Consider the following 111,378-nt stretch of genomic DNA (forward strand, 5'->3'; position numbering starts at 1 on the left):
GCGTGGAGCGCGCGGGCGCCGGTGACGGTGCCCGGGGCGTCGCCGTGCGCCGACCGGGTGTCCTCCCAGGACCGTTCGTACGCCGTGAGCGCGTCGCCGAGGCCCCCGTCCCGGGCGGACTCGCTCAACTCCAGTCTCACCCGTCCCAGTTGCAGCCACACCTCCGCACGCAGTCCGATGTCCCGGGTGGTGCGGGCGGCCTGCTCCAGGAGGTGGCGGCCCTCGTAGAGGTCGGGCAGGAACCCGGCGCGGTCGAAACGGAGCGCGAGGACGCTGCCGATCAGGATCCTGGCCCGGGCGCGCTCGGGCGCGTCGGCCGGGAGGCTGGTCAGCGCCTCGCGCAGGACTCCTTCGGCCCGGTCGACGGGGGCCTGGCCGGGGGCGTCCGCCGCGCGGCGCATCAGGGACTCCCCCCAGGACATCAGGATCCTGCCGCGGCGGCCGCTGTCGGCGGGGGCGAGCAGGGTGGCCTCCTCATAGGCGGCGTCCGCGGCCGGTCCGTCGCCGGCCGTGTCGTGCAGCCGGGCGCGCGCCGTCGTCCAGCGCAGCCGCAGGGGGACGCTGTCACCGAGGTGCTCGCCGGCGCGGTCGAGCACCGAGGTGATCTCGGCCGTCCCGGCGCCGGCGAGGTGCAGGGCGTCGGCCAGGTCGAGGAGTGCCGCACCGCTCTCCCGGAGGGAGAGCGCGGTGGTGAGTTCGGCCGCCGCGGCGGCGCCGTCGCCGCGCGCGAGCAGCAGGCGCCCCCGGCGCAGGTGGAGGGTGTGGTGGTGGATCTCCGGCCAGTCCGGCACGTCTCCGAGGAGCGCGGCGAGGGCGTGGTCGAGGTGCCCGGGGTCGTCGGTGTGGCGCCACAACCCGTGGTGGGCGACGGCCTGTTCGAGCCGGGCCTCGGCCCACTCCGCGCTGCCCGGCGCCGCGAGGCTCCCCGCGCGCTCCAGTTCGGTCAGCGCGCGGCTGAGGAGCTCCCGCCGCCGCTCGCTGCCCCGGGCGGCGGCGGTGCCGGACTCGGCGTACAGCACGCGGCCGAGCAGGATCCCGGCTTCGACGGGGTGCTCCGGCAGTGCGGCCTCGGCCTGTTGGCGGCACCGGACGAGGAGCGAGGGGTCGGACTGGCCCAGCCACTGCTCGAAGAGCCGTCGCGCGGCGGCCAGCGGGTCGGGGGTGATCAGGTCGGGGTGGTAGAAGCGGAGCACGCGGGCGGGGATGCGGGCGAAGAGTTCGGGCTCCGTGCCGACCGGGCCGGTGGGTTCGTCGGTCCCCTCGACCGTGCCGGCCGCGGCCACGCGGCCGTCGTCCGTGGAGTGTCCCGCGAGCCGGGCGGCCGCGAGCGCCGGGAAGTTCCGCATGCCCTGGCCGAAGTTGCGTTCCACGTACTCGGAGCAGTGTTTGAGGACCAGCGCGGCGGCGCTGCGGTCCAGGGAGCCGAGCAGATGCTGCTGGACACCCGGCGAATAGCTGAAGCAGGGGTACGGGGACGGGCCGGGCAGTTGCCGCAGCAGCCCGCTGAGCAGGACCTCGGCGAGCTCCATGGGGCCGGTGTCGGGCAGCATGGCGCGCTGCACGAGCTGCATCACGGGCAGGGCGAGCGGCGCGGCGGCGAGATGGACGGCGAGCCGCAGCGCGCCCGGCGAGGCGCCCGCGGTGAAGGCGCGCATCAACTCCTCGTCGCTGCGTGGGGTGCGGGCCCGGGCGGGAGACGCGGTCCGCGCGGTGCTCCCCGTCGGGGCGGACGGCCGTGGCGGCTCGGGGGCGATCATGGCGGCCCAGCCGCGGACCCCGCCGGAGCCGTGACCGGCGTGCAGGCGCGCCCAGGAGGCGAACGCCTCGGGCGTCGGTGTGAGCACGGGCACCGCGCGCGTGTCCGGGGCGACGGGCTCCCAGGACTCCTCGTCGGGCTGGAAGCCGGCGTGTCCGCCGGGAGAGGCGGGGCGGAGCAGCAGGCCCGGTTCGACGGTGAGCGCGGTCCGGGGCCAGAGCCTCGGGGGCAGCGGCTGGACGAGGGCGAGCGGGGACTGCCGGGGCCACTGGTGGATGAGCCGCTGGGCCGCGCCACGCTGCCAGAGAGGGCCGACGCAGTCGCTGACGATCAGGGTGAGACGGCGGCCGGTCGGGTCGTGGAGCTGGTCGCCGGTGCGCAGCCGGGGCACGCCGTCCGCCCCGGAGGTGGTGGTGACCAGCGGGGCGCCGTCGCCGGTGTCGTACAGCCGGTGCACCTGGACGTCGCGGAAGGCGCCGGACTGCTGGCAGGCCTGGCGCAGCTCCTCCACCATGCGGGTCCAGACGACCATGGCGGGGCCGGAGTCCATGAGGAGCTGGATGTCGGGACGGCGGCCCGCGGCCGGGCGCAGGACGGGGGTGAGGATGCCCGCGGCGGCGCTGCGTTCGGCGGTCGCCTCCTCGTCGAGGAGGCCTTCGCCGGGCCTGACCGGAAAGTGGGCGTAGTGGCGCAGCGGACGGAGCGCCTTCTGCAGACCGAGGAGTCCGGGCAGGGCGTTGGCACCGGGCGCGCGGACGGGGAGGGTCCTGTTCCGCTCCGTACGGTTGGCGCCGCGGCCCCCGGGTCCGACGAGCAGCGCTATGTCGACGTCCTCCGAGGGGCGGACGGGCCTGGGTCCGTCGTCGCCGGGGGCCGGGCCGCCGCCTGTGCCGTGCCCCGCGACCTGGCCCGTACCGCTGCCGTGCCCGGCGGCGCGCTCGCCGTCGACCTCCCTGAGGGCTTCACCGGGTTCGCCGCCCCCGTCTCCCGTGGCCGGATCTCGCCCCTCCCCCGGCCCCTGGGCGTCGCCCGCATCCTCCGCCCGACCGTCTCGCACGCCTGCGGCGGCACCGTCCACGAGGTCCGGGGAGGCACGCGGCAGCCACTGGGCGAGCCAGACGGCGTCCGCGACCTCCTCGGCCGTGGGGTCCTGGCCGCCTGCCCGCAGTCTGCGGGTGAGCTCCTCCAGATGCATCCGGTGCATCCGGCCATCACCTCGGCTGATCGAGCGGCTGCATGAGCATGTCCGCGATGCGTTCCCGGGTCACCCGCTCGGTGCGCGGGGCGTGCTGGGTCAGATAGATCGCGTTCAGGAGCTGGTCGGTGGCGATGACCTCGCCGGGCTCGCGGTTCAGGAAGCGGCTGACCAGGCCCTCCTCCCCCGCTGCCGCGTCGGGACCGAGGTGCGCCTCGATCATGGCACCGAGCTGCTCCTCGCCCGGCGGTTCCAGCTCCAGGCGGATGCAGCGGCGCAACAGCGCGGCGGGGAAGTCCCGTTCGCCGTTGGAGGTGAGCACGATGAACGGGAACGTGGAGCAGCGGATCCGCCCGCCCTGGACGGGCACCTTACGACCGTCGTCCGTCAGCACCTGGACCACCGGCTCCCGGTCGGCCAGCCGCTCCAGCTCCGGAATGGCGAACTCGCCCTCCTCCAGGGCGTTCAGCAGGTCGTTCGGCAGGTCGAGGTCGCTCTTGTCGAGCTCGTCGATCAGCAGGACACGGGGCTGGTCGGAGGGGAGCAGCGCGGTGCCGAGCGGTCCGAGCCGGATGTACGAGCCGATACCGGCGGGCGTCGCGGCGGGCACCGCCGACCCGGCCTGGGCACGCTCCAGCTGGACGTCCTGGAGCCGGCCGATGGCGTCGTAGCGGTAAAGCCCGTCCAGGAGGGTGGAGCGGCTGACGATCGGCCAGCGCAGCACCCGGCCCAGGCCCAGTTCGTGGGCGACGGCGTGGGCCAGCGTGGACTTCCCGGTGCCGGGGTTGCCGGTGACCAGGAGCGGTCGGCGCAGATAGAGCGCGGCGTTGACGGCGTCGGTCTCTGCTGGGCGGGGATGGTGGTTCTGGACCAGGCGGCGGCGCACCCCGAGCCGCCGGTCGGAGCCGGCGAGGGTGTCGTCGGCCCCGCCCGTCGAGAAGTCGCGCCACGGCGGCGGTGCGGGTAACCGCCGTATCTCGTCGTGCGGGTGGCCGGCACCACGGTAGATCCGCCAATCGTTCACGATGGAGTCCTCCTGGCTGTGGTGTCATGGCCCGGCCCGTCGAAAGTACCGCCCGGCACCCTGCGCTGCCGACGCTCAAACCGGACCGATTGACCGGGTGTTCGCGGAGTCCGCCGCACGGTCACCACTCCTCCTCGCCGAGCATGAGCGGTCCCTGGAGCGGATCCTCGCGCGGAGGCCGGTCGGGCGGATCGAAGAGCACGGCGAGATGCTCGGCCCAGGCGTGCTCGGAGCGCGCGGGCGGCTCGGGGGCCCCGACCGGACCGGTGTCCGGACCGGTGTCCGGACCGGTGTCCGGACCGGTGTCCCAGGAACGCTCCGTGCCCACGCCCGTGGTCACGTCCATGGCAACGTCCGTGCCCATGAGGTCCGCGTCCGCGGCCACCCGCTTCCGCAGCGAGATGACCGGCCCGTGGAGCGCCTCGGCCCTCCCGACCTCCAGGAGCAGCCCGTCCGCCCGCTCGTGGAACTCGGCGCAGTCCGCGTGGTCGTGGGCCCCACTGCGCCACAGGGCGATGGGGTGCCCGGCGGCGAGCGCGGCCGCCATGGCCCTGAGCCCGTCGCCGCTGCCCACGGGGCCGCAGTAGACCGGCACCGAGCCGTCGTCGGCCTCGGAGAGCCGTACCCAGGCCTGGCGCGGGGACTCGCGGCGGGTCCGTGCCGCGTGGGCGGCGTCCCCTCCCGCCGTGAGCACCTCGGCGCGCAGCGGTACCGCCCGCAGGGGCCCGAGACCGGCCGTCCGCCAGCGCGTGTGCCACTCGGGCGCCGGCGGCCGCTTGTTGCGGGCGGCGTCCCGTATGACGACGATCCGCCGCTGACCGAGCGGCAGTGAGCGCTCGTCGAACAGCTCGTCGTCGGGCGAGAGCCGCCAGGTGTCGAGCGGTTCGTCGAAGAGTTCGCGCGGCAACAGCGCCTCCACGGAGGCGAGATGCTCCCCGCGGTCGCCCCGCGCCAGCGCGTCCGCCAGCGGCTCGCGCAGGGTGTCCCTGAGCCGCTCGCGCTCGACGCCCTCGTCGTCCCCGTGCAGCGGCGTGATCGTGTGCCCGTCGAAGAGGAGCTTCACCCGCCAGGGGAACTTCCGGCCGTACGGAGGGGTGTCGATCTCCACCAGGACGTCGGCCCGTGCTCCGGCCTCACGCACCGGCCGGCTCCCGGCGGGGCGGCCGGCCGCCAGCAGGGCGGCGATGGCCTGGCGGGTGAGCAGCGGCGTCCCGGCGGCGGCGTCGGTCACCCAGTCGGCCAGGTTCCGGACCGCCCGGCTCTCCCCGTGCCGCTCCCTGACGTGCCGGGCGACCTCCGCCGCGTACACGAGGACGGCGTTCAGTCCGAGACCGGAGGCGGTCTCCTCCTCCTGGTGCGGATCGTGGAGTTCGTGCAGCAGTCCGACGCCCTCGCGCCAGGTCCGCGGGGCGACTTCGAGCACGGGGCGTAAGTCGTGGCCGGCCGTCACCCTGCGGGCCTCGTCGACGAGGTGCAGCACGTCTCCCGGCCCGGTGGGCCGGGGCAGTTCGGCGAGCCGTCCGTAGAGATGGATCCGGCGCCCGAGGTCGAGGCCGCCCTGGGTGCTGGGCGAGCGGTGCCGGAGCTGCGCCCTGGTCCAGTCGGGCGCGCCGGAGAGCGAGCGGTAGCGGGCGAGGTGGTGCCGGTCGTGCTCGCGCATCACCTCGGAGAGCACCTCGCCGCCGCGCTCCCGGTAGAGCCGGCGCAGGGAGGTGATGGGGACGGCGGCGCCCTCGTCCGCGCCGCGCCCCTTGTTGAGGCCGATGACGACCGCGCGGTCGAGGTCGACCACGGGTCCGCCGGAGAGCCCCTCCACGGGCTGTGTACCGCGCAGCAGGAGGGCATCGCCGTCGACGCCGTGGACCTCGCCGACGGCTTCGCGGATGCCGAGCCGGCCGGTCACCCGGGACCAGCCGTGCAGGCCGACCGGGATGGGCTCGGCGATCACGGGCCTGCGCTCACTGAGCCGTACGCAGCTCGCGTCCCTGGCGTCGGGGACGCGGACGAGCGCGAGGTCGGGGAAGTCCCATCGGTGGAGCTCCTCCTCGGGCACGGTGGGGCGCGGGCTGGCCAGGACGACCTCGCCGGTCGTCACGCCGCCGTCCCAGACGATGCCGACGGCCCGCTCGCCTTTCCACACCGCGCTTCCCCCCTTTGCCACGACATGGGCGCAGGTCAGCACCCAGCCGGGGGCGATGAAGAAGCCGGTGCCCCAGTACCGGTCGCCGAGCGGGTCATACCCGTCTCCGGGAGCCGCGACGCGTACCAGTGCGGGGCGCACGAGTGATTCGAAGGCGCTCATACGGCGCCATCGGCCGCCGGGCGGTGGCGCGGTCCGGTGTCGGGCGCCGGCGCGGGACCGGGCACGCGCGCGGGCGCGGATCCGGGTCCCGGAGCGGGTCCCGATCCCGGCGCGGGTCCGGGTCCGTGCGCGGGTCCGGGTCCGGGTCCGGGCGCCTCGGCGAGGTCGGCGCCGAGACCCGGGCCCGTGGGCGGGCCGGCGTCGGGGCCCGGTTCGGTCCAGGTGAGCGAGACCGATATCGAGGCCGTACCGCCGCCCTCCGCGAGGACGCTGATCACCTTGCCCGCCTGGGCGGAGAGTTCGATGCCGAAGCTGACGGAGACCTCGACCGGCGACTGCGGGTCGAGCCCGTCCCGCAGCGAGCCGACGACCCCGCGCACGACGTCGGTGAGACCCCCGGCCATCGAGATCACCCGGTCGCCGATGCCGGTGTCCGTGAAGCCGCCGCCCCGGCCGAGTTCCTCCGGCTCGCTGATGCGGGCCCAGACAGGTGTGCCGTCGTCCAGTCGTACCCGAGCGATCCCGTGCGTCACAGCGGCCCCCCGCTCCCCGAAACGATGATGAAGAAGGCTAATCGCTGCCACCGACGAGCGCGAGGGTCCGTCGGGAGCACGGCCTATCCTGATCGCATGTACTTCACCGACCGTGGCATCGAGGAACTGGAGAAGCGGCGAGGCGAGGAGGAGGTCTCCTTCGAGTGGCTCGCCGAGCAGCTCCGTACGTTCGTCGATCTCAACCCCGACTTCGAGGTGCCGGTCGAGCGCCTCGCGACCTGGCTGGCGCGTCTGGACGACGAGGACGAGGACGAGTAGGGACGAGAGGGCCCCTCTCCGGGGCCGCTGACCGACGGTCCTGCCGGTCGGAGCGGCGGACCGGCCCACGCCCCTCCGCCCCGGCGCACCGGGCCCGCCACCGCACGGTCGCGGCCGCACTCTCGGTCAGGCGGTGACCGGCAGGTCACCGCGCAGCCGGTCGTACGCGAGTCCCAGCGCGCCGTGCGCGACCAGCAGCACCCCCGCCGTCGTCCAGCCCCCGCTGCGGCGGGCGACTCCCCAGGCGAGCAGCGGCAGCCCCGCCCCGAGTTGCACCGCGCCGAGCAGCCGGGCCCTGGGGCCACGGAGAAACGGGCCGAGCGGACCGCCCTCCACCGCGTCGAGTTCGGCGCGCACGGCGTCTCGCCAGCCGGCCCATTCGAGCTCCTCCGCCCCCTGTGCCAGGGCGACGGAGCGCAGCCGGTCCGCACTCTCCCCGGGGGTGAGGCCGGTGGGCAGGGCGAGGCCGACGCGGGCGAGGACGGCGGTCAGGCCGACGAGCCTGGCGTGCGCGTCGGCGTCCTTGTCCGGTCCGGTGAGCGGCTCCAGGGCCTGGAGATCGAGGACCGGATCGAGGGCCAGGCGGGCCGCGAACGTGCGCATGGCCTCGTCCTCGCCGACCGGGGTGCCGTCCGCGAGCCAGGTGTAGCCGACGGTGCGGCGGAACCCGGAGGCGAGGACGAAGCCGGCCCGGTCCGCGTCCCACCACAGCGCGAGAACGGGCCAGGTGGCGGCGGAGACGGCCAGGGCGGTGGCCCAGCCGCTGACGACCCGTTCGACCGGCTCACCACCGTGGAGCCAGGGCTTCCCCTCCGGGACGACGACGCTCCATTCGGTACCGGCCGGGGCGAGGAGGAGCTCTTCGCGCAGCAGTTGGGCCGGTGGGCGGACCGTCGACGGCTCGGCGCGGCAGAGCAGCAGAGCGCCGACGAGGCTCGATCCGGATGTCGCGTTCATGGGCCTTACGCTAGGGCAGTTTGTCCACATAAGAGGGTTATTGATCGTTCGCGTCCACACCGAACGGGGGTTGACTTCCGCGTACCGCGATATATCGTGTCTATCGAGGACGCGATATGTTGCGTCACCGATACGGGAGGTCAGCACGATGACAGAGTGGTCCGTGGCCGAGCCGACGAGACTCATGCTGACCGACCCTGTGGGCCGCCTCCAGGTGCGTGTCGTCGGCGGGACGGTGAATGTGGTGGGCACCGCCGAGAGCACCGCCCGCCTGGAGGTGTCCGAGATCCAGGGCCCTCCGCTGATCGTGACCCAGGAGGGCTCCACCCTCACCGTCACCTATGAGGACCTGCACTGGCAGGGCTTCCTCAAGTGGTTCGACCGCAAGGGGCACCGCCGCCGGGCCGTCGTGTCGGTGGCCGTCCCGGCCGGTACGGACGTCGAGGTGGGCGTGGTGAACGCGGGCGCGGTCATCTCCGGCATCAAGGGGCGTACGGACGTCAAGGGGGTCACGGGCGACACCACACTCGTCGGGCTCTCCGGCCCGGTGCACGCGGAGAGCGTCTCCGGCTCCCTGGAGGCCCAGTCGGTCACGGGGGCACTCAGGGTCAACACGGTGACGGGCGATCTGACGGTCATCGACGGCTCGGGATCCTCCGTCCGCGCCGACTCGGTCAGCGGCGACATGGTGATCGACCTCGACGCCGTCGACCTGGACGGCCCGCCGGCCGACATCCGGCTGACGAGCGTCTCGGGCGAGGTCGCCATCCGGATCCCGCATCCGTCGGACGCCCGGGTCGAGGCGAGCACGACGAGCGGCTCCGTCTCCAACGCCTTCGACGACCTCCGGGTCTCCGGGCAGTGGGGGACCAAGACCATCACCGGCACGCTGGGCGAGGGCCGGGGCACGCTCAAGGCCACGACGGTCTCCGGCTCGATCGCCCTCCTGCGCCGCCCGGACCCGGTCGGCTCCGACGACCTCGACCACGCCTCCGGAAAGGTGCTGTGACATGCCGCCCGTCTTCGCCCACGGCCGACTGCGCCTCTACCTGCTCAAGCTCCTCGACGAGGCCCCACGCCACGGCTACGAGGTGATCAGGCTCCTGGAGGAGCGCTTCCACGGGCTGTACGCCCCCTCCGCCGGCACGGTCTACCCCCGGCTCGCCAAGCTGGAGGCCGAGGGTCTGGTCACGCACGCCACGGAGGGCGGCCGCAAGGTGTACTCGATCACCGACGCGGGCCGCGCGGAGCTGGCGGGCCGCGGCGGCGAACTGGACGACCTGGAGCGGGAGATCCGCGAGTCGGTCTCCGAGCTCGCCGCCGAGATCCGCGACGACGTGCGCGGGGCGGCGGGCAAGCTGCGCAGCGAGATGCGCGCGGCGGCGAGCGAGACCCGGCAGAAGGGCTCCTCGTTCGGCGACGCCAAGGAGGAGCTGCGCCGCGCCAAGCAGGAGTGGAGGGAGCAGACGCGCCAGGCCCGCGAGGAGGCGCAGTCGGCGCGCAGACAGGCGAAGGAGTTCCAGCGGATCGCCCAGCAGGTCCAGGAGCAGGTCCAGGACCGGTTCGCGCGCGGCGACTGGCCGTCGGGCGTCTGGGAGGGCATCTCGGACATCACCGCCCAGCTGGGCGGCCTGGTCACGGGTACGACGCACCCCAAGGCGTCGGGCCGTGCCACCTCCCCGGAGGAGGCCGTCTCGGACTGGGCCGTGACGGTCGAGCCCACCGGCGAGCCGGCCCGCGATCTCGACCGGCTCCTGGACCGTTTCCGCGACGACGTGCGCGACGCGGCCCGGGACCACGGGGTCACGTCGGCCCAGCTGGCCGAGGCCCGCCGCCATCTGTCCACGGCGGCGGACCGGATCGCCTCGGTGCTGCGCCCGGAGCGCAAGGACGCCTAGGGCGACACCTTCTGACGGGTGGCGGGGCTCCCGGGTGACCGTCACCGTCACCCGGGCCCCGGGCGCCGCGATCACCCGGGCCCTGCCCGCGCCCTCGCGGAGCACCACCGCCTTTCCCCGGGCCGTCACCTGCCAGGCGCCCGGGGGAAGCGACAGCTCGGTGACCCGGCTGCCGCGCCGTGACGACTCGTACGCGAGGCGGTAGACGCCCGCCCCGGAGTCGTACGAGGAGGAGGCGACCGTGCCCGCGACCGCCTCCGCGTAGGGCTCGGCCGTCAGCTCCTTGTTCGTACGGAAGGCCGCGGCGCCGTCCACCGCGCAGTACCCGCCGCCGTGGCACCAGACATAGCCGGCCCACCCACTGCCATACCGGCCGAGGGAGGCCATCGCCTCACGGTAGAAGCGCTTCATGTTCGGCAGGGAGTTGTTGAGCGGCCCCCACTCCCCCACGACGACCGGGACCTCGTACTCACGCGGGTACCGGGTCACCGCCTGCTCGTACGCCTCGATCCAGCCCGCCGAGGGGTCGTAGTCGGCTCCCGCCTCCATGGCGGTGTTGTAGAAGTGCGGGGCGTAGACGACCTTCCGGTCCTCGATCCTGCCGAGGCCGGTCGGCACGCCCTCGCCGACGATCGGCGTCGGCTCGACGAAGATCCAGGTGTCGCGGTCGACCGAACGGACGGCGTCCGCGAGCCGGTTGTACATCGGAGTCAGCTGCTCCCGTTCGATCCGGCGGGCGGCGTCCGGCAGGTCCTCGCCCTCGCGCAGCTCTCCCATCGGCTCGTTGATCAGGTCGTAGCCGAGGACGGCCGGATGGTCCTCGGAGCGGTCGGCGAGCACGCGCCACATCGCCGCCTGGGCCCGTCGCAGGTCCTCGTCCTCGTAGAGATGGGTGAAGGCGCGCTGCACGGCCGGCTCGAAGTACTCGGCGAACCAGTCGTCCGGGTGCGGGGTGAAGGGCAGGCCGTCCGTCCTGGTGGCCCAGGCCGGCACGCCCCGGTGGCCGAAGGCGGGGCCGAAGACGTCCTGGTGGGCGTCGATGAGGACATGGACGTCGTACTTCTCCGCCCAGTCCAGCACGCGCTCGATCTTCCGCAGGTAGGCCTCGCTGTAGCGGCCGCGGCTCGGCTCCAGGTCGTCCCAGAAGACGAGCAGCCGGGCGAAGTTGAAGCCCTTGGCCCGCATGTCCCTGAAGTGGCGCTCGGTGACGGCGCTGAGGGCCTGGTCCCCGCGGTTGACCTTGTCCTCGACGTTCCAGCCGCGCAGGGTGAGGGCGCGGCCGCGGTCGTCCGTGACGGCGGGTATGCCGGTCGCCGGCGTCCCGGGGTCGGCGCGGGCGGCCGTGGGGGCCAGGAGCGCGGCGACGACGGCGCCGACGGCAAGGGCCGTCCGCAGTGGTCGCGACCCCCGCGACGATCGAGATGTGCGTGACGTCCACGGATTTCGTGTCGTTCGCGGCGTTCGTGTCGTTCGCGGTGTTCGGGGCAACGGAACCTCCGGCACGGGGCGCTCGCGGTGAGCGCGGTGCCGGAGATCCCATCAGCAGATCTGACGCTCCATCAAGACGTCGTCAGGACGATCTTCCCGAAGAGCTCGCCCGAGGCCATCTTCTCGAAGCCCTCGCGCGCCCGGTCCAGAGGCAGCACCTCGTCGATCACCGGCCGTACGCCCGTGGCGGCACAGAACGACAGGAGGTCCTCCAGCTCGTCCTTGGTGCCCATGGTGGAGCCGACGACCTTCAGCTCCAGGAAGAAGATCCGGGTCAGCTCGGCGTGCGAGGGGCGGTCGCCGCTCGTGGCGCCCGAGATCACCAGGCTGCCGCCGGGCCGCAGCGACTTGACCGAGTGCGACCAGGTGGCGGCGCCGACGGTCTCGATGACCGCGTCCACCCGCTTCGGCAGCCGCGCGCCCGGCTCGTACGCCTCGACGGCGCCGAGCTCGACGGCCCGCTTCCGCTTGGCCTCGTCCCGGCTGGTGGCGAAGACCCGCAACCCGGCGGCCTTGCCCAGCACGATGGCGGCGGTGGCGACCCCGCCGCCCGCGCCCTGCACGAGGACCGAGTCGCCGGGGCGCACGCCCGCGTTGGTGAAGAGCATGCGGTACGCGGTGAGCCAGGCGGTCGGGAGGCAGGCGGCCTCCTCGAAGGAGAGCTCCTTGGGCTTGGGGAGCACGTTCCAGGACGGCACGGTGACGCGCTCGGCGAAGGTGCCCTGGTATCGCTCGGTCAGGATGGAGCGGGGCTCGTCGGGGCCGACCCCGTGGCCGGACTGGCCGATGACGGAGTGCAGGACGACCTCGTCGCCGTTCTCGTCGATGCCCGCGGCGTCGCAGCCGAGGATCATCGGCAACTTCTCCTCGGGCAGCCCGACACCGCGCAGCGACCAGAGGTCGTGGTGGTTGAGCGAGGCGGCCTTGACGGTGACGGTGGTCCACCCGGGACGTACCTCGGGCTCGGGTCGTTCCCCCAGCTCGAGGCCGTTCAGGGGCTGGTCGCGGTCGATTCGGGCGGCGTAGGCAGCGAACATGGGCCGAGCGTAGGGTCCGCCACCCGCGCGGCGGAACCACGCACGGCTGTGACACACGCATCAGCGCGTGACGACCGGAAGACCCGTACAGCCGCCGGTCGCGCGTCCACCCGACGCCGCGGCGGCGCAGCGACCGCGCACCGCACGGTGCGGGCCGTCCGATCCCTCACGCCCCGCACCGTTCGGGGCCGTCCGACGCCTCACGCCCCCGCACCGTTCGGGACCGTCCGATCCCTCACGCCCCGCACCCAGCCCCCGCGCCGTGTACGGGGCCCGCCGGAGGGGCCTCCGCCGGGCCCCGTACACGGCGAAGGGCCGCCCCGGGGTCGGGACGGCCCTTCGCGGTGTACGGGCGCGTCAGCGGCGCGCCACGCCCTCGGCGCGGGCGGCGGCGGCGACCGCGGCCGCGACGGCCGGGGCGACGCGCTCGTCGAACGGCGACGGGATCACGCACTCGGCGGAGAGCTCGTCGGCGACCACGCCGGCGATCGCGTCCGCGGCGGCGATCTTCATGCCCTCGGTGATCCGGGAGGCGCGGACCTGGAGGGCGCCCGCGAAGATGCCCGGGAAGGCGAGCACGTTGTTGATCTGGTTCGGGTAGTCCGAACGGCCGGTCGCCACGACGGCCGCGTACTTGTGCGCGACGTCGGGGTGGACCTCCGGGTTCGGGTTGGCCATGGCGAACACGAACGCGTTCGGCGCCATGGACGCGACCGCGGCCTCGGCGACCGTACCGCCGGAGACGCCGATGAAGACGTCCGCGCCGGCCAGGGCGGTCTCCAGGGTGCCGGAGAGGCCGGCCTTGTTCGTGATCTCCGCGAGCTCGCGCTTGACCGGGGTCAGGTCGTCCCGGTCCAGGCTGACGATGCCCTTGCGGTCCGCGACCGCCACGTCGCCGAGCCCCGCCTCGAGCAGGAACTTGGCGATGGCGACACCCGCCGCACCGGCGCCGGAGATGACTCCGCGCAGGTCACCGAGGGTACGGCCGGTCAGCTTCGCCGCATTGCGGAGCGCGGCGAGGGTGACGACGGCGGTGCCGTGCTGGTCGTCGTGGAAGACGGGGATGTCCAGGCGCTCCTGGAGCTTGCGCTCGATCTCGAAGCACCGCGGCGCCGAGATGTCCTCGAGGTTCACTCCACCGAAGGACGGCGCGAGCCTGACGACGGTCTCCACGATCTCGTCGGTGTCCGTGGTCGCGAGCGCGATCGGCACCGCGTCCACGCCGCCGAACTGCTTGAAGAGGATCGCTTTCCCCTCCATGACCGGAAGCGAGGCCTCCGGGCCGATGTCGCCGAGTCCGAGCACCGCCGTACCGTCGGTCACGACCGCGACGACCTGGGACTTCCAGGTGTAGTCGTGGACCAGTTCCGGCTGCTCGGCAATCGCGGTGCACACCTTGGCGACGCCGGGCGTGTACGCGAGGGACAGGTCGTCCTTGTCGCGGAGCGGCACCGTGGCCGAGATGGCCATCTTGCCGCCGCGGTGCAGCGCGAAGGCCGGATCGAAGGGCTCCTGAGCCCCATCCGTACCACTGTCGCTGCGAGGATTGACGATCTCCGCTGCCATTGGGTTGACCCCTTAAGTCTTCTTCATTTGAGGGTGGCCACTCCTGGTTGAGGAGGGGTGGGCGGGTCCCGCGGTCGCCGTGTCTGGCAACCGCGCGGGCGCGCCGCACAACGCGCCCTGAGCCCCGGATGAGGGGTGTAAGGATCCTTCTTACCGGACGTACATCACCGTAGACGAGTCCAATACGGAGCGGTGATGTGGCTCATACAGCCGTATTGGCACCTTGCGCACACCAGGCGCGTCGCCTGATGTCCGGATACGTTCGGCCGTAGACCGAATCGTGGTATTCGTGTCGTCCGAATGGCGAGATCAACCGCAGATTTTCCGGCGGTAACAAGAAATCTCGGGAGAAGGTCCGGCCTTGATGTACCGGCCTGTCGGGATTCGGGGGTCACCCGTTATCCGATTTTGACATGCGAGGCCGTCCGATTCGGGCGGTCCGAATGGCAAGATGCGCGTAATCACACGAGGTCGCGACACCCGAAGGTGCGTGCGCGGCCTATGGCAACTCCCTCACAAGCCGGAGGAACCCGACCATGACCGCACGCTCCACGCGCTGTACGACCGCCAAGACCCGCACCTCCCGTCTTGCCGCGGTCGCCGCCATCGCGGTCGCCGGCTCCATGCTGCTGACCGCCTGCGGCGACCAGACCGAGGGCGGCTCGACCCCCGAGGGCGGCACGACCAGCGGCGCCGCCAGCAACGCGCCCCTCTTCTCGAAGCTGCCCGCCGACATCCAGAAGTCCGGTGTCGTCAAGGTCGGCACGGACGCCTCCTACGCCCCGATGGAGTACACCGAGGGCGGCAAGATCGTCGGTGTCGACCCCGACATCGCCGAGGCGCTCTCCAAGCAGCTGGGTGTGAAGTTCGTGTTCACCTCCGGCACCTTCGACGGCCTGATCACCTCGCTGGAGACCGGCCGCCAGGACCTGATCATGTCCTCGATGACGGACAACAAGAAGCGTCAGGAGGGTCTGGACGACGCCGGGAAGAAGATCGGCAAGGGCATCGACTTCGTCGACTACTTCAGCTCCGGCGTCTCGCTCCTCGTGAAGAAGGGCAACCCGCAGGGGATCAACTCCCTCGACGACCTGTGCGGCAAGACGGTCGCCGTCCAGCGCGGCACCATCTACGAGGACACCTTCAAGGCTCAGGCCGAGAAGTGCGGCGCGAACAAGCTCACCATCCAGGCGTTCGACACCGACGCCGAGGCCCAGACCCGCGTCAAGGCCGGCGGCGCCGTCGCCGACCTGAACGACTACCCGGTCGCCGCGTACATCGCGAAGACCTCGGGCGGCGGCAACGACTTCGAGGTCGTCGGCAGCCAGAGCGACGTCGGCCTCTTCGGCATCGGCGTCTCCAAGGACGACACCCAGCTGCGTGACGCCGTCAAGGAAGCACTCGACGCGATCATCAAGGACGGCTCGTACGAGAAGGTCCTGGAGAAGTGGGACGTCGCCGACAGCGCCGTCAAGCAGGCCACCGTCAACGCCGGCCAGTGATCACCACGCTCCGCTGAAGGGCAGTCATCGTGACTGACAAGATCGACAAGGGTCCGGCCGACAGTCCGGTCGGGCCCGGCGCCTCGGGCACCCCCTACGAGGCGATCAAGGCAATCCCCGTGAGGCACGTCGGCCGCTGGATCAGCGCCGTCGTCGTCGTCGCGCTGCTCGGCTGGCTCGTCTACGCCTTCTCCCAGGGCAACGTCATCTGGGACACGGTCTGGGACAAGCTGTTCGACCCGTCGGTCCTCGAGGGCCTCGGGAACACGATCATCATCAGCGTCGCCTCCATGGCGCTGGGCCTCGTCCTCGGCGTCGTCTTCGCCGTGATGCGGCTGTCGAAGAACCCGGTGACCGGCGCGGTCGCCTGGCTCTACATCTGGTTCTTCCGCGGCACGCCGGTCTACGTCCAGCTGCTGGTCTGGTTCAACCTGTCGCTGATCTTCGAGTACATCAACCTCGGACCGATCTACAAGAACGAGACCGTCGACGTCATGACGCCGTTCATGGTCGCGCTCCTGGGCCTCGGCCTGAACGAGGGCGCGTACATGGCGGAGATCGTCCGGGCCGGCATCCAGTCGGTCGACGAGGGCCAGACCGAGGCGGCGCACGCGCTCGGCATGTCCCAGACGAGGACCATGCGCCGGATCGTTCTTCCGCAGGCGATGCGGGTGATCGTGCCGCCGACGGGCAACGAGTTCATCAACCTGCTGAAGACCTCGTCGCTGGTCTCGGCGGTGCAGTACACGGAGCTCCTGAGGGCCTCCTCGAACATCGGCAGCACGGCCGGTGCCGTCATGGAGATGCTCTTCGTGGCGTCGATCTGGTACCTGGCTCTGACCAGTGTGTTCAGCGTGGGTCAGTACTACCTGGAGCGGCACTTCTCGCGTGGTTCGCTGCGGTCCCTGCCGCCGACCCCGCTCCAGCGCCTGCGGGCCAACCTGAACATGTTCCGCCGCACGGAGGTGACCAAGTGACCGCCATGGTGAAGGCCGAGGGCGTCCACAAGTCCTACGGCGCCGCGCACATCCTGCGGGGCATCGACCTGGAGGTCGCTCCCCGTGAGGTCTTCTGCCTGGTCGGGCCCTCGGGCTCGGGCAAGTCGACGTTCCTGCGGTGCATCAACCACCTGGAGCGGATCGACGGCGGCCGGCTCTCGGTCGACGGCGAGCTGGTGGGCTACCGCCAGAAGGGCGACAAGCTCTACGAGCTGAAGGACAGCGAGGTCGCGGCCCAGCGCCGGGACATCGGCATGGTCTTCCAGCGGTTCAACCTGTTCCCGCACATGACGGCCCTGGCCAATGTCATGGAGGCGCCGATCCAGGTGAAGGGCGAGTCGAGGGCCGTGGCCCGCGAGCGCGCCGAGCGGCTCCTGGACCGGGTCGGCCTGGCCGACAAGGCCGGGAACTACCCCTCGCAGCTCTCCGGCGGCCAGCAGCAGCGTGTCGCCATCGCCCGCGCGCTGGCGATGGAACCGAAGCTGATGCTCTTCGACGAGCCGACCTCCGCCCTCGACCCCGAGCTGGTGGGTGACGTCCTGGACGTCATGCGCGACCTCGCCGAGGACGGCATGACGATGATCGTCGTCACCCACGAGATGGGCTTCGCCCGCGAGGTCGGCGACAACCTCGTCTTCATGGACGGCGGCGTCGTCGTCGAATCCGGCCACCCCCGCGACGTCCTGGGCAACCCCCAGCACGACCGCACCAAGGCATTCCTCTCCAAGGTGCTCTAGCCGGCAGGGGGAAGGGGCGGTACGGGTTCCCGTACCGCCCCTTCCCCGTACACACGGTCGGGTTACCTCACGGCCAGCACGAGCGTGTCCGAGGGCGAGGCCCAGACCGGCCGGGCCTCGGCGAAGCCGGCGGCGCGGAGGATCTCCGCGTGGCGGCGGGCGGACGGCATGTCGCCGTCGGCGTGCTCGCCGTAGATCTCGAAGCGGCGGGCGGTCGGTCCGGCGAGGACCGGGTCCTTGGCGGCGACGGCCCACCACTCGGCCCAGTCGAGGGCGCCGGCGGCCCTGGCGCGGTCCATGACGGCGTGGCGGTGGGCGCGCTCGGCGGCGTTGATCCGGGGGGTGGTCTCGTCGATCATGTGGTCGGCGTTCATGAAGACACCGCCGTCCCGGACGAGGCCGGCGAGCTGCCCGTAGAGCGCGGTGAGCGGCTCGGTGTGCAGCCAGTGCAGTGCGGTGGCGGTGAGCACGGCGTCGTACGAGTCGTACGGAAGTGCCGTGGCCCACTCGGGGTCCTTGAGGTCGGCGGTCACGAAGGTGACGCGGTCGTCGCCCTCGAAGTACCCCTCGGCGATGGCGAGGAGCGCGGGGTCGAGGTCGACGCCGACGCTGGTCGCCTTCGGGAACCGCTTGAGGAGCCGATCCGTAATACTCCCTGTACCGCACGCCAGGTCCAGGACGCGGGGCTCCGGCCCCACCACGGCCTCGACCATGTCGAGCATCACGCGGAACCGCTCCTCGCGGTCCGGCATGTACCACTCCTGCTGGCGGTCCCAGCTCTCCTGCCAGGCCGCCCAGTCGGTTCCGGTCGTCGCCGCGTCCGTCATCGCTCTACCTCGCCCTCTTCGTAATACTCTCGAAGGGGGAACGTCCATTACCCCCTCCGCACCCGACCCTAGACCTCCGCAGTAAGGACTACAAGTGGAACTGGCCTATTACTCGGATTACGCCGTGCGTCTGGTCAACACCGAGGAACCGGCCCGCGGCAAGGACTCCCTGACGTCGGTCGAGGCGGTCCGGGAGCTGTTCGGCGCGGCCTCCCAGATGGCCCGGCGCGTGACGGACGCCGACGTGACGCGCTTCCGTTCGGTACGGGGCCGGCTGCGCGCGGTCTTCACCTCGGCCGACGACGGCGACCACACCCAGGCGGTGGACCTGCTGAACTCACTGCTCCTGGAGTTCCCCGTCAGCCCGCAGATCTCGGGCCACGACTACCTGGACGACGAGGGCCACCCGCGCTGGCACATGCACCTCGCCGATCACCCGTCGAACGCGACGGCGGGCTTCGCCGCGATCGCGGCGATGGGGCTGGCCTTCCACCTGACGGAGTTCGGCGCCGACCGGCTGGGCCTCTGCCAGGCGACACCGTGCCGCAACGCCTACCTCGACACCTCGACCAACCGCTCCCGCCGCTACTGCTCGGACCGCTGCGCGACCCGCGCCAACGTGGCCGCCTACCGGGCCCGCAAGCGCCTGGAGGCCGAACGGCCGGACCGGACCGGCCTCAGCGCGGAGAACAGCCAGGAGACGACGACCGCCACCGAGCGCTGACGCCCGGGCGTGACGGGCCGGTACCGCGCCCGTACGCGTCCGAGGACCAGCTCGGCCGGCACGGCGCCGAAGACCCGGCTGTCGCCCTCGGCATCCGGGTTGTCCCCGAGCACCCACCAGCCGGCGCCCTGTCGCTCGATCAGACGCTTCACGATGAGCAGATCCTGCTGGAGCGGGTGACGCAGCACGGCCACGCTGCCGGGCCGCAGCCGCCCGCCGTAGTGCACGAGGAGCTGGTCGCCGTGGAGCAGCGTGGGCACCATCGACACCCCCGTCACCTCGGCGATCCCGAACAGAGGCCCGGCCTCCCGCCCCGGCTCCCGCCCCGCGTCCGTCATTCCGGCACCTCCCGATCCGATCGTCCACTCGTACACGAGTCCCATGGTGACCCTGGACTTTTGTCCTAAGCCCTAGGGGGCGCTCGCGAAAACAGCCTTCTCGGGGAGTAATCTCCCACCTGAGAAGACGATCACGAGGAAGGACAGCCAATGCTCTCCCGCCTGTTTGCCCCCAAGGTGAAGGTCAGCGCCCACTGCGACCTCCCCTGCGGTGTCTACGACCCGGCCCAGGCCCGGATCGAGGCCGAGTCGGTCAAGGCCGTCCAGGAGAAGTACCAGGCCAACGAGGACGCGCACTTCCGCGCGCGTGCCACGGTCATCAAGGAGCAGCGCGCGGAGCTCGCCAAGCACCACATCTCGGTGCTGTGGAGCGACTACTTCAAGCCCCCGCACTTCGAGAAGCACCCGGAGCTGCACCAGCTCATCAACGACACCCTGAAGGCCCTCTCGGCCGCCAAGGCGTCGACGGACCCGAAGACGGGCGAGAAGGCGCTGGAGCTCATCGCCGAGGTCGACCGCATCTTCTGGGAGACGAAGAAGGCCTGACCCCCGGTCACGCCCTCGGACCCACGGCCCCCCGGGCCGCAGGTCCCCAGCCCGCACCCGGCCCGCAGGCCGCCGAACCCGGCGTCCCTGACGGCCCGGGTGCGGTCTCTTTTCCGCCCGTCGACCGGCCGGGCCGGCCCGCGTCACCCCGGACCACACCGGGAACGGTGACGGAGCTTCCGGAGCCGTCGTACCGATCAGTCCCAGGAGGACGGCGGCTGGTCGACGCGACCGCCCCTGTGGGCTCCGGGGATGTGGTCACGCGCACCGGCGCGACGATGTGGCGGATCGCGACAGCCTCCTGGCCTGTGCGGTCGTGCCGCTCACTACGCTGGCAGTCGTGAACACGCCCTCGGCCCCGCGACTGACCCCGGAAGCCGCCCGCGCCCTGCACGGCGTGCTTCGAACCGAGATCGCTCCGGGCCTCACCGAGCGGGAGCTCGACGCGGTCGAGACGAGGTTCGGCTTCACCTTCTCGGCCGACCACCGTGTCTTCCTCGCCGCCGGGCTCCCGCACGGCTCGACAGGGTGGCCCGACTGGCGCAACGGAGACCCCGAGAACCTGGCCGCGCGGCTGGCGTGGCCGGTGGACGGTGTGCTCTTCGACGTGGAGCGCAACGGGTTCTGGCATCCCGACTGGCCGTCGCGGCCGGCGGACAGATCCGAGGCGCTGCGCGTCGCGAGGACCGAGCTGGAGACCGTGCCGCAACTGGTCCCGGTCTACGGGCACCGCTACCTCCCCGGCACGGCGGGCGGGCACGGTCACCCCGTCCTTTCCGTCTACCAGACCGACATCATTCTGTACGGGAACGACCTCGCCGACTACATCCAGTACGAATTCTCCGGCCGGTCGAGCAGCGTCCGCGCCCACGCGACCGTCGGCTTCTGGTCGTACTTCGTGGAGGGCGGACCGGGCATCGACGTCACCGCGCCCACACCGTTCACTCCGTACGCCATCACCGCGCAGGAGGCCGTCGATTGTTTCCGGATGCTGGCCCTGGAGCGCCTGATCGGCCGTCGGCACCACCCGGAGCAGCTCATCGAAGCCGGCCTGACGGCCTTGGTCCTCGGCCGCGAGACGGAGTCCCTCGCCCTCCTCGCCGGCCTCGCCCGCTCCGAGCACGAGCAGGCCGACGGCCTTTTCGACCAGGTGCTGGACGAACTGGGCCTGCTCCAGGACCTCCCGGCCGATACGACCGCCCTCCCCTGGGAAGCGGCCCGCTGGGAACTCGTGCGCTGGTGGCTCCGGCTGATCGTGAACGGCAGCCTGGCTCCCGGCGCCGGGGGTGACCTGATCACGTACGAAGGGTGGGGCTCTCTGGCCCACCCGCAGCAGCTCAGGCCACTGTTCGAGAAGACCGACGCCTACAACGACTGCGCGGCGACCCGACAGCGAGACCGGGAACACCTGGCAGAACAGATCGTCGAGGAGGCGGGCCGCCTGCTGGACGGGCCCTGGCCGCCGCTGGACTGACCTCGGCGTCTGAGGGCAGCCGGCGACGTGCAGCGATCAAGTCCGCAGGGCACCGACCTGGTCGTCCACCAGAAGACGAAGAAGGCCTGACTGACGGTCATGTGCGGCATCCTGGACCTGATGCTCCACCCCGAGCTCGTCGAAGAGGTCACGACCGGCAGCGAAGAGGCGTACCGCCTGCTTCGTCCGCCCCTGGGCGAGTTCCGCGGCGCCCAGAGCCATCATGCTCTCGGCCACGGCCACCTTGCTGCCCATGAACGACGAGACGTGCACGGCGCGTCTGGCCAGACGGACAGCCAGATCGCCATCCTGTTCCAGGAGCGCCGCGCGTGAACGCTCTCCGAGCGCCAGCCGCTCCCCTTGTGCGTTGCCGATTTCCCGGAAGGCCCGGACCGCCCTGGCCAGGCTGACATTCGCCTCGGCCACCGCGCCCTTCATCAGCATGAACACCCCGGCGAGCAGGAGACAGTTGGCCTGGCCCAGACGGCTCTCGAGGTGCCCATAGGCTGTCGCAGCGCGCGTCACATGTGCGAGTGCCTCGTCGAGAGCCCCTTGGTGGGCCAGCACCTGGGCGCTCAGCAGGTTCGTGTCGGCCACGCCGAGCTCGTTGCCGATGGAGGAGTACAGGGCCGCGGCATCGCGCAGCGATCCGTGGGCGGTGTCCGCATCACCCTCTGTCAGCTCCAGGAAGGACAGTTCCGCCCGGGACGCCGCCTCGCCCAGTCGGTCGCCGATCTCGCGGTAGAGACTCAGCGCTTCGTGAAGCGCGTTCCGGCCTTCCTTGGCACGCCCTTCGCGCAGATAGATCCCGCCTTCCTCTCGCAGGGCATTGGCCACGCCGAGTTTGAAGCCGAGGCCACGGTACTTCGAGACGGCCTGCCGGAGCGCCTCCCTGCTCTCGCCGAGCCGGCCGACCCTGCGCAGCGCGGTGCCGTGCTCCCAATGGACGTTGGCCTCCCCCAGTACGTCCCCGAGTTGCTCGTAGAGCTCCGCGGCCACGCTGAAGCATGCGGAGGCCGTGACGTAGTCGGCCTGCCGGGCCGCGACGGATCCCAGATGCAACTGGCAGTTCGCCCCGTTCTGGGTGTCACCCGTGGTCAGGCAGATGTCGAAGGCCTGCCTCAAGAGCTCTTTTGCTCTGCTGAGTTCGCTCCGCCGCTGCGACACGGTCCCCAGGAGAAGCAGAGCCTTGGCCTCCTCACGCCCGAGGTCCTCCTCGCGTGCGATCCTGAGCGCCTCTTCGGCGTCGGCGACCGCGTCGTCCAGACGGCCTTGGTGAAGGGAGATGTCGGACCTGAGCGTCAGGGCGTGGCTCACCAGGCCGGGCATCGTGCGGAGGAGGCCCTGGCGGACCTCGTGGGCGGTGACGAGCTCGATGACCCTGAGGCCTGAGTCGTAGTCGCATGCCATGTTCGCCGCCTGGAAGAGGCGGTGCCACTCCCCGTCCTTGCTCGTGTCGCCGGAGCAGAACCGGTGGTACAGCTCGTCCTCCAGATCACCCGAGCGGGAGAAGTAGGCGGCCGCCCGCCCGTGCCACTCCAGGAGCCTCAGCGGCTCCTGCCCCCCGAGGTGGCTGAGGATGGCACCGCGGACCATGGGGTGGAAATGCCACGACGACCTCTGCCGGTGAGCCCTGCGCAACTGGACGAACGAGTACGCGGTGAGGCTCTCGAACCAATCCTCACCCTGGAGAGGACCCTCCAGCACAGCGGCGATGGCCTCCTTGACCACGGACCTCAGGGTCGCCGCAGCGACGACGACGGCTCTCCTGTGCTCCGGGATACGGCTCAGAAACACATGGGGGAGCCACTCCTCGGCAGGGCGGTCACGTGCCGTCCGTTCAAGCTCGAAGAGGTCGATCTCGCCCCAGTCGAGGATCGCCGCGGTGTCGCTCAGCATGCTGGTCCAGCCGGGATGGCCCTTGCACAGGCGATAGACGGCCTGCTGGAACCCTGCGGCCGCCTGACCGCGCGAAGCCAGATAGGCGTCGCTGTCGGTCGGGGACCAGTTCCGCAACTCTCGCCGCCGGCAACGGATGCCGGGCTTCATCGGCACCTCCTCGCGGCCGGCGAGCACCAGTCTCAGGCCCTTCGCGCTGGTCAGGAGGTGCGGGACGAAGCGATTGGCGAACCAGTGCCCGATCCCGTGCGTGCCCCGGGCTCCTCCGCCGGCCTCGAAATGGGCGACCTCGTCGAGGTAGTGAAGACGCTCGGTGGTGTCCACGAACAGGACCTGACCGGACAGGTCCGCCTTCCGCAGGTCGTCACACAACGCCCGCACCAGCTTCGACCTGTTGAGCGCGCGGAGGTTCGCCAAGGGCTCCGTGATGCTGCCGGCGCTCAGGGAGACCGGAGAGTCGACGATCGACGAGCCGCCTCGGGCGATCACCGACGCCTTCAGCGTGATGTTGCGGGTGAGCAGCGCCTGTTCGTCGGCGTCGGCCCGGTCCGCCGCACGGCGGTAGGCGGGGGTTCCGGTTCCGCACCAACCACCGAGCACGTCGGCGAGCTCGTCCAGAAGCTCCCGAGCGGCGTCGGCGGAGTGGGACGAGGGAATCCGCCGACCGGCCGTGTACTCGAGGTCCACGACGTATCCGTCCTTGGGACAGCGCGCGGCGAGGTGTTCGACCAGAGTGGACTTCCCCTGACCCGCCACGCCCCAGTAGAGAAGCACGCGATCGTCACCCTGGAGGAACGCCTCGAATTCCGCCCTCTCGTCCTCGCGCCCCAGCAACGACCCGCCCGCGTGTTCCACCACGGTCCTCCCCCTCAGTGAACGGTGATGTCGCTGCCGCTGACTGCCCCTCGGCCGGAGGCATGCTGGGTCACCTCGGCGTCGCTGCCCACCGTCACGGTGCTTGCCTCGATGCTTCCGCCCTCAGCGGACCTGTCGACAGTGACGTGGGAAGCGGACGCCGCGACGTGGGTCGGCGAGTCGGCGATCCGCCCTCCATTCGTGGCGCGGACACGCACCGCGATCCGGCGCTCGGCGTTCTGGTCACGCGCGCGCACGAACTCAAGGGTGGCCCAGACGAGAGCGCACCCCACCGTGGCACCGATCAACGTCAGGCTCCATTGATCGGTCATCAGGTTCACACAGACGCTCACCAGCACGCCCGCCACGACGGACGCACCGGCCATGAGCCCACGATGGTGCAACACCCTTACCCCCGATATACGTAAGACCATCAGAATTACACACACATCACGGCACGTTGCGAAGCAACGGGCACGACATCCGTCACCGTGGCGGCTCCACCGGGAGGGTGTAGCGGAGCTCCGGGGCGCAGGTGGCGTAGCCGGCCAGGCGGCCGTTCGGGAGTTCGGCCACCAGGCAGCGCAGACGGGGAGGTTCCGGACCGAAGAGGAGACGGGCGAGGCGGTCCGTGAGGCCCGGGGCGGGCGGGGTCGCCTGCTCGTACGCGGCGTGGTCCGCGGCCAGTTCGGCGACCCGGTCGAGGTCCTCGGGCCGCGCGCGCCGTACCAGGGCACCGGCCGGTGGCGGCCTCTCCCCGGGGTGGCCCGGGTCGGGCGAGGTGTCTGCGCGGTCCGTCATGCCGTCATCATGCCCGCCCCCACCGACATCCCGCGGTGGCGGAGCCACCGGCGGTACGGCGCCGCGCGGTGCGCCGCCTCGCGGTACGCCTCCGCGAGGTCCGCGTACAGGGGTTCCAGGAGGGCTTCCTCGCGGGCGTAGAGCAGGAGGCGTACCGCCAGGGGGTCGTCGCGGAGGGGGCGGATCGCCATGTCCTCGCGTGGCAACGATGTCGGTTGGCAGGGCGCCACCGCCTCGCCGAGCGCGATCAGGGACGCCGCCGTGTGGTAGTCGCCGTGGAGCAGCGGCGGGTCGATGCCGGCCTCGCCCAGGACCCGTCGCAGACCGTCCCATTCGCCGTCCACCGTCGGGTCGACCATCCAGCGGTCCTCCGCCAGGTCGGCCAGCTCCACCACCGCCAGCGCGGCGGCCGGGTGGTCGCGGGCCAGCGCGACGAACTGCGGCTCCCGTTCGACCAGGACCCGGGCCAGCAGGCCGTCCGGCACCCGCAGTGGGCAGCCCTCGACCTCGTGGACGAAGGCGACGTCCAGCTGCCCCGCAGCGACCGACCGCAGCAGGGCGTTGGCGGAGACGTCCATGTGGAGTGCGATGTCCGTGCCGGTGAGGCCCTGACGGAGCCGGCGCAGCCAGCCCGGGAGGGCCCGGCTCGCCGTCGACCCGACCCGCAGGAGCGGCCCGTCGGTGCGCGCCGCCGCGGCCCTTGCCTCGGTGATCAGCGTGGCCATCTGGTCGACCAGCGGGCGGGCCCTGCTGAGCACCGAGCGGCCGAGGGGTGTGGGACGGCAGCCGGTGCGCCCGCGCGCGAAGAGCTCCGCGCCCAGGGAGTTCTCGATCCGGCGCAATTGTGTCGTCAACGAGGGTTGGCTCATGCCCAGTTGCCGTGCCGCCTTGTGCAGGCTGCCCGTCTCCGCGATGGCGCAGAGTACGCGCAGATGTCTCACCTCCAGCTCCATGCCCCGAGAGTAGGGCGGCACCCTGCGCCGCACCAGACACCCTCATCCCTGCAATTGGCGTGAAATCGGGGAGAGTTGGATGAACCGGAGCGGGATCGACCGGAGGGGGACGGCGCAGCGACGACCCTCCCGCGCACCCCGGTGGCGTGATGCGTTCGCGCTATCGCCTGCTGCCATCATCCGCACCCGCCCCGGCTCCCCCGACACTCTCCCCAACCGACCAGGAGGAGCCACCCCCCATGAGACACCCCAAGGTCCTCACCACCTCGCTCGCCGCCACCGTCGGCCTCGGACTCGCCGCCGCGCTGGGCGTCCCCACCGCCTCCGCCGCCGCACCCGTCGAATCCGTCGCCGCACCCGCCGGGTTCGCCGCGTACGAGGGGTCCGCCGAGGACGCCAGGGCGACCAAGGCCTTCCACGAGGCCGTGATGAAGTCCGTGGCGAAGAAGCGGGCCGCCAACCCCGGCGCGGCCGCCGTCACGGTCGTCTACAGCGCCTCCAACGCCCCGAGCTTCCGTACGCAGATCTCCCGGAGCACCCAGATATGGAACAGCTCGGTGGTCAACGTACGGCTGGTGGAGGGCAGCAACCCGGACTTCCGCTACTACGAGGGCAATGACTCGCGCGGGTCGTACGCCAGCACGGACGGCCACGGCAACGGGTACATCTTCCTCGACTACCGGCAGAACCAGCAGTACAACTCCACCCGTGTCACCGCCCACGAGACCGGGCACGTCCTCGGCCTCCCCGACCACTACTCGGGCCCGTGCAGCGAGCTGATGTCCGGCGGCGGGCCGGGCACCTCCTGCCAGAACGCCCAGCCCAACGCCCAGGAGCGGTCGCGCGTCGACCAGCTCTGGCGCAACGGCCTCGCCACGGCGTTCAAGGCGTCCTGACCGCCTGCCCGGACCGCGTCCCGGCGGGGCGGACGGCAGCGGCCGCCGTTCGCCCCGCCGAGAGCGAACATCCTTGGATCCGGGGCGTGTTACCTGAAAGCTGGGTGGACACATCCCGGATCCGGAGGCGTTTCATGACCGCCGAGCACACCGACACCCTGTACGAGGCAGTGGGCGGTGCCGACGCCCTGCGCCGGCTCTCCGAGACCTTCTACGAAGCGGTACTGGCCGACACCCTCCTCGCGCCGGTCTTCGCCGACTTCACCGCCGCCCACGTCGAGCACGTCGCCGTATGGCTGGCGGAGGTCTTCTCGGGGCCCGCCGCGTTCACGGCGGAGCTCGGCGGGCACCAGGCCCTGCTCCGTGCCCATCTCGGTCTGGGCATCACCGAGGAACAGCGGCTGCGGTGGATGGAGCTGATGACGGCGGCCGTGGAGAAGGAGCTCCCGGACGACGAACTGCTGCGGCGACGGGTCGTGGAGTACTTCGACTGGGGGACGCGGATCGCCAAGGACGTCTCGGCCTCGGCACCGGGCACGGACCTCGGCGACCCCGGCCCCACCCCGCGCTGGACCTGGGACGGCCTCGCCTGACCACGGTCGCACATGGCCGTGACCTCGCGTGACCACCGCCCCGCCACCCGGTGGTCTCTCCCGTCCTCGTGACGGGAGAGACCACCGGTCGCGTTCTCAGGGCAGGAAGGCCCAGAACGGCCCGTCAGGCGCGAGGTCGCGGGAGCACAGCGTGACGTCCCTGCCCTTGAGATAAGCCAGCAACCACGCGCCGAACGTCATCTCGTAGAGGGTCCAGGACGGACTGTCGAATTCCTGGACCACCACGCGCCACGGCGACGAGGCGTCGTCGGGAACGCGGAGGAAGATCGCCTCACCCGTCGTCGCCGACGCCACCGGGATCAGCTCTCCGGGGTTCGGCCCCACCGGACTCGGCAGGAACTCCACCATGTCGTCGTCGCGCCAGAGTTCCAGATTCCCCTGGATCTTCCTCCCGAGGCTGTGGAGGAGATGGCCAGCGGGGTGCGTCAGATACAGCTGTTTGTTGATCCCGATCGAACCGTAGGCGTCCACGATCTCGCGGAAGTCCGCGGGAAGCGCGACACCTAGCTCCTGCTCCAGTTCGGTCCACGGAGCCGGATCCGACCAGTTGAACCGGGGCTCGCCCAACAGGGCCTTGATCTCCGGAAGACTCGCCATCGCCGGGAGCCTCCCGTCAGGCCGTCTGCAGCAGCCGGCGCCCGAACGCCGCGCCCTGCGGCAGCTGGCGCCTCACCCGGTCGAGCGCCTCCTCGAAGTCGCCGCCCGCGATGCCCGACTCGTAGGCCGTCCCGCCGTAGTGCAGCGTCAGGCTCAGGTCCGCCCGCTCGCCGAGCGTCAGCAGGCAGCAGAGGGTGGCCTGCTGGGCGGTTCCGTCCAGCACGACGGGGAGCGGAAGGTCCCATTCCAGGACGCAGCCGGTGAGGGCCTCACCGTTCTTCTCCGCCGTCTCCGCCGTCTCCGCGGCGCGCAGGGCGGCGAAGCTCGCGCCCGTGTACTCGACTCCCCTGATGCGGGCGGACACCTGCCGTCCGTCCACCGTGATCACGATCGCTTCCGCGCCGTTGCGGTCCCGGTACCAGCCGGTCCAGACTTCCGTCGACTCCGATGACATGCGCGGACTGTAGCGGTCTGACCGGCTTCTTCGCGCGGCCGGTCACCCTGTGGCCGGACTTCTCCCGGTCTCGCCGTTCTTGCCGGTCACGTGCGGGGTAGCGGCTTCCGTGCCGTCCTCGGCGACTCCCGCGGGAACGCCGTTCGCCACCGCGCCCGCGGTCTCCCCCGCACCGTCGCCGGGCTCGTCGCCCTCGGCGTCGGCGCGCTCGGGCCGGACGTAGAGCCCGCACCGCGGGTTACGGCACGGCTGGACTTCCCACTCCGGCACCCAGGCCCCGAGGACCTTGTGCCGCTTCGCGACGATGCCGAGGGACTCTCCGCAGGCCGGGCATGTGGGCGTGGCCTGCGGGTCCCGAACCGTACGCGGGATTTCGCTGCCCATACCTCCCAGGGTAGGGCGCGCCCCTGGTCACCGCTTCCTGGTGTACGTACGGACGAGCACGCCGTTGTCGAAGGTCCGCACGGCGCCCAGTTCGAAGTCGCGGGGCTCGAACCCGGCGCCGAACATCGGCATTCCGGAGCCGTAGACCTGCGGGTACGTCTTGATGATGAGCTCGTCGATCTCCTCGATGAGCTCGCCCGCGACGACGGACCCGCCGCAGAGCCAGATGCCGAGCGGACTGTCCTCGGCCTTCAGCTCACGGACCCGGCCGACCAGGTCGTCGGCGATCAGCTCGACGTTCGGGTCGGGCGACTCGGTCAGCGAGCGACTCGCGACGATCTCCCTCATATGCCCGTACGGGCTGGTGACGCCGATGTCCAGGGCGAGCTGGTACGAGCCGAGGCCCTGAATGACGGTGTCGAAGTGCTTGTTGTCCGCGTCGATGCCCAACGACTCACGCCCCTGGGTGGGGATGGTCTCGGGGTACTCGGCGGCCATGAACCCCACGTACTCCGGGTCCAGGAACGCGAACATGGACGTGGCGTCGCCCTGGGGGTCGCCGATGAAGCCGTCGATGCTGCACGCGATGTAGTAGGTGAGCTTGCGCAAACCGGTCCTCTTCGTCTGTCGGATGTCCGAGATGTGCGGCCGCATTCGCAACCACGACGGCTATAGTGCTTCACCTGTAGTGGTTACGCAAGGGCTATCTTCCGAAGAGAAGCGGAATCAGGAGGTCCGGTGGCGAGAAATCCGGAGCGTCGAGCAGCGCTGCTCGACGCGGCGATCGAGGTCCTCGCAGACGAAGGTGCCCGTGGGCTCACCTTCCGAGCGGTGGACGCCCGGGCGGGTGTGCCCACGGGCACCTCGTCGAACTACTTCACCGACCGGGACCAGCTGCTCTCCCAGGTCGGGGACCGGATCTTCGTACGGCTCACCCCGGAGCCGGGCGCGGTGGACACGGCCATGCGGCCCGAGCCCAGCCGTGAGCTGGTCGTGGAGCTGATGCGGTGGCTCGCGCGGCGGTTGGCCGCCGAGCGCACCTGCTACCTGGGGCTGTTCGAACTCCGCCTGGAGGCCACCCGCCGCCCCGAACTGCGCGAGCAGCTCACGAAGGTGCTGCGCCACGACCTCGACCTCAACATCCGCATGCACCTCGAAGGGGGGATGCCGGGCGACGCGGACACCGTCCGGCTGCTCTACTTCGCCCTGACCGGACTGCTCTTCGACCACTTCACGGTCCCCGGGCTCCACGGCGACCGCGAACTGGACGACCTCATCGAGACGGCGGTCCGCCGGATCGTCCCGGAGGACCGGCCGGTCAGCGCGTCCGGCGCGTGACGAACTCCGCCAGGGCGAGCAGATCCCCGGCCGCGGCCAGGTCGGGGACCGCCCGGGAGAGCTGCTGTACGGCGCGGGCCATCCGGTCGGCCGCCTGGGCCTGCGCCCAGTCCCGGCCACCCGCCCGCTCGACGGCGTCCGCCGCCGCCCGTACGGCCCGGGCGTCCATATCCTTACGCGAGTACAGCTCGGCCAGCTCCTCCCCCGCCGCGGTCCCCGAGGCGAGCGCGGCGACCACCGGCAGCGACTTCTTGCGGGCGGCGAGATCCGCGCCGGCCGGCTTGCCCGTGCGGTCCGGATCGCCCCAGATGCCGATCAGGTCGTCGATGAGCTGGAACGCGAGCCCGGCCTCCCGGCCGAACGCGTCCATCGCCGCGACCTCCTCCTCCGCCGCGCCCGCGTACAGCGCGCCGAGGGCGCAGGCGCAGCCGAGCAGAGCGCCGGTCTTGGCGGTGGCCATCGCCACACACTCGTCCAGCGTGATCTCGTACGGAGCGCGCCGCTCGAACGCGCAGTCCGCCTGCTGGCCGGCGCAGAGCTCGATGACACAGGCGGCGAGCCGGGCCGAGGCGGCGGCCGCGACCGGGTGTCCGTCCTCGGCGAGCAGCCGTAGCGCGAGCGCCAGCACGGCGTCGCCCGCGATCAGCGCCTCGGGGATGCCGAACACCGTCCAGGCCGTGGGCCGGTGCCGGCGGGTCGGGTCCTCGTCCACGATGTCGTCGTGGAGCAGGCTGAAGTTGTGCGCGAGCTCCACCGCGGCGGCGGCCCGCACGGCGGGCGCCGGGTCGCCGCCGAGCGCCCGGGCGGCGGCGAGGACCAGAGCGGGCCGGATCGCCTTGCCCGTCCGGCCGTCGGCCGGGGAGCCGTCGGCCTGCTCCCAGCCGAAGTGGTACATCGCGACTTTCCGTATGTCGCCCGGTAACGACTCGATGGTGGAACGCAGCTGGGGATCGACGACGCTCCGCGTCTGGTCGAGGAGCGCCACGGCGTCCTGGGGGTCGGCCACGGCGTCCGCCCGGGTCATGGTCACGGTTCCTGCTTTCGTGGAGGCTCGGCGCTCGGTACAGGTGCTCGGTACGGGGTACTGGGTGCTCGGCGCTCGGTGCTCAGTGCTCCGCACGGCGGCCGTGACGGGGGCCGGTCGGCACGGCCCCCGTCACGGTCACCGGGGCCGGCGCGTCAGCGCCAGCGGCTGACCTCCACGTTCTCCAGGACTCCCAGGGCGTCGGGCACGAGGACCGCCGCCGAGTAGTAGGCCGTGACGAGATAGGAGATGATCGCCTGCTCGTCGATGCCCATGAAGCGGACGGAGAGGCTCGGCTCGATCTCGTCCGGGATGCCCGTCTGGTGCAGGCCGATCACGCCCTGCTCGGACTCGCCCGTACGCATGCAGATGATCGACGTGGTCCGGGCGTCGGAGACCGGGATCTTGTTGCACGGGTAGATCGGCACCCCGCGCCAGGTCGGGATCCGGTTGCCGTTGATCTCGATGGACTCGGGGACGAGCCCGCGCCGGTTGCACTCGCGCCCGAAGGCGGCGATGGCGCGCGGGTGGGCGAGGAACATCTTGGAGCCCCGGCGGCGCGAGAGGAGCTCGTCCATGTCGTCCGGGCTGGGCACGCCGTCGTGGGGCTGGAGGCGCTGCTCGTAGTCGCAGTTGGAGAGCAGGCCGAACTCGCGGTTGTTGATCAGCTCGTGCTCCTGGCGCTCGCGCAGCGCCTCGACCGTGAGCCGCAACTGCTGCTCGGTCTGGTTCATCGGCTGGTTGTAGAGGTCGGCGACCCTGCTGTGGACCTTCAGGACCGTCTGTGCGACCGAGAGTTCGTACTCGCGCGGCGAGGCGTCGTAGTCCACGTACGTGTGCGGGACGGTCGCCTCGCCGACGTGGCCGGCGGAGAGGTCGATCTCGGCCTCGCCGTACTTGTTGGTGCGCTGGTGGGGCAGGGCGGCGATGCTCGCGAGGTGGTCGGCGAGCGAGGTGGCCCGCTCGGCCAGGTTGCGCACGTCGTCGCGGGTCAGTTCGAGGACGGTGCAGGCGGTGGCCGCGCGGGCGGTCCACTCCCATGTGGCGTCCGGGTGGGTGAGCGCGCTGTCGCCGAAGTACGAACCGTCGGCGAGGACACCCAGGACCGCCTCGTCGCCGTACGGTCCCTCGCCGATCTGCTCGATCCTGCCGTGCGCGAGAAGGTGGACGCGGTCGGCGGACTCGCCGGCGGAGGCGATCACCTCGCCCGGCGCGTACTCCCGCTGACGGCAGCGCGAGGCGAGCTCGGCGAGGGCCTCCTCGTCCTCGTAACCACGCAACGCGGGGAGTTCGCCGAGTTCGGCGGGGATCACCGCGACACGCTCTCCGGTCTGCACGAAGGTGACGCGACCGTCACCCACGGAGTAGCTGAGCCTCCGGTTCACCCGGTAGGTACCGCCCTGGACCTGCACCCACGGCAGCGTGCGCAGCAGCCACCGGGAGGTGATCTCCTGCATCTGGGGCGCGGACTTGGTGGTGGTAGCCAGGTTCCGCGCGGCGGCGGTACCGAGACTCTGCTGCGGGGCTGTCTGTTCCGCGCGGACCTCGTCGCCAACCGAACCAACGGACATGGAACTCCCTCTCGATGTGAATGACCTGCGAGCGAAAGCCTTTCAGCACGGAGAGTGCGCGCGCCATTACACAAATGAGTGGGAGTGATCGGCTTCCGGCTGGGCATGCCCTTCGGTTCCACTCGAACAACGCAGCTCCGCCCGCCCCGTGGCGCCGTGTCCGGATCGGCTCGTACACCGGCCGAACGGGATAGCCGCGGAGCCGCTTCCTCCGGTACTCCGTTGCACGGGGCACTTCGACCCCGTCCCGTTCCGCTTATCCCGAAGGAGGCGGTCATGGCCCCACCCATGTCCCCGAGCAGGTTCCTCGACGCCCTCCGCGCCGAGGGCCTCTCGGTCGTCCAGGTCGGCGAGTGGCGTACGCACAACCGCAACCACAAGGGCCCCTGGGGGCCGGTCCACGGCGTGATGATCCATCACACGGTCACCCGGGGCACCGCGAACACCGTCCGGCTCTGCCGGGACGGGCACGACGCCCTGCCCGGGCCTCTCTGCCACGGTGTGATCGCCAAGGACGGCCGGGTCCATCTCGTCGGCTACGGCCGCGCCAATCACGCGGGGGCCGGTGACGACGAGGTGCTGCGGGCGGTCATCGCCGAGCAGCGCCTCCCGCCGGACAACGAGGCCACGACGGACGGCAACCGGCACTTCTACGGCTTCGAGTGCGAGAACCTCGGGGACGGCAGGGACCCGTGGCCGAAGGTCCAGCTGGAGGCCATCGAGAAGGCCGCGGCGGCGGTCTGCCGGGTGCACGGCTGGACCCAGCGCTCGGTGATCGGCCACCTGGAGTGGCAGCCGGGGAAGGTCGACCCGCGCGGCTTCACCATGGCCTCGATGCGCGCCCGGATCGGCGAGCGCCTGCGGTAGGGGCGGGCGGGAGACGCCTGCTGGGGAGGGGCGGCCCGGAGGGGACAATGGCCGGGTGAACGCGTTCGACCTCTCCCGTCTGCGGCCCCGGCTCCCGTCCCCCCTGGAGCCGGTCGAGGACGAGCGCTTCACCCGGCGCGGCCTGCGGCTGCTGCTCAAGCGCGACGACCTGATCCATCCGGATCTGCCCGGCAACAAGTGGCGCAAGCTGGCGCTCAACCTCCGGGCGGCCGACGGCCGTCCGGTCCTGACCTTCGGCGGCGCGTACTCCAACCACCTGCGCGCGACGGCCGCCGCCGGACGGCTGCTCGGCTTCGACACCATCGGGGTCGTACGCGGGCAGGAACTGGCCGGCCGCCCCCTGAACCCCTCGCTGGCGCGGTGTGCCGAGGACGGGATGCGCTTGGTGTTCGTGGATCGCGCCACGTACCGCGCCAAGGCGGACCCCGAGGTGCTGGCCGGACTGCTCGCCCAGTCCCCACCGGAGACCTATGTCGTCCCGGAGGGCGGCAGCAACACGCTCGCCGTCGAGGGCTGCGTGGAGCTCGGCAGCGAGCTGCGCGGCGCGGCCGACGTGGTCGCCGTCGCCTGCGGTACGGGCGGCACGCTCGCCGGCCTGGCGGCCGGTCTGGCCCCCGGGCAGCGGGCGCTGGGCATCCCGGTCCTCAAGGGCGGCTTCCTGGGCGGAGAGATACGCGCCCTGCAGCGGGCCGCGTTCGGCGGCCCGCGAGGCGAGTGGAGCCTCGACGAGCGCTTCCACGGCGGCGGTTACGCCCGGACGACGCCGGATCTCGACGCGTTCGCCCAGGAGTTCGAGGCGTGGCACGGACTCGCCGTCGAGCGGCTGTATGTCGCCAAAATGCTCTACGGACTGGTCACCCTGGCCGAGGAGGGCGCGTTCGCCCCGGGCACGACCGTCGCGGCGGTGATCACCGGCGCCCCACGGTGACGGCCCGCGCATCCCTGCGCGGTGACGGCTCCGCACGTGCCTCCGCGGTGGCGGCCCGCTCGGCACACCGTGGTGGTACCTCCCTCAGGCGCCCTCCTCCCGGTACGCCGCCGCCTCCTCCAGGTCGAGGCGGCGCAGCAGCGTCCGGAGCATCTCGTCGTCGATGCGGCGCTCGTCCCTGAGCCGGACGAACACCTCTCGCTCGGCCTCGAGCACCTCCCCGGCCAGCCGGCGGTAGGTGTCGTCCGCCGTCTCGCCCGTCACCTCGTTGACCGCGCCGAGGCGCTCCCACACCGCGTTGCGGCGCCGCTCCATGACCGCGCGGAGCCGGTCGGCCAGCGGCTGCGGCAGGGCGTTGCGTTCGTCGCTCAGCAGTGCGTCGAGGCGCTCCTCCGCCGCCCGCGAGGCCTCGCTCTGGGCCTGCGCCTCGGCGAGGGTCTCCGCGTACGTGTCGCGGCCGGGAAGCTTCAGGAGACGGATCAGCGGCGGCAGGGTGAGGCCCTGGACCACGAGCGTCCCGATCACGGTGGTGAAGGTGAGGAAGAGGACCAGGTTCCGGGCCGGGAACTCCTCGCCGTGCGTCGCCGGCGGGATGGAGAAGGCGATGGCCAGGGAGACCACGCCGCGCATGCCGGCCCAGCCGACGATCAGCGGCGCCCTCCAGTCCACTCCCGGTTCCCGTTCCCTGATCCGCCGTGACATCCAGCGTGGCAGGAAGGTGGCGGGGTAGACCCAGACGAAGCGGACGACGACCACGGCCACGAAGACCCCGAGGGCGTACGCGGCCGCCTCGCCGATCCCGAACCGCCCGAGGCCCTGGACGACGTACGGCAGCTGCAGGCCGATGAGGGCGAAGACGGCGGACTCCAGGATGAAGGCGACCATCTTCCACACGGCCTCCTCCTGGATACGGGTCGCGAAGTCCACCTGCCAGTTGCGGTGTCCGAGGAAGAGGCCGACGACGACCACGGCGAGGACGCCGGAGGCGCCGACCTCCTCGGCCGCCGCGTAGGCGACGAAGGGGATTAGCAGCGAGAGTGTGTTCTGCAGCAGCGGCTCGCCGAGCCGGCAGCGGAGCCAGTGGATGGGGGCCATCAGGATCAGGCCCACGCCGATGCCGCCGATCGCCGCGAGCGCGAACTCGCCGATGCCGCCCGCCCAGCTGATGCCCTCGCCGACCGCCGCGGCGAGCGCCACCTTGAAGGCCGTGATGGCGGTGGCGTCGTTCACGAGGGACTCGCCCTGGAGGATGGTGGTGATCCGGTTCGGCAGACCCAGCTTGCGGGCGATCGCCGTCGCCGCGACCGCGTCCGGCGGCGCGACGACCGCGCCGAGCACGAGGGCGGCGGTCAGCGGCAGGTCCGGGACGAGGACGTACGCGAGCCAGCCGACCGCGACGGTGGCGAAGAGGACGTACCCGACCGAGAGCAGGGCGACGGGCCGGATGTTGGCCCGCAGGTCGAGGTACGAGGAGTCCACCGCCGCCGTGTAGAGGAGCGGGGGCAGGATGAGCGGAAGGATGATGTGCGGGTCGAGCGTGTAGTCCGGGACGCCGGGCACGTACGAGGCGGCGAGACCGGCGGCCACCAGGAGCAGCGGCGCGGGCACCGGCGTCCTGCGGGCCGCTCCGGCCACCGCGGCGCTCGCCGCGACGAGTCCCACCAGCTGCAGTGCGTCCATCCCTACGTCCCCGTCCCCGGCTCGTTCCAGCACGTAACCTGGCCATCATGAGCGAGTGTCCTCACGTTGCCGAAATGCCGCGCCCCGAACCGGCGCCGCTGACCGACACCTGTCCCGAGTGCCTGGCCGACGGCACACACCCCGTCCAGCTGCGGCTCTGTCTGAGCTGTGGGCACGTGGGATGCTGCGACTCGTCGGCGGGGCGGCACGCCAGTGGGCACTTCTCGACCACCGGCCACCCGGTGATGCGGACCTTCGAGCGGAACGAGCGCTGGCGGTGGTGTTTCGTGGACGGTTCGATCGTCTGAGGGGTGGGTACGACAATCCTCCGCCGGTCGCTCGCAATTGGGCCCCGCAGACCTCTAGCCACTGTCCGTACTCATGGCCTTACCATGAGTGACAGACGGGGGCGGGGTCCCGACCGGGGCCCACGGCGACACGGCGGCATGGATCGCGATAGCGTCACGGCGGATTACGCAACCGACTGCGTACCGCCCGGTTCGGGGGGCTTTCTCCCCCGAACCCCGAATGAGCTTGTGCCACCTTGGAGGTGAGGGTGTCCCAGATCGCAGGCGAGCCCGGGTCCCAGGACTTCGTGGAAGTCCGGCTGCCCGCTGCGGGTGCCTACCTGTCCGTGCTGCGTACGGCCACAGCCGGCCTCGCGGCACGCTTGGACTTCACCCTCGACGAGATCGAGGACTTGCGGATCGCGGTCGACGAGGCGTGCGCCATCCTGCTCCAGCAGGCCGTACCGGGCTCCGTCCTCAGCTGTGTCTTCCGCCTCGTGGACGACTCGCTGGACGTGACGGTCTCGGCGCCGACGACGGACGGGCGGGCTCCGGAGCGGGACACCTTCGCCTGGACGGTGCTCTCCGCGCTGGCCGGGAAGGTCGAGTCCTCGGTCGCGGACGACAAGACCGTCTCCATCAGCCTGTACAAACAGCGCGGCGCGGGGCCAGGCCCGGCGTGAGGAGCGGGGACGCGACGGCCGGCATCCCTGAGCAGCAGGCGCGGCCGCATCCGGAGGTCGAGGTCGAGGTCGCTACGGAGCAGGCGGTCCAGATGAGCGAGCACGAGCAGCACAACGAGGTCCTCAAGGACGCCGAGGAGGCGGAGGCTCTCGCGGCCCCCGAGACCACGGGAGCCTCCGGGGCCACCGAGACCCACGGGGCCACCGAGGCCGCCGGGAGCAGTGCGGTCCCCGGGACTCCCGAGGCCGCCGGGACTCCCGAGGTCGCGGAGGTCCATGAGGCGTCCGAGGACTCCGAGGTCCCGGAGGTCTCCGAGTCGCACGAGGCCCCGGCTCCGCACGACCGGAGCGGGGCGCGCGCGCTCTTCGTCGAGCTGCGCAAGCTCCCGGAGGGCTCCCCGGAGAAGGCGGAGCTCCGCAACCAGCTGGTGCGGATGCACCTGCCGCTGGTCGAGCACCTGGCCCGGCGGTTCCGCAACCGGGGCGAGCCGCTCGACGACCTGACGCAGGTCGCGACGATCGGTCTGATCAAGTCGGTGGACCGCTTCGACCCGGAGCGCGGTGTCGAGTTCTCGACGTACGCGACGCCAACGGTCGTCGGCGAGATCAAGCGGCACTTCCGGGACAAGGGCTGGGCGGTGCGCGTGCCGCGCCGGCTGCAGGAGCTGCGGCTCTCGCTCACGACGGCGACGGCGGAGCTGTCCCAGCTGCACGGCCGCTCGCCGACCGTGCACGAGCTCGCGGAGCGGCTCGGGATCTCGGAGGAGGAGGTCCTGGAGGGCCTGGAGTCGGCGAACGCCTACTCGACGCTCTCCCTGGACGTGCCGGACACGGACGACGAGTCCCCCGCGGTGGCCGACACCCTCGGCGCGGAGGACGAGGCCCTGGAGGGGGTCGAGTACCGGGAGTCGCTCAAGCCTCTCCTGGAGGACCTGCCGCCGCGGGAGAAGCGCATCCTGCTGCTGCGGTTCTTCGGCAACATGACCCAGTCGCAGATCGCGCAGGAGGTCGGCATCTCGCAGATGCACGTCTCCCGGCTGCTGGCCCGCACGCTGGCCCAGCTCCGGGAGAAGCTGCTCGTCGAGGAGTAGCCGAGGAAGGGCGAGCAGAAGAGGAAGGGCGATCAGCGGAGCGGCGGTCGAAGAGGGCCGCCGTCACGCCTCCCCGGCCGTCACACCTCGCCCGGTGTCCGCCTCGCCCGCCGTCACGCCTCGCCGCGACGGCCGATGCCCAGTGCCTCGGTCGTCGCGGGGTTCACGAGGAGGACCAGGCCGCCCACGGCGAGAGCGGCGAGAGCGATGCCGGCCGGGATCATGGCGCTGTTCGCCTGGAGGAGCTGCCAGGCGACCGGCAGCGCCAGGATCTGGGTGATGATCGCCGGACCGCGGCTCCAGCTCCGCCGCAGCAGCAGTCCGCGCGCCGCGGCCCCCGGGATCAGTCCGAGCGCGATCAGCGTCACGCCACCCATCAGGGCCTGCGTCAGCCCATCCGGGTCGCCGGTGAACGCCGTCACGAGCACGTACACGCCCCCGGCCACCAGGGCGAGGGCTTCGATTCCGGCCACCGCCGCGGCCGCGGTCAGCCGGACGGGTCGGGGGGTCTGCTCCGTACTGCTCATACCAGGCAGGGTAGCGGGGCCGGGCCCGCGCTCCGCGGGTCAGGGGCCGTCCCGCGGGGGCGTCCGCCTGATGGCCACGACTGGGATCGGTACCGCCGGGTAGGTACGCTGGCGGCCATGCGCGCACTTCTTGTGGTCAATCCGGCAGCCACCACCACCAGTGCCCGCACGCGTGACGTCCTCATCCACGCCCTCGCGAGCGAGATGAAGCTGGAGGCCGTCACCACCGAGTACCGGGGGCACGCCCGCGACCTCGGCCGGCGGGCCGCCGAGTCCGAGGACATCGAGCTGGTCGTCGCCCTGGGCGGCGACGGGACGGTGAACGAGGTCGTCAACGGCCTGCTCCACGACGGTCCGGATCCGGACCGGCTGCCGGGTCTGGCGATCGTCCCCGGCGGCTCGACCAACGTCTTCGCCCGCGCGCTCGGACTGCCCAACGACGCCGTCGAGGCGACGGGCGCGCTGCTCGACGCGCTCCGTGAGCGCCGTGCACGCACAGTGAGCCTCGGGCTCGCGTCCGGGGCTCAGGGGACGGAGGACGAAGGGGTCCCGTCCCGCTGGTTCACGTTCTGCGCCGGGTTCGGATTCGACGCCAGTGTCATCGGGCGAGTCGAACAGCAGCGGGAACGCGGCAAGAGATCCACGCACGCGCTCTACCTCCGTCAGGTGTTCCGCCAGTTCCTGGAGGAGCCGAACCGGAGGCACGGAACGATCACCCTGTCCCGCCCCGGCGAGGAGCCGGTCGAGGACCTGGTCCTCTCCATAATCTGCAACACCTCCCCCTGGACCTACCTGGGCAATCGTCCGGTGTACGCGTCTCCGGAGGCCTCGTTCGAGACGGCCCTCGACGTGCTCGGACTGAGCCGGCTCTCGACTCCCGCGGTGGCCCGGTACGCCACTCAGCTGCTCACTTCCAGCCCCGAACGCGGTCCGCACGGCAAGCACGCCCTGACTCTTCACGACCTCACCGACTTCACCTTGCATTCGAAGGTTCCGCTCCCTCTCCAGATGGACGGAGACCACCTCGGACTGCGTACCAGCGTGGCGTTCACAGGCGTTCGCCGTGCACTGCGTGTGATTGTGTGAGCGGAAGGGCCCAAAGTCCTTTCACTCGAACGTTTAGACTGCCATCCACCCCTTAGAAGTACGGCTGTGACCTAGTCGACACCGAGGAATCAAAAAAAACTTTCCGGAAGGGGTTGTATCCGCTGCCGAGGTTTGCGAGTCTCTTCTTGGCGATCGGGACGGCCCGCAAGACCGGCCTCCACTGAGAGCCAGAACCCCTCCTCAGTCCAAGGACCACACCAGTTCATCTGGCAGTCGGCCCTTCACTTACGGGGGGATTCGTGAAAGCGTTCACATTCACAAGCAACCAGCTTGTAACACTCAGAGAGGTAGCAGCCATGGACTGGCGTCACAACGCCGTTTGTCGTGAGGAAGACCCCGAGCTGTTCTTCCCCATCGGCAACACCGGTCCTGCGCTGCTGCAGATCGAGGAAGCCAAGGCCGTCTGCCGCCGCTGCCCCGTCATGGAGCAGTGCCTGCAGTGGGCGCTCGAGTCCGGCCAGGACTCCGGCGTCTGGGGTGGCCTCAGCGAGGACGAGCGCCGCGCGATGAAGCGCCGTGCCGCTCGCAACCGGGCGCGCAACGCGAGCGCCTGAACACCCTGAATAGCCTGAGGCAGGCGGCGCGTACATCGCGTACGCAATCACCGCTCCCGAGCCGCAGCGCGCAGCAGTAACCCACAGCATTCGAGCCCCGGACCGACTCCTTCGGTCCGGGGCTCGCTGCTGTGCGCACGCTCGCGCGGCTACTTCTGGGAACGTACGGGGATGTCGAGCACGACCCTGGTGCCGCGCTCCGCAGCCGGCTGCATGTCGAACGTGCCGCCCAACTCCCCTTCCACCAGGGTCCGTACGATCTGCAGACCGAGGTTGCCGGCGCGCTGGGGGTCGAAGCCCTCGGGCAGACCGCGGCCGTCGTCCTTGACCGTGATCAGCAGCCGGGCGTCAGCGCGGGGTTCGCCGCGGACGGCCGTGACCTCGACGGTGCCGGTCTCCCCCTGGGCGAAGGCGTGTTCCAGGGCGTTCTGCAGGATCTCGGTGAGGACCATCGAGAGCGGGGTGGCCACCTCGGCGTCGAGGATGCCGAAGCGGCCGTTGCGCCGGCAGGTCACCTTGCCCGGTGAGATCTCCGCCACCATCGCGATCACACGGTCGGCGATCTCGTCGAACTCCACCCGCTCGTCCAGGTTCTGGGAGAGCGTCTCGTGCACGATGGCGATCGAACCGACCCTGCGCACGGCCTCGTTGAGGGCCTCGCGCCCCCGGTCCGAGTCCATCCGGCGCGCCTGGAGCCGGAGCAGCGCGGCGACGGTCTGGAGGTTGTTCTTCACCCGGTGGTGGATCTCCCGGATGGTGGCGTCCTTGGTGATCAACTCGCGCTCGCGGCGGCGAAGTTCGGTGACGTCGCGGAGGAGGACGAGCGAACCGATGCGGGTGCCCTTGGGCTTGAGCGGGATGGCGCGGAGCTGGATCACACCGCCGTTGCCCTCGACCTCGGCCTCGCGCGGGGCGTAGCCGGAGGCGAGCTTGACCAGGGCCTCGTCGACGGGGCCGCGGGCGGGGGCGAGTTCGGCGGTGATCTGGCCGAGGTGCTGGCCGACGAGGTCGGCGGCGAGGCCGAGCCGGTGGTACGCGGAGAGGGCGTTGGGCGAGGCGTACTGGACGATGCCGTCGGCGTCGAGCCTGATCAGTCCGTCGCCGGCCCGCGGCGAGGCGTCCATGTCGACCGCCTCGCCGGGGAAGGGGAACGTCCCGGCGGCGATCATCTGGGCCAGGTCGGAGGCGGACTGGAGGTAGGTGAGCTCCAGGCGGGAGGGGGTCCGCACGGTGAGCAGGTTGGTGTTCCGGGCGATGACGCCGAGGACACGGCCCTCGCGGCGTACGGGGATGGACTCGACCCGTACGGGGACCTCCTCGCGCCACTCCGGGTCGCCCTCGCGCACGATCCGGCCCTCGTCGAGAGCGGCGTCGAGGAGCGGGCGGCGGCCGCGTGGAACCAGATGGCCCACCATGTCGTCCTGGTAGGAGGTCGGCCCGGTGTTGGGCCGCATCTGCGCCACGGAGACGTAGCGCGTGCCGTCCAGGGTGGGGACCCAGAGGACGAGGTCGGCGAAGGAGAGGTCGGAGAGCAGCTGCCACTCCGAGACCAGCAGGTGGAGCCACTCGAGGTCGGACTCACTCAGAGCGGTGTGCTGGCGGACGAGGTCGTTCATGGAGGGCACATGAGCGAGCGTACCCGTGGAATCGGGGGCCGATGAACCTGGATCTCCCGGGCTTCGTGTTGGAGGATGGACCGGGAACGCAGCCTTGCCGATGGATGGACAGACGAGAATGGTCTAGTCCACAATGGCGGAGCAGTGTTCTTGTGAATACCTCCGCCCTCCCCGCACAGGAGGGCGGACGAGAGGATCGGCGCTCTCTGCCCTGACTGCGCCGGGACCTCCCGATAACGGCCGTGGGACCGCACATCCTCGGCCGGGCAACTCCGGGCTGCGGTGCCGGACGGGTTGAGGGTCCCGTCGGGCGCCGTAGCCCGCGGGTGTTTTACGGGCCGGTGACGCTCCCCCGCCCCTCCAGGAACACCGGCCGAGCCCCCCGCCCCCCGCCCCGCCCTTCGGGTGGCAGGGCTCCGGTGGCTGCGCGGGGCGGGCCGTTCCACGATGGAGACGGGCCCGGGAAGAGCGCCGAGACGGGTACCCGCGCTCCCGCCCACACTCCCGTCCACGAGTCGGAAGAGCCTGAGCGGACGGTCCCCGCTCTGCTAGATTGAACTTTGATTGGTCTATACCACCAGGCCCCTCCCCAGCCCCTCACCAGATCGGCAGGCACAGCGTGGAAGTTGTCATCGTCCCGGACGCCACGGCAGGCGGAGAGCTCATCGCGGACGGCATCGCCGGCCTCCTGCGCCGCAAGCCCGACGCGCTGCTCGGCGTTGCCACCGGCTCGACTCCGCTGCCCATCTACGAGGCCCTGATCGCCCAGGTCAAGGCCGGTTCCGTGGACGCCTCCCGCGCCCGGATCGCCCAGCTGGACGAGTACGTCGGACTGCCCACCGGGCACCCCGAGTCGTACCGCTCCACCGTGCTGCGCCAGGTCGTCGAGCCGCTCGGGCTCTCCGCGGACGCCTTCATGGGCCCCGACGGCTCCGCCGAGGACGTCCAGGCGGCCTGCGAGGCCTACGACCGGGCCCTGCGCGACGCCGGCGGGGTCGACCTGCAGATCCTCGGCATCGGGACCGACGGCCACATCGGCTTCAACGAGCCCTGCTCGTCGCTCGCCTCGCGGACCCGGATCAAGACACTCACCGAGCAGACCCGCGTCGACAACGCGCGCTTCTTCGAGAACGACATCGAGCAGGTGCCGCACCACGTCATCACCCAGGGCATCGGCACCATCCTGGAGGCCCGTCACCTGGTCCTCCTGGCCACCGGCGAGGGCAAGGCCGACGCGGTGGCCCAGACCGTCGAGGGCCCGGTCGCCGCACTCGTGCCGGCGTCGGCGCTGCAGCTCCACCCGCACGCCACGGTCGTCGTCGACGAGGCCGCCGCGTCCAAGCTGAAGCTCGCGGACTACTTCCGTCACACCTTCGCCAACAAGCCCACCTGGCAGGGCATCTGAAGCGTCCGTACGGTCCGTACGGAGTCCGTACATGAAGGGGCCCGGCACCTGGTTCAGGTGCCGGGCCCCTTCGCGCACGCCCCCGGGCAGGGGGTCTCAGATCCCCGCGATGACCTCCGCCGCCGCGCGGCCGCAGACCCGGGCCGCGCCGTGCGTGGCGATGTGCAGGGCTCCCCGGGGCTCGGCCTGGTTCAGGCCCATCTCCACCACGACGGTGTCCGGGCGGGCCGCCAGCAGGGCGTCGAGGGCCTCCGTCATCCACGGGTGCCGGTGGGCGTCCCGTACGACCGCGACGATCCGGCGCTCCCCGGCGGCCGCGAGCACGGCGTCCACCGACGGCTCGTCGTAGGCGCCGGTCTCGGTGCCGGGCAGCAGCCGCTTCAGCTCCGCGGCGACGCCCCAGGGCGTCTCGTCGCCCACGGCGAAGTTGGCGACCGGGGTGAAGGCGGCGACGTAGGGGGCGCCCGTGACCGGCGCGCAGGGCCGCTCCCCCGTCGTGACCGTCAGGGCCCGGCGTGCCGCGACGAGTCCGATCTCGGTGCCGGGCGCGGTCCCCTCCTGCACTGCCGCGCCCGGCCCCGGAACAGCCCCCCTGGCCCGGTGCGCCTGGGTCCACGACGCCAGGGCGCGTACCCGCGCCGCGGCGTCCGCCAGCCGCTCCTCGGGCAGTTCACCGGTCCGTACCGCTGCGACCAGCGCGTCGCGCAGCCGCAGTACGGTGTCCTCGTCGGCCAGCCCGCCGCCGACACAGATGGCGTCGGCGCCCGCGGCGATCGCGAGGACGGATCCACGCTCGATGCCGTACGTCGACGCGATGGCCTGCATCTCCATGCCATCGGTGACGATCAGCCCCTCGAAGCCGAGCTCCTGGCGCAGCAGACCGGTGAGGATCTGCGGGCTCAGGGTCGCCGGGCGGTCCGGGTCGAGCGCGGAGAGAAGGATATGCGCGCTCATGACTGCTTTGGTACCCGCGGCGATGGCGGCGCGGAAAGGTACCAGCTCACGGGCGTGCAGTGTGGCGAGGTCCACATCGATCCGGGGCAGCGCGTGGTGCGAGTCCACGTTCGTGTCGCCGTGCCCGGGGAAGTGCTTGGTGCACGCGGCGACGCCGACGGCCTGGAGGCCCTCGACGTACGCCACGGTGTGCCGGGCGACCAGATCCGGGCCGGCGCCGAAGGACCGGACGCCGATGACGGGGTTGTCGGCGTTGGAGTTCACGTCGGCCGACGGGGCCCAGTTGAGGTCGACCCCGCAGGCGGCGAGGCGGCGGCCGAGCTCCTCGGCGACGGCGCGGGTGAGGCCGGTGTCGTCGACCGCGCCGAGCGCGTAGTTGCCGGGGAAGGAGGAGCCGTGCCGGACCTCCAGGCGGGTGACGTCCCCGCCCTCCTCGTCGATGGCGACCAGGACGTCGTCGCGCTCGGCCCGCAGCCGCGCGGTGAGCGCGGCGAGCTGCTCGGGGGAGGCGATGTTCCGGCCGAACAGTCCGACCGAGGAGAGCCCTTCGCCGATCCTGCGGAGCAGCCAGTCGGGCGCGGTGGTGCCGAGGAACCCTGGCTGGAGGACCGTGAGCGCGTCACGGGTCAGGGTGTCCGAGGCGGTGGCGAGTGTGGTCATGGGCGGTGTCATCCCTTCACCGCGCCGGCCGTCAGGCCCGCGGCCATCTTGCGCTGGACGAGCAGGAAGAGGATCACGATGGGGACGGCCATCATGGTGGAGCCCGCCATCATCGGGGCGTACTCGGTGCCGTTCTTCGTGATGAAGTTGCCGAGCCAGACGGTGGCCGTCTGGTTCTGCTGGCTCATCAGCATCAGCGCGTAGAGGTACTCGTTCCACGCCTGGATGAAGCCGTAGACGGAGGTGGCGACCATGCCGGGGGCGAGCAGCGGGAAGACGACCCGGACGAACGCGCCGGTGCGGGTGCAGCCGTCGACCTGGGCGGCCTCCTCCAGCTCCTTGGGGATGTTGACGATGAAGCCGCGCAGCGTCCACACCGTGAAGGGGAGGATGAAGGTCAGGTACGTGATGATCAGGCCGCTGATCTTGTCGTACTGGCCCAGGTCGTTGAGCATCAGGAAGACCGGGATGATCATCGCCACGAGCGGGACCATCTGGACGGCGAGGATGCCGACGATGACGATCTTGCGGCCGCGGAAGGCGAAGCGCGAGATGGCGAGCGCCGCCAGCATGCCGACGATGATGCCGATGACGACGACCACGGACGAGACGACGAGGCTGCGGGTGACCGGGCCCCAGAAGTCGGCGATCTCCAGCGCGCGCTTGAAGTTCTCCAGCGTGAAGGTGGAGGGGAAGAAGTGCGGGTCGGGGTCGATGGCGTCCTTGGCCGGCTTGAAGGCCGTGTTGACCATCCAGTAGACCGGGAAGCCGATGGTCACGAAGACGAGGAGCCCGATCAGGTTCCAGCCGAGCTTCGACTTGCGGCGGCGGGCGACGGCGGGGCGGGTGACGGCGGGGGCCGCGGTGTCCGTGCTCACTCCACCTCTCCGATCTTCAGCATCTGACGCATGTAGACGGCGACCACGCCGAGCAGCAGCACGACGGTGACGAGCGCGATCGCGGAGCCCATGCCGTAGTCGTTGACGACGAACGCCCTGTCGAACGAGTACGTGGTGAGCAGCTGGAACTCGGCCTCGGGGTGGCCGTTGCGCATGACGTAGACCTGCGGGAAGACGCCCATGTCCCAGATCACCGAGAGCGTCGTCAGCATGACGATGATCGGCTTGAGGATGGGCAGGGTGACGAAGCGGAAGACGCCCCAGGCTCCGGCGCCGTCGAGGCGGGCGGCCTCCTCCAGCTCCTTGGGGACCTGGGTCAGGCCGGCGCTGAGCGTGATGACGACGAAGGGCACGGCGCCCCAGACGACCAGCAGCATGATGACGGCCAGGCCCTGGGGGCCGCTGGCGAACCAGTTGTGGCCGATCATGTCGACGCCCGGCACCTTGCTGAGCAGCCAGTTGAGGACGCCGTAGTCGGTGTCGAAGAGCCACTTGAAGATGGCGGTGGCGACGATGATGGGCATGCCCCAGCTCGCCACGAGCGCGATGTTGATGAGGGCCTTGACCCAGCCGGAGACGCGCTGCAGCAGCAGCGCGATCAGCATGCCGAGGACCATCGTGAGGACGACGGCGCCGCCCGCGAAGATCACGGTGCGCAGGACGACGGCCCAGAACTCGCCGTCGCCGAGGATCTTGGTGAAGTTCTCGAAGCCCGCCCACTCCGCCTCCTGGAAGCCCCAGAGCTGGGGCTGCCCGAAGTACTGGAACGAGAGGGTCACCAGGCGCACGAGCGGATAGCCGAGCACCAGGAGCAGGATCAGGAGGCAGGGCGCGAGCAGCAGCCAGGGGATGCCACCCCCGCCCAGGCTCGGCTTCTTCCCCGTCTTCGGGGCACCGGCCGCAGGGCCGGATGGTGGCGATTGCCGCGCCGGCGGCACCTTCGCGGTGGTTGTGTCTGCGGCACTCATCCCGTGCTCCTCAGCGATCCCTCTCGTGGTACGGGAAGCAGGGCCCCGTCACGGTGACGGGGCCCTGCCCATAGGTCACTTGGTGTTGATGACCTTGTCGATCGCGGCGTCCGCGTCCTTGGCGGCGGCGTCGACCGACTTCTTGCCGTTGGCGATCTCGATCAGCATCGTCTTGAGGATCTGGGCCTTCTCGACCTGACCCCAGCCCGGGGCGGTGGGCACGAACCAGCTGGACTCGGCGGCGGTGGCCGGGACCGTGGTGGCCGGGTCGGCCTTCAGCGGGGCGAGGTCCTTCTTGTTGTTGGGCAGGTTGCCCTTGGCGGCGAGGCCCTTCTGGCCCTCGGCGCCGGTGAAGGCGGCGATCCACTCGGCCGCGACGCCCTGCGCCTTGGACTTGACCGGGATGGCGAGGTCCGAGCCGCCGAGGAAGACCGGGAGGGCCTTGCCGGACGGGCCGGGCATCACGAAGTTCTCGACCTTGTCGGCGAGACCGCCGACCTTGTCGTTCTCCGGGGTGGCGGAGGTGGCGCCCTCCCAGCCGGCGGCGAACATCGTCGCGGCGTTGCCCTGGCCGAAGACGACGGGACGGTCGGACTCGTCCTTGGTCTTGTCGCCGTGCATGTACTTGTCGAGGATGCCCTTGTACTCGTTGAGGCCCTTGAGGGACTCGGGCGAGGACAGGTTCGCCTTCCAGGTCTCGCCGTCCTGCTTGGCGATGGAGCCGCCGGCGCCGTAGACGAAGGCCATCGCGCCGTACCAGTCCGGTGCCGGCTGGTACCAGGCGCTGAACTTGGCGCCCTTCTTCTTCTGGATGGCGTCGAGCGCGGAGGTCAGCTCGGCCCAGGTCTTCGGGGTGGCCTTCACGCCGACCTCGGCGGCGATGTCCTTGCGCCAGGTGCCCACGCGGCCACCGGCGTAGTAGGGGACGCCGTAGGTCTTGCCGTTGTAGGTGACCGACTCCTTGAGGGCGTCGAGCCACTGGTCCGAGTTCTCGAACTTCGAGGCGTCGACCTCGGCGAAGGCGCCCTTGGCCATGTAGCTGATCATCTCGGAGTTGCCCATCTCGACAACGTCCGGGGCCTTGTCCGTGGCGAGCACCGCGTCGAGCTTGGTGTTCTTGTCCGGCCAGCCGTAGTACTCGTGCTTGATCTTGATGCCCGGGTGCTTCTTGGTCACCGCGTCGTCGGCGGCCTTGACCAGCTCCGGCCAGTTGTTCTGGGCGTCGACCGTCAGCCAGACGGTCAGCTCCTTGGCGTCGCCGCCGGCGTTGTCCCCGCTCTTGTCCGTACCGCCACACGCCGCGATGCCGACCATGATGCCCGCGACGCCGATCGCCGCGATGAGCTTGCGCTTCACGCCACCCTCCTCAGGGATGCCTGCAACCCCCCCACCGCGCGAAGACATACGTCGAGTAGTGCTCGTGGGGCTGGGACCTGGTCTTTAATGGTTTAGACCAGTACCCGGAGCTTGGCCTAGACCTTTAGGGGTGTCAAGGGTGTATAAGAAGGGCAGTCGGGTCCGTTATCGGACCGACACCTGAGGGAGGGCGACGACCCGTGACCGGTCCGTGCCACCATGTGAGCCGCGACAGACGGAGGAGCCGGTGACGGCAGCAGCACAGGAGTCGGGAAGGCAGGCCATGGCCACGGACGCGGGCGGCACGGAGAAAGAGGGCGGGGTCGGCACCCGCACCGCCCGCGTGCCCAAGTACTACCGACTGAAGCGGCATTTGCTCGACATGACGGAGACGCTGCCGCCCGGCACGCCCGTCCCGCCGGAGCGCACGCTCGCCGCCGAGTTCGACACCTCGCGCACCACCGTGCGCCAGGCCCTGCAGGAGCTGGTCGTCGAGGGCCGCCTGGAACGGATCCAGGGCAAGGGCACGTTCGTCGCCAAGCCCAAGGTCTCGCAGGCGCTCCAGCTCACCTCGTACACCGAGGACATGCGGGCGCAGGGGCTCGAGCCCACCTCGCAGCTGCTCGACATCGGGTACGTGACGGCCGACGACACCCTCGCCGGGCTGCTCGACATCTCGCCCGGCGGACGCGTGCTGCGGATCGAGCGGCTGCGGCTCGCGAGCGGCGAGCCGATGGCCATCGAGACCACGCATCTCTCGGCCAAGCGCTTCCCGGCGCTGCGCCGCTCCCTGGTGAAGTACACCTCGCTCTACACCGCGCTGGCCGAGGTGTACGACGTGCACCTCGCCGAGGCCGAGGAGACCATCGAGACCTCGCTGGCGACCCCGCGCGAGGCCGGCCTGCTCGGCACAGACGTGGGCCTGCCCATGCTGATGCTCTCCCGCCACTCGCTGGACGCCCAGGGCGAGCCGGTCGAGTGGGTGCGCTCGGTCTACCGCGGCGACCGGTACAAGTTCGTGGCCCGGCTCCAGCGCCCCAACGGCTGAGCGGAACGCGCCACTTCGGCGTGAACCGATGCCCCGGCACATCCGTGAGGAGTGTCGGGGCATCGTCGTGTCCGCCGGGCCGCACAGATCGACACCCGTCCGTTATTCGGACGGGGGTTCCATGGAGCGAAACAGTCCCCTAGATTTCACGCGCATTACGCATGATCCATGCGATCCATGGTGTTCAGCGAGGGGACGGAGTCGCCGTATGTCCGAAGTGACACAAGGGAAACAACCGGTCGTCACACCCATCCGCGTGGTGGTCGCGCTCTGCCTGGTCGCGCCGTTCGTGGCGATGCTCTGGGTGAGCTCGTACGCGAAGGTCGAGCCGACCTTCGCCGGCATCCCGTTCTTCTACTGGTACCAGATGGCCTGGGTACTGATCTCGACCGCGCTCACTATGGTCGCCTACAAGCTGTGGCAGCGTGACCAGCGCGCCCGTAAGGAAGGTGCGTCGCAGTGAAGGACGGCGTGAACGGCGTCGCACTCGCCGTCTTCATCTTCTTCTTCCTGGCCGTCACGGTCATGGGATTCCTGGCCTCGCGCTGGCGCAGAGCCGAGAACGAGAACAGCCTCGACGAGTGGGGCCTCGGCGGCCGTTCGTTCGGCACCTGGGTGACCTGGTTCCTCCTCGGCGGCGACCTCTACACCGCGTACACCTTCGTCGCCGTCCCCGCGGCGATCTACGCGGCGGGCGCGGCCGGCTTCTTCGCCGTGCCGTACACGATCCTGGTCTACCCGCTGATCTTCACCTTCCTGCCGCGCCTCTGGTCGGTGTCGCACAAGCACGGGTACGTGACGACCTCGGACTTCGTCCGGGGCCGCTTCGGCTCCAAGGGCCTCTCGCTCGCGGTCGCCGTCACCGGCATCCTCGCGACCATGCCGTACATCGCGCTCCAGCTCGTCGGCATCCAGGCCGTCCTGGACGTGATGGGCGTGGGCGGTGGCGAGACCACGCACTGGTTCGTCAAGGACCTGCCGCTGCTCATCGCCTTCGGCGTCCTCGCGGCGTACACGTACTCCTCGGGTCTGCGCGCCCCGGCGCTCATCGCCTTCGTCAAGGACACCCTGATCTACATCGTCATCGCGGTGGCGATCATCTACATCCCGATCAAGCTCGGCGGCTTCGACGAGATCTTCGCCAAGGCCGGCGAGGCGTACGCGACGATCAACCCGGCGACCGACAAGCCGCGCGGTGCGCTGGTGCCGGGCGAGATGGGCCAGTGGGGCTACGCGACGCTGGCGCTCGGCTCGGCGCTCGCGCTCTTCATGTACCCGCACTCGATCACGGCGACGCTCTCCTCGCGCAGCCGTGACGTGATCCGCCGCAACACCACGATCCTGCCGCTCTACTCGCTGATGCTGGGGCTGCTGGCGCTGCTCGGCTTCATGGCGATCGCCGCCGGGGTCAAGGTCTCCAACGGCCAGCTCGCGATCCCGCAGCTCTTCGAGAACATGTTCCCCGACTGGTTCGCGGGCGTGGCCTTCGCGGCCATCGGCATCGGCGCGCTGGTGCCGGCCGCGATCATGTCGATCGCCGCCGCCAACCTCTTCACCCGCAACATCTACAAGGACTTCCTGAAGCCGGACGCCACACCGGAGCAGGAGACCAAGGTCTCCAAGCTGGTGTCGCTGCTCGTCAAGGTCGGCGCGCTCGCCTTCGTCCTCACCATGGACAAGACGGTCGCGATCAACTTCCAGCTGCTCGGCGGCATCTGGATCCTGCAGACCCTCCCGGCGCTGGTCGGCGGCCTGTTCACGCGCTGGTTCCACCGCTGGGCACTGCTCGCCGGCTGGGCCGTCGGCATGGTCTACGGCACGGCGGCGGCGTACGGCGTGGCCAGCCCGACCCAGAAGCACTTCGGCGGCTCGTCCGCCGAGATCCCGGGCATCGGCGAGATCGGCTACATCGGTCTCACCGCCTTCGTGATCAACGTGATCGTCACCGTCGTCCTGACCTTCGTCCTGAAGGCCGTGAAGGCGCCCGAGGGCGTCGACGAGACCTCTCCGTCGGACTACACGGCGGACGCGGGCGACGCGGGCGTGAAGCCGCTGCCCAAGGTCGGCGCCGGTCACTGACCGTTCCGGTACGGCGAAGGGCCCGGGGTCTCCGCGAGGAAATCCCGGGCCCTTCCGTGTGCCCCCGAGGCAGACTTCCCTCCATGGACTTCACCATCAGAGCGGTACGGCCCGAGGAGCACGAGACCCTCGGCGACATCACCGCGCGCGCCTACCTCGACGACGGACACCTCGACTTCGGCGAGGCGGACGACTACCTCCACCTGCTGCGGGACGTGCCCCGGCGGGTCGCGGAGGCGGAGGTGCTGGTGGCGGTGGACCGCACGGGCACCGTCCTCGGCGGGGTGACCTTCGCCCGGGGCGGTGAGGAGTGGGCCGACATCGCGGGCGAGGGCGAGGCCGAGTTCCGGATGCTCGCCGTGGCGAAGGAGGCGCGGGGCCGGGGCGTCGGCGAGGCGCTCGTACGGGCCTGTGTGGAGCGGGCGCGGGAGACCGGGGGATGCCGTCGCGTGGTGCTCTCCACCCAGGCCCGGATGGCCGCCGCGCACCGGATGTACGAGCGAACGGGCTTCGTCCGCACGCCCGGCCGGGACTGGAGTCCGCTCGCCGACATGGACCCCCTGCTCACCTACGCCTTGGAGCTCTGACTCGCCAACGACACAACATGTGGGGGGTGCTTCGAGGAGCGCCCCCCACATGTATGCTCATCCTCGCTGTCCTCGCAGGGGAATCCGGTGGAAATCCGGAACTGTCCCGCAACGGTGTGGTTTCTGCGTGCTTGCGCACGCGGACCGAGTCCGAAGACCTGCGGACGGCGCGCCCGGTCCTTCCGTTCCGGGTGCCACAGACGTCCGGGCCTCGCGGAGTGGGCCGTGGCGCGGCCCTCCCCTGTCCACGGGTGCGGCCGCCGCCCGCCTCCCTCCGCCGGCCCCGAGCCGAGCGAGGGAGAGCCCCACGTGACCATCGCGCCCGCCGATCCGGCCGCAGCGATCGAGAGCGACGGCAACGAGAGCGACGGACCCGGGACCGTGCTTCTGCGGACCCTGACCGACCTCACCGCCGACCTCACCGACACCGACCCCGGCAAGGTCGCCGCCGCCGCGCTGCGCGGCCGCAACGCCGGTTCGGACGAGGCGGAGCTGCGCGAGCTGGCCACGGAGGCGGCGGCGGGTCTGATCGCCGAGGACCCGGCGTACTCACGGCTCGCCGCCCGGCTGCTCACGATCACCATCGCCGACGAGGCGGCCTCGCAGGGCTCGGTCACCTTCTCGTCGTCCGTCACCGTCGGTCACCGCGAGGGCCTGATCGCCGACCGTACGGCCGAGTTCGTCCGGCGGCACTCCGAGCGGCTCGACGCGCTCATCGACGCGGACGCGGACGACCGCTTCGGCTACTTCGGTCTGCGGACCCTCTACTCGCGCTATCTGCTGCGTCACCCGATCACCCGCCAGGTGATCGAGACCCCGCAGCACTTCATGCTGCGCGTCGCCTGCGGCCTCGCCGAGGACGACTCCACCCGCGCGCTCGACGAGGTCGCCGCGCTGTACGGGCTGATGAGCCGGCTCGACTACCTGCCCTCCTCCCCCACACTCTTCAACTCCGGCACCCGCCACCCGCAGATGTCGTCCTGCTACCTCCTCGACTCCCCGCTGGACGAGCTGGACTCCATCTACGACCGGTACCACCAGGTCGCGCGGCTCTCGAAGCACGCGGGCGGCATCGGCCTGTCGTACTCCCGCATCCGCGCCCGCGGTTCGCTGATCCGCGGCACCAACGGGCACTCCAACGGCATCGTGCCGTTCCTGAAGACACTGGACGCCTCGGTGGCGGCCGTGAACCAGGGCGGACGGCGCAAGGGCGCGGCCGCGGTCTACCTGGAGACCTGGCACGCGGACATCGAGGAGTTCCTGGAGCTCCGTGACAACACCGGTGAGGACGCCCGGCGTACGCACAACCTGAACCTGGCGCACTGGATCCCGGACGAGTTCATGCGCCGGGTCAACGCGGACGCCGAGTGGTCGCTCTTCTCCCCGGCTGACGTGCCCGAGCTCGTCGACCTGTGGGGCGAGGAGTTCGACGCCGCGTACCGCGCCGCCGAGGCGAAGGGCCTGGCCCGCAAGACCATGCCGGCCCGTGACCTGTACGGCCGGATGATGCGGACCCTGGCCCAGACCGGCAACGGTTGGATGACCTTCAAGGACGCCTCGAACCGTACGGCCAACCAGACCGCCGAGCCGGGCCACACCGTCCACTCCTCCAATCTCTGCACGGAGATCCTGGAGGTCACGGACGACGGCGAGACGGCCGTCTGCAACCTGGGCTCGGTCAACCTCGGCGCGTTCGTGGTCGGTTCGGACATCGACTGGGAGCGGCTCGACGCGACCGTCCGTACGGCCGTCACCTTCCTCGACCGGGTCGTCGACATCAACTTCTACCCGACCGAGCAGGCGGGCCGCTCCAACGCCCGCTGGCGCCCGGTCGGCCTGGGCGCGATGGGCCTCCAGGACGTCTTCTTCCAGCTCAAGCTGCCCTTCGACTCCCCCGAGGCTCGCGCGCTGTCGACCCGCATCGCCGAGCGGATCATGCTCGCCGCGTACGAGGCGTCCGCCGACCTCGCCGAGCGCAACGGGCCGGTGCCGGCCTGGGACAAGACCCGCGCGGCCCGCGGTGTCCTGCACCCCGACCACTACGACGTGGAGCTCAACTGGCCCGAGCGCTGGACGGCGCTGCGCGAGCGGATCGCCGCGGTCGGCATGCGCAACAGCCTGCTGCTCGCCATCGCGCCGACGGCGACGATCGCCTCGATCGCGGGCGTGTACGAGTGCATCGAGCCGCAGGTCTCCAACCTGTTCAAGCGCGAGACGCTCTCGGGCGAGTTCCTCCAGGTCAACTCGTACCTGGTGGAGGAGCTGAAGAAGCTCGGCGTGTGGGACGCGCAGACCCGTGAGGCGCTGCGCGAGTCCAACGGCTCGGTGGCCGGCTTCACCTGGGTCCCGGCCGAGGTGCGCGAGCTGTACCGGACGGCGTGGGAGATCCCGCAGCGCGGTCTGATCGACATGGCGGCGGCCCGCACGCCGTTCCTCGACCAGTCGCAGTCCCTGAACCTGTTCCTGGAGACGCCGACGATCGGCAAGCTGTCGTCGATGTACGCGTACGCCTGGAAGCAGGGCCTGAAGACGACGTACTACCTGCGCTCCCGCCCGGCGACCCGGATCGCCCGCGCGGCCCAGGCCTCCGCGCCCATCCCCGTCCAGGCGACCCCCGAAGAGGCCGTCGCCTGCTCCCTCGAAAACCCCGAGTCCTGCGAGGCCTGCCAGTAATGAGCTCTTCCGACAAGAACCTTCTCGACCCGGGCTTCGAGCTGACCCTGCGTCCGATGCGCTACCCGGACTTCTACGAGCGCTACCGGGACGCGATCAAGAACACGTGGACGGTGGAGGAGGTCGACCTCCACTCGGACGTCGCCGACCTCGCCAAGCTGACGCCCGGTGAGCAGCACATGATCGGCCGGCTGGTGGCGTTCTTCGCCACCGGTGACTCGATCGTCGCCAACAACCTCGTGCTGACGCTGTACAAGCACATCAACTCCCCCGAGGCGCGCCTGTACCTCTCGCGCCAGCTGTTCGAGGAGGCCGTGCACGTCCAGTTCTATCTGACGCTGCTCGACACCTACCTGCCCGACCCCGAGGACCGCGCGGCGGCCTTCGACGCGGTGGAGAACATCCCCTCGATCCGCGAGAAGGCGCAGTTCTGCTTCAGGTGGATGGACTCGGTCGAGAAGATCGACCGTCTGGAGACGCAGGCCGACCGCCGCCGTTTCCTGCTGAACCTGATCTGCTTCGCCGCCTGCATCGAGGGCCTGTTCTTCTACGGCGCCTTCGCCTACGTGTACTGGTTCCGCTCCCGCGGTCTGCTGCACGGCCTCGCGACCGGCACCAACTGGGTGTTCCGGGACGAGACGATGCACATGAACTTCGCCTTCGAGGTCGTGGACACCGTCCGCAAGGAGGAGCCGGAGCTCTTCGACGACGCGCTCCGGCAGCAGGTCACCGACATGCTGAAGGAGGCCGTCGAGGCGGAGCTGCAGTTCGGCCGCGACCTGTGCGGTGACGGGCTGCCGGGCATGAACACCGAGTCGATGCGCGAGTACCTCCAGTGCGTCGCCGACCAGCGCCTCCAGCGCCTGGGCTTCGCCCCGGTGTACGGCTCCGAGAACCCGTTCGCCTTCATGGAGCTCCAGGGCGTCCAGGAGCTGACGAACTTCTTCGAGCGCCGTCCGTCCGCCTACCAGGTGGCGGTCGAGGGCTCGGTCGACCTGGACGAGGACTTCTAGGTCCGCCGCCGGGTCCCGCAGACACGGCGAAGGGCCCCGCTCCGGGGGGAGCGGGGCCCTTCGCCGTACGCCGAGGTCAGTCGTTCGGGACCGTCTCGTACCGCGGGGTGCCCTCTTCCATCTGGCGCAGCGCGTCCTTGCGCTCGCGCTTGGAGAGCTTGTCGATGTACAGGAAGCCGTACAGGTGGTCCGTCTCGTGCTGGAGGCAGCGCGCGAAGTAGCCGGTGCCCCGGACCTTGATCGGGTTGCCCTGGGCGTCCTGGCCGTGGACCTCGGCGAAGTCCGGGCGGGCCAGCGAGGCGTACGCGGTCGGGACCGAGAGGCAGCCCTCGTTGGAGTCGTCCAGAATGCGGCGCTCGGCCGGCAGCTCCTGGAGCACCGGGTTGACGACGACGCCGGTGTGACGGACGCCATCGTCGTCGGGGCAGTCGTAGACGAAGACCTTCTGGTCGACGCCGATCTGGTTCGCGGCGAGGCCCACGCCCTCGGCGGCCTTCTGGCTGGCGAACATGTCGTCGATCAGCGCCGCGAGCTTGTCGTCGAACTCCGTGACGTCCTTGCACTCCCGGTGGAGCACCGGGTTGCCGACGACCGTGATCGGGCGCGCCGTGCCGCGCTCGCGGTACGCGAGCTCGCGCGCCTCGCAGTCCTCCGTGTCGACGACGAAACCGTCGTTGATCTGCTCGTCAGTCTCCTGCTGCGCCATTCCGCCGCACGCCTTCCTCAGAACCCCAGTCGATGGTCCCGTACAGCCTAAGGGCAGGATCCGGGCAGTTCAGCAGACCTCTTCGAGATCCCGCCACTCACGGCTGTCGGGGCTGTCCGCCACCCAGCCGTCGAGCAGGCCGCGGACCAGACCCACGGGCGCGGCGATCCCGCACTCCCGTTCGGGGACCCAGAGCTCGCCGGGGGAACGGTGGCCGAGCGGGCCGGGGTGGCCCGGTTCGCTGTGGTCGTGCGGGTCGAGGTGTTCGCCCTCGCCCTCGGCGCTGGGCATCGTCGACTCGGAGCAGGCGCGGCAGAGCAGCCGGACCGAGGAGGACCAGTCCTCCGCGGCGAAACCGGCGTCCGCGGCGAGCTGCTCCAGGGCGTCCCGGTCCGCCTCGGTGGCTGCCTCCAGAAGGACCACCCAGGTGGGGACGGGCGAGGGCGCCCAGAGCTCGATCTCGTCGAAGACGGGGTACGAGGGGCCGGCGCTGGTGGTGCGCTCGCCGTTGGGCACGCCGTCGTGGAGGACGACCTCGCCCCAGCGGCGGCCGGAGGACGGCAGCGGGATGGAGAGGATCTCGATCCGGGCCGGGTCCAGCCTGCGGCCCCACACGACCTCGGCCTCGCCCTCCGGCGAGAGCCGCACGGCGGCGCTCCCCAGCTCCATCCCGGCGGGCTCACCGGTCCCGGCGGAGGCCCCGGGCACCTTGAGCCCGTACGCCTGCCAGGCGCGGCGGGCCAGCGGCCAGTCCTGGAGCGCGGTGGCGGCGATGCCGACGTTCCACCAGTCGGGGGCGCCGTTCTCCTTGTCGAGGAGCGCGACGGCGCGCAGCCCGGCGGCCCGGGCCTGCTCCCAGTCGTGGCGGAACTTGTGCAGCAGCGCCAGGTTGAACCAGGACTCCGAGAGCCAGGGCTCCAGATCCGCCGCGCGCGTCAGGAGCGCGCCCGCGTCCTCGTACCGGCCGTCGCCGATCAGCGTGAACGCGCGGTCGGTGGCCTGCCGCCACGAGGCGGAGGGCCGATGCCGTACCTTCCCGAAGATCCTCACGATTCCCGCCTGCCGGTCGCTTCACCCTCTTGTTCGCATCCAACCATGCCCGGTTGGACGCGCGCTCATTACCCATGGGTTACCCAGGAGGGACAGGGGTGACGCCCCCGGTCACGGCGCCTCGCGCGAGGACCCGCGCGAGGGATTCGACGACCTCGGGATGGTGGTCCCTCGCGGTGGAGAGGCGCAGCCGTTCGAGGGCGGCGAGCGACCCGGCGGCGCCTGGACCGGCGCCGGTGAGGTCGTCGTAGGCGTTGACGGTACGGACGATCCGGGCGGGCAGCGGCTGGTCGCGGTACGGGTCGGCCTGGCGTTCCACGACGACGGCCACGGCCGCCGGGACGCCGGTCTGGCGGACGACCGCGCCGCCGAGGAGGGCGATCCGGCGCTGTTCCTCGGCGGGGAGGAGGGCGGTGGCGCCTTCGGGGACGGGGTCGACGAGGGAGAGCTGCCCGATGTCGTGCATGAGGGCGGCGTACTCCAGGACGGTCAGCTCGGGCCCGGTGAGACCCAGCTCACGCCCGACGGCCCCGCTGAGCGCGGCGACGCGGTGGGCGTGGCCCGGTGGGGTGCAGCCGGCGATCTCGGTGGCGCGGGCGAGCGAGGCGATCGTCTGCCGGTTGGTGGCGCGTACGGCCTCGTAGCGCCGGAAGGAGACCTGGGTGAGGAGCAGAGGCACGCAGAAGACGGGCAGGGCCCAGAGTCCGGCGGCGGCCACGCCGAGCGCCATGACGGTGCCGGTGGCGCAGACGGCGGAGCCGATGCCGATCAGGGCGCGGAGCTCCTCGCGGAGGAGGGGACCGTACGGGAAGCCGGTGCGGGCGCGGAGCATCAGGGCGGCGAGGACGGCGTCGCACAGGGCGGTGAGGCCGAGGAGCAGCGCGAGGAGGAGGGCGTAGGCGGGGCCGTTGCCGAGGCGGGCGGTGACCTCGCCGGAGTTGTAGAGCGGCTGGAAGCAGAGGGCGGCGAAGCCGACGGTGAGGATGCGGCGGGCCTGGTGGTCGAGGTCGGGTTCCTCGCCGCGGGCGAGGTGCGGGACGATCCCGACGAGCCGTCCCGCCACGACGACGGCGACGATCTGGAGGACGCCGTGGGTGGTCGCGTGCCCGGCCTGTTCGCCGAGGAGCGCATAGGCGAGGGCTCCGGCGGCGGCGAGCGGCGCGGGCTCCCTCCCGCGGAGTTCGCCGAGCGCGGTCGGTGCGCCGGCCCCGGGCGGGGCGCCCCAGCGGGCCAGCTCGCCGATGGCGATGAGGACCCCGAACGCGAGGGCGTTCCCGGGATCGCTGACCCCGTTCCAGAGCGTGAAGCCGAACCCGGCGGCGGTGAGCACGAGCGCGCCGCCGTGGACCGCCCCGAGGGTGACGCTCCGGGGGCGCCTCACGCGCGCCCGCCGGGTGGGACGTGCGCATGGGGGGCGACCCGGGCTCCCGGGCGCCGCGCCGGAAGCGCCGCGCGGTCACCGGGGGTGGCGACCGCGTCGGGGGCGGGCGGCGGCCCGGCGGCGGCGCGCGGCGCGCGTACGGTGTGCGGAGCCGCGACCGGGCCGCGCGCCGGCGGAACGTTTCCGGGCATGCCGGGCTCGTCGGCGGTGACCGCCGTCTGCCAGCCGTGCCGGTCGAGCGCCCGGACCAGCGCCCCGACCATCCGGGGGTCGAAGTGTGTGCCGGCGCACCGCTCCAGCTCCGCGACGGCCGTCGCCACCGGGCGGGCCCTGCTGTAGGACCGGGTCGAGGTCATCGCGTCGAAGGCGTCGGCGACCGCGACCACCCGGGCGAACTCGGGGATCTGGCTCCCGCTGAGCCCGTACGGGTATCCGCTGCCGTCCATCCGTTCGTGGTGGTGCAGGATCGCCGCCCGGGCCTCACCGAGGAAGCCGATGCCGCGGACCATCTCGTGTCCGTACTCCGGATGGAGTTCGATGATCCGGCGCTCCTCGGGGGTCAGCGGCCCGTCCTTGCGGAGCACCCGGGTCGGAACGCCGAGCTTGCCCACGTCGTGCAGGATCCCCGCGAAACGGAGGATCTCCAGGCGCTCCTCCGCCATGCCCAGCTCGTGGGCGATCAGCGCCGACGCCCGGCCGACCCGCTCGCTGTGTCCGCGGGTGTACCGGTCCTTGATGTCGACGGCCTGTACGAGGGCGCGGATCGTCGCCTGGTGCGCGGCGCGTTCGCGGTGGTACTGGCCGAAGACCCAGCAGGAGATGTACATCGGCAGCAGGACGAAGAGCGCGGCGACGGGGCCGTACGTGCTGCGCCAGAGCACCGCCATCATCAGCCCGGCGAGGCCGTGCACGGCGTACGGGGCGAGCGCGCGGCCGAGCTGTCCCCGCCACGCCGTGCGCGGCGGGATCCTCTCGGCGGCGACGCGGATCCCGCCGTCGAGGGCCGTCAGGACCAGGCAGAAGGTGAGCGCGGAGGCCGCGGCGGGGAGCAGGGCGTGGGGGAAGTCGGGGACGTACGTCCCCTTCCCGATGACCTCGTCGCAGCCCAGCGTCCCGGCGACGAGCGCGGCGGTCCAGACGGCGATCAGGAGCTGGGAGGTGCGCCAGACCCTGCGTACCCCCGCCGGCCGCTGTTCGACCCGGGCGACCAGCGCCCCCGGCAGCGCGGTGAGCGCGGCGGCCGCGGGCGGCAGGAGCAGCGCGGAGGCGAGCAGAACGGGGAAGAAGGAGCCGGCGCCCAGGGGCCCCGTGGTGCCGCCGAGGAGTCGGCGCGGGAGGGGGCGGCGCCCGGGGAACTCGCACAGGGCGTACAGCGCGGCGAGGAGCGCGACGGCGCTCCACGGCGTGTGCGCGCCGGGGCGCAGGGCGGGCAGCGCGCAGCTGACGGCGCCGACGAGGGCGCAGCCGACGTACACGCGTGCCGCCCAGGGAATCGCCATCACGCCCATCACGGCTGTCACGCTAGCGAGTTGGACGGGGCGTGCGGGGCTGCGGCGGCCGATTCGCACCATCGGGTGATACAAGCTGATGTATGCGCGAGGGCCGCCGCGATCTCGTCGCGGCGGCCCTTCTCGACGTGTGGGGCTACTCCGGAGCGGTCGCCGTGACGTCCTGCTCGGGCACGGCCTGGCCCGAGCGGATCAGGTCGATGCGGCCCATCACCTTGGCCCGCAGATCGGTGGGCACGTCGTCACTGCCGCAGCAGCGCTTGACGAGCTTCTTCACCGCCTGCTCCAGGCCGTACTTCTCCAGACAGGGGGAGCACTCCTCGAAGTGCACCTCGAACTTCGTGCAGTCACTGTCGGGCATCTCATGGTCGAGGAACTCGTAGAGATGATCCAGGACCTCTGAGCAATCCGTCTCGTGCGGCTCTCCGCAGCTCATGAGCCCGAGCCTTTCAGATCGTTCGACGACTCTCCGGCGCCCGCGGGAACGAGCCCGCGGTCGCGGGCGTAGTCCTCGAGCATGCCGCGCAACTGGCGGCGGCCCCGGTGCAGTCGGGACATCACCGTACCGATGGGTGTACCCATGATGTCCGCGATCTCCTTGTACGCAAAGCCCTCGACATCCGCGAGATAGACGGCGATGCGGAATTCCTCGGGGATCGCCTGGAGCGCTTCCTTGACGTCGGAGTCCGGCAGGTGGTCGAGCGCCTGCGACTCGGCGGACCGCAGACCCGTCGACATGTGCGACTCGGCACGCGCGAGCTGCCAGTCCTCGATCTCCTCGGCGGCGCTCCGCTGGGGCTCTCGCTGCTTCTTGCGGTACGAGTTGATGAAGGTGTTGGTGAGGATGCGGTACAGCCAGGCCTTCAGGTTCGTACCCTCGCGGAACTGGTGGAACGAGCCGTACGCCTTGGCGTACGTCTCCTGCACCAGGTCCTCGGCGTCCGCGGGATTACGCGTCATCCGGAGCGCGGCGGAGTACATCTGGTCGAGGTAGCCGAGGGCGTCCCGCTCGAAGCGCGCGTTGCGCTCCGCGGTCGTCTCCTCGGGGCCGTCGTCGGTCCCTGTGTCGGTCCCAGTGACCGGACCCACCTCCTCCAGCGCTGCGGCGAATCCGAATGCGGACCCACTCGATTCGGAGGATAGACGAGGAACCGCTCCGCCCGCCGCCCGAATAGGGGCGGTCTTGGGAGCGGGCAGCACTGTCCAGTCGAGGTCAGCGGCCTGCGCACGCTCGGGGCAGATGGTCGAACCCATGCGACGGACTCCCTCTTCCTTGCTCTCACACCGACATGGGGCACAACCGTGGTGGCACGCTCGGCATTCCCGCTCTCAGGGGCGGAGTGACGTGATCCACGAGGTGACCTCGTCGGTGATGAGGGCGAGGGTCCCCTCCGGTGTCACGGGGGCGCGCCTGGCCACGGTGAAGCCGTGATCGCCGTACGGCACCTCGACGAGCCGGTACGGCCCTTCGGGGAATTCGGCGGGCTTCCCGAAGGAGTCGTTGCCGCCCTGGACGACGAGGGTGGGCAGGCCCGTCCCGAGCAGCTCGTCGGCCCGGGACTTCTCCGGCCTGCCCGGCGGGTGCAGCGGGAAGCTCAGCGCGAGGACGGCCGCGGCGCCGAGCTCCTTCCCGGTCCGGCAGGCGACCCGGGCGCCCGCGCTGCGGCCGCCGGCGATCACCGGGAGGCCGGGCCCGCCGAGGGCGGGCCAGATCCCGCGCCAGCCGGTGTCCAGGGTCTTCGGGGCTGGGGCCACCTTCTTCCCGGCGACCCGCCACGGCTGCTCGACGAGCGCGACGGTCACTCCGCCGGCGGGCAGCGCGCCGGCCAGGGCCTGGAGGTCGCGCGCCTCGATCCCGCCGCCGGCCCCGTGGCTCAGGGCGAGCACCGCCCATGGCTTCTTCCCCGGGTACCAGGTGATCCGGGCGTCACCGGCGTCGGTCGGAACGATCTCACTCGTGGTCACGCCCCCATCCTGCCGCGCGCGGCCGTCCCGGGGTGCGCTCAGAACAGCGTGCCGACCTCCGGGCCGTCGAGTTCCTTCATGAGCTCCGGCCCGTTGTTGCGGACGTTGCTCACCGCCGTCGCGACCGGGAACGCCCGCATGAGCCCCTCGGGCGGCGCCGCGAGCAGCCCCTTGAGCTCCTCGGCGTCGGTGCGCCGCGGGTCCAGCCAGGCGTCCCAGCGGTCCGGGGTGAGCATGAGCGGCATCCGGGGGTGGATGTCGGCGAGCGAGTGGGGGCCCTCCTCGGGGGCCACGCCGAGCGGGCCGCTCTCCGCCTCCGTCGTGACGACCGAGCAGGTCACCCACCAGGCCGACGGGTGGTCGTCGGGCAGGGTGCGGTCGCGCCAGAACTCGTAGAGGCCCGCCATCGCGAAGACGGACCCGTCCGCCGGGGTGACGAAGTACGGCTGCTTCCGCGTCCGCTTCTTCTTCCCCTCGACCTCCAGCTCCCGCTCCCCGGTGCCGGTCACCCACTCGTAGTAGCCGTCCGCGGGCAGGATGCAGCGGCGCGCGGAGAAGGCGCGCTTGAAGGAGGGCTTCTCGGCGATCGTCTCCGCCCTCGCGTTGATCATCCGGGCCGCGCCCTCGGGCGTCTTCGACCAGGAGGGCACGAGGCCCCATTTCAGTCTCCGGAGCTGGCGAACCGGCCGCGGCGAATCCGCGTCCTTGAGAGGACGCTCCAGTACCGCGTAGACCTCCTTGGTCGGGGCCACGTTCCAGTCCGGAGCCAGGGTCTCCTCCGGCTCCCACTTCTCGACCTCGAAGATCCCCACCAGGTCCTCGGGCCGACGACTCGCTGCATACCGTCCGCACATACGTGCCACACTGCCACGATCCCGATCCGATCCCGATCCCGTCCGAGGAGCCAGTCCAGAAAATGACCGAAGTCCTCGGCACACAGCCCGCCCCCGAAGAGTGGCTGGTGATCGTCACCGGCGTGGCCGCGCTCCTCGCCACCGTCCCCCGCGCGATATGGCGGATCTCGCGGAACGCCGTCACCATCGCGCACGAGGGCGGCCACGGTCTGATCGCCCTCGTGACGGGCCGCCGGCTGCAGTCCATCCGGCTCCACTCGGACACCAGCGGGCTCACCGTCTCGCGCGGGCGCCCCACCGGCATCGGCATGATCCTCACCGCCGCCGCCGGCTACACCGCCGCCCCGCTGCTCGGCCTCGGCGGCGCCTGGCTGCTCGCCGACCACCGGATCACGCTGCTCCTCTGGCTCGCCACCGCGCTCCTCCTCGTCATGCTGGTGATGGTCAGGAACGCGTACGGGATCTTCACCGTCCTCGTGACGGGCGCCGCGTTCCTGCTGGTCTCCTGGCTCACCGGCCCGGACGTCCAGTCCGCGTTCGCGTACTCCGTGGTCTGGTTCCTGCTCCTCGGCGGGGTCCGCCCGGTCTTCGAGCTCCAGGGCAAGCGGCGCCACGGAGGGGCACCGGACTCCGACGCCGACCAGCTCGCCCGGCTCACCCATGTCCACCCGGCGCTCTGGCTCTTCTTCTTCCACGCGGTCGCGATCTGCTCCCTGATCGGCGGAGGGCGCTGGCTGCTGGGGCTGTAGCCACCGCGTGCCCCACTAAAGTGAGGGGCATGACCGATACCTCCCCGCACGCCGACCTGCACACCGACCTCTGGCCCGCCCCCTATGCGAGCGGTGCCGTCGACGCGACCGTCACCGTGCCCGGATCGAAGTCGGTCACCAACCGCGGACTGGTCCTCGCCGCGCTCGCCGCCGAGCCGGGCTGGCTCCGCCGCCCGCTGCGCTCCCGCGACACGCTGCTCATGGCGGAGGCCCTGCGCACCCTGGGCGTGAAGATCGAGGAGACGGTCAACTCCAGCTCCTCGGCCGCGGGTGGCACGGGCGAGGCCTGGCGGATCATCCCGGCCGGGCTGCACGGCCCGGCGACCGTGGACGTCGGCAACGCCGGCACGGTCATGCGCTTCCTGCCCCCGGTCGCGGCCCTCGCCGACGGTCCGGTGCACTTCGACGGCGACGCCCGGTCCCACGAGCGACCGCTGCACGGCGTGATCGACGCGCTGCGCGTGCTCGGCGCCCGCATCGACGACGACGGGCGCGGCGCGCTGCCGATGACCGTGCACGGCGGCGGGGCGCTGGACGGCGGCCCGGTGGAGATCGACGCCTCCTCGTCCTCCCAGTTCGTGAGCGCCCTGCTGCTCTCGGCCCCCCGCTTCAACCAGGGCGTGGAGGTACGGCACGTGGGAGCGAAGCTCCCGTCCCTCCCCCACATCCGGATGACCGTCGACATGCTCCGCCAGGTGGGCGCCCAGGTCGACGAGCCGGAGACCGGCGGCGAGGCGAACGTCTGGCGGGTCTCCCCGTCGGCCCTGCTCGGACGCGATCTGACGGTCGAGCCCGACCTGTCCAACGCACAGCCCTTCCTGGCCGCGGCCCTGGTCACCGGCGGCCGGGTGACGGTCCCGGACTGGCCCGCCAGGACCACCCAGCCCGGTGACGCGCTGCGCGAGATCTTCACCGAGATGGGTGGCTCCTGCGAGCTGACCGAGGCGGGTCTCACCTTCACCGGAACCGGCCGGATCCACGGCATCGACGTGGACCTGAGCGAGGTCGGAGAGCTGACGCCCGGCATCGCGGCGGTCGCGGCGCTCGCGGACTCGCCCTCGACGCTGCGCGGCGTCGCGCACCTGCGGCTCCACGAGACGGACCGGCTCGCGGCGCTCACCAAGGAGATCAACGAGCTCGGCGGCGACGTGACGGAGACCGAGGACGGTCTGCTCATCCGCCCGCGCCCGCTGCACGGCGGGGTCTTCCACACGTACCACGACCACCGGATGGCGACCGCGGGCGCGATCATCGGCCTCGCGGTCGAGGGTGTGGAGATCGAGAACGTGGCGACGACGGCCAAGACCTTGCCCGACTTCCCCAGGATGTGGACCGAAATGCTCGGAGTCTGATCCATGCGGCACTACGGGAAGCGCACCGACGAGGACGACATCCGCCAGCGGCCCAACCGCAAGGGCAACCGTCCCCGCACCACCATCCGTCCCAAGCACGAGGACGCGGTCGAGGGCATGGTCCTCACCGTGGACCGCGGCCGGCTCACCGTCCTCCTCGAGGACCGGGTGGTCCTGGCGATGAAGGCGCGCGAGCTGGGCCGCAAGGCCGCGGTCGTCGGCGACCGGGTCTCGCTCGTGGGCGATCTGTCCGGCGAGAAGGACACGCTGGCCCGGATCGTACGGATCGGTGAGCGCAGCTCCGTGCTCCGCCGCACGGCCGACGACGACGACCCGTTCGAGCGGGTCGTCGTCGCCAACGCGGACCAGCTGGCGATCGTCACCGCGCTCGCCGACCCCGAGCCGCGCCCGCGGCTGATCGACCGCTGTCTGGTCGCCGCGTACGACGGCGGGCTGACCCCGCTCCTGGTGCTGACCAAGTCGGACCTGGCGAAGCCGGACGAGCTCCTGGAGATGTACGGCGCGCTGGGTGTGCCGTACGTGGTCACCACGCGCGACGAGTTCGTGGACGGAGTCGCCGCCGAGCGGGTGCACGAGCACCTGAAGGGCCGCACGACCGCGTTCGTCGGCCACTCCGGTGTCGGCAAGACGACCCTCGTCAACGCGCTGGTCCCGGAGGACCGGCGCCGGATTACCGGGCACGTCAACGCCGTGACGGGTCGCGGCCGGCACACCACCACCTCGGCACTCGCCCTCCCGCTGGATTCGCGCGAGGGCGGCTGGGTGATCGACACCCCGGGCGTGCGTTCCTTCGGTCTCAACCACGTCGACCCGTCCCGGGTGATCCTGGCCTTCCCCGATCTCGTACCGGGTACGGAGAACTGTCCGCGGGCCTGCAGCCACGACGAGCCGGACTGCGCGCTGGACGCGTGGGTGGCCGAGGGGCACGCGGACCCGGCGCGGCTGTACTCACTGCGCCGACTGCTCGCGACCCGGGAGCGACGCGAAGGCGACTGACGCGCCCGCGTTTGCGGTCCACCACCGCTGGTAAGTGCATAATCGCACCAAGTGCGACGAAGCGGTCACCTACGGCGTGGGAGGCACTGACGATGGCGTGGCTGCTCGTGGTGGTCGCCGGACTCCTGGAGACGGGGTTCGCGGTCTGCCTGAAGCTCTCGCACGGGTTCACCCGGTTCTGGCCGACGGTCGCCTTCGCCTGCTTCGCCCTCGGTAGCTTCGGACTGCTGACGCTCGCGCTGCGCAAGCTGGACGTGGGCCCCGCGTACGCGGTGTGGACCGGCATCGGCGCGGCCGGGACGGCGATCTACGGGATGGTCTTCCTCGGCGACGTCGTGTCCACCCTGAAGATCGTGTCGATCACGCTGGTGATCGTCGGCGTGGTCGGACTCCAGCTCTCGGGCTCCGCGCACTGACCGTCCGCGACGAGGGGCGCCGGGGCGACGACGTAGGAGAGCGCGAGCCGCAGCACGATCTCGCAGGAGTTCCGCACGTCTCCGTCGCGATCCTGGAGCACCGTCGCGGCGCGGTCGCGGGCGAGGCAGAGCAGGTCGGTGGGGGACGGCACGCCCGCGTCGGCGCGGCGCTGCGCGGGAACGGCGGAGGCGCGTGATCCGGCTCTGGCCGGGCGGGGGACGGGGAGCCGCTCGCCCCAGCAGCCGGTGAGCAGGGCCCTCAGTACGGGGCGGGTGTAGGCCTGGGAGACGGTCCACTCGGCGACGGCGAGGAGGTTCCGCCGGGGCGGGGCGGGCGCGGCCAGGACCCGTTCGACGCCCTGGAGGTAGGCGTCCGCCTCGCGCCGTACGAGCGCGCGGGCGAGGCCCTCCTTGCTGCCGAACTCGTTGTACAGGGTCTGCCGGGAGACGCCGGCGGCGGAGGCGACGTCGACCATCCGGACCGCGGACCAGGGCAGCACCGCGAGCGACGCGAGGGCGGCATCGAGCAGGGCCTCACGGGCAGTCGGCATCGTCGCCTCCCGGCCAGAACGGTTCTGCGCTCAGAGTTGACGGGCCGCCACGCACTGTCAAGGCCTCCCGCCGGGCCACGTCCCTTCGAGGGATAGAGTTTCGACCATGGCCGATTACCACGACGATCTGCGTCTCGCCCACGTCCTCGCGGATGCCGCCGACGCGGCCACCATGGACCGGTTCAAGGCGCTCGACCTGAAGGTCGAGACGAAGCCGGACATGACGCCGGTGAGCGAGGCGGACAAGGCCGCCGAGGAGCTGATCCGCGGTCAGCTGCAGCGGGCGCGCCCCCGCGACGCGATCCTCGGCGAGGAGTACGGCGTGGAGGGCACGGGCCCGCGCCGCTGGGTGATCGACCCGATCGACGGCACCAAGAACTACGTGCGAGGGGTGCCGGTCTGGGCGACCCTGATCGCGCTGATGGAGGCCGGCGACACCGGGTTCCAGCCGGTGGTCGGCGTGGTCTCCGCGCCGGCGCTGGGCCGCCGCTGGTGGGCGGCGAAGGGCGCGGGGGCGTTCACGGGCCGCAGCCTGACGTCGGCGACGCGGATCCAGGTCTCGAAGGTCGCGGAGCTGGGTGACGCCTCGTTCGCGTACTCCTCGCTCAGCGGCTGGGAGGAGCGGGGCCGGCTCGACGGCTTCCTCGACCTCACGCGCGCGTGCTGGCGGACCCGGGCGTACGGCGACTTCTGGCCGTACATGATGGTCGCCGAGGGTGCGGTGGACCTCTGCGCCGAACCGGAGCTCTCGCTCTGGGACATGGCGGCGACGGCGATCGTCGTCCAGGAGGCGGGCGGCACGTTCACCGGCCTGGACGGGCGGCACGGCCCGCACAGCGGCAACGCGGCGGCGTCGAACGGTCTGCTCCACGGCGAACTGCTGAGCTACCTCAACCAGAAGGCCTGACGCACGGCGGAAGAGCCGCCTCACGCACCCCCCGGGCGCGCCTCGCGCGCCCCCTTGTCAGGCCCCCGGACCGCTGCGACTCTGAAAGTCCCCCCACTTGTGAACTTGTGAATTCGTTCTCGTTGAAAGCGGGAACGGTTCACCGAGGAGGTGGCTCTTTTCATGCTCGTCCGTGACGCCATGAGCACGGTGGTCCTCACCATCGGCCCCGCCCACACTCTCCGTCAGGCCGCCCGGCTGATGTCGGCGCGCCGCGTCGGCGCGGCGGTCGTCCACGACACCGACGCCGGCGGTTTCGGCATCCTCACCGAGCGCGACATCCTCAACTCCATCGGCGCAGACCAGAACCCGGACCACGAGACCGCGGGCTCCCACACCACCACCGACGTCGTCTTCGCCGCACCCGCCTGGACCCTGGAGGAGGCGGCGGCCGCCATGACACACGGCGGCTTCCGCCACCTCGTCGTCCTCGACGGACACGGGCCGGTCGGCATCGTCTCCGTACGCGACATCATCCGCTGCTGGACCCCGGCACACCGCCACGCGACGACCATGGCGAGCTGAGACGAGAGAGGGCCGGCACGCGCGATCGCGTACCGGCCCTCTCCCTCTTCACGACAAGCGCCCTCGGCCGCGCAGGGCCTGGATCGCGGCCTCCGGCCGCCTGCCGGTCGAGCCTACAATAGACAATGTCCAAGACAAGTGAATATCCAAAGTCACACCTGTTCGGGATCATGGACCCCCGCTGTTACCCTGGCTCCCATGAGTGACCTGTTGGGACGTCTGCGCGGCCGCGGCTGGCGAATGACCGCGCAGCGGCGCGTCGTGGCCGAGGTGCTCGACGGTGACCATGTCCATCTGACCGCCGACGAGGTCCACGCCCGTGCCGTGGAACGGCTGCCCGAGATCTCCCGGGCGACCGTCTACAACACCCTGGGCGAGATGGTCACGCTCGGTGAGGTGATGGAGGTCGCGACGGACGGCCGCGCCAAGCGGTACGACCCGAACGCCCATCGCCCGCACCAGCACCTGGTCTGCGGCCGCTGCGGCGCGATCCGTGACGTCCACCCCGCCGGCAACCCGCTGGCGGACCTCCCGGACTCGGAGCGTTTCGGCTTCACGATCTCCGGCGTCGAAGTCACGTACCGGGGCCTCTGCCCGAACTGCGCCTCGACCGCCTGAGACGCAGTCCGAGACGCCGGAAGCCCCCCACCTCGGTGGGGGGCTTCTCCGTGTGCCGTCGATGCGGACCCGGACACGACGAAGGCCCGGATCCTTCAGGATCCGGGCCTTCGGTGCTACTGAGTAGCGGGGACAGGATTTGAACCTGCGACCTCTGGGTTATGAGCCCAGCGAGCTACCGAGCTGCTCCACCCCGCGTCGGTGAACCCAACCTTACGGGACGGCCACGACCAGCGCAAATCGCTTAAGCGGTGAGCTCCTGGTGCAGCGCCTCGCTCAGCCGCGCCGCCCTCTCGGCCACCTCCGCGGGACCCAGCTCCACGGCCCGCGCGCACCAGTGCCTGCCCTCCGTCAGCTCTCCGCGCCGTGCCGCGAGCAGCGCGAGCCGCAGCGCGGCCCGCCCGTGTCCGGCCCGGGCGGCGCGGGTCCACCACAGGGCGGCCTCGCGCTCACTGCCCTCGCGGGCCAGCAGCAGGCCGAGGTTGAAGGCGCCGTTACGGCTGCCCGCCTCCGCGGCCTCGCGGTACCAGTGGGCCGCCTCCGCCACGTCGCCGCGGGCGGCGGCCAGCATGCCCACCCGCACCTGCGCACGCCGGTGCCCCTGCTGGGCGGCGCGCTCGTACCACTCCTCGCACTCGCTCTTCTCCTCGCGCGGGGCGCCGAGCGCGGGCGGTCCGGGCTGCGGGCGGCGCGCGTCGAGGACGCTCGCCAGCCGGAACGCCGCCTCGGCGCTGCCGCCGCCCGCCGCGCACCGCAGATGGCGCTCGGCGGTCTGCTCGTCGCCGTCCCGCAGGCAGGCGATGCCGACCTGGAGGGCGGCTTCGGTGTGCCCGGCCGCCGCCGCGCGCACGTACCAGCTCAGCGCCGTACGGTCGTCGTCGCGACCCGCGTAGAGGATGCCGAGGTTGAAGGCGGCGTCGACGCTGCCGGCCTCGGCGGCCTTGGAGAACCACGGCTCGGCGCCGTTCGCGTCGCCGGCCTGGAGGAGGAGCACGGCGAGCGCGTTGGCGGCCTCACGGTGACCCGCGTACGCGGCGCGGCGGTACCACTGCTCGGCCTGCTGGTTGCGGTCCTGGGCGGCGCAGAGCAGCCCGAGGTTGTACGCCCCGTTGACGTCGCCCGCGTCCATCGCGGCGCGGTACCAGCGCTCGGCGGTCTGCTGCTCGCCGCGGGCGGCGTGCAGGGCGCCGAGTGCGTTGGCAGCGTTGCCATCGCCGTCCTGGGCGGCGCGCAGCCACCACACGGCGGCGCTCTCCTCGTCCCCGGCGTCGCGCAGCAGGAAGCCGAGCGCGCAGGCCGCCTTCGCCTCGCCCTCCTTGGCCGAGCTCAGGTACCAGCGGCCCGCCTCCTTGAGCTCGCCGCGCTTCTCCAGGAGCGCGCCGAGGTGGAGCGCGGCCCGGCGGTGCCCGCGCGCGGCCGCCTGCCGGAACCACTGCTCGGCCTCGCCCAGCTCTCCGGCGGGCGGCGCGGTGGCGTCGTCGCCGGACGCCGGGCCGGCGGCCGGTCCGGGCAGCACGCCGGGCGCCGGGGCCGCGCCGGGGGCCGTACCCGCCGCCGCGCCGCTCAGGCCGACAGGTCCCTCGGTCTCCGTCGCGCGCCGCTCGAGGGCCAGGGCGAGACGGTAGGCGGCCTCGCGGTGGCCCTGCTCGGCGGCCGCACGGAGCCACCGCTCGGCGCCGACGTCGCTGCGGTGCTCCAGGAGGTCCGCGAGGGCGTACGCGCCCAGGGCGTGGCCCTGCTCGGCGGACTGGCGCAGCCAGTACTCGGCGGCGGGCTCGTCGCCGCGCTCGCGGTGGTGGCGGCCGAGCGCGTGGGCGGCGGGCGCGGAGCCCGCGACGGCGGCGACCCGCCACCAGCCGGCGGCCTCCTCCGCGTATCCCCGCTGGTGCAGCAGTACGCCCAGGTTGTTGGCGGCGGCGCGGTCCCCCTCGGCCGTGGCGCCGCGCAGGTAGGGCTCGGCACCGTCCAGGTCACCGCGGCGCAGCAGCAGCGCGCCGAGCACACTCATGGACGCGGCGTCGCCGCTCTCGGCGGCGCGACGGTGGCGCGCCTCGGTCTCCGTGTCGCTCTCGGTCTCGGTGTCGGCGGTGGTGTCGACGGCCGCATCGACGGCCACCGCGGCCTCGATGATGTCATCTGCGGCACGTCGAGCGTGCCGCTGCACAAACCGCCCTGTCTCCAACAGAGTTGCCCTGTCCCCCATAAAAACCATCGTCGCACCACCCGCAACGCGCGTACACCTGGTATACCGCAGCCAGTGAGGTCACTTCAGCGTTTTGTCGACATGCCCACAGAGAGATAAGTCAAACACGACTCACCTCAACTCACCCCTTCTCCACCGCTCTTCGGGCAGTCGTGCGCCCCCGTACGGACACGCGACTAGGGCCCGGATCCTGAAGGATCCGGGCCCTAGTCTTCAGTAGCGGGGACAGGATTTGAACCTGCGACCTCTGGGTTATGAGCCCAGCGAGCTACCGAGCTGCTCCACCCCGCGTCGTTGTGCCCTTAAGGTATCACGACGCGGGGTTGCTCCCGACCGGGCCGGTCAGCCTGCCGGGCTCGCGCTCGACGTCGGCGTCGGCTCGGTGGACGGCGTCGCCCCCGGCTTCGGCTCCGTACCGCCCGGCTTCTGGTCCGTCGAGGGCAGCTTCGCGCCCGCCTCCGCGGCCCTCTGGAGGGCGTCCTGCAGGGCCTCTTGGGCCTTGCCGTACGCGGTCCAGTCACCCTTCTGCAGAGCCGCCTCACCGTCGTCCATCGCCTTCTGCGCGTCGGCGATGGCCTGCTTCAGCGCGGCGTCGTTGGTCGTCGGCGTCGTCGGCGGCTTGGTGCCCGGCTGCTCGGGCTGCTGGGGCGGCGTGGCGCCGTCCACTCCGAAGACCGCGTTCAGCGCGTCGGTGAGGTTGTCCTCGAACACCGTGGTGTCCTTGGTGGTGTCACCGTCCGGCTGGTCCGCGTCCACGTACGACACCGCGACCTTCTTCAGCAGCGGGTAGTGCGCGTTGCGGCCCTGGGCGTACACCGGCTCGACGTACAGGAAGCCGCCGTCGAGCGGCACCGTCAGCAGGTTGCCGTACTGGATGTCGGAGTCGGCGCCCTTCATGTCACGGACGAAGGTGGCCACCGACGGGAGGCTGTTGAGCTTGTTCTGCACCTGCTCGGGTCCCGGGACCTCGGAGGTGACTCTCAACAGCCTTATGCGGCCGTAGTCCTTGGAGCCGGCGTCGGCGTCGACCGCCATGAAGCCGCCCAGGTTGGGCCGCCCGTTGGGGGTGAACGTCGTCGTCAGCGAGAACTGCTGCTGCTTGTCCCCGGGCATCTTCATGCTCAGGTAGTACGGCGGGACCGCGTTGCCGTCCTTGTTGGTCGGGTCGTCCGGCACCTGCCAGGCGTCCGAGCCGCTGTAGAACTGCGCCGGGTCCTTCACGTGGTACCGGGTGAGCAGCTCGCGCTGGACCTTGAACATGTCCTGCGGGTAGCGCAGGTGCTGCATCAGCTCGGGGTTGATCGCCTCACGCGGCTTGACGGTGTCCGGGAACGCCTTCATCCACGTCTTGAGGACCGGGTCCTTCTTGTCCCACTGGTACATGGTCACCGTGCCGTCGTAGGCGTCGACGGTGGCCTTCACCGAGTTGCGGATGTAGTTGACCTGGTTCTGCTGGGCGACCACCGCGCGCTGCTGGTTGCCCACGGTCAGGGAGTCCGCCGTGGTGTCGCCGAGCGTGGTGCGCGAGGCGTACGGGTAGCCGTTCGTGGTCGTGTACGCGTCGACGATCCAGACGATCTTCTTGTTCACGACCGCCGGGTAGGCGTCGCCGTCGATGGTCAGCCAGGGCGCGACCGCCTCGACGCGCTCCTTGGGCGTGCGGTTGTAGAGGATCCGCGAACCGTCGCCGATGGCTCCCGAGTAGAGGATCTGCGGCTCGCTGAACGCCACCGCGTACGCGGCGCGGTTGAAGGTGTTGGAGAGGTTGACCCCGCTCTTGCCCTCGTAGCTGGTGGTCTTCTCGCCGTTCTCCTCGTAGTCCAGCTCCTTCTGCGGACCGCCGACGATCGAGTACTGATCCGTCTTCTCGCCGTAGTAGATCCGCTGCTGGTACGGGCCGAGCATTCCCGTGGTCGGCAGGCCCGCCTCGGTGAAGACCGGGGAGCCGTTGGCGTCCGTCTGCGTGCCCGCGGCCATGATCGCGCCGTAGCCGTGGGTGTACGTGAAGTGGTCGTTGATCCAGTTCCGCTTCGGGATGCCCTTGATGTTGAGCTCACGCAGGCCGACGACGGTGTCCTGGCCCTTGTAGCGGTCGACGTCGAGGGTGGTCGGGAACTGGTAGTACTTCCGCTTCTGCTCCAGCTGCTGGAACGTCGGCGACACGATGTTCGGGTCGATCAGCCGGTAGCTGGCCGCCGTGTCCGAGTTCGCGCGGAGCTGGTCCTTGGCCTTCACCGTCGACTTGCCCGAGTAGTTCTCCGGCTCGGTGCCGTCGATGGCGTACGCCTTGCGCGTGGCGTCGATGTTCTTCTGGATGTACGGCGCTTCCTTGGCCTGCTCGTTCGGCTGGACCTGGAACTTCTGCACGATGGCCGGGTACAGGCCGCCGATCAGGATCGCCGACAGGACCATGAGGCCGAAGCCGATCACCGGAAGCTGCCAGGTGCGGCGCCACAGCGTCGCGAAGAAGAGCACGGCACAGATCACGGCGATGCAGAACAGGATCGTCTTCGCCGGAAGGTAGGCGTTGGCGTCGACGTAGCGCAGACCCGTCCAGTTGCCCGCCGCCTTGAAGTCACTGGACTTCACGGCGAGGCCGTACCGGTCGAGCCAGTACGCCACGGCCTTCAGCGAGACGAAGACGCCGAGCAGCACCGACAGGTGGCCCGTCGCGGCGGCGGTGGCGCGGGCACCGGGGCTGGTGACGCGCAGTCCGCCGTACAGGTAGTGCGTCAGCGCGGCGGCCACCAGCGACAGGACGGCGGCGGCGAAGCCGAAGGCCAGCAGCGAGCGGTACCAGGGCAGGTCGAAGGCGTAGAACGACACGTCCAGCTGGAACTGGGGGTCCCTCTGGCCGAACGACACGCCGTTGACCCACATGAGCCAGGTCCGCCACTGGCCGGAGGCCGAGGCACCGGCGATCAGGCCGACGAGCGCGGTGATCGCGAGCAGCACCCACTTCTTGTAGGGCGCGAGCCCCATCCGGTACCGGTCGAGGCTCTGCTGCTCCAGCGACATCGCGCTCAGCGGCGGCCGGAGCCGGTGCGCCAGCCAGATGTTGAACCCGACGGCGAGCGCCATCAGCAGACCGAAGACGGCGAACAGGCCGATCTTGGTCCACAGCGTGGTGGTGAACACGGACGAGTAGTGGACGGAGCGGTACCAGAGCCAGTCCGTCCAGAACCCGGCGAACATGACGAACACCATGGCCAGGACGGCCAGCACACCCAGGGTCATGAGCAGCGTGCGGGCCCGCCGGGACGGCCGGCCGACTCTGATCCGTGGCCCGGACGGACCTCCGCCGCCTCCGCGGTCGGGCATCTGGAAAGCCAACGTGCGCCCCTCAGGTTGATGCGTCGATAAAGCAGGCCCCGCGATCGTAGAGCCCACTGATGCAACTTACTGAGGCTTTACCTAGTTCCCGTCTTCGGGGGAAGAGGAGGCAGGATGTTGTCCATGTCCAACGTTTCCCCCTCCGGTACCCCCATGGCCGCCAGCCCCCTCACCCGCGCGGTGCTCGAGATCGACGAGTACGCCTCCGGCCTCGGCTGGGACCGTCCGGCCCGGCTCTTCGCCCTGGTCGACACCGCCCGACTGCGTGCCCAGGAGCCGGGACTGGCCTCCCAGCTCGGCCTCGAAGGCGACGAGGCGGCCGCCGCCTACATCCCCATCGAGCAGGAGGAACTGCCGAAGGGGAAGCCCCTCGACGAGTTCCTCGGCACCATCGCCTGGCCGGACGCCGTGGTCGGCTGCGCGCTGACGGTGGAGCGGCTGATGCTCCCGCCGTCGGCCGAGGCGTCCGTGCCGGAGGGCCTGAACGAGGCCGCTCTGGCGAAGTGGGTCGCCCGGCACCCCGACCGCCAGGAGGTCCGGATGACCGTGGCCGTGCTCCGTGACGGCGCGCGGGAGGCGGCGATCCGGCTGCGCGAGAAGGACTCCCCGAACGAGGTGCTGACGGGCGCGGACCTGGTGCCGGGGCTGGCGGAGGCCCTGGCGGCGACCTTCGAGGGCTGAGACACCCGTGTACGCGGGAGGGGGCGCCCCGGTCGGTGGACCGGGGCGCCCCCTTCTCCGTACGAGCGCCGTTCTAGCTCTTCGAGCAGCTGGGCAGGTTCTCCGTGTCCCCGGCGCGGAGCTTCTCCAGCGACTTCGTGGCGTCGTCGATGGTCTTCACCTTGATCAGGGTGAGGCCGTCGGGGATGTCGGAGGCGGCGGTCGCGCAGTTGTCGGCCGGGGTGAGGAAGTACCGGGCGCCCGCGTTGCGCGCGCCGACGAGCTTCATCTGGATGCCGCCGATGGGGCCGACCTGGCCCTTCTCGTCGATGGTCCCGGTGCCCGCGATGAACCTGCCGTCGGTGAGGCTCCCCGGCGTCAGCTTGTCGACGATGCCGAGGGCGAACATCAGGCCGGCGCTGGGGCCGCCGACGTCGGCGAGCTTGATGTCGATCGTGAACGGGAAGACGTGGTCGGTGCCGGCCTGGATGCCGACGATGGCGCGGTCGCCCTCCGGGGACTTGACCGTGGTGACGGAGACCTTCTCGGTGGCGGTGGGCTCCTTGCCGGCCTTCTCCGCCGCCTCCGCCTCCTTGGCGGGGACGATCGTGAAGGCGACCTTCTCGCCCGGCTTGTGCGTGGTCACCTGCTTGGCGACGTCCCCCGGCTCCTTGACGGGCACGCCGTCCACGGCCTTGACGACGTCGCCGGCGTGCAGCTCGCCCTGGGCAGGGCTGTCCTTGACGACGGAGGCCACGACGACCCGGGTGGTCACCGGGATGTCCAGCTCACCGAGAGCGGCGACCTTGGCGCTCTCCTGGGACTGGCTGAACTCCTCGGCGTTCTCCTGGGTCGACTGCTCCTCGGTCTTCCCGTCGGGGTAGAGGGTCTCCTTGGGGACGACCACGTTGTCGTGGGCGAGCCAGCCGTAGACCGCCTCGACCACGTTCATCCGGTAGTCCGCGCTGGTGACGCGGACGGTCGTCATGTTGAGATGCCCGTCGGTGGGGTAGGTCTTGCGGCCCGAGATCTGGAGGACGGGTTCGCCCGCGGCCTCCCCGAGGGTGTTGACCGTCGGGCCGGGGCTCATCTCCGCGTACGGCACCGGGACCAGAACGCCCACGCAGAGCAGGGTGATCAGGACCAGGGTGGAGGCGAGCATCGTCGCGGTGCGGCGTGGCATGGAACGACAGTACGGGACCGGCCTGTGAGTGCACCCGTGGGGCGGGTCCGTACGAGGCGGCCCGACAGGCGGAACTCAGCTGGAGACGTGACTACTGCGTACGGGGGACGAGGGCGCGGCCGGAGCCATCTCGGGTTCGGTGGCGGCGAAGCCGACGTGGGAACGCTCCATGGCGTCCCTGAACCGTGCGTAGCCGGCGAGCTCGGCCACGTCTCCGATGGTCTTGTTCCGCTGGGCCCAGCTTCCCCATATCGCCGCGCCGACGACTGCGAAAAGCGGAATCAGCAACCACGCGAGGACTGCCATCCCGACCTCCCATCCCCAATGAGCGACCGCGACCGACCGCGACCGGCCGATCAGCAGACTAACGATCTGCAGCATCAACGCTGCTGCCGGGGGGGCGGTTACGCAAATCGGGGCGTTCGACTACCGCACGTCGGCGCGGCGCCTTGCGGCGGAGGCGTGGGAGCGCTGCGGGGAGCTCAGCAGAGCCCCTACCCTCCCCCAGACTCAGGTCCGGGGGGGGACCCCCGGACCTGGGGTGGACCTCAGCAGGCCCCCACCCACTCCTCGGTGCCGTCCGAGAACGTCTGGTGCTTCCAGATGGGGACCTCGTGCTTGAGGTCGTCGATGAGCTTGCGGCAGGCCTCGAAGGCCTCGCCGCGGTGCGGGCAGGAGACCGCGACCACGACCGCGAGATCACCGACGCTCAGATCGCCCACACGGTGGACCGCGGCCAGCGCGCGGACCGGGTAGTCGGCGACGACCTTCTCGGCGACCCGGCGCAGCTCGTCCTCGGCGGAGGGGTGGCAGGAGTACCCGAGGGCGTCGACGTCGGTGCCGCCGTCGTGGTTGCGCACCGTGCCCACGAAGAGCGTCGTGCCGCCGGCCGCGTCGTCGCCGACGGCACGGAAGACCTCGTCGACCGAGAGCGGGGTGTCACGGATCGCGAGGAGCTTGATCGGGTCCGCCGCGGTCTGCTCGCCGGGGTGGTCATGGGTGCGTGCCATGCGCCCATGGTGCCGCACCGCACGGACATCACGGAATAGCGCTTTCCGCCGGTGGACCCGACCCTCCGTAGGAGGGTCCTACAGCTCCGCCCGCTACATGCCGCGCCGCTTCCGCATCTGGCGCACGAGAGCCGCCGTGCCGAGCAGCGCGACCGTCGCACCGGCCGCTCCGGCCGCCGTGGCGTCCTTGCGGCCGAGCCTGCGGCCCGCGACCGTGTGCCGGCCCTCGACCTCCTCCAGGAGCGCGGCGAGCACCTCCTCGTTGGTCCACGTGGGCCGCCAGCCCGCGTCGTGCAGCCGTCCGACGCTGACCACCCACGGGTGCATGGTGTAGGCGAGGTCCCCGGCCGGGGACGGTGTGAGCCCGATACGGTGCAGCCGGGCCGCCGCGCCGAGGGCGACCGCGGAGGGCAGCTCCATCCGCCGGATCCCGGACAGCTCCTCGACCTCCTCCTGTTCGAGCCAGCCGTCGCAGCCGACCGCGAACTCCCCGTCGACCTTCTCGAGCGCCGCGTACTCCAGCGCGCTGACCAGGTCCTCGACGTGGCAGAACTGCCACGTGGGGCGGGAGCCCGCCACGACGAGCAGCCGGGGCGACTCGAAGTAGCGGGTCAGGGCCGTGTCCGTGCCGCCGACCAGGACGGCGGGCCTGACGACGGTGACCTGGAGTCCGGGGTGGGCGCGCGGCGCGCGGCGGCCGAGCCGCTCGATCTCCAGCATGTCGCCGACGCCGGTGGCCTCGGCGGTCGCGCGCAGCTCGGCGTCCTCGGAGAGGGGGATGTCGTTGTCGGGCAGCGCGCCGTAGACCATCGTGGAGGTGCAGAGCACCACACGGTGCACGCCCGCGGCCGCGGCGGCCGTGAGGACGGTCTGCGCGCCGCGCACGTTGTAGGCCGTCCGGGCGGCCGCGTCGGATTCCAGGTCGAGGTCGACGGCGAGGTGCACGACCACGTCCGCGCCGCGCAGCTTCTCGGCGATCGCCGGGTCGCGCACGTCGAGGATGTGCCATTGCGCCTCGGAGACCTCGCCCCGGCGCTCGTCGATCGCGACGACCTGCTTGATCTCCTCGGACGCGGCGAGGCGCGCGGTCAGCAGGGCGCCGACCCCGGAGGCGGCGCCCGTGACGGCGACCACGGGGCCGCGCCCGGCGGGCCGGGTCGAGATGTTTCGCGCTGCGCGAACCTGAGGATCTGGGGAACTCACCGGGCGTCTCCAGCGGTTGTCTTCAGTACGTACCCGAATGACGCGTACGTACCAGGTGGCGTCCATCCTGCCGCAGGCCACGGCCCGGCGGAGCACCGAGCCCATATCCGGCCCGGATGTCTACGCTGGTGGTGTGCAGCCGGGCATCGAGCCGAGCCGGGAAAGCCGCCGTCGGAAGGAATCCGGCGGCCCTACGAGCCGAGGAAACCTGTGAGTGACACCCCATTCGGATTCGGCCTTCCGCCGGAGGAGCCGGAGAACGGCGACGAGGGCAAGAAGAAGGACCCCGCCGACGGTGGCCAGGGGTCCGGTGGCCAGGGCGGCGGCAACCCGTTCGGGGCCAATCCGTTCGGCTTCGGGGGCCTGCCGGGCATGGGCGGTCCGGGTGGCGCGGACAACCCGTTCGCCGCGATGTTCGGCTCACTGAATCCGAACGACCTGGGCGCCGCCTTCCAGCAGCTCGGCCAGATGCTCTCGTACGAGGGCGGTCCGGTGAACTGGGACATGGCGAAGCAGATCGCGCGCCAGGTGGTCGCCCAGGGCACGTCCGACGGCACCAAGGACGCCAGTGTGGGTCCGGCCGAGAAGGCCGCGGTCGAGGAGGCCGTGCGCCTGGCCGACCTGTGGCTGGACGGCGTGACCTCGCTGCCCTCAGGGGCGAACACGGCCGTGGCATGGAGCCGCGCGGAGTGGGTCGAGGCGACGCTCCCGGCCTGGCAGCAGCTGGTCGACCCGGTCGCCGAGCGGGTCGGCACGGCGATGGGCGATGTCCTGCCCGAGGAGATGCAGGCCATGGCAGGCCCGCTGATCGGCATGATGCGGTCGATGGGCGGCGCCATGTTCGGTCAGCAGATCGGCCAGGCCGTCGGCGCGCTCGCGGGCGAGGTCGTCGGCTCGACGGACGTCGGTCTGCCCCTGGGCCCGGCCGGCAAGGCGGCGCTGCTGCCGCTGAACGTCGAGGCGTTCGGCAAGGACCTGGGCGTCCCCAAGGACGAGGTGAGGCTCTACCTGGCCCTGCGTGAGGCGGCTCACCAGCGCCTCTTCGCCCATGTGCCGTGGCTGCGCTCGCATCTCTTCGGCGCGGTCGAGGGCTACGCCCGCGGGATCAAGGTCGACACCTCGAAGCTGGAGGAGGCGGTGGGTCAGCTCGACCCGACGCACCCGGAGCAGCTGCAGGAGGCGCTCCAGCAGGGCATGTTCCAGCCCGAGGACACCCCGGAGCAGAAGGCCGCGCTGGCCCGCCTGGAGACGGCTCTCGCGTTGGTCGAGGGCTGGGTGGACGCGGTGGTCCACGAGGCCGCGAAGTCCCGTCTGACCTCGGCGGACGCGCTGCGCGAGACGCTGCGCAGGCGCCGGGCCAGCGGCGGTCCCGCGGAGCAGACCTTCGCCACGCTGATCGGCCTCGAGCTGCGTCCGCGCCGGCTGCGGGACGCCTCGCGGCTGTGGGCCTCGCTCACGGACGCGCGCGGGGTCGACGGCCGTGACGACCTCTGGCACCACCCGGACATGCTGCCGACGGCCTCCGACCTGGACGACCCGGACGGCTTCGTCCACCGCGAGCACCTCGACTTCTCGGAGATCGACAAGATGCTCGGCGAGGCGGCCCGCGGGGACGGCGACGACGAGGGCAAGGACGACACCGCCAAGTGAGCCTGCACGACGACGCCGTTCTCGTACTGAAGGCTTACGAGGGCCAGGAGGAGCTGCGCGGGCTCTATCTGGACCATCTCGCGGCGCACGAGGACGGGATGTGGAAGGCGTGCGGGGCCGGGCATCTGACGGCCAGCGCGCTGGTGGTGGACGCCGAGCGCGGGCGGGCTCTTCTGACCCTGCACAAGAAGCTCGGCATGTGGCTGCAGATGGGCGGCCACTGCGAGCCCGGTGACACGACGCTGGCGGAGGCGGCGCTGCGCGAGGCGACGGAGGAGTCCGGCATTCCCGGCCTCACGCTGCTGTCCGGCGGCCCCGTGCGGCTCGACCGGCATCCGATCCCGGCGCCGTGCCACTGGCATCTGGACGTCCAGTACGCGGCGCTGGCACCGGCCGGCGCGGTGGAGGCCATCAGCGAGGAGTCGCTGGACCTGCGCTGGTTCGCGTACGACGAGGTGGCGTCCGTGGCCGACACCTCGGTGGTGCGGCTGCTGGAGGGCACCCTGGCCCGCCTCTAGCGCATGCGTAAGGGGCGGCCTCCAAGGAGTCCGCCCCTTACCTGTGCCGTGGTACGGCAAGCGTCAGTTCCAGGCGTTGTTCTGGTTCTGGGCGCGGGAGCCGTGCTGGCCGGCGCCGAACTGGGCGGCGATGCCCTGGCCGATGGCGGCGTGCTGCGGCGGCATGACCTCGCTGGGCTGGACGAGGGCGAAGCCCTGTCCGAGGAAGCTGAGCTCCCAGCCCTCACCCGTGTCGCCACGGCGGCGGCGGATGTTCGAGTTGGTCGTCTGCGCCTGCATCTGCACCCGCAGCCCGGTGGACCAGGCGACGATCGCGTCCGCGTCGACGTTGACGTACTTGTCCGGCGTGACGTGCATCATCAGCGGCTGGCCGGAGGTCATCAGGGCGACCTTGCCGCGGCCGGAGATGTTGAGCTGGTACTTGCCGGTGCCGGAGACGCCGTACTGGCTGTCGACGGCGATGACCTCGGTGTGCAGGGTCGAGTCGAGCGCCAGGACGTAGGCGCTGTCGACGGTCATGCCCTCCTGCTCGACCTCCACGACGTGGATGTACTGGGCGAGGTTGGCGAAGTAGACCGTGCCCTGGCCGGAGCAGCGCATCAGGTCGAGGCCCTCACCGGTCCTGGCCTGGGCGCGCCGCTGACTGGACGTCTGGTACTCGCCGTCGAAGTCGACGAGTCCCTGGTAGGCGACCATGGCGCCCTTGCGGGCGAGGATGTCGTCCGAGCCGGTCAGCGCCACCCGCAGCAGCTGCGGGTTCTGGATGACGTACCGTTCCTGGCTCTGCTGCTCGGCGTAGTTGAAAAGCGGGCTCTGCATGGTGTGTTCTCGCTCCCCCTCAGCCCCGGACCCGCAGGCGGTCGGTGCTGTCCTCGCTCGGCTGTACGACGACGATGCCCTGGCCGGAGAAGGCCATCTGGAACGCCTCGCCGCTGCCCCGCCCGATCAGGGAGGAGGCCTTGAAGCTGCGCTTGCCCTTGACCTTGAGCGCCGGCGACCAGGCGACGAGCGCGTCCGGGTCGACGTACGTCTCGTCCTCGCCGCGGCCGCAGTCGACGACGATCGGCGTGCCGCGCGAGGTGATCGCGACCCAGCCGGTGCCGGCGATCTCGACGTTGAACAGGCCCTGTCCGGCGAACTTGGCGAGGCCCTTGACCTTCTCGACGCCCCACTGGAGGTGCGCGTCGAAGGCCAGCAGGTTGGTGCCGTTGACCGAGAGCGAGTCGTTGTTGAGATTGATCACGACGACGTCCGCGCCGTAGTCGGCGAGGTAGAGCAGGCCGTCGCCGGAGCACTTCATGATGGGCGCGCCCTCGCCGGTGATCCACTGCTGGGCGACCTGGCGGGCCGCCGGCGGGTTGGGCTCGTAGGTGACGAAGCCCTCGTAGGCGACCATCGAGCCGGTGCGCGCGTACAGGTCGTGGCCGGAGGCCATGGCGACCTTGAGCATGGCGCGGCCGTGGTTCTCCATCCGGGCCGCCATCGGGGTCGGGGCGAAGCCCGCGAGTTGCTGGTTCATTGTTCGGGCTCCCTCAGACCTCGTACGGCTGGACGACGATGAAGTTGCCGGGAGCGCCCCGGAACTGGAGGTTGACGGTCTCACCGCTGTGCCCGGGGTACGCGTTGCGGCGCAGCCGGACCTGGCTGGAGAGGATCACCTGGGACGCGGACGACCAGGCGATGACCGCGTTGCAGTCGGCGAAGGTGGTCGGCGTGACGGGCAGGACGACGGGCACGCCGTGCGTCTTGACGACGACGGTGCCGGTGCCCTGGAACTGCATCGTGAACAGGGCGCCGCCGGGGATGCCGTGGCCCTCGATCCTCCGTACTTCGTACTGGAGGGACTCGTCGAAGGCGAGCACGTTCTCGGCGGAGACGCAGATGCCGTCGCCCTGGAGCTCGATCGGGTGCAGGTGGGCGCCCTCCTCGGCGAGGAAGACCTGGCCGCGACCCGTGCAGCGCATGAGCTGCATCTCCTGGCCGGTGGCGTTGCCGACGATCCGGCCGGTGAAGCCCGCGCCCTTGTGGCTGAAGTCGACCTTGCCCTGGTACATGACCATGCTGCCCTGGCGGGCGAGGACGGGGACGCCGCCCATCTGCAGGTCGACCCGCATGAGCTGCTGGTTCTGCGGGGCCCAGCGGGCTCCGGTCGGGGTCTCCTTGAACGGCTGGAGCGCCGCGGCGAGCCCGGGACCGCCGGCGGGAGCGCCCTGCGGCATTCCCTGCGGCACACCGGGCGGCATGCCCTGGGGCGCGCCCATCTGGCCGGGGACCTGCCCGAACTGGGGCTGCGGCTGGCCGTACGGCTGGCCCGGCACCTGCCCGCCGGGAACCTGGCCGAACTGCGGGGCCTGCGGTGCCTGCGGCGGCTGGCCGTACGGCGACGGGGCCGGCGCGTGGGGTGCCATCGGGGCACCCATGGTGGGGGCCGCGTGCATCGGCTGGACCGGAGCCTGCTGCGCAGGGGCCGGAGCGGGCGCCGGTACGGGAGCGGTCGGCGGAGCGCCGAACTGCGGGGCGGGCTGAGGCGCCTGGGGCGCGGCGGGCGTACCGAACGCGGGCGGCGCCGCGGCCTGCGGTGGCGCGCCGAATCCGGGGGCCGCCTGCGGCGCCTGCGCCGCGGGCTGCTCCTCGGCGACCTCGCCGCCGAAGTTCTTCAGCAGCGCGTCGAGGCCGCCGTCGAAGCCCTGGCCGATGGCGGCGAACCGCCAGACGTCCTTGAGGTAGAAGTCGCCCAGCATGACGGCGCGCTCGGTGGAGAACTCCGTGCCCGTGAACGGGTATCGGACGACCTCCTCACCGCCCGCCACGATGCGGATGTAGCCGGGGCCGATCTGCGACATCTGGCCGGCGCCGTCGATGGTCGCGGTGAACGACAGCTTGTGGATGTTCGCCGGGATGCGGTCCAGCGTGACCCGGAAGGACTCGGTGTCGCCCGACTGCGCGCCGAGCAGCTGGATGGACTCCTCCGGCGACTTCGGCTGGTTGAAGAAGATGAAGTACCGGTCGTCCGAGAGCTGCTCGTTGGCGTCGAGGCCGAAGCAGCTGATGTCGAAGGTCAGCCCGGGCGCCGCGATCTGCACGCCCACGTACAGATCGGTTCCCGGTGTGAGATCACTGATCTTGGCCTTGTGGCCGCGTTGGAATTCCCTGGCCATGCGTAACGACCGTCCCCCATCCCGAATGTGAATGCGTCGCGCCAGGCTAACGGCTGTGTGCGACATTGAGCCAAGCCGGTACGCATTCGGTACAGGACTGAAGCGGTCCCGGCTACTCCTCGTGCGCACCCGGCAGGTGGGGCAGCCGTCCGGCGGCGACGACTCCTTCGAGGTAGCCGCGGGCACGCTCGGTGCGCGGGTAGGCCTCCAGGAGCCGCCAGAACCGGGGGCCGTGACCGGGCACCAGAAGATGCGCCAGCTCGTGGACGAGGACGTAGTCGACGACGTACTCGGGCATGCCCTGGAGCCGGTGCGAGAGGCGGATGCTGCCCTCCGACGGAGTGCACGAGCCCCAGCGGGTGTTCTGGTTGGTCACCCAGCGCACCGACGTCGGCCGGGCCCGGCCGGCGAAGTACTGGTCCGACAACCGCTCGGCACGCTCGGTGAGTTCGGCGTCACCGAGGACGCTCCTGCTCTCCTGGGCGGCCAGCTTGTCCAGCATGACCGTCACCCAGCGTTGCTCCTCCGCCTCGGACATCCGGGCCGGGATGAGCACGATGGTCCGGTCGCCCTCGCGGTACGCGGAGACGGTTCTGCTCCGCCGCGAGCTTCTGCGGACCTCGACCGCACTCGTCCCCGAACCGCGGGGCGGCTTCCTGGTCACGCTGCGCTGTGGGTCGGCGGGCACGGGCCCGACGTTACCCGCTGTCAGCGGGGGAAGTCCCGCCTCCGGGGCGGTTCGGCGGGGCTCCGGCCACACCGTGCACCATTTGAATGATTAATACCCCTCCCCTGTGGACAACTTTCCGAGTCCGCTTCGACTCCCGGGCAATCTGACGACGGAGGAAGTCGACGATCAAGATCACGGGGGCGAAAATGCATCCGCTGTTGAAACCCGCGCTGCGGAGGGCGTGGCGCGATCTTCGGAGCGTGCAGTTCGGTGCGACATCCGCGCACGCGGTGGTGGTCGGCCCGCTCGACACGACCACCGGCAGCCTGCTCGGGCTGCTCGACGGCACGCGTGGCATGGCGCTCCTGCGGGCCGAGGCGCGGGCCCTGGGCCTGCCGGACGGGTGGCTCGAGGGGCTGCTCGACCGGCTCGCGAAGGCCGGGCTGATCGCGGACGCCTCGGCGGGGAGACCCGGAAGAACGGCCGGCGCGGGACGCCCGGACGGCACGCTCGATCCCCTCCGCGCCGATCTGGCCTCACTCTCCGTCGTCCATCCTGAGCCGGACGGGGCGCTGCGGCGCGTGGCCGCCCGGCGGGCGGCACGCGTCCAGGTCCGGGGGGCGGGCCGGGTCGGTGCCACGGTCGCCGCTCTGCTGTCGGCCTCGGGCGTCGGCAGGGTGGAGGTGCTGGACTCCGGATGCGTGCGGCCCTGGGAGGTCGCGCCGGGTGGATTGCCGGCCGAGGCGGTGGGCGAGCGCCGGGCGGCGGCGGCGCACCGGCTCGTGGCGCGGTCGGCGCCTGGCGGCCGGATGCCTCGTGCGGGCAGACGGGTGGTGGGTGAGGCCGGACGGGAGCCAGGGCTCTCACTCGTCGTGGTGACGCCTCGGGACGGCCTCGCCGCCTACCTCCCCGACCCGCTCACCGCCGAGGGCTGGATCACGACGGGAACGCCTCATCTCTACGCGGGGGTGCTGGAGGCGACCGGTGTGGTCGGGCCGCTGGTGCTGCCCGGCGGGACGGCCTGCGCCCGGTGCGCGGTGGAGGAGCGGTCGGACCGGGAGCCGGTCTGGCCCCGCATGCTGGCGCAGTGGCGCTCGGGCCCGCCCCCGGAGGTGCCGGCCTGCGATCTGGGGCTCGCGACGGCGGTCGCCGGGCTGGCCGCGGCCCACGCGCTGGCCTTTCTCGACGGTGAGTTGCCCGCGAGCACGGGGGCTCGCTGGGAGGTGTCGCTGCCGCTTCTGGAGTGGCGCGTGGAGCGGATGAGACCTCACCCGGCGTGCCCGTGCGACGCCGTGCGACGCGGAGAGGGGGAGCATGCCTCAAGGGCCGGAAGCCCGCACGACACAATGGCGAGGTAACGGTCCTGTGTGGCACGGCAGTCTGGGAACTGGAGGGGCGCATGTCTGATCTTCCCCGGAAGGCGGTCACCCGAACCGCTAGGTTGGCCGCGTTGCCCCTGGGCTTCGCCGGACGGGCCACCTGGGGTCTGGGCAAGCGGATCGGCGGCAAGTCCGCGGAGCTGGTCGCGCGAGAGCTCCAGCAGCGCACGGCGGACCAGTTGTTCAAGGTGCTCGGTGAGCTCAAGGGCGGCGCGATGAAGTTCGGACAGGCGCTGTCCGTCTTCGAGTCGGCGCTCCCCGAGGAGGTGGCCGGTCCCTACCGGGCCGCCCTGACCAAGCTCCAGGAGGCGGCGCCCCCGATGCCGACGCGGACGGTCCACGCCGTCCTGGAGGAGCGGCTCGGCCCGGAGTGGCGGGAGCTGTTCCTGGAGTTCGAGGACAAGCCGGCGGCGGCCGCCTCCATCGGGCAGGTGCACCGCGCGGTGTGGCACGACGGCCGCGAGGTCGCGGTGAAGGTGCAGTACCCGGGGGCGGGCGAGGCGCTGCTCTCCGACCTGACGCAGCTCAGCCGGTTCGCTCGGCTGCTCGGCCCGCTGATCCCCGGTATGGACGTCAAGCCGCTGATCACCGAGTTGCGTGACCGGGTCTCGGAGGAGCTGGACTACAGCCTGGAGGCGCAGGCACAGCGGGAGCACGCGGAGGAGTTCGCGGGCGATCCCGACGTCGTGGTGCCGTCCGTGGTGCACCAGGGCGAGCAGGTGCTCGTCACGGAGTGGATCGACGGGATCCCGCTGTCGGAGGTGATCGCGGACGGTACGGAGGAGCAGCGGAACCGGGCCGGTCAGCTCCTGGCGCGGTTCCTCTTCTCCGGCCCCGCCCGCACGGGACTTCTCCACGCCGATCCGCACCCGGGCAACTTCCGGCTGCTGCCGGGCGCCGACGACGAGGACGGCCCGGAGAGCTGGCGGCTCGGCGTGCTGGACTTCGGCACGGTGGACCGGCTTCCGGGCGGACTGCCGGAGACGATCGGGACCTGTCTGCGGCTGACCCTGGAGGGCGACGCCGACACGGTCTACGAGCTGCTGCGCGAGGAGGGCTTCGTCAAGGAGTCCATCGCCCTCGACCCGGACGCGGTGCTCGAGTACCTGCTGCCGATCATCGAGCCGGCGGAGGCCGAGGCGTTCGCGTTCACCCGGGGCTGGATGCGGTCCCAGGCCGCCCGGATCGCCGACCTGCGCTCCCCCGCGCATCAGCTGGGCAAGCAGCTCAATCTGCCGCCGTCGTATCTGCTGATACACCGCGTGACCCTGAGCACGATCGGGGTGCTCTGCCAGCTGAACGCGACGGTGCGCCTCCGCGACGAGCTGGAGGAGTGGCTGCCGGGCTTCGTCCGGGACGAGTAGCGGCCCGGGGCGAAACCGGGCGGAGGGGCCCGGCGGAGAGCGCCCGGGCGGAGGGCCGTCACCACCAGGAGGAGTCGAGGCGGCCCTCGATGGACCTGATGTTCTCGCGCGCGCAGGCCTCGCAGAAGTACTGGCGCTCGCCGTTCTCCACCGAGCAGGTCCAGGTCACCGGGACCTCCTCCGTCGTCGTGCCGCAGCGGGCGCAGACGAAGGGCTCCTCGGACTTCCGGGCGTCGTTCACCCTCCCGACGATAGTCCCGGGCGGCCCGGGCCGCGCCGCAACGCACCGCGGGGGCCGGTCCGTTCGGACCGGCCCCCGCGTGGTTACTTCGGGTCAGTGCATGACAGCCATGGCGAGCGCGCGCCGGGCGCGCAGCGAGACGCGCTCGGCCCGCTTCTGCATCCGCCGAGCGGCGACCAGGCGCGTGGCCTGGCGTTCCGCGTCGGCTTCCCGCAGAAGGTCGTGCATATGAGCACGAGCCAGGGCTTCTTGGATGAGTTGCATTTCACGGGTCCTGTTCTGACGCGAGGCGTTCGCGCCGGAGATGGTGACGTCTGTGGTGGCGGAGCCGGACGGCTCACTGGTGGAAGAGGTCATCGGGGCCAGCTTCTGGGGATCGTGCGTGAGGGGTCGGTCGATGGTTCCGGTGACGTTCATGCCGCGACCGGGTTCTTGCGCGGGCGACCACGCGGCCGCTTGCGGGCGACGACCACACCCTGGACGAACAGCTCTCCACCCCAGACGCCCCACGGCTCACGCCGCTCCTGCGCACCGGCGAGGCAGGCCTCCATCAGCGGGCAGGTACGGCAGAGGGACTTGGCGTACTCGACGTCGGCCGGGGACTCGGCGAAGAAGACCTCCGGGTCGAACGAACGGCAGGGGACGGGTACGCCGAGGTTCTCGATGGCGTCGTCGAGCGCGGTGAGCGCGGTGAGGGGGGTCAAGGTGGAGTCCTCCGTGAGGCCGGGCGGCGGGATCGTTTCGGAAGTCGGTACGGACGGGGCGTGCGCTTCGAGTTGCACGGTGGGTAATTCCTCGTCTGGTCGTTCCGGCCTGTTGGGCCGGGGTTTCGGCTGGTACCGGGTGGTGCTGGTCCCGAGGCCCCTTCGCTCCGCCGTCCCCGTTCGGGGACAAACAGAAGGGCCGCGGATCCCGGGTGGGGTTCCGCGGCCCTGAAGGCGCCGGCCTGATTCAGATCAGGCTGGATCACTCCAGGGTTCGAGCCCACGGAAGGCCCACATCGTGTGGTGCTGCGTCGTCTGCTGCTTGGTTTCGGCACCGGTCGCCGCAAAGCCATAGGCCGAGGCCTTGACTGCTGCTACTCCTGCTTCCAGTGCCTTGGTCGGTCGCTCGTTGCGCTCCTTGACGGGAAGACCCGCAAGGTCGGCAGCCGGCCGCAGGGAAGCGGCGCCGGCCAGGCCGGCGCCGGACATACCGGTGCCAGGAAGACCGCTGCCAATGAACGCCGAGCCGGAGAGGCCGAGCGAGCAGGCGGAGACGACCGAGCGATCGGTCATTTTGTCGGTGCTGACGAAGCTGACGGCGGTGCTGTTGATGTTGCTGATCACTGGAATCGCCTCCTCTCGGCGTCTCGGAGGGGTCGGTGTGAGCCGGACCCTCATGTTCATTTGGACAAGTACAGCACGAAGACAGGGCTTCTTAGAAGCCGCTGTTTCCGTGGTTAAGAACCTATGGGGCTTGACGGGGGGTGCGCAAACTATTTTTTCGACGAGTTTTCCTCAGCTCTCCTCGTCGACTCCTCCACACCCCTCACCTGGGTCTTCGCCCGCGCAGAGGGCGAGAACGTCGGCCCCGAACCGGTCCAGCTTCCGCGCGCCGACCCCCGCGATTCCGGCGAGCTCCCCGCCCGTCGCGGGCACGCGCTCGGCGATCGCCATCAGCGTCTTGTCGGTGAACACGCAGTACGCGGGCTGCCCGAGCTCCCTGGCGCGGTCGCCGCGCCAGTCGCGGAGCCGCTCGTAGAGCGCCTCGTCCATGTCCGAGGGGCAGTCCTCGCAGCGCATCAGCTTCATCTCGCCGGCCTCGGTGAGCGTGGCTCCGCAGACACGGCAGCGCACCGGGCCCCGGTGCTTGCGCCGTCCGGCGCCCACGGCGCGGTCCACGGACCCGCCGCCGCCCGTCCTTCCCGTGCCGCCGCCCGTGCCGAGGGCGCCCGAGCCGGGCCGCAGCCCCTTGAGGAAGCGGGTGGGGCGGCGGGAGGGGCGGCCGCCCGGGGAGCGGGAGAGCGCCCAGGAGAGGGTGAGGTGGAGACGGGCGCGCGTGACCCCGACGTACAGCAGGCGGCGTTCCTCCTCGACCTGCTCGTCGGTCTTGGCGTAGGTGATCGGCATCATGCCCTCGGTGAGGCCGACCAGGAAGACGGCGTCCCACTCCAGGCCCTTGGCGGCGTGCAGGGAGGCGAGGGTGACGCCCTGGACGGTCGGGGCGTGCTGGGCGGCGGCCCGCTCGTCGAGCTCGGCGACGAGGTCCGAGAGGGTGGCGCCGGACCTGGCGCGGGCGAAGTCCTCGGCGAGCCTGACCAGCGCCGCGAGGGACTCCCAGCGGTCGCGCACGGCGCCCGAGCCCGCGGGCGGATCCGTGGTCCATCCCTTGGTGGAGAGCACGGCGCGGACCTGGGCGGGCAGGTCCTCCGCATCGTCGAGGAGGGAGTCGTTCCCCCCGGCACGGGCGGCTCCGCGCAGCGCGATGCCCGCCTCCCGTACCTCCTGGCGCTCGAAAAAGCGCTCGGCGCCGCGCAGCTGGTAGGGGACACCGGCGTCGGCGAGGGCCTGTTCGTAGACCTCGGACTGGGCGTTGATGCGGTAGAGCACGGCGATCTCGCCGGCCGGGACTCCGGCGGCGATCAGATCACGGATGCGGCGGGCGGTGCCCTCGGCCTCGGCGGGTTCGTCGCCGTACTCGGTGTAGGCGGGCTCGGGCCCCGGGTCGCGCTGGGAGATCAGCTCCAGGCGGTGCTCGGCGGCCCGGCCGCGGGCCTGGCTGAGCAGCCCGTTGGCGAGGTGGACGACCTGGGGGGTGGAGCGGTAGTCGCGGACGAGCTTGACCACCGTGGCGTTCGGGTGCCGGGTGCGGAAATTCAGCAGGTGGTCGGGGGTGGCGCCGGTGAAGGAGTAGATGGTCTGGCTGGCGTCGCCGACGACACACAGGCTGTCGCGGTCGCCGAGCCAGAGATCGAGCAGCCGCTGCTGGAGCGGGGAGACGTCCTGGTACTCGTCCACCACGAAGTGCTGGTACTGACGGCGGATCTGGTCGGCGATGTCGTGCCGGTCCTGGAGGATGCCGACCGTGAGCAGCAGCACGTCCTCGAAGTCGATCACCGAGCGGTCACGCTTGAGCTGCTCGTACGTCGCGTAGATCTGCGAGATCTCGGCCGGGTCGCGCGGCGCCTCGCGGGCGGACTTGGCGACGACGGCCGGATAGTCGGCGGGGACGGTCTGGGTGACCTTGGCCCACTCGATCTCGCCGGTGACGTCCCGCAGCTCGTTCCGGTCGAGCCGGACGCGGCAGCGGGCGGCGGCCTCGGCGACGAGCTGAACCTTGCGCTCCAGGAGCCGGGGAAGGTCGCCACCGACGACTTTCGGCCAGAAGTACTGGAGCTGACGGAGAGCGGCGGAGTGGAACGTACGCGCCTGGACGCCTCCCGCGCCGAGCTGCCGGAGCCGGCCGCGCATCTCTCCCGCGGCCCGGTTGGTGAACGTGACGGCCAGCACACTGCCGGGCTGGAGTATCCCCGCCCGCACTCCGTAGGCGATGCGGTGGGTGATGGCCCGGGTCTTTCCCGTGCCGGCTCCCGCCAGCACGCACACCGGACCGTGCAGGGCGAGGGCGACCTCGCGCTGCTCGGGGTCGAGCCCGTCGAGCACCGCGTCGGCCGACTCGGGCACCTGCGGGAAGAGAGTGGAGTGCGTTGCTGCTGTCACCCCGCCATGCTGCCAGGTCGCGGGAGCCGGATGCCGAGCGTTGTCCACAGGGCGGGGCCGGCGGTCATACGAATCGGGAATGGCCGCGCGACCCCGTACGTTCTCAGTGGGCGGACCCACCCGACCCACCCGCATCCGCGAGGAACGCGAAGCACGCGTAGAAGAGGAGCGCCAGGCCATGCAGGGCACTGTGACGATGTACAGCACCACGTGGTGCGGCTACTGCCGCCGGCTGAAGAGCCAGCTGGACCGCGAGGGCATCGCGTACACGGAGATCAACATCGAGCAGGACCCGGACTCGGCCGCGTTCGTGGAGAAGGCCAACGGGGGCAACCAGACGGTGCCGACCGTGCGCATCCTTCCCACCTCCGGGACGGCCGAGGTGGTCATGACCAACCCGAGCCTCGCCCAGGTGAAGCAGGCGCTCAGCGCCTGACCCCGAGCGTTCGGACACGGAAGGGCCCCGGCGAGCACCGCTCGCGGGGCCCTTCCGCATGGCCGGGACGGCGACCGCGTGTACCCCACTCCGCGGCGGCCAGGCACAGGTTCATCCGTGAAGAGCGTCACACCTGTGAAGTTTTGTTCGTGCCCTCACACGGCCCCTATGCTCTCCCCGGACCGCGCTTTGCGTCTGCACATCCAGGTGGGGAAGCCAGTGCTCAACCAGAAGACCCCGGTCGCCCCGGCGCCGCGTGTACCCGATCTCGCGCCGCCAAGCGCCCCGCCCGGCCCCAGCGGGAGGAAACCCCAACGCCTCCACGTACTGGACGGCATGCGCCTCGGCGCGGCCGTCATGGTCGTGATGTACCACTACATGGCGTACGGGGGCTGGCCCAGGCCCGTCGAGGACATCTTTCCCGAGACCTTCTCCATAGCCTCCTACGGCTACCTGGGCGTGGAGTTCTTCTTCCTCATCAGTGGCTTCGTCATCTGCATGAGCGCCTGGGGCCGGCCGCTGAAGGACTTCTTCGTCTCCCGCGTGGTGCGCCTCTATCCCGCGTACTGGTTCGCCGTCATCGCCACCAGCGTCGCCGTCGCGCTGATTCCCGGCGGTCGCAGCCATCTTCCCTGGAACGACATCCTCACCAATCTCACGATGCTCCAGGAGCCGCTGGGGGTCGCTCCGGTCGACGCCGTCTACTGGACGCTCTTCGCCGAGCTCCGCTTCTACCTGCTCTTCTCCCTGCTCGCCTGGTGGGGGCTGACGTACCGCAGGGTGCTGCTCTTCTGCTGCGTCTGGGGCGCGGCCACCATCCTGGTCTCCTCGGCGCCGCCGGGCCCGCTGCGGCTGCTCCTGATGCCGGAACACAGCTGGTTCTTCATCGCGGGCGTGGCGTTCTACCTCATGTACCGCTTCCGTCCGAACCTGATGCTCTTCGGCGTGGTCGCGGTCTCCTACTGCGCCTCGCTCGCGCCCACCATCGACAGGTTCAAGCAGATCAGCATCCTCGATGACCGGCCGGCCTGGCCCGTGCTCGTGCTGCTCGCGGTCTTCTTCGGACTGATGGCGCTCGTCGCCACGGGCAGGCTCTCCGGCATGCGGTGGAAGTGGCTGCCGATCGCGGGGGCGCTGACCTACCCGCTCTATCTGCTGCACGAGTTCATCGGCTGGGAGTTCTTCAAGTACTTCAGCCACGTCACACCGCAGATCTCGCCGTGGACGCTGGTCACAGCCGTCTTCCTCGGAATGCTGGTGCTGTCGTACCTGGTGCACCGCCTGGTCGAGCAGCCGGTCGGCCGGTACCTGAAGCGCGGTCTCGCCCGTATCTGACGCACCACGCGAAGAGCCCCCGTCCGGCGTGCCGGACGAGGTGCTCTTTTCAGCCATCGAGGCCGACCGGACGGAGCCGAGTCGGACGGAGCGGGGCCGGACGGCGTCGGACCGCACGGAGGAGAGCCGGACGGCGTCGGCTCAGACGGCGTCGCCCGGCTTCGGGAGCGGCTTGCCGTACCAGAGCTCGATCAGGCGGGAGGCGATCGAGATGCCGTACGGGGGCAGCACCTCTCCCGACTCGAAGCCGGCGGCCAGCTCCTCGCGCGAGAACCAGCGGGCCTCGTGGATCTCCTCCCCGTCCACGTGTATCTCCGAGGACGTGGCGTGCGCGAAGAAGCCCAGCATCAGGCTCGACGGGAAGGGCCAGGGCTGGCTGGCGACGTACTCGACCTCGCCGACCGTGACGCCCGCCTCCTCGAAGACCTCACGCACGACCGCGTGCTCGATCGACTCGCCGGGCTCGACGAAGCCCGCGAGGGTCGAGAAGCGGCCCTCCGGCCAGTGGACCTGGCGGCCCAGGAGGATGCGGTCCTCGGCGTCCGTGACGGCCATGATGACCGCCGGGTCGGTCCGCGGGTAGTGCTCGGCGCCGCAGGCCGGGCAGCGTCGGATGTGCCCGGCGGCCGCGATCACCGTGCGCTCGCCGCAGCGCGAGCAGAAGCGGTGCAGCCGCTGCCAGTTCTCCAGGGCGACGGCGTGGACCATGAGCCCTGCGTCCCGCGGCGAGAGCAGCAGGCCCGCCTCGCGCAGCCCCGCCGGCCGGGCCGACTGGTCCATGCGGCCGGGCAGGGCGTCCTTCTGGAGGGCGAAGTAGGAGACACCGTCGGCGTCCGTGCCCAGGAAGTAGCGGTGGGTCTCGGTGACGGGGGCCTCGAAGGCCGGGGTCATGACGAGTTCGGTGCGGCCGTCAGGGGTGTCGTCGATCAGCACCTGGCCCTCGGAGACCACGAAGACGCGGGTCGTGGGGTGGCTCCAGGCAGCCGCCAGCCACGCCTCGTCGAGACGGTGGTGGGCGGCGCGGTCGATACCGCTCGGGGCGGTGAGCGAGATCGGCCGGTCCGCGAACTGGCTGTTCAAGGTGGACACAGGTACTTCCAACTCCCCCGGGTCGTTGTATGGGTTCATCGCGCGGCGGTGCGCAGGGCGGCGGGCAGGTCGCCCCACAGGTGTGCGGCGGTCTCGACGCCCTTGAGGAGGAGATCGAGCTCGATCTTCTCGTCGGGCGCGTGCCAGCCGTCGGACGGAACGGAGATGCCGAGGAACAGCACCGGCGCGCCCAGGACGTCCTGGAGGTCGGCGGCCGGGCCCGATCCGCCCTCGCGGGTGTAGCGGATCTTGGCGCCGTCGAAGGCGCGGCTCATCGCTCCCGCGACGGCCTTGAGGGCCGGGTGGTCCAGCGGCGTGAGGCAGGGCCGGGTGGGGGCGCCGAAGACGATCTCGTACCGGATCCCGGCGGGTACGCGGGCGGCGAGCCACTCCCGTACGGCGAGCTCGATCTTCTCCGGGTCCTGGCCGGCGACCAGCCGGAAGGAGAGCTTCAGCTGGGCGGAGGCGGGGACGATCGTCTTGCCGCCGGGACCCTGGTAGCCGCCGCCGATGCCGTTGACCTCGGCGGTCGGGCGGGCCCAGACGCGCTCCAGGGTGGAGAAGCCGGCCTCGCCGAGGGTGCCGTGGGACTTGGCCGTGGTCAGCCAGGCGGCCTCGTCGAACGGCAGCTCGGCGATCAGGGCGCGCTCGGCGTCGGAGAGCTCGGTGACGCCCTCGTAGAAGCCGGGGATGGCGACGTGCTCGTCCTCGTCGTGCAGGGCGGCGACCAGGCGACCCGCGACGGTGGCCGGGTTGGGCACGGCGCCGCCGAAGGAACCGGAGTGGATGTCCTGGTCGGGGCCGTACAGCTCGATCTCACAGTCCGCGACGCCCCGCATGCCGGTGCAGACGGTCGGGGTGTCCTCGGACCACATCCCGGTGTCGGAGACGATCACGGCGTCGGCGGCGAGCCGGTCCGCGCGGGCCTCGACGAGGGCACGGAAATGCGGGGAGCCGGACTCCTCCTCGCCCTCGACGATCAGCTTGAGGTTGACGGCGGGCGCGGTGCGGCCCGTCGCGGCGAGGTGGGCGCGGACCCCGAGCGTGTGGAAGAGGACCTGGCCCTTGTCGTCCGCGGCACCGCGCGCGTACATCCGGCCGTCGGTGACGTGCGGCTCGAAGGGGTCGCTGTGCCAGCCGTCCTCGCGGGCGGCGGGCTGGACGTCGTGGTGACCGTAGACGAGGACCGTCGGGGCGTCCGGGTCGCCGGAGGGCCACTCGGCGAAGACGGCCGGGGCGCCGGCCGTCTCCCAGACCTCGACCGTGGTGAAACCGGTGCCGGTCAGCCTGTCCGCGAGCCACCGCGCGCTGCGCCGGACGTCCTCGGCGTGGGCGGGCTGAGCCGACACCGAGGGGATGCGCAGCCAGTCCATGAGGTCGCCGAGGAAGGCGGCACGGTGCTGCTCGATGTACGTGCGCACAGCCTGGGTACGTACGGTCTGGACGGCGCTGTCCGGGGTCTCGCTCATGCTCCTGAGCCTATCCGGCCTCCGGGGCCGGTCTGTCCGGGGTCGGTCCGCCCAGCAGCGTCGCCTCCAGCTCGGCCCGTCCGGGGAGCGCCCGGGGGCGGACGACCGCGCCCGTGCGCACGTAGACGAAGGCGGCGGAGACGTCGTCGGGGTCGAGGCCGTGCTGCTCGGCCCAGGCGAGGCGGTAGATCGCCAGCTGGAGCGGGTCGGCGGTGCGGAGATGGCTCGTCTTCCAGTCGACGATCTCGTACGCGCCGGTGTCCGGGTCGCGGTACACGGCGTCGATCCTGCCCCGGACGACCCGGCCCGCGAGGGTGAGGTGGACGGGGACCTCGACGCGGTACGGGGTGCGGTGGGCGTACGGGGTGAGGGCGAAGGCCTCCTTGAGCGCGTCGAGGTCCCGTTCGTCGGCGATCTCCGGTTCGCCGGCGAAATCCTCGCCGCCGGGGAGCTCGTCCGGGCCGAGCATCGGGAGCGGAAGCTCCTCGAACCGGGACTCCACCCACGCGTGGAACCGGGTCCCGCGCCTGGCGGCGGGCTGCGGCGGCCGGGGCATGGGCCGGGCCAGCTCCTGCGCGAAGCCGTCGGGGTCGGCGGCGATGCGGAGGACCTGGGAGGCGGACAGGTAGGCGGGGAGCAGGACGTCACGTGTGGTGGCGCGGGAGCGGCGGAGTTCTGTCGTGAGGGCGGAGAGGTCGCGGTCCCAGGAGGCGATCGTCCTGGCCTCCTCGGGGGTGGCGACGGCCTCCGGCGCCCGGGGCGCGGGGATCTCGTCGGCGACGGAGGGCGCGTCGTCCCGGAGGAACTCGTCGTCCGAGAAAGACTCGTCGTCCGGGAGGAACTCGTCGCCCCGGAGAGGCTCGTCGTCCCAGACGGGCTCCGCCTCGGGCCAGAGGTCCTCGGGGTCCTGGGGGTTTTCGGGATCCTCGGGGTCCTGGGGTGCGGGCCCCTGGGCGGGCAGCGCGTTCGTGGCTGCCCACAACTGGGAACGGACGCGCTCCGCCGCCTTGCGGCGTCGGGCGAACGAATCCGGGTCCAGGGGCAGGGGCCAGGCCTCGTCGGGGCGGTTCTCGGCGAGGGCCGGGTTCTCCGCGTCCTTCTCCGGCTCGTCGGCCCACGCCTCGATCTCGCCGAAGCCCGCCGCGCAGTGGTCGTACAGGGCATGGAGGAAGTCCGAGGGGCCGCGCGGCTTCTTCTGGGCCGGACCCCACCAGTGGGCGGAGCCGAGGAGGAGGGAGCGGGGGCGGGTGAAGGTGACGTAGCCGAGGCGGAGCTCCTCGGTGTGCTGGTGATCGCGCATCGCCTCCTTGAAGCCCTTCAGGGCGGCGGCGTCCCAGCCGTCGATCCCCGGCAGGGTCGGGGCGTCGCCGCGCAGCGCGTGCGGCAGCACCTGAGGCTGGGAGGTCCACGACTCGCGGGCCCTGGTGCTCGGGAACTGGGCGGAGACCAGGCCGGGCACCGCCACGACGTCCCACTCCAGGCCCTTGGACTTGTGCGCCGTGAGGACCTTGACCGTGTTCTCGCCGCCCGGGAGCGCGTTGTCGAGGCCCTTCTCGTACTGCGCGGCCGTGCGCAGGAAACCGAGGAAGGCCAGCAGTGTCGCCTCGCCGTCGAGGGAGGCGAAGCCGGCGGCGACGTCGAGGAAGTTCGACAGGGTCTCGCGGCGCCGGGCGGCGAGCGCGTGCGGGGAGGCGGAGAGTTCGACCTCCAGGCCCGTGGTGGCGAGGACCCGGTGGAGGACGTCCATGAGGGGGTCGGCGAGCGAGGAGCGCAGGCTGCGCAGCTCGGCGGCGAGCCGGGCGAAGCGGACCCGGGCCTCGGCCGAGAACGGCAGGCCGTCGTCCTCTCCCCCGGAGTCGAGGAAGGTGTCGAGGGCGTCGGCGAGCGAGACGACCTCGGCCGGGTCGACGCCCTCGACCGCCGCAGCGAGCCGCGCGTCGGCGTCGGCGTCGTCCCCGCCCCGCTCCCGGTGGACGAGCACGCGGGCGCGGCGGCCGAGGAGGGCCAGGTCGCGGGGGCCGATGCGCCAGCGGGGGCCGGTCAGGAGGCGGACCAGGGAGGCGTTGGCCCCGGGGTCCTGGAGGACCTCGCAGACGGCGACCAGGTCGGCGACCTCGGGGAGGTGGAGCAGCCCGGAGAGGCCGACGACCTCGACCGGGACGTCACGGGCGACCAGCGCGGCCTGGATGGCGGGGAAGTCGGTCGCCGTCCGGCACAGGACGGCGATCTCGCCGGGCTCCCGGCCGGTACGGACCAGGTGGGCGAGGGAGTCCGCGAGCCAGTCGATCTCCTCGGCGTGCGTGCGCAGAAGGGCGATCCGCACCGAGCCGTCGCGCTCCGCGCCGGGCGCCGGGCGCAGCGCCTCCACGCCCTCGTGCATGGCGCGCAGGGGCTCGGCCAGGCCGTTGGCGAGGTCGAGGAGGCGGCCGCCGCTGCGCCGGTTCTCCGAGAGCGCGTAACGGGTGGCGGGGCTGCCGTCCGCGTAGGAGAAGTGGGCGGGGAAGTCGTCCAGGTTGGCGACGGAGGCGCCACGCCAGCCGTAGATCGCCTGGCAGGGGTCGCCGACCGCGGTGACGGCGTGGCCCGTGCCTCCGCCGAACAGCCCGGAGAGCAGGAGCCGCTGGGCGACGGACGTGTCCTGGTACTCGTCGAGCAGCACCACCCGGAACTCGTCGCGCAGGAGGGCGCCGACCTCGGCGCGCGTGGTGGCGAGTTCGGCGGAGAGGGCGATCTGGTCGCCGAAGTCGAGGAGGTCGCGGGAGCGCTTGGCGGCGCGGTAGCGGACGACGAGGTCGAGGAGCTCGCGGCGGGCGGCGGCCGTCTCGGGAACCTTGCGCAGGTCCGCGTTGGTCAGTCTGGCGCGGGAGAGCGCGTCCAGGAGCTCGGAGTCGTACGCCGTCAGCTCCTCGGGACGTACGAGGTGTTCGGCGAGCTCGGCGTCGAGGGCGAGGAGGTCGCCGACGAGGGTCGGGAAGGACTTGGTGAGCGCGGGGTAGGGCCCGGGCGCCTCTCGGAGCACGCGCGCGGCGAGCTGGTAGCGGGTGGCGTCGGCGAGGAGGCGGGAGGTGGGCTCCAGGCCGATGCGCAGGCCGTGGTCGGTCAGGAGCTGCCCGGCGAAGGCGTGGTACGTGGAGATGCGGGGCTCGCCGGGGGGATCGTCCAGGTCGTACGCGTCGGGGTCCGTGACGCCGGCCCGGACGAGGGCGGTGCGGACGCGCTCGGCGAGTTCGCCCGCGGCCTTGTTGGTGAACGTCAGGCCGAGGACCTGTTCGGGCGCGACCTGACCCGTACCGACCAGCCAGACCACCCGGGCGGCCATCACCGTCGTCTTGCCGGAGCCGGCTCCGGCCACGATGACCTGCGGCGCGGGCGGCGCGATGATGCAGGCCGTCTGCTCCGGGGTGAACGGGATGCCGAGGAGCTCCTTGAGCTGCTCGGGGTCGGTGATGCGTGCGGTCACCCCAGAGAGGCTAACCGGCACCACCGACAGCCCCGACCGCCGCGTGCGGCGGGGGGCCGGAGGCCACCGGCCGCACGCGGCGGTCGGGGGCCGCCGTCGGGCCGCCGTGGGCCCGCCGTCCCGGCCCGCCGGGGGGCGCCTGGGCGCCGTCCGGCCGCCGGAGGGTCCCCCGGGAGGCACGGTCCGGCTCGCCGGAGGGTCGCGCGGGAGGCGCCGTCCGGCCGCCGGAGAGCCGCCGTCCGGCCCGCCGGAGTCGCACGGGAGGCATCGCCCGGCCGCCGGGGGGGGCGCCGTCCGGCTCCCCGTCCGGCCGCGGAGAGCCGCCGTCCGGCCCCGCGACGCCCGGGCACCGTCCGGCCGCCGGGGGGCGCCGCGGGGGCGTCGTCCGGCACGCCGGGGGGGGCCGTCCGGCATGCCGGGGGCCTGGGAGTCTCCGGGGGGCGTCGTCCGGGCACCGGGGAGCCCCCCGAGGGGGCGCCCGCTCAGGCGCTCGTGCCCTGGTCCAGCTTGGCGATGTCCACCGTCTCGTCCGCCGGCGGTACCACGACCTTGACGGGCTTGTCGTAGTCGGAGAGGACGAGCGTGCTCGGCTCCTCGCCGCCCTTCTTGACGATCTTGAGGATGTAGGGCTTGCCCTCCTGCGCGACGGAGACCGTCGTCGTCTCGCCGCCCGGACCTCTCTTCACCAGGGTGGCGACGGGCGTCCCCTCGACCTCGGCGTCCGGCCCCCGGGTCATGCCCTTGCGGTCGTCCCTGTCGTCGCCGAGGTCACCGAGCACGGCGTCCAGGTCGCAGACCCCGCTCACATCGCTGCCGCCGGGCTGGCCGGGCGTGAGTTTCAGCCAGCGCCCCTGGACGAGCTGGATCGTCGCGTCGATCTGGGGCGGCGGCACGCCCTGGGAGGACATGGAGACCCGCCAGAACTTCGCGTCGCCCTTCAGATACGTGATCCGGTCGGCCTGGCGCAGTTCGCCGGTGCCGCCGTCCACCTTCATCAGCCCCGTGCAGTCGTTCTGGTCGTCGAGGGCGATGTCGAGGTCCAGAGGCTGCCCCTCGGACACGACCCGCCCGGCCATGCGCAAGGAGGTCGCGGACTGGGTGGCCTGGACGGCTCGGTCGGCGATCGCGTCGGGCGTGAGGTTCTCGAAGGGGTCGGGGGTGGGGGCGAGGACGGGCGCCGTCACCGGCGGCGGGGCTGTCTGTGCCCAGGCGGCGGGGCCGGCGAACCCGGCCGTCGCGACCGCCGCCGCCGTGCAGACGGCGGCCGCCGCGGTACGGGCCCTGTGGTGGGTGGACGGCGCCATGCGAGCCTCCTCGCGGATTCCCCGTTCACCCACCAGGGTGAGCCCCGCCGCGTGTGCCCGCGACTTCGCCGGTGCGGGCGCTACTCCACGATGTGGCGGCCCTCCGGCTGGGCGCTGCACGCGGACCGGAACGTGCAGTGGGTGCAGTGCTGGCCGGTGGTGGGGGTGAAGCGCTCGTCGAGGACACGGCCTGCCGCGGTGGCCAGGAGGTCGCCGACCCACTCCCCCGCCAGGGGCTCCTGCGCCTGGACCTTCGGGAGCGTGTCCCCGCCCTCCTTCTTGGGCGCGGGCTGGCGGAGCTGGACGAGCTCGGCGCCGCCGGGCTCGGGGCGGTGACCGTCGAAGACCTCGTCCAGGGCTCCTTCGCGTACCGCGAGCTGGTAGACGGCGAGCTGCGGGTGGTGCGCCACCTCGTCCCTGGTGGGCGCGGACTTGCCGGTCTTGAAGTCGACGACGTAGGCGCGGCCGTGCTCGTCGGTCTCCACGCGGTCCATGGAGCCCCGGATCCGGACCTCGTACGCACCGGCCTCGAGCGTCACGTCGAAGTCGTGCTCGGTGGCTGCGGGTGTGCGGCCACCGCGGTCCATGACGTGCCAGCGCAGGAAGCGTTCGAGCGCCACGCGCGCGTGCTCCTTCTCCTGCCCGGACTTCCAGGGCGCGTCGAAGGCGAGCGCGTCCCATACCGAGTCGAGCCGCGCCATGAGGACGTCGAGGTCGGCGGGGGTACGGCCGGAGGCGACCTCGTCGGCGAGGACGTGGACGACGTTGCCGAAGCCCTGGGCGGCCGTCGCCGGGGCGTCGGCCTTGACCTCGCGGCCGAGGAACCACTGGAGGGCGCAGGTGTTGGCGAGCTGGTCGAGCGCCGAGCCGGAGAGGGCGACGGGGCGGTCCCGGTCGCGCAGCGGAACCCGGCTGCGGGTGGGCTCGAACAGGCCCCACCAGCGGTCCGGGTGGGCGGCCGGGACCAGCGGCTGGCCCTCGTCGTCGGTGAGCGCGGCCAGCTGCGCGAGGCGCTGTGCGGCGGCGGCGCGGAGCGCTTCGGAGGCGGCCGGGTCGACGGTGGTGGCACGCAGTTCGGCGACGAGCGCGGCCACCGCGAGGGGGCGGCGGGGGCGGCCGGCGACGTCCTTGGGCTCGGCGCCGAGTTCGGTGAGGAAGCGGGAGGGCTGGTCGCCGTCGTCCGCGGGGGCCTTGACCGCGGTGACGACGAGCCGGTCGCGGGCGCGGGTGGCGGCGACGTAGAAGAGGCGGCGCTCCTCGGCGAGGAGGGCGCCGGGGCTGAGGGGCTCGGCGAGGCCGTCGCGGCCGATCCGGTCCGCCTCCAGGAGCGAACCGCGCCGCCGCAGGTCGGGCCAGAGGCCCTCCTGGACACCGGCGACGACGACGAGGCCCCATTCGAGGCCCTTGGAGCGGTGGGCGGTCATCAGGCGGACGGCGTCGGGGCGGGACTGCCGCTTGGAGAGGGTGTCGGCGGCGATGTCCTGGGCGTCGAGCTCTTCGAGGAAGTTCAGGGCGCCGCGGCCGCCGACGCGGTCCTCGGCGCGGGCGGCGGTCTCGAAGAGCGCGCAGACGGCGTCGAGGTCGCGGTCGGCGTTGCGGCCCGCGGCGCCGCCGCGGAGCGCTGCGCGTTCCAGGCGGCCGGCCCACGGGGTGCCGTTCCAGAGCAGCCAGAGCGCCTCTTCGGCGGTGCCGCCGGCGGCGAGACGGCGACGGGCCTGCCGGAGCAGCTCGCCGAGACGCCGGGCGCCGCGGGCGTACGACTGGTCGTGCGCGACGAGCCGCTCGGGCTCGGCGAGCGCCCGGGCGAGCAGGACGTCGGAGGGCGGCGGCACCTTGTTGCCCCCTGCCCGCTCCTCGTCCCGCAGGGCGCGCCCGAGCCGCCGCAGATCGGCGGGATCCATCCCGCCGAGCGGCGAAGCGAGCAGCGCCACCGCGACGTCGACCCCGAGCCACCCGCCGTCGCCGTGCCCGGCACCCCCGGACGCCTCCCCGCCAGGCCCGTCGGCGCCGACAGGTGCCGTACCAAGCCCGTCCACGCCGAACCGGTCCGTGCCGAGCCCGTCCGAACCGGGCCGGTCCGTGCCGGACGCAACCGGGCAGAGCACGTCGGATTCGGACCGGTCGGCGCCGAGAAGGTCCGTGCCGAGCCCGTCCGAACCGGGCCGGTCCGTGCCGACGGCGGCCGTGCCCGGGCCCTCCACGCCGGACCGGGCCGGGCCGAGCCCGTCCGAACCGGGCCGGGCCGTGCCGGACGCAACGGGGCCGAGCACGTCGGATTCGGACCGGTCGGCGCCGAGGAGGTCCGTGCCGAGCCCGTCCGAACCGGGCCGGTCCGTGCCGGCGGCGGCCGTGCCCGGTCCGTCCACGCCGGGCACGTCCTCGCCAAGCCGCTCGGCGTCGACGGGGTCCGCGTCACGCCCCTCCGAACCGGCCCCGTCCGTGTCAGGGCCCTCCCCGCCGGGGGCGGCCGGCTCCTGGCCCTGCCCTCCCTCGTCGGAGGTCGCCGGGGTCGCCGCCGCGCGGAGGGCGAGGAGGAGGGGGGCCACCGCCGGTTCGTGGCGGAGGGGGGTGTCCGCGGTGTCGGTCTCCAGGGGGACGCCCGCCGAGGTGAGGGCGCGTCGCAGGGTGGGGACGGAGGCCGTCGCCCGCACCAGGACCGCCATGTCGTGCCAGGGGACGCCGTCCTCCAGGTGCGCGCGGCGCAGGAGGTCGGCGATGTTGTCGGACTCCGTGGAGGCCGTGGGGTACGTGAAGACCTCCACCCGGCCGCCGCCGCGCACCGCCCCCAGGTCGCGGTGGGCGCGCACCGCGTCCGCAGGCAGCCGTGTCAGCGGCATCCGCCGCGTCAGCTCGCGCGTCGCGCCGAGCAGCTGCTCGCCCGAGCGCCTGGACCGCGTCAGGACCCGGACCTTCGCCGGCCGGCCGTCCGCGCCCGGGAACGTGTCGGGGAAGTCCAGGATGCCGTTCACGTCGGCACCCCGGAACGCGTAGATCGACTGGTCGGGGTCGCCGAAGGCGACCACCGTCCTTCCGCCGCCCGCCAGCGCCCTCAGCAGCCGCACCTGCGCCGGGTCCGTGTCCTGGTACTCGTCGACGAAGACCGCGTCGTAACCGGGCAGCGTCGTCCGCTCCGCCAGCAGCACCGCCCGGTGCACCAGCTCCGTGTAGTCCAGCACCCCCTGGAGGTCCAGGACGTCCAGGTACTCCGCCAGGAAACCCGCCGCCGCCTTCCAGTCGGGCCGCCCCACCCGCTGCGCGAACTCCGCCAGCGCCCGCGGCCCGAGCCCCAGCTCCCTGGAGCGAGCGAGGACCGCCCGTACCTCGTCGGCGAAGCCGCGCGTGGTCAGGCAGGCGCGCAGCTCGTCGGGCCAGCGGATCCCCGCGAGGCCCGACTTCTCCAGGTCGAGCTGGCCCGCCAGCAGTTCTCGTACGAAGAGGTCCTGCTCGGGGCCCGACAGCAGCCGCAGCGGCTCGGCGAAGAGCTCGGCGTCCTGGTGCGCGCGGATCAGGGCGTAGCAGTACGAGTGGAAGGTGGTCGCCTGTGGCGGGCGCACGCCGCCCGCCGGGCGCCCCTCCCCGCTCTTGCCGGAGAGCGGCGCGCGCCCGCCGCCGCCGATTCGCGTCGCCATCCGGTCCCGCAGCTCCACCGCCGCCTTGCGGCTGAAGGTGAGGACGAGGATCCGCTCCGGGTCCGTGCCCTTCTCGATCCGGGCGGCGACCGCCTCCACCAGCGTCGTCGTCTTTCCGGTGCCCGGTCCGGCCAGTACCAGAAGCGGTCCGCCCGCGTGGTCAACCACTTCCCGCTGCGCTGCGTCAAGGACAGGGGGATCCACCCGCTCCGGGGCGGTACGCACCAGTCGGTACGCGCCCGTGGTCCGCCCCTGGTACGGCGTACGCCGGGTGGTGGAGGAGGAACTCACGTGGATCGACCGGTCCTGAGCGAAGTGTGTGTGGAGAGGCGGAGAGGTGTACGGGGCGAACGACGACGTTACGGGATGCGGAGGGGGCCCGTGCCGTACTCCGTACGGGCCTCCGTACCGTCATCGGGCCGCCCGGCCTGTCCGGTCAGGGGTGGAGCTGTCGCGTGTGAGTTCCCGCACGCGGCTCCGCGTCCCCGCCGCGCCCCTCGTCCGCACCGCCGCCCGCGTCGTGCGCACCGCCCGTGCCGCCGTCCCAGCGCGCCCGCCGCATGTCGAGCTTGGGCACGTGCCCCTCGGCGGAGCGCCCGGCCGCACGCAGGGGGGTGCCCTCGTCCCGGTAGTGACCGAGGGCGCGCAGCTCGTGGCCCGGCAGCAGCGTGCCGTCCGCGCGCACCACGCGCCACCACGGCACCGCCCCGCCGTAGAGGCCCATCACCCGGCCGACCTGGCGCGGCCCGCCCTCACCCAGCCATTCGGCCACGTCGCCGTAGGTCATCACCCGGCCGGACGGGATCAGCTCCGCGACCTCGAGGACCCGCTCCGCGTACTCCGGAATCTCCTCCACGCTCATCCGCCCCATCCTGCCTCACCGCACCGACAGTGCCCCGTTGCCTCCGGAGACCGCCGCTTCATGCCACCATCGTCCGGGCGGTGACTGGTGATACGAGATCAAGAGCGACAAGACGAACAAGAAGAACAAGAATTCGTACAAGCCGACGAACGCGCGGTACGTACGACACAGGCAGAGACGGACATGGTGATGGGGCACGACGCTCAGCCTCCTGAGGAGGAGGCGCGCCCCGGCATGCCCGCCCATGGCACGCCCGCCCACGACACGCCCACTTCCGGGAGCGCCCCCGGGAGCGCCCCCGGGAGCGCCCCGGAGAACGTGCCCGAGAGCGCCCCCGAGACGGTCCCCGGTGGCCGTCGGGGTCACGGGCACGGACTCGTCCACGGCCGCGGACACGGGCACGGTCCGTCCCCCGAGCTCCTTCCCGACACCGTCGCCGAGGGCGAGCCCAGCGAGCGCGTCTCCCAGGACGAGCCCCTGCTCGCCGCCCGGGTGCACCGCCCCTCCGACCTGATGCGGCTGCTCATCGGTGTCGTCGCGATCGCGCTGGTCATCGCCATCGCCGCCTTCGCCCACGGCACGACCTCCGGCCTCGAGGAGGACATCAACAAGGGCGCCGGCGGCGCCCCCGACGTCTTCGTCAAGATCGCCGGACTGGTCTCCAGCATCGCCGTGCTCCTCGTGCCGGTCGCCTTCGCCATCGAGCGGCTGATCAAACGGGACGGGCTGCGGATCGCCGACGGCGTCCTCGCCGCCGTCCTCGCCCACGGAGTCACCCTCGCCACCGACCTCTGGGTCGCCAAGGCCGCGCCCGGCACCATCCAGGACGCGCTGACCCAGCCCGCGACCGGGGGCGGGCTCACCGACCCGGTGCACAACTACCTCGCGCCCGTCATCGCGTACATGACGGCCGTCGGCATGGCCAGGCGCCCGCGCTGGCGGGTGAGCCTCTGGGCGGTACTGCTGCTCGACGCCTTCACGATGCTGGTGGCCGGGTACACCACCGCGTTCTCGATCATCCTGACCGTGCTGATCGGCTGGACCGTCGCGTACGGAACGCTGTACGCGGTCGGCTCCCCGAACGTCCGGCCCACCGGTCAGACCCTCCTCGCCGGTCTGCGCCGGGTCGGCTTCCGCCCGGTCACGGCGCTGCGCGCCGAGGGCGCGGGCGTGCCCGACTCCGCCGACAGCGGGGACAGGGGCCGCCGGTACATCGTCACGCTGGAGGAGGGGCCGCCGCTCGACGTCACGGTCGTGGACCGCGAGCAGCAGGCGCACGGCTTCTTCTACCGGGCGTGGCGACGCCTGACCCTGCGGGCGATCACCACCCGCCGCTCGATCGTCTCGCTGCGCCAGGCGCTGGAGCAGGAGGCGCTGCTCGCGTACGCGGCGATCGCCGCAGGAGCCAACGCGCCCAAGCTGATCGCCACCTCCGAACTCGGCCCGGACGCCGTGATGCTCGTCTACGAGCACCTGGGCGGCCGGACCCTGGACTCCCTGGAGGACGAGGAGATCACCGACGAGCTGGTGCGCAGTGCCTGGCGCCAGGTGCGCGCGCTGCAGTCGCGCCGGATCGCGCACCGCAGGCTCGCCGGGGACGCGATTCTGGTGGATCGTTCCGGCAAGGTGATCCTGACCGATCTGCGGGGCGGCGAGATCGCCGCCGGCGACCTCGTCCTGCGGATGGACATCGCGCAGCTGCTCACCACCCTCGGTCTGCGGGTGGGCGCAGAGCGCGCGGTCGCCGGAGCCGTGGAGATCCTCGGCCCGGACGCCATCGCCGACTGCCTCCCCCTCCTCCAGCCGATCGCGCTGAGCCGGTCCACGCGCGCGACGCTCAGACGGCTGGCGCGGGAGCGGTCGCAGCGGGAGCGCGAGGCCGTCCTCGCGGCCTCGGAGGCGGCGAAGCGGGCCCGGGTGGAGGCCGCGGCGGCCGCGCCGGAGGCCGCGACCGCCACCGAGCTCAAGGCGGAGCGCAAGTCCGACCGGAAACTGGAGAAGGCGGAGAAGCAGGCCGAGAAGCGGGCCATCGACGAGGCGCTCGACGACGCCCGCGAGGAGGACCTGCTGGCGCAGATCCGCCGCCAGGTGCTGCTGATCCGTCCGCAGGCGCCGGTCGAGCCGGTCCGGCTGGAGCGGATCAAGCCGCGGACCCTGATCAGCCTCATCGCCGGCGCCGTCGCCGCGTACTTCCTGCTGTCGCAGATCGCCCGGACCCCGCTGTCGACGATCAGCTCCGCCGACTGGCGGTGGGTGGCGGCCGCGGTGCTGTTCTCCGCGCTCAGCTACATCGCCGCCGCGATGAGCCTGCTCGGCTTCGTACCGGAGCGGGTCGGGTTCTGGCGGACGGTGATCGCGCAGGTGGCCGGGTCGTTCGTGAAGATCGTCGCTCCGGCGGCGGTCGGCGGTGTCGCGCTGAACACGCGGTTCCTCCAGCGCTCGGGTGTGCGACCGGGGCTCGCGGTGGCGAGTGTCGGCGCTTCGCAGCTCTTCGGGCTCGGGGCGCACATCCTGCTGCTGCTCGCGTTCGGCTATCTGACGGGTACGGAGAAGTCGCAGTCGTTCACCCCGTCGCGGACGGTCATCGCGGGGCTGTTGACGGTGGCGGTGCTGGTGCTCGTGGTGACCGCGATCCCGTTCATGCGGAAGTTCGTCTCGACGCGGCTGCGGTCGCTGTTCGCGGGGGTCGTGCCGCGCATGCTGGACGTCCTCCAGCGGCCGATGAAGCTGCTGACGGGCATCGGCGGGATGCTGCTCCTGACCGGTGTGTTCGTGCTCTGTCTCGACGCGTCCATCCGGGCCTTCGGGCACGACAGCGAGGGGCTGAGCTACGCGAGCGTGGCGGTCGTCTTCCTGGCCGGCAACGCGCTCGGCTCGGCGGCTCCCACGCCGGGCGGTGTGGGTGCGGTCGAGGGTGCGCTGACGTTCGGCCTGGTCGCGGTCGGCCTCCCGCTGGAGGTCGCGACTCCGGCGGTGCTGCTGTACCGGCTCCTGACGCTCTGGCTGCCGGTGCTGCCGGGGTGGCTGTGCTTCAACTGGCTGACGAAGCGGGGGGCGCTCTAGCCTCCGGCCCGGGCCCTCGGCGGTCACGCCGCCGAGGGCCCGGTGCGACACCCGTGTGGGTGTTCCCCCGCGCGGGGGTGGTCCGTACGGCTCACCATGGGTTCATGCCGATCTCCGCCGCGCGCCGCGCCGCCCTGCTCCTCGCGACCACCGTGCTGCTCGCCGCCGGGGCCACGGGATGTTCGGACGACGGCGGCAACGCGGGCGCGGCATCCGACGCGCCCACGGATCTCACCGAGCTCACCACGCAGACGCTGGAATGGGCACCGTGCCCGCCCCCGTCGCCCGCCGAGGGCGGCGGCCCCGCGCCCTCGCCGCTGCCCGGGGGCACCCCCTGGGAGTGCTCGTTCATGGACGCCCCGCTCGACTACTCCGATCCGGACGGCGAGACCATCGAGCTGGCCCTGATCCGCGCCCGGGCCCGCGACCAGGCCAACCGCATCGGCTCCATGATCTACAACTTCGGCGGCCCCGGCGGCTCCGGCGTCACCGGCCTGCCGTCCTTCGCCCCGGACTACGAGAAGCTCCGCTCCCGCTACGACCTGGTCTCCTTCGACCCCCGGGGCGTCGGCCGCAGCGAGCCCGTCGAGTGCCTGTCCGACAAGGAGCTGGACGCCTACTACGCCATCGACTTCACCCCGGACGACGCGGCCGAGGAGCGCACCCTCTCCGACGCGCAGAAGAGGTACGCCGCGGGCTGCCAGAGGGAGTCCGGCGAGATGCTCCCCCACGTCGGCACCGAGAACGCCGCCCGCGACATGGACCTGATGCGCCAGGTCCTGGGCGACGACAAGCTCCACTACTTCGGCATCTCGTACGGGACCCAACTCGGCGGCGTCTACGCGCACCTGTTCCCCGAGAAGGTCGGCCGCGCCCTCTTCGACGCCGTCATCGACCCGAGTTCCGGCACCGAGGGGGGCGCCCTCGGCCAGGCCAGGGGCTTCCAGCTCGCCCTGGACAACTTCGCGAAGGACTGCGTGGAGCGCGGCGACGAGTGCACGCTGCCCGGCTCGACGGTCGCCGAGATCGAGGCGTACATCCTCGCCCTCCTCGCCGAGCTCGACAAGAAGCCCATCCCCGGGATCGGCGACCGTGACCTCACCCAGACGCAGGCCACCAACGGCATCGCGCAGGCGCTGTACTCCAAGGAGTTCTGGCAGTACCTGGAGCAGGGCCTCGACGCGGCCGACGGCGGCGACGGCGCACTGCTCCTCGCCCTCTCGGACTCCATGAACGGGCGGGACCAGAACGGCAGCTACAGCAACATCCAGGCGGCCAACGCAGCCGTCAACTGCGTCGACTTCAAGGAGCGCTACACCCTCGGCCAGGCCAAGGAACGGCTCCCGGAGTTCCGCGAGACCTCGCCTGTCTTCGGCGCCTACATGGGCTGGGGACTGTCGAGCTGTTCCCAGTGGCCGGTCCCGGGCACCTGGGAGCACCCCGACGTCTCCGCGCCCGGCTCCGCCCCGATCCTGGTGCTCGGCACGACCGGCGACCCGGCGACGCCGTACGAGGGCACGCGCGCGATGGTGAACGCGCTCGGCAAGGGCGTCGGCGTGGAGCTGACGTACGAGGGCGAGGGCCACGGGGCGTACAACGGCGGCAACGCCTGCGTGCAGAACACCGTCAACGCCTACTTCCTGGACGGCAAGGTGCCGGTCTCCGGCACCGTCTGCAAGTAGCTCCCGCGGGCCGCCTAGGATGGCGGCTTTCCGGTACGGATCACGGGGGTTGCGCGACATGTCCATACGGATACGGGTGGCGGCACTGGCCGTCACCGGAGTGCTGGCCGCCGGGTGCGCGGGCCCCGGCGCCTCCGCCGGCCCGACGTCCACCGACGCCAAGCCGTCCCGGGGCGCCGCCTCCCCCTCCGCCCGGCCCTCCGTCACGCTCCCCGCCTCGCTCACCGGCCAGCGCCCCTCGTGGAAGCCCTGCGCGGCGCCGGAGGGCGGCGAGAAGCCCGGCGCCGACTGGCGCTGCGCCGGTGTCCGGGTCCCGCTGGACCACACCCGGCCCGACGGCGAGACGATCGAGATCGCGCTGATCCGCAAGGAGGCCCGCGACAAGGGCGGCCGGATCGGCTCGCTGCTCTTCAACTTCGGCGGCCCGGGCGCCTCGGGCGTCGACATCCTTCCCCGCGCGGCCCGTGAGTACGACGGACTCAACCGCCGTTACGACCTCGTCGGGTTCGACCCGCGCGGCGTCGCGCGGAGCTCCGGTGTGGTGTGCCGGGACGACAGGGAGCTGGCCGCGGCGGAGGGAACGGACGTCACGCCGGACACGGCGGCCGAGGAGGCCGCGTTCGTCGAGGACGGCGCCTCCTTCGGCGCGGGCTGCGCCCGCCGCTCCGGCACGGTCATCCCGCACACCACGACGAGCAACACCGCCCGTGACCTGGACCTGATCCGGCACGTCCTCGGCGACGAGAAGCTGAACTACTTCGGCATCTCCTACGGCACCCAGCTCGGCGGCGCCTACGCCCACCTCTTCCCCTCGCGTGTCGGCCGGACCGTCCTCGACGCGGTGGTTGACCCGACGGCCGACGCCACGGGACACGCCAGGAACCAGACCATCGGCTTCCAGCGGGCCCTGGACAACTACTTCAAGAGCACCGGCGGGAGCCCGGCCGAGGGAACCGCCCGGACCGTCCGTCTCCTGGAGCGGCTGGACCGGAAGCCGATGCGCGTCGGCGACCGCGCACTGACCGAGGGCCTGGCCGTCACGGGCATCGCGATCACCCTCTACGCGGAGAGCAACTGGCCCCTGCTCACCTCCGCCCTGGAGAAGGCCGAGCGCGGCGACGGCTCGGAGCTGCTGCGCCTCGCCGACTGGTACAACGACCGGGACGAGCAGGGCCACTACGGCACCCAGTCCCACTCCCAGCGGGCGATCTCCTGCGCCGACTCCAGCGAACGCCCCACGGGCGCGCAGGCGAAGGCGCTGCTCCCCGAGTTCCGCGGGCTCTCACCCGTCTTCGGCGCGTTCCTGGCCTGGGACACGGCCGGCTGGTGCGCGCGGTGGCCCGTGAAGGGCGAGCGGGCCGACCAGGAGGTGAGCGCCCCCGGCGCGGGTCCGGTCCTGGTCGTCGGCACGACCGGTGACCCCGCGACGCCGTACGAGGGCGCCGAGCGGATGGCGAAGGAGCTGGGCGCCGGCGTCGGCATCCTGGTGAGCAACGAGGGCGAGGGGCACGGCGCGTACGGCACGTCCTCGTGCGTGACGAAGACGG

General features: G+C 71.7%; 99 protein-coding genes, 2 tRNA genes, 1 pseudogene and 1 riboswitch (2 of these 103 running past the window's edge). Of the genes and pseudogenes, 43 read left to right on the plus strand and 59 right to left on the minus strand.

The annotated features are described in order from the left end of the window. From ACZ3IJ_RS06955 to ACZ3IJ_RS06970, 4 genes are all read right to left on the minus strand, one after another. Window positions 1–2,960: the 5' portion of an SAV_2336 N-terminal domain-related protein gene (locus ACZ3IJ_RS06955; RefSeq protein WP_467466627.1), read on the minus strand. The gene continues 247 nt to the left of window position 1, outside the view; 2,960 of the gene's 3,207 nt are visible here — the first part of the coding sequence; its start codon is at window positions 2,958–2,960; its stop codon lies beyond the left edge, outside the window. 7 nt (window positions 2,961–2,967) lie between these two features. Beyond that, complete coding sequence (locus ACZ3IJ_RS06960) at window positions 2,968–3,975, minus strand: AAA family ATPase (protein WP_391798483.1); 1,008 nt, start codon at window positions 3,973–3,975, stop codon at window positions 2,968–2,970. A gap of 121 nt (window positions 3,976–4,096) precedes the next feature. Beyond that, entirely contained in the window at window positions 4,097–6,277 is a 2,181-nt protein-coding gene (locus ACZ3IJ_RS06965) for a VMAP-C domain-containing protein (RefSeq protein WP_467466628.1), read from the minus strand. Then, window positions 6,274–6,810: a CU044_2847 family protein gene (locus tag ACZ3IJ_RS06970; RefSeq protein WP_467466629.1), complete on the minus strand. Its 537-nt coding sequence runs from the start codon at window positions 6,808–6,810 to the stop codon at window positions 6,274–6,276. The genes ACZ3IJ_RS06965 and ACZ3IJ_RS06970 overlap by 4 nt, the downstream gene beginning before the upstream one ends. Window positions 6,811–6,906: 96 nt before the next feature. Here ACZ3IJ_RS06970 and ACZ3IJ_RS06975 point away from each other — a divergent pair, with 96 nt between their 5' ends. Next, window positions 6,907–7,089 (plus strand): DUF6104 family protein, encoded by a 183-nt coding sequence (locus tag ACZ3IJ_RS06975; RefSeq protein WP_037695221.1) that lies wholly within the window; start codon window positions 6,907–6,909, stop codon window positions 7,087–7,089. A 126-nt stretch (window positions 7,090–7,215) separates the two neighbouring features. On the opposite strand, the gene ACZ3IJ_RS06980 is transcribed toward ACZ3IJ_RS06975, so the two are convergent. Continuing rightward, complete coding sequence (locus ACZ3IJ_RS06980; RefSeq protein ID WP_467466630.1) at window positions 7,216–8,046, minus strand: hypothetical protein; 831 nt, start codon at window positions 8,044–8,046, stop codon at window positions 7,216–7,218. 148 nt (window positions 8,047–8,194) lie between these two features. Between ACZ3IJ_RS06980 and ACZ3IJ_RS06985 the strand changes: the two genes are divergently transcribed. Together ACZ3IJ_RS06985 and ACZ3IJ_RS06990 are read left to right on the plus strand one after the other, a co-directional pair. Next, window positions 8,195–9,055, plus strand: coding sequence for a DUF4097 family beta strand repeat-containing protein (locus tag ACZ3IJ_RS06985; protein ID WP_467466631.1), 861 nt, complete (start codon window positions 8,195–8,197; stop codon window positions 9,053–9,055). A 1-nt stretch (window position 9,056) separates the two neighbouring features. Next, a complete protein-coding gene (locus ACZ3IJ_RS06990) occupies window positions 9,057–9,944 on the plus strand; it encodes a PadR family transcriptional regulator (protein WP_467466632.1) in 888 nt (295 codons plus the stop codon). 30 nt (window positions 9,945–9,974) lie between these two features. On the opposite strand, the pseudogene ACZ3IJ_RS06995 reads toward ACZ3IJ_RS06990, so the two are convergent. The 3 genes and pseudogenes from ACZ3IJ_RS06995 to ACZ3IJ_RS07005 form a co-directional block, all read right to left on the minus strand. After that, window positions 9,975–11,339, minus strand: a pseudogene (locus tag ACZ3IJ_RS06995) (cellulase family glycosylhydrolase); the annotation flags it as partial. A 164-nt stretch (window positions 11,340–11,503) separates the two neighbouring features. Next, window positions 11,504–12,469, minus strand: a complete 966-nt coding sequence (locus tag ACZ3IJ_RS07000) for a zinc-binding dehydrogenase (protein WP_467466633.1) — start codon at window positions 12,467–12,469, stop codon at window positions 11,504–11,506. Between the two features lie 357 nt (window positions 12,470–12,826). Further along, window positions 12,827–14,035, minus strand: coding sequence for an NAD(P)-dependent malic enzyme (locus ACZ3IJ_RS07005; RefSeq protein WP_467466634.1), 1,209 nt, complete (start codon window positions 14,033–14,035; stop codon window positions 12,827–12,829). 536 nt (window positions 14,036–14,571) lie between these two features. Here ACZ3IJ_RS07005 and ACZ3IJ_RS07010 point away from each other — a divergent pair. Genes ACZ3IJ_RS07010 through ACZ3IJ_RS07020 form a run of 3 tightly spaced genes read left to right on the plus strand, consistent with a single transcriptional unit; the run spans window position 14,572 to window position 17,272 of the window. Further along, window positions 14,572–15,537 carry an ABC transporter substrate-binding protein gene (locus tag ACZ3IJ_RS07010; protein WP_391798492.1) on the plus strand — a complete coding sequence of 322 codons (966 nt, stop codon included), beginning with the start codon at window positions 14,572–14,574 and terminating at the stop codon, window positions 15,535–15,537. A 29-nt stretch (window positions 15,538–15,566) separates the two neighbouring features. Further along, window positions 15,567–16,514, plus strand: a complete 948-nt coding sequence (locus tag ACZ3IJ_RS07015; RefSeq protein ID WP_467466636.1) for an amino acid ABC transporter permease — start codon at window positions 15,567–15,569, stop codon at window positions 16,512–16,514. A 5-nt stretch (window positions 16,515–16,519) separates the two neighbouring features. Beyond that, a complete protein-coding gene (locus ACZ3IJ_RS07020; protein ID WP_467466956.1) occupies window positions 16,520–17,272 on the plus strand; it encodes an amino acid ABC transporter ATP-binding protein in 753 nt (250 codons plus the stop codon). 62 nt (window positions 17,273–17,334) lie between these two features. Here the strand turns inward: ACZ3IJ_RS07020 and ACZ3IJ_RS07025 are convergent, their stop codons facing one another. Further along, window positions 17,335–18,099 (minus strand): class I SAM-dependent methyltransferase, encoded by a 765-nt coding sequence (locus tag ACZ3IJ_RS07025; RefSeq protein ID WP_467466638.1) that lies wholly within the window; start codon window positions 18,097–18,099, stop codon window positions 17,335–17,337. Window positions 18,100–18,193: 94 nt separating this feature from the next. Here ACZ3IJ_RS07025 and ACZ3IJ_RS07030 point away from each other — a divergent pair, with 94 nt between their 5' ends. Further along, a complete protein-coding gene (locus tag ACZ3IJ_RS07030) occupies window positions 18,194–18,823 on the plus strand; it encodes a CGNR zinc finger domain-containing protein (protein ID WP_467466639.1) in 630 nt (209 codons plus the stop codon). Here ACZ3IJ_RS07030 and sodX read toward each other — a convergent pair. Further along, on the minus strand, window positions 18,727–19,161 hold the full coding sequence (sodX, locus tag ACZ3IJ_RS07035) for a nickel-type superoxide dismutase maturation protease (RefSeq protein ID WP_391798578.1): 435 nt from the start codon (window positions 19,159–19,161) through the stop codon (window positions 18,727–18,729). The genes ACZ3IJ_RS07030 and sodX overlap by 97 nt on opposite strands. Before the next feature lie 150 nt (window positions 19,162–19,311). Between sodX and sodN the strand changes: the two genes are divergently transcribed. Further along, a complete protein-coding gene (gene sodN / locus ACZ3IJ_RS07040; RefSeq protein WP_352187010.1) occupies window positions 19,312–19,707 on the plus strand; it encodes a superoxide dismutase, Ni in 396 nt (131 codons plus the stop codon). Between the two features lie 340 nt (window positions 19,708–20,047). Next, on the plus strand, window positions 20,048–21,181 hold the full coding sequence (locus tag ACZ3IJ_RS07045; RefSeq protein ID WP_467466640.1) for a hypothetical protein: 1,134 nt from the start codon (window positions 20,048–20,050) through the stop codon (window positions 21,179–21,181). Window positions 21,182–21,217: 36 nt separating this feature from the next. Here the strand turns inward: ACZ3IJ_RS07045 and ACZ3IJ_RS07050 are convergent, their stop codons facing one another. The 4 genes from ACZ3IJ_RS07050 to ACZ3IJ_RS07065 all read right to left on the minus strand — a co-directional run bounded on the left by ACZ3IJ_RS07050 (window position 21,218) and on the right by ACZ3IJ_RS07065 (window position 25,689). Then, a complete protein-coding gene (locus tag ACZ3IJ_RS07050; protein WP_467466641.1) occupies window positions 21,218–23,938 on the minus strand; it encodes an ATP-binding protein in 2,721 nt (906 codons plus the stop codon). An 11-nt stretch (window positions 23,939–23,949) separates the two neighbouring features. After that, a complete protein-coding gene (locus ACZ3IJ_RS07055) occupies window positions 23,950–24,321 on the minus strand; it encodes a hypothetical protein (protein ID WP_467466642.1) in 372 nt (123 codons plus the stop codon). A gap of 100 nt (window positions 24,322–24,421) precedes the next feature. Next, window positions 24,422–24,736, minus strand: coding sequence for a GNAT family N-acetyltransferase (locus tag ACZ3IJ_RS07060; RefSeq protein WP_467466643.1), 315 nt, complete (start codon window positions 24,734–24,736; stop codon window positions 24,422–24,424). Further along, window positions 24,733–25,689, minus strand: coding sequence for a LysR family transcriptional regulator (locus ACZ3IJ_RS07065; RefSeq protein WP_467466644.1), 957 nt, complete (start codon window positions 25,687–25,689; stop codon window positions 24,733–24,735). The genes ACZ3IJ_RS07060 and ACZ3IJ_RS07065 overlap by 4 nt, the downstream gene beginning before the upstream one ends. A gap of 239 nt (window positions 25,690–25,928) precedes the next feature. Between ACZ3IJ_RS07065 and snpA the strand changes: the two genes are divergently transcribed. Further along, window positions 25,929–26,585, plus strand: a complete 657-nt coding sequence (snpA, locus tag ACZ3IJ_RS07070; protein WP_467466645.1) for a snapalysin — start codon at window positions 25,929–25,931, stop codon at window positions 26,583–26,585. A 134-nt stretch (window positions 26,586–26,719) separates the two neighbouring features. Continuing rightward, window positions 26,720–27,178: a group II truncated hemoglobin gene (locus tag ACZ3IJ_RS07075; protein ID WP_467466646.1), complete on the plus strand. Its 459-nt coding sequence runs from the start codon at window positions 26,720–26,722 to the stop codon at window positions 27,176–27,178. Window positions 27,179–27,274: 96 nt separating this feature from the next. On the opposite strand, the gene ACZ3IJ_RS07080 is transcribed toward ACZ3IJ_RS07075, so the two are convergent. The 4 genes from ACZ3IJ_RS07080 to ACZ3IJ_RS07095 are packed head-to-tail and all read right to left on the minus strand — an operon-like array spanning window position 27,275 to window position 29,243. Next, window positions 27,275–27,796, minus strand: a complete 522-nt coding sequence (locus tag ACZ3IJ_RS07080; protein ID WP_467466647.1) for an SMI1/KNR4 family protein — start codon at window positions 27,794–27,796, stop codon at window positions 27,275–27,277. A gap of 16 nt (window positions 27,797–27,812) precedes the next feature. Then, window positions 27,813–28,250, minus strand: coding sequence for a DUF6304 family protein (locus ACZ3IJ_RS07085; protein ID WP_467466648.1), 438 nt, complete (start codon window positions 28,248–28,250; stop codon window positions 27,813–27,815). A gap of 42 nt (window positions 28,251–28,292) precedes the next feature. Beyond that, on the minus strand, window positions 28,293–28,634 hold the full coding sequence (locus ACZ3IJ_RS07090) for a hypothetical protein (protein WP_467466649.1): 342 nt from the start codon (window positions 28,632–28,634) through the stop codon (window positions 28,293–28,295). A gap of 27 nt (window positions 28,635–28,661) precedes the next feature. Beyond that, window positions 28,662–29,243, minus strand: a complete 582-nt coding sequence (locus ACZ3IJ_RS07095; RefSeq protein ID WP_467466650.1) for a dihydrofolate reductase family protein — start codon at window positions 29,241–29,243, stop codon at window positions 28,662–28,664. Between the two features lie 129 nt (window positions 29,244–29,372). Here ACZ3IJ_RS07095 and ACZ3IJ_RS07100 point away from each other — a divergent pair, with 129 nt between their 5' ends. Next, on the plus strand, window positions 29,373–29,972 hold the full coding sequence (locus ACZ3IJ_RS07100) for a TetR/AcrR family transcriptional regulator (protein WP_467466651.1): 600 nt from the start codon (window positions 29,373–29,375) through the stop codon (window positions 29,970–29,972). On the opposite strand, the gene ACZ3IJ_RS07105 is transcribed toward ACZ3IJ_RS07100, so the two are convergent. Together ACZ3IJ_RS07105 and ACZ3IJ_RS07110 are read right to left on the minus strand one after the other, a co-directional pair. After that, on the minus strand, window positions 29,953–30,996 hold the full coding sequence (locus ACZ3IJ_RS07105; protein WP_467466652.1) for a family 2 encapsulin nanocompartment cargo protein polyprenyl transferase: 1,044 nt from the start codon (window positions 30,994–30,996) through the stop codon (window positions 29,953–29,955). The genes ACZ3IJ_RS07100 and ACZ3IJ_RS07105 overlap by 20 nt on opposite strands. 155 nt (window positions 30,997–31,151) lie before the next feature. Next, window positions 31,152–32,567 carry a family 2B encapsulin nanocompartment shell protein gene (locus tag ACZ3IJ_RS07110; RefSeq protein ID WP_467466653.1) on the minus strand — a complete coding sequence of 472 codons (1,416 nt, stop codon included), beginning with the start codon at window positions 32,565–32,567 and terminating at the stop codon, window positions 31,152–31,154. A gap of 276 nt (window positions 32,568–32,843) precedes the next feature. On the opposite strand from ACZ3IJ_RS07110, the gene ACZ3IJ_RS07115 reads away from it, so the two are divergent. Both ACZ3IJ_RS07115 and ACZ3IJ_RS07120 read left to right on the plus strand, forming a co-directional pair. After that, window positions 32,844–33,434, plus strand: coding sequence for an N-acetylmuramoyl-L-alanine amidase (locus ACZ3IJ_RS07115; protein ID WP_391798512.1), 591 nt, complete (start codon window positions 32,844–32,846; stop codon window positions 33,432–33,434). A gap of 55 nt (window positions 33,435–33,489) precedes the next feature. Beyond that, the gene (locus ACZ3IJ_RS07120) at window positions 33,490–34,383 is read left to right on the plus strand and encodes a 1-aminocyclopropane-1-carboxylate deaminase/D-cysteine desulfhydrase (RefSeq protein WP_467466654.1); all 894 of its coding nucleotides are present in this window, start codon (window positions 33,490–33,492) and stop codon (window positions 34,381–34,383) included. 84 nt (window positions 34,384–34,467) lie between these two features. Here ACZ3IJ_RS07120 and ACZ3IJ_RS07125 read toward each other — a convergent pair whose 3' ends face one another. Next, entirely contained in the window at window positions 34,468–36,063 is a 1,596-nt protein-coding gene (locus tag ACZ3IJ_RS07125; protein WP_467466656.1) for a Na+/H+ antiporter, read from the minus strand. A gap of 47 nt (window positions 36,064–36,110) precedes the next feature. Between ACZ3IJ_RS07125 and ACZ3IJ_RS07130 the strand changes: the two genes are divergently transcribed. The 3 genes from ACZ3IJ_RS07130 (at window position 36,111) to ACZ3IJ_RS07140 (ending at window position 38,124) form a co-directional block, all read left to right on the plus strand. Continuing rightward, entirely contained in the window at window positions 36,111–36,371 is a 261-nt protein-coding gene (locus ACZ3IJ_RS07130; RefSeq protein WP_352186996.1) for a UBP-type zinc finger domain-containing protein, read from the plus strand. Window positions 36,372–36,619: 248 nt separating this feature from the next. Continuing rightward, the gene (locus tag ACZ3IJ_RS07135; protein WP_361436509.1) at window positions 36,620–37,033 is read left to right on the plus strand and encodes an ATP-binding protein; all 414 of its coding nucleotides are present in this window, start codon (window positions 36,620–36,622) and stop codon (window positions 37,031–37,033) included. Continuing rightward, window positions 37,030–38,124 carry an RNA polymerase sigma factor SigF gene (locus ACZ3IJ_RS07140; RefSeq protein ID WP_467466657.1) on the plus strand — a complete coding sequence of 365 codons (1,095 nt, stop codon included), beginning with the start codon at window positions 37,030–37,032 and terminating at the stop codon, window positions 38,122–38,124. The genes ACZ3IJ_RS07135 and ACZ3IJ_RS07140 overlap by 4 nt, the downstream gene beginning before the upstream one ends. Window positions 38,125–38,237: 113 nt before the next feature. On the opposite strand, the gene ACZ3IJ_RS07145 is transcribed toward ACZ3IJ_RS07140, so the two are convergent. Continuing rightward, window positions 38,238–38,651: a hypothetical protein gene (locus ACZ3IJ_RS07145; protein WP_467466658.1), complete on the minus strand. Its 414-nt coding sequence runs from the start codon at window positions 38,649–38,651 to the stop codon at window positions 38,238–38,240. Between the two features lie 117 nt (window positions 38,652–38,768). On the opposite strand from ACZ3IJ_RS07145, the gene ACZ3IJ_RS07150 reads away from it, so the two are divergent. Together ACZ3IJ_RS07150 and ACZ3IJ_RS07155 are read left to right on the plus strand one after the other, a co-directional pair. Beyond that, window positions 38,769–39,737, plus strand: coding sequence for a diacylglycerol/lipid kinase family protein (locus tag ACZ3IJ_RS07150; protein WP_467466659.1), 969 nt, complete (start codon window positions 38,769–38,771; stop codon window positions 39,735–39,737). 317 nt (window positions 39,738–40,054) lie between these two features. After that, window positions 40,055–40,312 (plus strand): WhiB family transcriptional regulator, encoded by a 258-nt coding sequence (locus tag ACZ3IJ_RS07155; protein ID WP_003953983.1) that lies wholly within the window; start codon window positions 40,055–40,057, stop codon window positions 40,310–40,312. Between the two features lie 149 nt (window positions 40,313–40,461). On the opposite strand, the gene ACZ3IJ_RS07160 is transcribed toward ACZ3IJ_RS07155, so the two are convergent. Continuing rightward, entirely contained in the window at window positions 40,462–41,928 is a 1,467-nt protein-coding gene (locus ACZ3IJ_RS07160) for a sensor histidine kinase (RefSeq protein WP_467466958.1), read from the minus strand. A gap of 619 nt (window positions 41,929–42,547) precedes the next feature. On the opposite strand from ACZ3IJ_RS07160, the gene nagB reads away from it, so the two are divergent. Continuing rightward, a complete protein-coding gene (nagB, locus tag ACZ3IJ_RS07165; protein ID WP_467466660.1) occupies window positions 42,548–43,333 on the plus strand; it encodes a glucosamine-6-phosphate deaminase in 786 nt (261 codons plus the stop codon). A 96-nt stretch (window positions 43,334–43,429) separates the two neighbouring features. On the opposite strand, the gene ACZ3IJ_RS07170 is transcribed toward nagB, so the two are convergent. The 4 genes from ACZ3IJ_RS07170 to ACZ3IJ_RS07185 form a co-directional block, all read right to left on the minus strand. Further along, the gene (locus tag ACZ3IJ_RS07170; RefSeq protein WP_467466661.1) at window positions 43,430–44,947 is read right to left on the minus strand and encodes a glycoside hydrolase family 3 protein; all 1,518 of its coding nucleotides are present in this window, start codon (window positions 44,945–44,947) and stop codon (window positions 43,430–43,432) included. 8 nt (window positions 44,948–44,955) lie between these two features. Further along, window positions 44,956–45,825, minus strand: a complete 870-nt coding sequence (locus ACZ3IJ_RS07175) for a carbohydrate ABC transporter permease (RefSeq protein WP_467466662.1) — start codon at window positions 45,823–45,825, stop codon at window positions 44,956–44,958. Then, a complete protein-coding gene (locus ACZ3IJ_RS07180) occupies window positions 45,822–46,814 on the minus strand; it encodes a carbohydrate ABC transporter permease (protein WP_391798521.1) in 993 nt (330 codons plus the stop codon). The genes ACZ3IJ_RS07175 and ACZ3IJ_RS07180 overlap by 4 nt, the downstream gene beginning before the upstream one ends. A 75-nt stretch (window positions 46,815–46,889) precedes the next feature. Further along, window positions 46,890–48,170 (minus strand): extracellular solute-binding protein, encoded by a 1,281-nt coding sequence (locus ACZ3IJ_RS07185; RefSeq protein ID WP_467466664.1) that lies wholly within the window; start codon window positions 48,168–48,170, stop codon window positions 46,890–46,892. A 283-nt stretch (window positions 48,171–48,453) separates the two neighbouring features. Between ACZ3IJ_RS07185 and ACZ3IJ_RS07190 the strand changes: the two genes are divergently transcribed. The 6 genes from ACZ3IJ_RS07190 to ACZ3IJ_RS07215 all read left to right on the plus strand — a co-directional run bounded on the left by ACZ3IJ_RS07190 (window position 48,454) and on the right by ACZ3IJ_RS07215 (window position 55,570). Next, the gene (locus ACZ3IJ_RS07190) at window positions 48,454–49,218 is read left to right on the plus strand and encodes a GntR family transcriptional regulator (protein WP_383178218.1); all 765 of its coding nucleotides are present in this window, start codon (window positions 48,454–48,456) and stop codon (window positions 49,216–49,218) included. 208 nt (window positions 49,219–49,426) lie between these two features. Then, complete coding sequence (locus ACZ3IJ_RS07195; RefSeq protein ID WP_467466665.1) at window positions 49,427–49,681, plus strand: DUF3311 domain-containing protein; 255 nt, start codon at window positions 49,427–49,429, stop codon at window positions 49,679–49,681. Beyond that, window positions 49,678–51,297: a monocarboxylate uptake permease MctP gene (mctP, locus tag ACZ3IJ_RS07200; RefSeq protein WP_352186985.1), complete on the plus strand. Its 1,620-nt coding sequence runs from the start codon at window positions 49,678–49,680 to the stop codon at window positions 51,295–51,297. Before ACZ3IJ_RS07195 ends, mctP begins: the two co-directional genes overlap by 4 nt. Before the next feature lie 83 nt (window positions 51,298–51,380). Further along, entirely contained in the window at window positions 51,381–51,884 is a 504-nt protein-coding gene (locus ACZ3IJ_RS07205; protein ID WP_467466666.1) for a GNAT family N-acetyltransferase, read from the plus strand. 32 nt (window positions 51,885–51,916) lie between these two features. Next, a riboswitch (cobalamin riboswitch) is annotated at window positions 51,917–52,064 on the plus strand. A 129-nt stretch (window positions 52,065–52,193) separates the two neighbouring features. After that, complete coding sequence (locus tag ACZ3IJ_RS07210) at window positions 52,194–54,557, plus strand: ribonucleoside-diphosphate reductase subunit alpha (protein WP_467466667.1); 2,364 nt, start codon at window positions 52,194–52,196, stop codon at window positions 54,555–54,557. Beyond that, window positions 54,557–55,570: a ribonucleotide-diphosphate reductase subunit beta gene (locus ACZ3IJ_RS07215; RefSeq protein ID WP_391798526.1), complete on the plus strand. Its 1,014-nt coding sequence runs from the start codon at window positions 54,557–54,559 to the stop codon at window positions 55,568–55,570. The genes ACZ3IJ_RS07210 and ACZ3IJ_RS07215 overlap by 1 nt, the downstream gene beginning before the upstream one ends. A 76-nt stretch (window positions 55,571–55,646) precedes the next feature. Here ACZ3IJ_RS07215 and def read toward each other — a convergent pair whose 3' ends face one another. From def to ACZ3IJ_RS07255, 8 genes are all read right to left on the minus strand, one after another. Next, a complete protein-coding gene (gene def / locus ACZ3IJ_RS07220) occupies window positions 55,647–56,276 on the minus strand; it encodes a peptide deformylase (protein WP_467466669.1) in 630 nt (209 codons plus the stop codon). Window positions 56,277–56,345: 69 nt separating this feature from the next. Beyond that, the gene (locus ACZ3IJ_RS07225) at window positions 56,346–57,326 is read right to left on the minus strand and encodes a tetratricopeptide repeat protein (protein WP_467466670.1); all 981 of its coding nucleotides are present in this window, start codon (window positions 57,324–57,326) and stop codon (window positions 56,346–56,348) included. A gap of 79 nt (window positions 57,327–57,405) precedes the next feature. Next, window positions 57,406–58,707 carry an HD-GYP domain-containing protein gene (locus ACZ3IJ_RS07230; RefSeq protein ID WP_467466671.1) on the minus strand — a complete coding sequence of 434 codons (1,302 nt, stop codon included), beginning with the start codon at window positions 58,705–58,707 and terminating at the stop codon, window positions 57,406–57,408. Further along, entirely contained in the window at window positions 58,704–60,209 is a 1,506-nt protein-coding gene (locus tag ACZ3IJ_RS07235; RefSeq protein ID WP_467466960.1) for an HD-GYP domain-containing protein, read from the minus strand. The genes ACZ3IJ_RS07230 and ACZ3IJ_RS07235 overlap by 4 nt, the downstream gene beginning before the upstream one ends. A 142-nt stretch (window positions 60,210–60,351) precedes the next feature. Continuing rightward, window positions 60,352–60,651 (minus strand): mycothiol system anti-sigma-R factor, encoded by a 300-nt coding sequence (gene rsrA / locus ACZ3IJ_RS07240; RefSeq protein ID WP_383177653.1) that lies wholly within the window; start codon window positions 60,649–60,651, stop codon window positions 60,352–60,354. Next, the gene (locus tag ACZ3IJ_RS07245) at window positions 60,648–61,304 is read right to left on the minus strand and encodes a sigma-70 family RNA polymerase sigma factor (RefSeq protein ID WP_352186978.1); all 657 of its coding nucleotides are present in this window, start codon (window positions 61,302–61,304) and stop codon (window positions 60,648–60,650) included. The genes rsrA and ACZ3IJ_RS07245 overlap by 4 nt, the downstream gene beginning before the upstream one ends. Window positions 61,305–61,544: 240 nt before the next feature. Next, a complete protein-coding gene (locus tag ACZ3IJ_RS07250) occupies window positions 61,545–62,180 on the minus strand; it encodes an alpha/beta hydrolase family protein (protein ID WP_467466672.1) in 636 nt (211 codons plus the stop codon). 38 nt (window positions 62,181–62,218) lie between these two features. Next, window positions 62,219–63,034 (minus strand): SOS response-associated peptidase, encoded by an 816-nt coding sequence (locus tag ACZ3IJ_RS07255; protein ID WP_467466674.1) that lies wholly within the window; start codon window positions 63,032–63,034, stop codon window positions 62,219–62,221. A 62-nt stretch (window positions 63,035–63,096) separates the two neighbouring features. Here ACZ3IJ_RS07255 and ACZ3IJ_RS07260 point away from each other — a divergent pair, with 62 nt between their 5' ends. From ACZ3IJ_RS07260 to ACZ3IJ_RS07275, 4 genes are all read left to right on the plus strand, one after another. Further along, window positions 63,097–63,783, plus strand: coding sequence for a M50 family metallopeptidase (locus ACZ3IJ_RS07260; protein ID WP_467466675.1), 687 nt, complete (start codon window positions 63,097–63,099; stop codon window positions 63,781–63,783). 29 nt (window positions 63,784–63,812) lie between these two features. After that, entirely contained in the window at window positions 63,813–65,156 is a 1,344-nt protein-coding gene (gene aroA, locus ACZ3IJ_RS07265; protein WP_391798532.1) for a 3-phosphoshikimate 1-carboxyvinyltransferase, read from the plus strand. Between the two features lie 3 nt (window positions 65,157–65,159). Next, window positions 65,160–66,173 (plus strand): ribosome small subunit-dependent GTPase A, encoded by a 1,014-nt coding sequence (rsgA, locus tag ACZ3IJ_RS07270; protein ID WP_467466677.1) that lies wholly within the window; start codon window positions 65,160–65,162, stop codon window positions 66,171–66,173. Between the two features lie 92 nt (window positions 66,174–66,265). Next, a complete protein-coding gene (locus tag ACZ3IJ_RS07275; protein WP_376441362.1) occupies window positions 66,266–66,589 on the plus strand; it encodes a DMT family transporter in 324 nt (107 codons plus the stop codon). Here the strand turns inward: ACZ3IJ_RS07275 and ACZ3IJ_RS07280 are convergent. Further along, on the minus strand, window positions 66,481–67,140 hold the full coding sequence (locus tag ACZ3IJ_RS07280) for a TetR/AcrR family transcriptional regulator (RefSeq protein WP_467466678.1): 660 nt from the start codon (window positions 67,138–67,140) through the stop codon (window positions 66,481–66,483). The genes ACZ3IJ_RS07275 and ACZ3IJ_RS07280 overlap by 109 nt on opposite strands. A 106-nt stretch (window positions 67,141–67,246) precedes the next feature. Between ACZ3IJ_RS07280 and hisN the strand changes: the two genes are divergently transcribed. The 3 genes from hisN (at window position 67,247) to ACZ3IJ_RS07295 (ending at window position 69,229) form a co-directional block, all read left to right on the plus strand. After that, on the plus strand, window positions 67,247–68,047 hold the full coding sequence (gene hisN / locus ACZ3IJ_RS07285; protein ID WP_467466679.1) for a histidinol-phosphatase: 801 nt from the start codon (window positions 67,247–67,249) through the stop codon (window positions 68,045–68,047). 162 nt (window positions 68,048–68,209) lie between these two features. After that, complete coding sequence (locus ACZ3IJ_RS07290; RefSeq protein WP_467466680.1) at window positions 68,210–68,611, plus strand: CBS domain-containing protein; 402 nt, start codon at window positions 68,210–68,212, stop codon at window positions 68,609–68,611. A 198-nt stretch (window positions 68,612–68,809) separates the two neighbouring features. Next, a complete protein-coding gene (locus ACZ3IJ_RS07295) occupies window positions 68,810–69,229 on the plus strand; it encodes a Fur family transcriptional regulator (RefSeq protein ID WP_467466681.1) in 420 nt (139 codons plus the stop codon). Window positions 69,230–69,353: 124 nt separating this feature from the next. Here ACZ3IJ_RS07295 and ACZ3IJ_RS07300 read toward each other — a convergent pair. The 4 genes from ACZ3IJ_RS07300 to ACZ3IJ_RS07315 form a co-directional block, all read right to left on the minus strand. Beyond that, window positions 69,354–69,427, minus strand: a tRNA-Met gene (locus tag ACZ3IJ_RS07300). 46 nt (window positions 69,428–69,473) lie between these two features. Next, entirely contained in the window at window positions 69,474–71,441 is a 1,968-nt protein-coding gene (locus ACZ3IJ_RS07305; protein WP_467466683.1) for a tetratricopeptide repeat protein, read from the minus strand. A gap of 208 nt (window positions 71,442–71,649) precedes the next feature. Next, window positions 71,650–71,723, minus strand: a tRNA-Met gene (locus tag ACZ3IJ_RS07310). A gap of 51 nt (window positions 71,724–71,774) precedes the next feature. Beyond that, window positions 71,775–74,753, minus strand: coding sequence for a UPF0182 family membrane protein (locus tag ACZ3IJ_RS07315; RefSeq protein WP_467466684.1), 2,979 nt, complete (start codon window positions 74,751–74,753; stop codon window positions 71,775–71,777). Window positions 74,754–74,888: 135 nt separating this feature from the next. Here ACZ3IJ_RS07315 and ACZ3IJ_RS07320 point away from each other — a divergent pair, with 135 nt between their 5' ends. Further along, window positions 74,889–75,446 carry a PPA1309 family protein gene (locus tag ACZ3IJ_RS07320; protein ID WP_467466685.1) on the plus strand — a complete coding sequence of 186 codons (558 nt, stop codon included), beginning with the start codon at window positions 74,889–74,891 and terminating at the stop codon, window positions 75,444–75,446. A gap of 73 nt (window positions 75,447–75,519) precedes the next feature. Here ACZ3IJ_RS07320 and ACZ3IJ_RS07325 read toward each other — a convergent pair whose 3' ends face one another. From ACZ3IJ_RS07325 to ACZ3IJ_RS07340, 4 genes are all read right to left on the minus strand, one after another. Continuing rightward, window positions 75,520–76,608 (minus strand): YlbL family protein, encoded by a 1,089-nt coding sequence (locus ACZ3IJ_RS07325; protein ID WP_467466686.1) that lies wholly within the window; start codon window positions 76,606–76,608, stop codon window positions 75,520–75,522. A gap of 75 nt (window positions 76,609–76,683) precedes the next feature. Beyond that, entirely contained in the window at window positions 76,684–76,914 is a 231-nt protein-coding gene (locus tag ACZ3IJ_RS07330) for a hypothetical protein (RefSeq protein ID WP_467466687.1), read from the minus strand. Window positions 76,915–77,156: 242 nt separating this feature from the next. Next, window positions 77,157–77,618, minus strand: coding sequence for a molybdenum cofactor biosynthesis protein MoaE (locus ACZ3IJ_RS07335; protein ID WP_391798542.1), 462 nt, complete (start codon window positions 77,616–77,618; stop codon window positions 77,157–77,159). A gap of 93 nt (window positions 77,619–77,711) precedes the next feature. Next, window positions 77,712–78,821 (minus strand): SDR family oxidoreductase, encoded by a 1,110-nt coding sequence (locus ACZ3IJ_RS07340; RefSeq protein WP_467466688.1) that lies wholly within the window; start codon window positions 78,819–78,821, stop codon window positions 77,712–77,714. Between the two features lie 210 nt (window positions 78,822–79,031). Between ACZ3IJ_RS07340 and ACZ3IJ_RS07345 the strand changes: the two genes are divergently transcribed. Together ACZ3IJ_RS07345 and ACZ3IJ_RS07350 are read left to right on the plus strand one after the other, a co-directional pair. Next, window positions 79,032–80,471: a zinc-dependent metalloprotease gene (locus ACZ3IJ_RS07345; RefSeq protein WP_467466689.1), complete on the plus strand. Its 1,440-nt coding sequence runs from the start codon at window positions 79,032–79,034 to the stop codon at window positions 80,469–80,471. Beyond that, on the plus strand, window positions 80,468–80,989 hold the full coding sequence (locus tag ACZ3IJ_RS07350) for an NUDIX hydrolase (RefSeq protein WP_467466690.1): 522 nt from the start codon (window positions 80,468–80,470) through the stop codon (window positions 80,987–80,989). Before ACZ3IJ_RS07345 ends, ACZ3IJ_RS07350 begins: the two co-directional genes overlap by 4 nt. A 63-nt stretch (window positions 80,990–81,052) precedes the next feature. Here ACZ3IJ_RS07350 and ACZ3IJ_RS07355 read toward each other — a convergent pair whose 3' ends face one another. The 4 genes from ACZ3IJ_RS07355 to ACZ3IJ_RS07370 form a co-directional block, all read right to left on the minus strand. Then, window positions 81,053–81,808 carry an AIM24 family protein gene (locus tag ACZ3IJ_RS07355; protein WP_352186958.1) on the minus strand — a complete coding sequence of 252 codons (756 nt, stop codon included), beginning with the start codon at window positions 81,806–81,808 and terminating at the stop codon, window positions 81,053–81,055. A gap of 19 nt (window positions 81,809–81,827) precedes the next feature. Further along, the gene (locus ACZ3IJ_RS07360; RefSeq protein WP_352186957.1) at window positions 81,828–82,508 is read right to left on the minus strand and encodes an AIM24 family protein; all 681 of its coding nucleotides are present in this window, start codon (window positions 82,506–82,508) and stop codon (window positions 81,828–81,830) included. Window positions 82,509–82,521: 13 nt separating this feature from the next. Beyond that, complete coding sequence (locus tag ACZ3IJ_RS07365) at window positions 82,522–84,147, minus strand: TerD family protein (RefSeq protein WP_467466693.1); 1,626 nt, start codon at window positions 84,145–84,147, stop codon at window positions 82,522–82,524. Between the two features lie 112 nt (window positions 84,148–84,259). Then, window positions 84,260–84,835 (minus strand): M48 metallopeptidase family protein, encoded by a 576-nt coding sequence (locus ACZ3IJ_RS07370; RefSeq protein WP_467466694.1) that lies wholly within the window; start codon window positions 84,833–84,835, stop codon window positions 84,260–84,262. Between the two features lie 188 nt (window positions 84,836–85,023). Between ACZ3IJ_RS07370 and ACZ3IJ_RS07375 the strand changes: the two genes are divergently transcribed. Further along, the gene (locus ACZ3IJ_RS07375) at window positions 85,024–86,175 is read left to right on the plus strand and encodes a ThiF family adenylyltransferase (RefSeq protein WP_467466695.1); all 1,152 of its coding nucleotides are present in this window, start codon (window positions 85,024–85,026) and stop codon (window positions 86,173–86,175) included. Between the two features lie 41 nt (window positions 86,176–86,216). Continuing rightward, window positions 86,217–87,560 carry an ABC1 kinase family protein gene (locus tag ACZ3IJ_RS07380; RefSeq protein WP_467466696.1) on the plus strand — a complete coding sequence of 448 codons (1,344 nt, stop codon included), beginning with the start codon at window positions 86,217–86,219 and terminating at the stop codon, window positions 87,558–87,560. 58 nt (window positions 87,561–87,618) lie between these two features. Here the strand turns inward: ACZ3IJ_RS07380 and ACZ3IJ_RS07385 are convergent, their stop codons facing one another. From ACZ3IJ_RS07385 to ACZ3IJ_RS07405, 5 genes are all read right to left on the minus strand, one after another. Next, a complete protein-coding gene (locus ACZ3IJ_RS07385; protein WP_467466697.1) occupies window positions 87,619–87,801 on the minus strand; it encodes a hypothetical protein in 183 nt (60 codons plus the stop codon). Between the two features lie 93 nt (window positions 87,802–87,894). Further along, window positions 87,895–88,218, minus strand: coding sequence for a hypothetical protein (locus ACZ3IJ_RS07390; protein ID WP_391798550.1), 324 nt, complete (start codon window positions 88,216–88,218; stop codon window positions 87,895–87,897). Continuing rightward, on the minus strand, window positions 88,215–88,583 hold the full coding sequence (locus ACZ3IJ_RS07395) for a WhiB family transcriptional regulator (protein WP_352191288.1): 369 nt from the start codon (window positions 88,581–88,583) through the stop codon (window positions 88,215–88,217). Before ACZ3IJ_RS07395 ends, ACZ3IJ_RS07390 begins: the two co-directional genes overlap by 4 nt. A gap of 174 nt (window positions 88,584–88,757) precedes the next feature. Beyond that, on the minus strand, window positions 88,758–89,129 hold the full coding sequence (locus tag ACZ3IJ_RS07400; protein WP_467466698.1) for a hypothetical protein: 372 nt from the start codon (window positions 89,127–89,129) through the stop codon (window positions 88,758–88,760). Between the two features lie 171 nt (window positions 89,130–89,300). Further along, entirely contained in the window at window positions 89,301–91,502 is a 2,202-nt protein-coding gene (locus ACZ3IJ_RS07405; RefSeq protein WP_467466700.1) for an ATP-dependent DNA helicase UvrD2, read from the minus strand. Between the two features lie 178 nt (window positions 91,503–91,680). Between ACZ3IJ_RS07405 and ACZ3IJ_RS07410 the strand changes: the two genes are divergently transcribed. Together ACZ3IJ_RS07410 and ACZ3IJ_RS07415 are read left to right on the plus strand one after the other, a co-directional pair. After that, window positions 91,681–91,938, plus strand: a complete 258-nt coding sequence (locus tag ACZ3IJ_RS07410) for a mycoredoxin (protein ID WP_352191285.1) — start codon at window positions 91,681–91,683, stop codon at window positions 91,936–91,938. A gap of 336 nt (window positions 91,939–92,274) precedes the next feature. Then, window positions 92,275–93,273, plus strand: coding sequence for an acyltransferase family protein (locus ACZ3IJ_RS07415; RefSeq protein WP_467466701.1), 999 nt, complete (start codon window positions 92,275–92,277; stop codon window positions 93,271–93,273). 141 nt (window positions 93,274–93,414) lie between these two features. Here the strand turns inward: ACZ3IJ_RS07415 and nudC are convergent, their stop codons facing one another. The 6 genes from nudC to ACZ3IJ_RS07445 form a co-directional block, all read right to left on the minus strand. Continuing rightward, window positions 93,415–94,401: an NAD(+) diphosphatase gene (nudC, locus tag ACZ3IJ_RS07420; RefSeq protein WP_467466703.1), complete on the minus strand. Its 987-nt coding sequence runs from the start codon at window positions 94,399–94,401 to the stop codon at window positions 93,415–93,417. Continuing rightward, entirely contained in the window at window positions 94,398–95,831 is a 1,434-nt protein-coding gene (locus ACZ3IJ_RS07425; RefSeq protein ID WP_467466704.1) for a dipeptidase, read from the minus strand. Before ACZ3IJ_RS07425 ends, nudC begins: the two co-directional genes overlap by 4 nt. 10 nt (window positions 95,832–95,841) lie before the next feature. Further along, a complete protein-coding gene (locus ACZ3IJ_RS07430; RefSeq protein WP_467466705.1) occupies window positions 95,842–99,291 on the minus strand; it encodes a UvrD-helicase domain-containing protein in 3,450 nt (1,149 codons plus the stop codon). Between the two features lie 482 nt (window positions 99,292–99,773). Then, window positions 99,774–100,595 (minus strand): hypothetical protein, encoded by an 822-nt coding sequence (locus ACZ3IJ_RS07435; protein ID WP_467466706.1) that lies wholly within the window; start codon window positions 100,593–100,595, stop codon window positions 99,774–99,776. 80 nt (window positions 100,596–100,675) lie between these two features. Beyond that, the gene (locus ACZ3IJ_RS07440; protein ID WP_467466707.1) at window positions 100,676–104,515 is read right to left on the minus strand and encodes a UvrD-helicase domain-containing protein; all 3,840 of its coding nucleotides are present in this window, start codon (window positions 104,513–104,515) and stop codon (window positions 100,676–100,678) included. Between the two features lie 145 nt (window positions 104,516–104,660). Continuing rightward, a complete protein-coding gene (locus ACZ3IJ_RS07445; RefSeq protein WP_467466708.1) occupies window positions 104,661–105,095 on the minus strand; it encodes an MGMT family protein in 435 nt (144 codons plus the stop codon). Between the two features lie 180 nt (window positions 105,096–105,275). Between ACZ3IJ_RS07445 and ACZ3IJ_RS07450 the strand changes: the two genes are divergently transcribed. The 3 genes from ACZ3IJ_RS07450 to ACZ3IJ_RS07460 form a co-directional block, all read left to right on the plus strand. Then, on the plus strand, window positions 105,276–108,149 hold the full coding sequence (locus ACZ3IJ_RS07450) for a lysylphosphatidylglycerol synthase transmembrane domain-containing protein (protein WP_467466709.1): 2,874 nt from the start codon (window positions 105,276–105,278) through the stop codon (window positions 108,147–108,149). Window positions 108,150–108,253: 104 nt separating this feature from the next. After that, window positions 108,254–109,831 (plus strand): alpha/beta hydrolase, encoded by a 1,578-nt coding sequence (locus ACZ3IJ_RS07455; protein WP_467466710.1) that lies wholly within the window; start codon window positions 108,254–108,256, stop codon window positions 109,829–109,831. A gap of 58 nt (window positions 109,832–109,889) precedes the next feature. Then, window positions 109,890–111,378 carry the 5' portion of an alpha/beta hydrolase gene (locus tag ACZ3IJ_RS07460; protein WP_467466711.1) on the plus strand. Its footprint extends 56 nt past the window's final position, so 1,489 of the gene's 1,545 nt are visible here — the first part of the coding sequence; the start codon lies at window positions 109,890–109,892; its stop codon lies off the right edge, out of view.

Source organism: Streptomyces sp. NPDC013317 (genome assembly GCF_055563155.1).

What these genes read in the sequence shown, in the direction of transcription:
- sodN (WP_352187010.1), top strand. Translation starts at nt 19,312, where the DNA reads ATGCTCTCCCGCCTGTTTGCCCCCAAGGTGAAGGTCAGCGCCCACTGC.
- ACZ3IJ_RS07325 (WP_467466686.1), bottom strand. Translation starts at nt 76,608, where the DNA reads ATGCCACGCCGCACCGCGACGATGCTCGCCTCCACCCTGGTCCTGATC.
- ACZ3IJ_RS07180 (WP_391798521.1), bottom strand. Translation starts at nt 46,814, where the DNA reads ATGAGTGCCGCAGACACAACCACCGCGAAGGTGCCGCCGGCGCGGCAA.
- ACZ3IJ_RS07290 (WP_467466680.1), top strand. Translation starts at nt 68,210, where the DNA reads ATGCTCGTCCGTGACGCCATGAGCACGGTGGTCCTCACCATCGGCCCC.
- ACZ3IJ_RS07425 (WP_467466704.1), bottom strand. Translation starts at nt 95,831, where the DNA reads ATGAGCGAGACCCCGGACAGCGCCGTCCAGACCGTACGTACCCAGGCT.
- def (WP_467466669.1), bottom strand. Translation starts at nt 56,276, where the DNA reads ATGGCGCAGCAGGAGACTGACGAGCAGATCAACGACGGTTTCGTCGTC.
- ACZ3IJ_RS07260 (WP_467466675.1), top strand. Translation starts at nt 63,097, where the DNA reads ATGACCGAAGTCCTCGGCACACAGCCCGCCCCCGAAGAGTGGCTGGTG.
- ACZ3IJ_RS07205 (WP_467466666.1), top strand. Translation starts at nt 51,381, where the DNA reads ATGGACTTCACCATCAGAGCGGTACGGCCCGAGGAGCACGAGACCCTC.
- ACZ3IJ_RS07455 (WP_467466710.1), top strand. Translation starts at nt 108,254, where the DNA reads ATGCCGATCTCCGCCGCGCGCCGCGCCGCCCTGCTCCTCGCGACCACC.
- ACZ3IJ_RS07190 (WP_383178218.1), top strand. Translation starts at nt 48,454, where the DNA reads ATGGCCACGGACGCGGGCGGCACGGAGAAAGAGGGCGGGGTCGGCACC.
- ACZ3IJ_RS07145 (WP_467466658.1), bottom strand. Translation starts at nt 38,651, where the DNA reads ATGAGCAGTACGGAGCAGACCCCCCGACCCGTCCGGCTGACCGCGGCC.
- ACZ3IJ_RS06980 (WP_467466630.1), bottom strand. Translation starts at nt 8,046, where the DNA reads ATGAACGCGACATCCGGATCGAGCCTCGTCGGCGCTCTGCTGCTCTGC.
- ACZ3IJ_RS07255 (WP_467466674.1), bottom strand. Translation starts at nt 63,034, where the DNA reads ATGTGCGGACGGTATGCAGCGAGTCGTCGGCCCGAGGACCTGGTGGGG.
- aroA (WP_391798532.1), top strand. Translation starts at nt 63,813, where the DNA reads ATGACCGATACCTCCCCGCACGCCGACCTGCACACCGACCTCTGGCCC.
- hisN (WP_467466679.1), top strand. Translation starts at nt 67,247, where the DNA reads ATGGCCGATTACCACGACGATCTGCGTCTCGCCCACGTCCTCGCGGAT.
- ACZ3IJ_RS07410 (WP_352191285.1), top strand. Translation starts at nt 91,681, where the DNA reads ATGCAGGGCACTGTGACGATGTACAGCACCACGTGGTGCGGCTACTGC.
- ACZ3IJ_RS06990 (WP_467466632.1), top strand. Translation starts at nt 9,057, where the DNA reads ATGCCGCCCGTCTTCGCCCACGGCCGACTGCGCCTCTACCTGCTCAAG.
- ACZ3IJ_RS06975 (WP_037695221.1), top strand. Translation starts at nt 6,907, where the DNA reads ATGTACTTCACCGACCGTGGCATCGAGGAACTGGAGAAGCGGCGAGGC.
- ACZ3IJ_RS07335 (WP_391798542.1), bottom strand. Translation starts at nt 77,618, where the DNA reads ATGGCACGCACCCATGACCACCCCGGCGAGCAGACCGCGGCGGACCCG.
- ACZ3IJ_RS07110 (WP_467466653.1), bottom strand. Translation starts at nt 32,567, where the DNA reads ATGTCCGTTGGTTCGGTTGGCGACGAGGTCCGCGCGGAACAGACAGCC.
- ACZ3IJ_RS07375 (WP_467466695.1), top strand. Translation starts at nt 85,024, where the DNA reads ATGCATCCGCTGTTGAAACCCGCGCTGCGGAGGGCGTGGCGCGATCTT.
- ACZ3IJ_RS07060 (WP_467466643.1), bottom strand. Translation starts at nt 24,736, where the DNA reads ATGACGGACCGCGCAGACACCTCGCCCGACCCGGGCCACCCCGGGGAG.
- ACZ3IJ_RS07065 (WP_467466644.1), bottom strand. Translation starts at nt 25,689, where the DNA reads ATGGAGCTGGAGGTGAGACATCTGCGCGTACTCTGCGCCATCGCGGAG.
- ACZ3IJ_RS07380 (WP_467466696.1), top strand. Translation starts at nt 86,217, where the DNA reads ATGTCTGATCTTCCCCGGAAGGCGGTCACCCGAACCGCTAGGTTGGCC.
- ACZ3IJ_RS07080 (WP_467466647.1), bottom strand. Translation starts at nt 27,796, where the DNA reads ATGGCGAGTCTTCCGGAGATCAAGGCCCTGTTGGGCGAGCCCCGGTTC.
- ACZ3IJ_RS07330 (WP_467466687.1), bottom strand. Translation starts at nt 76,914, where the DNA reads ATGGCAGTCCTCGCGTGGTTGCTGATTCCGCTTTTCGCAGTCGTCGGC.
- nudC (WP_467466703.1), bottom strand. Translation starts at nt 94,401, where the DNA reads ATGAACCCATACAACGACCCGGGGGAGTTGGAAGTACCTGTGTCCACC.
- ACZ3IJ_RS07305 (WP_467466683.1), bottom strand. Translation starts at nt 71,441, where the DNA reads ATGGTTTTTATGGGGGACAGGGCAACTCTGTTGGAGACAGGGCGGTTT.
- ACZ3IJ_RS07275 (WP_376441362.1), top strand. Translation starts at nt 66,266, where the DNA reads ATGGCGTGGCTGCTCGTGGTGGTCGCCGGACTCCTGGAGACGGGGTTC.
- ACZ3IJ_RS07365 (WP_467466693.1), bottom strand. Translation starts at nt 84,147, where the DNA reads ATGGCCAGGGAATTCCAACGCGGCCACAAGGCCAAGATCAGTGATCTC.
- ACZ3IJ_RS07445 (WP_467466708.1), bottom strand. Translation starts at nt 105,095, where the DNA reads ATGGGGCGGATGAGCGTGGAGGAGATTCCGGAGTACGCGGAGCGGGTC.
- ACZ3IJ_RS07295 (WP_467466681.1), top strand. Translation starts at nt 68,810, where the DNA reads ATGAGTGACCTGTTGGGACGTCTGCGCGGCCGCGGCTGGCGAATGACC.
- ACZ3IJ_RS07090 (WP_467466649.1), bottom strand. Translation starts at nt 28,634, where the DNA reads ATGGGCAGCGAAATCCCGCGTACGGTTCGGGACCCGCAGGCCACGCCC.
- sodX (WP_391798578.1), bottom strand. Translation starts at nt 19,161, where the DNA reads ATGACGGACGCGGGGCGGGAGCCGGGGCGGGAGGCCGGGCCTCTGTTC.
- ACZ3IJ_RS07355 (WP_352186958.1), bottom strand. Translation starts at nt 81,808, where the DNA reads ATGCAGAGCCCGCTTTTCAACTACGCCGAGCAGCAGAGCCAGGAACGG.
- ACZ3IJ_RS07155 (WP_003953983.1), top strand. Translation starts at nt 40,055, where the DNA reads ATGGACTGGCGTCACAACGCCGTTTGTCGTGAGGAAGACCCCGAGCTG.
- ACZ3IJ_RS07020 (WP_467466956.1), top strand. Translation starts at nt 16,520, where the DNA reads ATGGTGAAGGCCGAGGGCGTCCACAAGTCCTACGGCGCCGCGCACATC.
- ACZ3IJ_RS07280 (WP_467466678.1), bottom strand. Translation starts at nt 67,140, where the DNA reads ATGCCGACTGCCCGTGAGGCCCTGCTCGATGCCGCCCTCGCGTCGCTC.
- ACZ3IJ_RS07170 (WP_467466661.1), bottom strand. Translation starts at nt 44,947, where the DNA reads ATGACCACACTCGCCACCGCCTCGGACACCCTGACCCGTGACGCGCTC.
- snpA (WP_467466645.1), top strand. Translation starts at nt 25,929, where the DNA reads ATGAGACACCCCAAGGTCCTCACCACCTCGCTCGCCGCCACCGTCGGC.
- ACZ3IJ_RS07195 (WP_467466665.1), top strand. Translation starts at nt 49,427, where the DNA reads ATGTCCGAAGTGACACAAGGGAAACAACCGGTCGTCACACCCATCCGC.
- ACZ3IJ_RS07435 (WP_467466706.1), bottom strand. Translation starts at nt 100,595, where the DNA reads ATGGCGCCGTCCACCCACCACAGGGCCCGTACCGCGGCGGCCGCCGTC.
- ACZ3IJ_RS07085 (WP_467466648.1), bottom strand. Translation starts at nt 28,250, where the DNA reads ATGTCATCGGAGTCGACGGAAGTCTGGACCGGCTGGTACCGGGACCGC.
- ACZ3IJ_RS06985 (WP_467466631.1), top strand. Translation starts at nt 8,195, where the DNA reads ATGACAGAGTGGTCCGTGGCCGAGCCGACGAGACTCATGCTGACCGAC.
- ACZ3IJ_RS07415 (WP_467466701.1), top strand. Translation starts at nt 92,275, where the DNA reads ATGCGCCTCGGCGCGGCCGTCATGGTCGTGATGTACCACTACATGGCG.
- ACZ3IJ_RS07105 (WP_467466652.1), bottom strand. Translation starts at nt 30,996, where the DNA reads ATGACCCGGGCGGACGCCGTGGCCGACCCCCAGGACGCCGTGGCGCTC.
- ACZ3IJ_RS07315 (WP_467466684.1), bottom strand. Translation starts at nt 74,753, where the DNA reads ATGCCCGACCGCGGAGGCGGCGGAGGTCCGTCCGGGCCACGGATCAGA.
- ACZ3IJ_RS07360 (WP_352186957.1), bottom strand. Translation starts at nt 82,508, where the DNA reads ATGAACCAGCAACTCGCGGGCTTCGCCCCGACCCCGATGGCGGCCCGG.
- ACZ3IJ_RS07010 (WP_391798492.1), top strand. Translation starts at nt 14,572, where the DNA reads ATGACCGCACGCTCCACGCGCTGTACGACCGCCAAGACCCGCACCTCC.
- rsgA (WP_467466677.1), top strand. Translation starts at nt 65,160, where the DNA reads ATGCGGCACTACGGGAAGCGCACCGACGAGGACGACATCCGCCAGCGG.
- ACZ3IJ_RS07215 (WP_391798526.1), top strand. Translation starts at nt 54,557, where the DNA reads ATGAGCTCTTCCGACAAGAACCTTCTCGACCCGGGCTTCGAGCTGACC.
- ACZ3IJ_RS07390 (WP_391798550.1), bottom strand. Translation starts at nt 88,218, where the DNA reads ATGAACGTCACCGGAACCATCGACCGACCCCTCACGCACGATCCCCAG.
- rsrA (WP_383177653.1), bottom strand. Translation starts at nt 60,651, where the DNA reads ATGAGCTGCGGAGAGCCGCACGAGACGGATTGCTCAGAGGTCCTGGAT.
- ACZ3IJ_RS07055 (WP_467466642.1), bottom strand. Translation starts at nt 24,321, where the DNA reads ATGGCCGGTGCGTCCGTCGTGGCGGGCGTGCTGGTGAGCGTCTGTGTG.
- ACZ3IJ_RS07150 (WP_467466659.1), top strand. Translation starts at nt 38,769, where the DNA reads ATGCGCGCACTTCTTGTGGTCAATCCGGCAGCCACCACCACCAGTGCC.
- ACZ3IJ_RS07000 (WP_467466633.1), bottom strand. Translation starts at nt 12,469, where the DNA reads ATGTTCGCTGCCTACGCCGCCCGAATCGACCGCGACCAGCCCCTGAAC.
- ACZ3IJ_RS06965 (WP_467466628.1), bottom strand. Translation starts at nt 6,277, where the DNA reads ATGAGCGCCTTCGAATCACTCGTGCGCCCCGCACTGGTACGCGTCGCG.
- ACZ3IJ_RS07115 (WP_391798512.1), top strand. Translation starts at nt 32,844, where the DNA reads ATGGCCCCACCCATGTCCCCGAGCAGGTTCCTCGACGCCCTCCGCGCC.
- ACZ3IJ_RS07320 (WP_467466685.1), top strand. Translation starts at nt 74,889, where the DNA reads ATGTCCAACGTTTCCCCCTCCGGTACCCCCATGGCCGCCAGCCCCCTC.
- ACZ3IJ_RS07130 (WP_352186996.1), top strand. Translation starts at nt 36,111, where the DNA reads ATGAGCGAGTGTCCTCACGTTGCCGAAATGCCGCGCCCCGAACCGGCG.
- ACZ3IJ_RS07450 (WP_467466709.1), top strand. Translation starts at nt 105,276, where the DNA reads ATGGGGCACGACGCTCAGCCTCCTGAGGAGGAGGCGCGCCCCGGCATG.
- ACZ3IJ_RS07160 (WP_467466958.1), bottom strand. Translation starts at nt 41,928, where the DNA reads ATGAACGACCTCGTCCGCCAGCACACCGCTCTGAGTGAGTCCGACCTC.
- ACZ3IJ_RS07125 (WP_467466656.1), bottom strand. Translation starts at nt 36,063, where the DNA reads ATGGACGCACTGCAGCTGGTGGGACTCGTCGCGGCGAGCGCCGCGGTG.
- ACZ3IJ_RS07075 (WP_467466646.1), top strand. Translation starts at nt 26,720, where the DNA reads ATGACCGCCGAGCACACCGACACCCTGTACGAGGCAGTGGGCGGTGCC.
- ACZ3IJ_RS07005 (WP_467466634.1), bottom strand. Translation starts at nt 14,035, where the DNA reads ATGGCAGCGGAGATCGTCAATCCTCGCAGCGACAGTGGTACGGATGGG.
- ACZ3IJ_RS07025 (WP_467466638.1), bottom strand. Translation starts at nt 18,099, where the DNA reads ATGACGGACGCGGCGACGACCGGAACCGACTGGGCGGCCTGGCAGGAG.